The sequence below is a fragment of the Vreelandella mediterranea genome (assembly GCF_970647075.1).
The window spans coordinates 2,325,089-2,440,086 of sequence record NZ_OZ310198.1; the positions used below are offsets into that span (position 1 = coordinate 2,325,089).

Here is a 114,998-nt window from a genome sequence, read left to right on the forward strand (position 1 = left end):
CGCCGCTTCCTGCAGCAAGCTGGCGTCGTCACGATGTAAATTCAGAAACTGCTTGGGATAGTGCTCGCGGGAAACAGGCCATAGCCGGGATCCGGCTCCCCCTGACAAAATAACCGGTAAAATCATCATTCCTCCTTGAAACAAGCCCGCAAAGTTGTAAATGCCTCGCCCATCTACGGCTGGCCATTTACAAACCCTCGTGTGAGCGTCATCGTCAAAATTCTCAAATCAAAACCCAAAGACCAGCGCTCGATATAGTAGAGGTCGTATTCTACCCGCTTTTCCATCAGCTTGACGTCATCGGTAATACCACGCAGGCCATTCACCTGCGCCCAGCCGGTCATGCCAGGTTTGACACGATGGCGCTGCATATAAATATCGATATGGTCTTTATAGTGATCGTTATGATCCATCGCGTGGGGTCTGGGCCCCACCAGCGACATGCGCCCTTGAAGCACGTTATAGAGCTGGGGAAGCTCATCCAGGCTGGTGCGGCGCAGAAAGCGCCCTACGGGGGTTATCCGCTGATCAAGATGAGACGCCTGATGCGTTTGACTGCTTTCATGCAAGTGCATGGTGCGAAACTTGTAAATCTTGAAGCGTTTGCCATCGAGGCCATGACGCTCCTGCTTGAAGAGCACGGGCCCGCCCATACTCCACTTTATCGCGATGGCCACCGCCATCATTACCGGGCTGAATAATATGAAAAGCGCCAACCCCAGCACGCGATCTTCAAGCGCCTTGATGACTTTCATGGGGCCATTGAGCGGGGTGTAATTGAGTTCAAGCGAATAAAGCCCGGCTACCTGGGTGATGCGGTGGTTGAGCAGGCGTATATCTGGCAAATCGGGGAAAAAACGGATACTGGTCGGTATTCCGGCTAATAGCCGCGTTAAGTGGCGGACACGGTTTCCTTGCACCAGCGGGTAGCCCAACCAGATTTCGTCAAAGCTACGCTGGAATATATTGGCCTTGGCAAACGCCGCCATGCGTTGAAAAAATGCAGCCCCGCCCTCGTCGGTATAATGCTCGACTACCGTATAGCCGGCCTGAGGCATAGCCGCGATTTTCTCCTCCAACAGCGCAATGTTTTCCTGTTTGCCGACCAGCAGCACACGCTTGAGGTTGTGCCCCTGGGCGCGAAGCCTGCGTAAATAAATATAGAGTAGCGCACGCATCACGCTTCCCACGCCCAACACCGCCAGCGCGGAAACCCCCATCCAGAGGCGTGAAAAACTCTGTGTTTCCTTGATGGCCACCAATAGCAGACTGAGCAGCCCAATAGTCGCAAGCCAGGCGGCCAGATAGATTCCGAGCATGGTATAAAGGCTGCGCCCGCGCCAAGGTTGGTAAAGGCCGATCAACTCGCCTACCGCGGGAAGCAGCAAACTACCGATGAGGATGAAAAACAGGTAGTCGTTACCCTCGATGTCGATACGCGGCATCGAGGAAAGTACGGCTAGTGCCACCAAAATAGCGACGCCTGCATCGAAGCAGCGCATAGCCCGGCGCAGCCATTCATTGCCTTGACTTGTTTTTATCACGGCCATAGCTGCTGGCTACCGGGCGACCTGTACGTTGGTGGACATGGAGGCCAGTAACGCCATGATGCGGTCCAGATCCTGACTCTCCAGGCTACCCACTGCAGCATGAAGCGACAACAGATCCAAAGCGTAGTCACCCACGGCATTGACGTACTGAATACGCTGATCGTAGAAGCTCGAGCGCGCATCCAGGACGTCGACCAGGTCCCGAAGGCCCAACTGCTCGCCGCGCTCGGCAGCATCCAAAAAGAGCTGACCCGACTCGATTGCACGATTCAAGGCCTCGAGGCGGCGCTCGCCACCGTTGAGCGCCCTAACGCGCCGGCGCACCTCTTGCATGGCCAGGTTACGCTCGTTATCGACTGTCGCTTGGCTTGCTTCGATACGCTTTTCACCCTGGCGAACACTTGCATTGGTGTAGCCGCCACGGTAAATGGGTACGCTTACCTCGACGCTTGCGCGGTAGTCTTCGCTTTCGCGATAGGGGTCGTCGCTGTCGCGGTCCGAGTAGCTGACATTGAGGTTGAGTTCGGGGTAGTAGCCCGAGCGACTAACGCTTGCATCGGCCTGGGTCACTCTTTGTTGCTCGCCCGCCAACAGAACATTCAGATTTTGCCCGGTACGCGAAAGCCAGCCGTCCACTTCGCCGATTTCGTCAGCCAGCACGACATCACCTAGTTCGCCTGGCGAGCTGCTGACAAAACTCGGCATTACGCCGGTCAGTCTTTCCAGTTCACTCAGCGCGTTATCCAGCTCGTTTTCTGCCTCGACCGCGTCGGAGACCGCTTGGTCGTAGCGCGACTGCGCTTCCAGCAGATCAACGCGATTGCCTATCCCCAAGTCAAAGGCACGATCTGCCTGGCGAACCTGCAAATCCAGCGACTCCTGCTGAGCTTCTAAAAGCCCCAGACGCTGTGCGGCCAGGTAGGCCGTAACGTACGCTTCACTAACCTGGAGCGCCAACTCCTGCTCGACGACCGCCAGCCGCAGCTCGGCGGCGCTAACCTCGGCGTTGGCGACATCGACGCCGCGCCAACGCTCCAGGCTAAACAAAGGCTGCTGCAGTTGGACCTGGTAAAAAGTTTCGTCGACTTCTCTTGGCCGCTCCGAATTTCGGGGAATGCCTAAATCTTCGTCGCCGACGGTTTGAAGATTGGACGAGTCCTGCCAGAGGTAGCCGCCGCTGGCCGAGACCTCAGGTAGCAGACGCGAACGTGCCATCGGGATCTCTTCTCGCGTCGCCTCGAGCTCCAGGCGCTGCCTGGAAAGGTCCGAATCGTGTTGGAGCGCTCGCACGAATAACCCAGGTAGCGATGGCAGCGTCTGAGGCTCACTGGCGGTCGCGTCAGAAAGTGTCGAAAACTCGCTTAATGCCTGCGGGTCGGCGGGCATATCAGTTTGCGCGAGCGCCGAGTGGCTAACCAGTGCGACGGAAAACGCTAGTGCGCTTAGCGCAAAACGTGATGTCCTTGTCATTAATCCTCCCGGATGGCGCGCGCGAGCATATCGGTGACCGGCTTGCCGATATAGCTTGCAAAGGTGCGTTCGCCGGTGCGAATCATCACTTCTGCCGGCATACCGGAAAGCAGTTGCATTTGCTCGGTCATATCTTCTTGACCTTCATCGGTGACCTTTATGCGCGTTTTATAGTAGCGCTGGCCGGTCGCTTCATCTTCAAAGCTGTCGGCACTGATATGAATGATCTCGCCGTCGATCTGGCTCGTTAAGCGCTGGTTAAAGGCCGAGAAACGGATTTCGGCAAATTGGCCTATAAAGAGACTGTCGATCTCGCGAGTAGGTACGCGCGCTTCGACCACGAAGCCATCGTTTGAGGGCACGACATCCATAATCGTGTCGCCGGGGCGAATTACCGCCCCGATCGTGTGTACCTGCTGGCCCACCACGGTGCCGGAAACCGGCGCGCTGACGACCGTGCGGTTCACCTGATCTCTCAATGAGGTAATTTGCTCTTCTGCCTCGGCAATTTGCGACTGCGCAGTACGCAGTTGTTCACCGATTTCAGCCTGAAATTCTTGGCGAGTGGTTTCTTTCTGCAGACGGTTTTCGCTGATCTGCGAACGCAGTTGGGCAATATTGGCCTGAAATTCGGCGTTATCGCCTTCATACTGCAGTATCAAGCGTTCGAGCTCGCGAAGGCGCTGGTTATCACCCAACCCTTCACGGTACAGCGAGCGGAAATCCTGTGCTTCGGAGCGCAGTGAGCTAATCCGCTGGTTATTCACGCGGGTACGCGACTCGAGCCCTTCGATTTGCTCCTGCATCTGAACGATCTGCTCGTCCATGGCTTCCATGGAGCTATTAAACGATTGGCGCCGCGCCTGAAAGAGCCCCTGTTGTACGGCGGTCACCCGCTGAACGCGCTCGATGTCGATATTGCTGAGTTCTTCCGGCATCTCCAGTATGTCATCGCCCTGCTGCTCGGCGAGCAGCCGCGCTTCCATGGCGCGGTTGATATAATACTGGGATTGGGCGATTTCCAACTGCGAGCGTACCTGAGTGTCGCTTAACACGACCAGGGGTTGACCGGCCTCAACGTGGTCGCCGTCGTTGACCAGCAACTCGCGTACGATACCGCCTTCCAAATGCTGGACGGTACGCTTGAACGACTCCATGGAGACATTGCCAGGCGCCACTACGGCAACGGCGAGCGATGCAGTCACTGACCACAGCACGAACCCACCCAACGCAAGGCCCAGGATAGCGTATCCGAGCTTACGATACCCCTTGTCGCTAGTGGGCAGCGCCTCTTCGGCTTCGCCGTCGATCGTAGCCGGGCCTTGTGGTGTGACGTCAATTTCATTTTTTGCCGGAAGCTGCTCGTTATTCTTGCTCATTCTACGACTCCTCGCTGCCACCGTTACGACCGCCGGAAATCGCAGAGAGACGCGTCGAACTCTGCTGACTTACCTGGGGGCGCGATTTTTTGGCAAATTGGGCAAGCACCTGATCTCTTGGGCCAAACATGCTGACTTGCCCCTCTTTCATCACCAACAGTTTATCCATGGACTTGAGCACGCTGGTGCGATGGCTGATTACGAACAGCGTAGTGCCCTCTTGTTTCAGACTCGCGATAGCTTCGCTCAAGGCACGCTCGCCGGCATCGTCCAGGTTGGCATTGGGCTCATCCAGTACAACCAGGACGGGGTTGCCGTATAGCGCCCGCGCTAGCCCCAGACGCTGACGCTGCCCACCGGATAGCGCACCGCTATTAGAAGAAATAACAGTGTCGTAGCCATCGGAAAGTTCAAGAACCATTTCATGAACGCCGGCTTTTTTGGCCGCCTCTACTACTTTTTCCGGACTAAGTTGGCCAAAACGGGCGATATTCTCGCTGATGGTGCCGTCGAAAAGCTCGATATCCTGGGACAGATAGCCGATATAGGGCCCCAACTCGTCGCGGTTATACTGATTGATTTCGCCGCCATCGAGGCGGACATCGCCTACCTGGGTAGGCCAAATACCCAGCAATACGCGCGCCAAGGTCGACTTGCCGGCAGCGCTGGGGCCGATAATGCCAACATGCTCGCCCTGGGCGACATTGAAATTGATCCCGCGAATCGTTGCCATGCGTGCACCGGGAGGCGCGGCGGCAACGTTTTCGACATCGATAACCCCTTGAGGGGCCGGTAGCGACATGTGACGATCTTCATCGGGGATTTGGGTCAGTAGATCGTTCAAACGGCTATAAGCTCCGCGGGCGGCCACAAAGCCTTTCCAACCGCCGATCATCTGGTCGATAGGTGCTAGCGCGCGGCCCATCAAAATCGAACCCGCGATCATCATGCCCGGGCTCATATCACCATTGAGTACAAGCCATGCGCCCAAGCCAAGAATCAGCGACTGGAACATCAGGCGCAACACCTTGGACGTGTTCGTCAAGGCGCCTGCGCGGTCGCTGGCCTGGGATTGCTTGGCCAAAAACTCGTGGTGGCGCTTGGACCACCGACCCATGATGCCCGGCAGCATTCCCATCGCGTGGAGCACTTCCGAGTTACGAAGGTTGGAGTTTGCCAAATTTTGGGCCTGGATTTGTTCGCTATTCGCCTCGGCTAAAAGTCCTTTGGTCGATTTCTCATTGACGACCGCGAGTACAAACAAAATGATGCCCGCGCCGGTAGCGAATAAGCCAAGCCAAGGGTGAAAAATAAACAAAATACCCAGGTAAATGGGTACCCAAGGCGCATCGAAAAACGCAAATAATCCGTTGCCGGTCAGAAATTGACGCAAACTAGTCAAGTCATTTAGCGGCTGGGCGCTTTGGGCTCCCTGGGCCACCAGACTGCGCTTAAACATGGCGCTGTAGAGGCGCTGGTTGATCGTGGTATCCAAGCGATTACCAATTCTTACCAGCATACGGGACCTGACCAACTCCAGCCCGCCCATGACCATAAAAAGAAACACCACCACCAGCGTTAGCATTAACAAAGTGTCAAAACTTTGGGTGGTTAGAACGCGATCATAAACCTGGAGCATATACATCGGGGGCACGAGCATCAGCAGATTGACAAACATACTGAAAAAGCCCACCGACACGAACGAACCTTTACAGGCGCTCAATGCGCGCTGTAGATCCGTTGCTTCCTGTTGCTTTGCCATGGAGGGGTCACCGTAGAATCAATAAAATCACGCGAGGTAGAATCGCCGCAGCATAACAGAAACGCCCCTGCCAGGGGTAGGGGCGTTGTCTTTGCAGGCTCTGTCTATCCAGCTGAGGTCGCTCGAAAAGGCGTATCGAGAGCCGATTCAGCTAAAAGCATCATCCAAAAAGTAGCATGCTCTCGTCAGACTCCGTGAAGCCGACCATAACGTTGCCCTGGTCGACTCCATTAGCCATCTCATCGAGCCAGTACTGCTTGCCGGCCGCATCGGATTCGCGTTGGAGTACGTTGGTGTACATCAGTTCAATGAACGCATCGTCTTGAATGTCGGAGTGCTGAGCCGCAAACTCCTGAGAGGCTACGAAGCTGTTGGCGATATCACCAAGCCCTGCGGTTTCGCTGGCGTCCAGCCAGTAACCCAAGCCGGTGCCATCCGCTTCGCGATCAAAAGCAGCATCGTACAGGCGTAGCAGCGGGTCGACCGCATCGCTGAGCACGGCGTCGTCGCGGAAAGCCAAATTTTGAATGCGCGTATCTTCACCGACCGGTGTTTCGGCTTCATTAAAAGGCGTTTCGCTGTACATCGCCCCCATGTACTCGGCAAAGGCGTCTTGCTCGGTACCTTTTTCGGCGAAGTCGAACTTGCCATCCAGGTCATAAGCGTCCACTAGATCGACACGGTCGATGTAATTACCCTCGAGCGGATAGGCATCTCCCCCGTCCGCCATAAAGCCAAGGGTCACCACCTTCACACTCTCTTCGGCGTTACCCACCAAGCGGCCGTTGGCGACCAGAACATCATGAATCTGACCATCGTCGTTCAGGATAGCGGCGCTTTGAATGCGCTCCCCGGCGGGCTGTTCCCAATCGAAGCTGTACTGAATACCGCCCACCTGAGCAAACTGCCCGGCGGTGATATTCGGCGCCGAAGCCGCGACGGCGTGCTCGAGTACGTCCAACAACGTGCTACGCGTCAGCGTCAGAATGGCAAGGTCATTATTAAAGCGTAGCGCCGAGCCGGCATCGAGCTGGGATACGCCGCCTTCCGGCTTGCCGATTGCTGGATTCGCGCCCGGCGGCTGGTAGCTGGGCTCACTATCGCCCCCTTGCACCACTACATCACCGATGGGCTCGCGGATGCCGCCGCTATTCTTGAAAGAGACCATGACATCGCTGTCGACCTGTTTGGCATACCAGAGATTGGCGTCAGCCGTCAGATTCCCCAGGTTAGACTCTTCGGTACGCACCGTACCTCGGTCACCGTTCAAGTAAACATCGGTGAGGCCCAGAATATTGCCATCCTGCTCTTCGACGAAGGCACCGACAGCGCCAACCAAATCTTGTGCCACCTGCCCTTTGGTACCTTCTGCAAACGCGGCCTCGAGGCTGCCCCATAGCGCTTCGACCTGCTCGTCGGTAGAGGCGTAAATGCCGGAGGTCGCCGGGTCGATCGACTCGGGAATGAGATTACCGTTCTCGTCGAACTCGACCACGAGCTGCGCCACGTAGCGCCAGCCCGCATCGGTATTAACGACCACGACGTCATTACCGGAGGCATCTTGGGTCAAGATGGGGTAGGACTTGTAAGGCTCGCCGGCGCCGGGGAAAAGGCCACGATCGATATCCTGCTCATTGGCGAGCAGAGAATCAGAGCCCCCCGCAATCACGATATCCACGCCATCCAGCAGCGTGGCAAGCTCTTCTTCGAACTGAATCTGCTGCAGGTGCGAGCTTAAGATGATCTTGTTGACACCGCGCGCCTCGAGCTCGTCGATCACCGGCTGGATTACACCCGCCAGCGCCTGCATGTCGTCGCGCCCGCCGGTAATGACATCGACATCGCCCGTTGATGAGATGCTCTCGAGAATCTGCGTGGTGATACCGATAATACCAATTTGCTCACCACCGCTTTCAGCAATGACCGCCGGCGCAAGCTTGGGCTTATCGGCACCGGCCAACACTTCCTCCAGCGTGGACTGAAACGCTTCGCTGGAAAAAATTTCGTTGGTTGCCAGGCCGCTCAGCGCCGCATCGTTGGAAAAGTCCAGGTTAGCGGAAAGGTAGGGGAACTGAGCCCCCAGCCACTCGACATCCGCAGCCCTGTCGCCATTGGTGACCGGCGCGATCATGTCGGCAATCAATCCCGTGCCAAGGTCGAATTCGTGGTTACCAAGAGCAACGGCTGCGGCGTCGATCAAGTCCATCAATAGCGTTTCAACACGGCCCGATGCGGCCGTTATGCCGCTCATGGAGCCCGCTTCCAGCCCATACACATCTTCCACCGCCGTTTGGAAGGCCGACTGCAAACTCTCTTCCGCCGCCGCGTTCAGGTAAGGCCCCGGCAAGACCAGATCGCCCGAGCTCACAAACAGGCTATTAGCGTACTGATCTTCCAGATGATCGACTATCGAGATGAAGTTCGGTGCGTTTAGTAGATCGCCCCCGCCGCCTTCCATGTCCGATGCGTGCAGAAGCTGTAGCTGAAAGTTGCTCATTGAAATCCCCTTGTTTTCCGTAACCGTTTTTCGTGGCAGGCTTTTGAAACAGTTAGCAATATTACCTGGCGATTAATGACGAAAGCATGACAGATTGAATAAAGCCAGGTGGTCTTTATGTATTGGGCCTTGCTATAAACAATAATTAACAATCATCAACTTGCAATAATTTGCACACCCCAGCGTCACGGTATCGACATATTGAGTGGTTAGGCTGAGCCGATCGCTCGTAACATCAAGTAACTTTCAATGCTAACTGTTACGACGCCACCACTGCCGCTTTATGCATAGACACAACAAATGAACCACCGCTCTAGGGGGGCTTTTAGATATGGAAAATCAAACGATCATCGGTACGCTTTATCAAACACTTTTACTTCGTCAGGCCGATGAAGAGGGGCTGAACTACTGGGTGGGCTTACTGGAAAGCGGCACACTGGATACCGAGGCCGTAGCGCGCACCTTGATGTCTGGCGCCGAGTTCACTTCGACCATCCAGCCCTTGACCGAGCTTTACACGACCCACCTGCTACGCCCGGCGGATATCGAAGGGCTTTCTTACTGGGCCAACATGTACCGTTCGGGCATGTCGTTGGAGGAGATTACCGGCCATCTAAAAGCGTCGGCCGAATTTCAGGCAACCACCGGGCAAGCGAGCGATGCTGACTGGCTTGACCAGGCTTACCTTGGCATTTTGGGCCGTTCCCCGGACATTTCCGGGGCATCCTATTGGCTAGAGCTGCTCGAAGCGGGCAGTTCCCGCGACGAGATCGCCCAAGCACTAGCCGCCAGCAGTGAAAGCCAGCAACTCAAACCCGCTCAAACGCTGCAAGCGTTGACCGGGAATAACAGCGGCAATACGACCAACGATTTCGATACGTTGCTGGACGACCTGGTTGATCAAATAGAACGGGAAGCAGCTCAGCCCGAACAACCCGGTGAACCTGAAGCGCCGGAAGAACCTGGAGAGCCAGAGGCACCTGGAGAACCAGAAGCCCCTGAGGAGCCAGAAGCCCCTGAAGAGCCAAGCGAGCCAGCGCCGCCGGAAGAGCCCGAACTACCGGAAGAGCCAAGCGAACCAGAGCTGCCAGAAGAGCCCGAAATACCGGAAGAGCCAAGCGAACCAACGCCACCGGAAGAGCCGGAACTGGATAGAACACCCCAGCCGATTTTTGATCTTGGTGAGCGCTACTATCAGGGCAGCTCGGATGCCTCGGCGGCGGTCGCCATTAGCGAAAACCTGATGCTGGTCGCCGATGACGAAGACCAAACGCTACGCCTTTATGATCGCGCAGCCGGCGGCGAGCCCCTCAGCGAGTTCAATCTCAACGAGGCCCTGGGGCTTAGCGATGGCCAGGAAGCCGATCTGGAAGCGGTGGCCAGCTACCAGGGCGTGCAGTACTGGTTGGGCTCCCACGAAACCAGCCAGCGTTCCCTGCTTTTCGCAACGGAAGTCACCGGTGATAGCGCTGATGATCTGTCGATCAACGTGGTGGGGCAGTTTACTGGACTGGCCGCTCAGTTGGCCGCCTGGGACTCGGGTAATGGCCACGGGCTTGGCGAGAACGCGCTCAATCTCGAGCAAGGCCTCAATATCGAAGGCGCTGTCTTTATCGAGGACACCCTTTATCTGGGGCTTCGCGCGCCGCTGGACGGTGGGTTTGCGCAGCTGTTGCCGGTTACCAACGCCGCTGAGTTAGTAACCGGTGGAGCGACTCAAGCCTCTTTTGGCGAGCCCTTGCGCCTGGACATGGACGGACGCGCGGTACGTGCCATCGAATCGGCGGGCGACGAAGGCTATCTGATCCTGGCAGGCCCGGTAAACGATAGCGACGATACCGGCTTCGGCCTCTATTTCTGGGACGGCGATTACGCCGTGCGCGAAATCGAAGGTGTCGACTTGAACACCCTGCCTCGGGAAATCGGTGCCAAGCCCGAAGCGCTATTTGATATCGTGGCCAGCGACGACGGTATCGCCGCCAGCGTGCTGTTCGATAGCGGCACGGTGGACTGGTTCGACGATGGCCGTGAATCCAAAGACCTTCCCGATAGCCAGCAGCAATTTATCGGCACCGACGTCACGTTCGACGCGTTTCCGGACATGGTTCCGCGCGCCGGCGATATCGCGGTCACCGCCGTGAGCGGCAGCGACAAGGAGTTCCAGTTCGTCGCGCTGCGCGGTATCGCCGAAGGGGCTGAAATCACCTTTACCGACTCTGGCTGGATGGGCGACGGTTTCCGCGCCAACGAAGGCGCTGTGAAATGGACCGCCCCCGAGGGCGGTGTGGCCCCCGGCACCGTCGTTTCCCATACCCGCGACGCCGATCAGTTTTCGGATGCCAACAGCGCCGCCGTGGGTAATGGCAGTTTCAATCTGTCGGTCAGCGGCGACCAGGTCCTCGCCTTTGTGGGCGAGGACACCAACCCCGAGTTTATCTACGCGGTACAGACCAACAGCGACGAGTGGCAGGAAACCTCTACCAACTCCAACAACTCGGCGCTACCGACCGGTCTTGAAAACGGCCTGACGGCAGTGGCGGTAGGCCGCGAACGCAACGCGGCGTTCACCGGTGAAGGCTACGGGACGGCGGACGAGCTCTTGAGCGCGATCAGCAACCCGGACAATTGGGAATTCGCCAATAGCGCCATGCCCGAAGGGCTGACCCAGACCTTCCGCATCGGCACCACACAAGCGCCCTACGTCCCCGGTGAAACCGACATCGGTCTCGCGATTACCGAAATCTGGCCAGGCCAGGACGGCGCAGATGTGACCGAGGACTGGTTCGAGATCACCAACCGCTCGGACGAGTCGCTGGACTTTGGCAGCGCCCCGCTCTACTACGACGACGACAGTGCCTCGCCGCAGGATGCCGTGCCGATCGAGGGACTTACCACCCTCGCACCCGGCGAGTCGGCCATCGTCATCGTCGATGGCGGAGAAGAGGCAGTTGCCCAGTTCCGAGACGCATGGAGCAACCTGGCCAATATCGACAACCTCAAGATCGGCTACGCCAATAACGCCGCGGGCCTGGGCAGCGGTGGCGACGCCGTTACCCTTTGGCAAGGCGACCCGCGTGTCGATGGAAACCAGATCGCCTTCGAAGCCTACCCGGATACGACGGGTAACGATGCCGCGTCCTGGAACGTGGATCGTCAGGCATTCACGCAACAAGGTGAAGAAGGCGCCAGCACCTCTACCGCACTAGGCGGTGACGGCAGCGACGTTGCCGCCCTCGCCTCCCCCGGCACGGCCATTATGCCCGAGCCCGAAATCACGCTGATCTCCACAGTCCAGGGCGAAGGCGGTACCAGTGCTCTGGACGGCGAAGCCGTGACGCTGGAAGCAATCGTCACCATGGTCACTCCGGGCCTCGATGGTTTCTTCCTGCAGGAAGAAGATGAAGACAACGACGATAACCCGCTCACCTCGGAAGGCATCTTCGTTTACGCGGGCAGCGGCAGCGGCGAGTGGCTATCGCAACTCTCGGCCGGTGACCAGGTCCGGATCGGCGGTACCGTATCCGAGTATTACGATAAAACACAGCTGACCGCGGATCGCTCGAGCCTGAACGTTCTGCAAAACGACCAGCCGCTGCCGCAAAGCCAGGTCATCAAGCTACCCTTTGCCAACAAGCAAGGTCTTGAGGCCTTCGAAGGCATGCGGGTGGCCATCGAGGCAATGGATGGCAAGCCCTTGGTCGTCACCGAGCTTTATGAGCTGGGCCGTTATGGCGAGGTCACGCTGTCAGAGGGCGGTCGCCTCGAGCAGTTTACCGAGGTGAATGCGCCCAGTGTCGAAGGCTACCAGGCGTGGCTGGAAGACGCCGACGCGCGGACCATCAAGATCGACGATGCCAACTCCGCCCAGAACCCGGACCCGATTATTTACGGCCGTAACGGTGAAGAACTCTCGGCGTCCAACCCGCTACGCGGTGGCGACCAATTGGATACACTAGAGGGCGTTTTGGATTTCAGCTTTGACGAGTGGAAGGTACAGAACGTAGACGGTCTGGATTTCTACGGCGACGAGCGCCCAGCCACGCCGGACGTGGATGCGCTAGGGGATGCCAGCGTCAAGGTCGCCTCGTTCAACGTACTGAACTACTTCAATACCCTGGGCGATAGCGGCGAGCAGACACAAACCCTCAATGGCACGACTCACAGCCCACGAGGCGCCAATAACGCCGAGGAGTTCGCCCGCCAGGAAGCCAAGATCGTCGAGGCCATCAACACAAGCGGTGCCGATGTCCTAGGGTTGATGGAGGTCGAGAACAACGGCTACGGCGAAGATAGTGCTCTGGCAAGCCTGGTCGACGCGCTCAATGCGGATATCCAGGACCAGGGCATCGAGGGGGTTACCTGGGCGTACAGCACGCCCCGGGACGCGCAAGGCAATATCGAGAGTGCCGGCGACGACGCCATTACCGTTGGGGTCATCTACAACAGCCAAGCCGTAAGCCCTGAAGGCGATGCCGCCACCAAGACCGATGGCGCGTTTGCTTTTGGTAATCGCCCGCCGGTGATGCAGACCTTTACTGACAACAACGGCGAGCAGTTCTCCGTGGTCGTCAATCACTTCAAGTCCAAGGGCAGCGTGATCAATGGCGAAGACGCCATCGGTGACGGCCAGGGCAACAACAACCCCACCCGCGTTGAAGCGTCGGAAGAGCTGCTCGCCTGGCTCGAGACCAACCCCACCGGCAGCGACGATCAGGATGTCCTCATTCTGGGGGATCTGAACGCCTATGCCATGGAAGATCCGGTCACGACCCTGACGGACGCCGGTTTCGAATTGCTCGACGACGACTACAGCTACGTGTTCGATGGCTTTTGGGGGTCGCTCGACCATGCGCTGGCAAGCGAATCGCTTGCCGATCAAGTCACCGGCACGACCACGTGGCATATCAACTCGGATGAGGCGAGCGCGCTGGATTACAGCACCGAATTCACCACCGAGCGCCAAAATGAGAACCTCTACGCGGCGGACCCGTTTCGTAGCTCCGACCATGACCCTATTTTGGTGGGGTTGAACCTGGGCGCCGAGGTATAAGCCCTCAGCCATCCCAGTCGCCTTATTAGCCCTCGCTTTGCGAGGGCTTTTTCGTTTTGGGTGACGGCCATGGCAAGCCACGCCGCGCGCCATTAGAATGCCGGACACGCTGACTTTATTCCCCTAACAGGAGACGCTCTTGAACGCTTCCCCCACCACCTCCGAGATTATCGATGCAAGCGGCATCGCCTTTGGCACCAGCGGCGCGCGGGGCCTGGTGGAGCAATTCACCGATCAGGTATGCGCTGCTTTTACCGTGGCCTTTATCGACGCGATGCGCGCAGGCGCGAAGGTCGAGCGGATCGCGCTGGGCATGGACCGGCGTCCCAGCAGCCCGGCCATGGCGGCGGCCTGTACCAGTGCGGCCAAGGCGCTGGGGCTCGCGGTGGATGATTATGGCGTTCTCCCCACCCCGGCGCTTGCCCTCAAGGCGATGGCCGATGAGGTGCCCTGCATCATGATTACAGGAAGCCACATTCCGTTTGATCGTAACGGTATCAAGTTCTACCGCCCGGATGGAGAAATCACCAAAGCCGACGAAGCGGCGATTCTAGCCAGTCGCGTAGCGATGCCTCCCCTGGCGCCACCGGCCAGAGAAGTCGTTTCCGACGCGGCCAACCAGGCATACACCGCTCGCTACACGCATTGGTTCGACGGTAAGCCGCTGGCAGGATGGCGCGTGGGCTTATACCAGCACTCCGCCGCCGGCCGGGATCTCAACGCACACGTTTTAGAAGCGTTGGGGGCCAAGGTCATCGTGTTGGGGCGCAGCGACGACTTCGTACCGGTCGATACCGAAGCAGTGAGCGAAGAAGACCAGGACTTGGGGCGTACCTGGGCTTTGCAGCACGATTTGCACGCGCTGTTATCAACGGATGGTGACGGCGACCGCCCCTTGCTAGGCGACGAGAACGGCACCTGGCTTCGGGGCGATATCGTGGGCTTGCTCTGCGCGCGGACGCTCGGCATCGAGGCACTGGCCGTGCCGGTTAGCTGCAATACGGCGATCGAGGCGTGCGGCGCTTTTGAAACCGTCGAGCGCACACGTATTGGCTCGCCCTATGTGCTGGCGGCAATGCAACGACTGCGCACGCAGTTCGAGCGCGTTGCCGGTTTCGAGGCAAACGGCGGCTTTCTCCTCGAGTCGACGCTTCATCAGCAGCACCGCACGCTAGCCGCCCTGCCCACCCGCGATGCTTTGCTGCCCGCCTTGACCCTAATGGTAGAGGCAGCGCGCTCGCAAAAGCCACTCTCCGCGCTCAACGACGCCCTGCCCGAGCGCTACACCGCAAGCGACCGGCTCAAAAACTTTGCGACCCAAAAGAGCCAGCAACTGTTGCAGCAGTGGCAAGCCGAGCCCGAACGTTTGACGCGCACCCTGGGCGTTGAAGCCGCTATCAGCGCGCTGGACACCACCGACGGTTTGCGCGCCACGTTTGAAAATAGCGAGATCATTCACCTGCGCCCCTCCGGTAACGCGCCGGAGCTTCGCTGCTACGTGGAAGCCGGCTCGAGCGAGCGCGCCCATCAACTGGTGCAGCACTGCCTGAAAACCCTAAAAACACTTTAAACAGGCAATAAAAAACGGGTGCCGCCAGGCACCCGTTTTGACTTCCCCAGCGGGAAAAGCGTTTTAACGCTTACTTGTAAACCGGCAGACGCTGGCAAACCTTCGCGACTTTCTCGCTGATCGAGGCCTCGACCGCGGTCGTGTCATCGCCGCTGGCGAGTACGTCCAGCAGATCGCAGATCCAGCCGGCGAGTTCGCTACATTCGGTCTCGCTGAAACCGCGGGTGGTCACCGCCGGGGTGCCAATACGCAGGCCCGAGGTGATGAACGGGCTTTGCGGGTCGTTGGGAACGGCGTTCTTGTTGACGGTGATATGCGCGCGGCCCAGCGCGGCATCGGCGTCTTTACCGGTGACGCCCTGTTTGACCAGCGAGAGCAGGAAGAGGTGATCTTCGGTGCCGCCGGAGACGATATCGAAACCGCGATCGATGAACACCTTCGCCATGGCCTGGGCGTTTTTCACGACCTGCTGCTGATAGGTCTTGAACTCGGGTGCCATCGCCTCCTTGAAGCAAATCGCCTTGGCGGCAATGACGTGCATCAAGGGGCCACCCTGACCACCGGGGAAGACAGCGGACTGCAGCTTCTTCTCGATATCCGCGTCGTTTTCGGCGGACAGAATCACGCCGCTACGCGGGCCACGCAGGGTTTTATGCGTAGTGGAGGTGACCACGTGGGCGTGGGGCAGCGGGCTCGGGTAAACACCTGCCGCGACCAGACCGGCGACGTGGGCCATATCCACCAGCAAGTAGGCGCCCACTTCGTCAGCGATTTCGCGGAATTTTGCCCAGTCGATGATCTGCGAGTAGGCGGAGAAGCCGGCGATGATCATTTTCGGCTGGTGCTCGCGGGCAAGCGCGGCCACCTGATCAAAATCGATCAAACCCTGATCGTTCAGGCCGTATTGGATGGCGTTGTAGTGCTTCCCGGAAAAGTTGGGCTTGGCACCGTGAGTCAGGTGGCCGCCGGCGTCCAGGCTCATGCCCAAAATGGTGTCCCCGGGCTTGACCAGCGCCTGAAACACCGCGCTGTTGGCCTGAGAGCCGGAGTGGGGCTGAACGTTGACGTAGGTCGCGTCGAACAGCTCCTTGGCGTAGTCGATCGCCATGTTTTCTGCGATGTCCACGAACTCGCAGCCGCCGTAGTAACGCTTACCGGGGTAGCCTTCGGCGTACTTGTTGGTGAGCTGGCTTCCTTGCGCTTCGAGTACGCGGGGACTTGCGTAGTTTTCCGAGGCAATCAGTTCGATGTGATCTTCCTGACGGGCCACTTCTTTCTGCATGGCCTCAAAAAGCGCATCATCAAACCCGGCAATGGTCATATCGCGGCTGAACATGGGGAAACCTCGTAGGCTAGGGCATCAGTAAAAGCAAGGCAGCCATGATACCTCAGCCAGAGGCGACTTTCATCGCATCCGGCTCAGCCACACCATGAAGTCCTTTCATAAAACCCTTTCACAACCCCCTTCAAACCACGCCACCATACACCACTCACCATACACCACTCACCACTCATCACTCACCACTCACCACTCACTATTCACCACTCACTATTCACTATTCACTATTCACTATTCACTATTCACTATTCACCGCCCCTCACCTAAGCCTCACCCAGCAGACCAAGGCTTGCCGCCGGCGCCTGGCGACGAAGGCTTCGCGACAGCACATGGCCGATCACGCCAATCAGTAGCGCCCCGCCCAACGGGAGCGCAAGCCACAGCGCAACGTGTACGCGTGGCGTCAAATCCAACCAGTAAAGGTAAAGCGCAGCGCTGGCGATTTCGGCTAAAAAGGCGCCCATCAAGCCGCTTGCGAAGCCCAAAAGCGCATACTCGGCGCCCTGCACGCGGGAGATCATTTGATTGCCCGCGCCGAATACGCGCAAAAGCCCGCTTTCATGCGCGCGCACCGGGCGGCTGGCAGTGAGTGCTGCGTACAGCACGCTGACCCCGGCCATGAGGACGAGCAGTAGAATCAGCTCGACGGCGCGAGTAACCTGACCCAACACGTCGCGCACCTGGCCGAGGATGGCGTCCACGTTCAAAAGCGACACGCCGGGGAAATCCCTGACCAGCTGCGAAATTAGCCCCTCTTCACGATCGGGAAGATAGAACGCGGTAATATAGCTGTGCCCAAAGCTCTCCAGCACGCCGGGCGGGAAGATCACGAAAAAATTGGGCTTGAAGCTATCCCAGTCGAGGCTTCGAAGACTTGCGATACGGGTTTCGATCGCCTCGCCGCCGATAGAGAACGCCATCGTATCGCCAAGCGCAAGGCCGAGTCGCTCGGCCAGGCCTTGCTCGACGGAGATGGGAACGGTGGCCGCACCGGGGGTCGCGTCGACTTCGCTCATAAAGCCTTGGGAGGCATTGGCCGCTGATTCAAACCACTGACCAGCGACGATGTCGTTGCCCTCCGGAAGCTTTGCTTGCCAGGTCAGATTGAGCTCGCGGCGCAGCGCGCCGTCGCCCCGGGCATCCTCGGGTACGGCGTCGCGCGGGGGCTGGTCGTTGATGGCCGTGATACGCCCGCGCACCATGGGATAGAGCGCGCTTTGGGTATCCACCCGCGGCGACACCATGGCGTCGAAGGCGTCGCGCTCGCTGGGCTGAATGTTGATCGCGAAGTAGTTGGGCGTATCCTCGGGCAGCTGGCTTTGCCAGGTGGTCAACAGGTCGCCACGCACCAGCACGATCATGGCCATGGCAAAGAACGTCACGGAGAATGCCAGCAGCTGCCCCCTTCCTGCCTGTTTGCGCCGGGCGAGCTGGCGGCCGCCCAGCCGGAACGCCTGGCTCAAGGGCGTCGCCCCGGAAAGCCGCGCCACGGCGTTGAGAACCAGTCCCAACAGTAAGGCGCTGACCACCCACAGCACGCCTAGCAGCACCGCGCCGCCCACCAAAAGCCCCAGGGCTAGCGAGAAGCTACCCGAATAAAGCCACAACAGTCCGCCGAATACCAGGCTTGCCACGCCGACTACCAGCCAGGCCGCTGGAGGCACCGGGTCCAGCTCCCGGCGCAGCACTTTGAGCGCGCTCACCTGTTTGATACGCAAAAGCGTAGGGCCGGCAAACCCGACCAGCACGGCAAGCGCGGTCAGCACACCCAAGCCTAGCGGCATGATGCCCGGCGGCGGGAGCATCAGTGGTAAAAACTGCGCCAACAGCCACAAAAGCACCGCTTGGCCCGCCAGCCCCAACAGCGCCCCCAGCAGCGAGGCGATCAGCGCAAGCCCCAAAAGCTGTAGCGCAAAGATCGTCACGAGCTGGTACTGGCTGGCCCCAAAACAGCGCAGCAGTGCGGCGGTGTCCAGGTGGCGCTCTACGTAACGTTTGGTCGACATGGCCACGGCCACACCGGCCAGCAGCACGGCCACAAGCCCAGCCAGGCCCAGGTAGCTCTCCGCCCGCGCTAGAGCGTTACCCAACTGGGGGCGGTCCACGCGCACATCGCGCACCTCCACCCCGGCTTCTCTCAACTCGGTCAGCAGTGACTGTACACTATCGAGCGCGCGGGGCGGGCCGGCGGCTAGAATCTCGAATTCGATACGCGAGCCCGGCTGGATGAGCCCGGTGGCTTCGAGATCGGCGGTATTGAGCATCAGGCGTGGGTTGAAACTGCTAAACCCGGCGGATTGGTCGGCTTCGCGCTCCAGGATACCGGTAATCACAAGCTCGGTCTGGCCGACTCGAACGCTTTCGCCCAGCGTCAATTCGAGCAGCTCGGCAAGCCGCGGGTCGGCCCAGGCCTCGCCGGTTGGCGGGCCGGAAGCGATCTCTTCAGCGCCGCGGCCAAAGTCGACCAGGGTGACGCCGTAATGGGGGTAAACATCGTCCACCGCCTTGAGGCTGGTGGGCTGAAAATGCTCGCCGCGGCTGATCATCGATACCAGGTCGACCTGGTCGCTCAGCGCAAAACCGGCCTGCTCGAGGGTCGCGCGCAGCGCATCATCGAAGGGCTCGCGCTGTTCGAGAACGAGGTCACCGCCCATCATCTGCCCCGCCTGACGCTCGAGACCGCGTTCGAGGCGGTCGAGGAAAAACGCGATCATGGTCGAAGCTGCTACGGCCAACACCAGGGCGACGAATAGCGCGCGCACGTCCGAGGCGCGCAGATCCCGCTTCAGGCTACGCCCGGCCAGGCGCCAATTCACACTACTCATCGACACCGCCTTGGGTGACATGGCCTGGGTCGAAAGGCGTCAACTGTCCACCTTCCAAACGCAGACAGCGGTCGCAGCGCCGTGCCAGGGCGTGGTCGTGGGTGACCAGAATCAAGGTGGTACCGGCCTGTTGGTTCAGCGTGAAAAGCAGGTCGATCACCTGAGCGCCGGTCTCCGGGTCCAGATTACCGGTGGGCTCGTCGGCAAAGACCAGTTCGGGATCGGTCACGAAGGCCCGGGCAATGGCCACGCGCTGCTGCTCGCCACCGGAAAGCTGCTTGGGCAGGTGCGCCACGCGCTCGCCAAGCCCCACGCGGTCAAGCCAGGCGTGCGCGGTTTGGGTTTCACCGGCGCGCGGCGAAAGCTCCAGCGGCAACAGCACGTTTTCCAGTGCGCTGAGCGTGGGCAGCAGTTGAAAATTCTGAAACACGAACCCTACACGTCCGGCGCGCAGTGCCGCACGGCCATCTTCGTCCAGACGACTCAATGGATGACCAAACAGGCTCAGCTCGCCGTCACTTGGCGTATCGAGCCCGGCCAGAAGGCCTAAAAGGGTCGACTTCCCTGCCCCGCTTTTGCCTAAAATCGCCACGGTTTCCCCTTGGGCAACGCTCAGCGAAAGATCCTTTAAAATGGTCAGCGAGCGTTCGCCGCTTTTCACCTGCTTGCAAAGCTGTTCGGCCAGCAGCACCGGCGGCCCTTGTATTACACCCAAGGCGTGCGATGACGCCGGGTCATCAGTTAAGCTTTGTTGTTGAGTACCAAGATGAGCAGACGATCTCGTATCCGGTTCAGAGGAGTAGGACATGAAGCGTGGCATCCCTTTAACGTGGCATAGGCTTACGTGCATGGTAACCGGGGGACTACTGACACTGGTAGTCATCTTTAACGCGAGCCTGGCAAGCGCCGACACCCGGCCAACGCTTCTGGTCATGGGTGACAGCCTAAGTGCGGCCTATGGTATCGAACAAGACCAGGGCTGGGTCAGGCTTTTGGAGCAGCGCCTGGAAGATGAGGCGACCGTGGTCAACGCCAGTATCAGCGGTGAGACGACCAGCGGTGGTGCCGAGCGCTTCGAGGAGATACTCAGTAAGCGCGAGCCGGACATCGTTCTTTTGGAGCTCGGCGGCAACGACGGCCTGCGCGGTCTGCCGCCGGGCCAAATGCGCGCTAACCTCGCCAGCATGATCGAACAAAGCCAGCAAATCGATGCCCAAGTGCTGCTGCTGGGTATCGATATTCCGCCCAACTACGGACAGGCCTACCGCGACGCGTTCACCGGCGTTTATCACTCCCTGGCCGATGAGTACGATATTCCGCTGATACCCTTTTTGCTGGAAAATATCGCGCTAAACCGCGAGCTCATGCAAAGCGACGGCATCCACCCCACCGCCGAGGCCCAGCCTCTTATCATGGACAACGTATGGCCCGCCCTCGAGCCGCTGCTGGACAACGCTGACTAAGTGATGCCAGCGCGCAGACACTGCGGATTATTTTACTCATACCGATCAACTCTTTTTATGATGAGGGTTATAGCACTTCCGGCCGCTAACTTGTAATCTTAAGCTTTATTTGACGGCGGCCAGGCCTCCATGCCCAGGTGTTCACCCTCTTCCAGACCGACTCTCTCCCGACGGGCGCTGTTGACCGGCGCCGGTCTATTGGCGCTGGGCGCGGGGCTGGGGCTTTTTCCCTTCAGTGCTTCGGCCTACGATCCGGCGCGCTTACGCCAGCGGATGAGCGCGCTCTATGGGCAGTCCGGTGTGAGCGTGCTGGAGGGTTGGTTTGCACTTTTGGAGCGGGCGGCCAATCGAGATATCCAAACCCAGCTGCGTGAAGTCAACGACTTCTTTAACCGCAACATTCGCTGGGTCGACGACATTGTCACCTGGGGCGAAGAGGATTACTGGGCGACCCCGCTCGAGGCCATGGGCAAGGGTCAGGGCGACTGCGAAGACTACTCCATTGCTAAATACATTACTCTGAAGCAGTTGGGTGTGCCCGGCGAGCGCCTGCGCATGATCTACGTGCGTGCCCGGATAGGCCGCAGCCAAGTCACCCAGGCGCATATGGTGCTAGGCTACTACTCGACGCCTAACGCGGAGCCGCTCATTCTGGACAATATCGCACCGTCGATTTCTCCTGCTTCGCAGCGTACCGACCTGGACCCGCTTTTCAGTTTCAACAGCGAAGGGTTATGGGCCGGAGGCTCATCACAGTCGCGTGCTGACCCGCTTGCCCGGCTTTCGCGCTGGCGAAGTGCTTTAGAGCGTATGCAATCACAAGGCTTTTTATAGAAGGACGTGCCGTATGTCGCTTATCAAACAGCTTTGGCTGGCTATTATAGGGCTTTTGCTGCTTTCCTTTATTGGAAGCCTTGCGATCAGCATTACCACCAGCCGTGGCTATATCGAGCAGGAAATCAGCATCAAGAATGAGGACAATGCCACGGCACTGGCGCTTTCGATGAGCCAGCTGGATAAGGACATCGTGACCCTCGAGCTTTTGATCTCGGCGCAGTTCGATACCGGTTACTACCAGCAAATCGTGCTGCGCGACACCGCGGGTGATGTTCTGATCGAGCGCGCCGCCAACGCGTACCAGGGGGGCGTCCCCGGTTGGTTTCGTGCGCTTGTGCGCTTCGATATTCCGCCGGGGCAAGCCACCATTCAGGATGGCTGGCGCCAGTTCGGCACCCTCACCCTTGAAAGCCAATATAGCTTTGCCTACGCCGCGCTTTGGAAAAGCTTTCTGGAGCTGGCCGGCTGGTTCATCGCCGCGGGGGTGGCGAGCCTGGCGGCTGCGGCGGTGATCGTCAGCAGCATCAAGCGCCCGTTGACCCGCGTGGTCGCTCAGGCACGGGATATCAGCGCCCGGCGTTTTACGACCATACAAGAGCCCAGTACGCTCGAGCTTCGCGAAGTGGCCCGCGCCATGAATGCGCTATCCAACAATGTCCGTCAAATGCTGACCCACGAAAGCCAAAAGCTTGACGAGCTGCGCCGTGACCTGCAGCAAGACCGCCTGACCGGAGCACTTAGCCGGGATGTCTTTATGGCGCGCTTGGCCGCGCTGCTGGATAGCGACGACGCCCGGGCAAACGGACTGATGGTGATGGTGCGTGTACAGGATTTACCCCAGTTGAACCAACGACTCGGCCACGATGAAACGGACGCCTTGTTGAAAGCGCTCGTAAAGCAGTTGGAAGTGCTGGATACCACCTCGGAAGAAGCGTTGGTGGGTCGTTTGAACGGTAGCGATTTCATGCTGGTGCTGCCGCATCAAAGCCATATAGAGGCGCTTTACGAAGAGCTTTGCCAAGCGCTTACGGCCGCCACGGCGAACCTCCCCGAGGTCGAGGTACGCCTGCCCGCCGCGATTACCAGCTACTCATCCAGTGATGAACGAAGCGTGCTGCTGGCAACGCTGGATACCGCATTAGCCGAGGCCGAAAGCGCCCAACCAGCGCCCCGCGTAATCGTTCGTGAGCGCGAGCATCAGGCGCTGTTTGCGACCCACGCGGACTGGCGCTCGGCGCTGGATCTGGCCATCCTGCAAGGCCCCCAGCTCGGCCGTTTTCCGGTACTGGACAACCACCAAAACGTGCTCCACTACGAGAGCCCCGCCAGGCTTGAACTGGCCGAGCAGTGGCAAAGCGCCGGCGTGTTCATTCCCTGGCTTGCGCGCTTCAGTTTGGAGGCTTCGCTGGACAAGGCCGTCATCCAGCAGGCGCTGGAGCTTCTACGTGCCGAGCCCGGCCAGACCCTGGGTATCAACCTTTCTATCGCCACCATCACCAATGCGCAGTTCGTGACCGAGCTGCGTACGCTGTTGGAAAGAAACGCCGCTTTAGCCCCCAGGCTCTGCTTCGAAATACCCGCCACCCTCGACCCCTACGCGATTGCGAGCTTCCGCGGGTTCTGTTCGGCGCTGCGCCACTTGGGCTGCCAATTCGGGATTGAGCACGTGGGGGCGGCGTTCACAAGGCTTGCCGACTTGCAGGATATCGGTCTTTCGTATTTGAAGGTGGACAGCAGCCTGGTGCGCGACATTCACGCATCCTTCGAGCAGCAGAGCATTCTGCGAAGCATGACCACGCTTTGCCACTCGTTGGGCATTCTGGTGATTGCCGAAGGGGTAACGACCGAGCAGGAGCTGAGCCAGCTTTTCCGTATGGGCCTGGATGGCGCTACCGGCCCGGGCGTTCGTACTCCCTGATCGAGGCCCACGGCGGTATCAAATGATACCGCCGTCCTCACTGATCAGGTTGACGTTGTTTTTGGAGCGCAGCGACTTACGCTGCATCACCTTGTTCTGCGCCGCCTCGGGCAAGTCGGTAAACGAGATCACGCCCTTATCCAACAACACCTCCATTAAATCTTCCACCACCCGCACGAAGGCCAGATCCGAGGCGAGGAAGCTGGCCGAGGATCCGGGCTGTTCCGCCAGAAACGCCAGCACCTCCGGGTCGTCGGCCGCGATCTGCTCCGAGAACTCGCTGGACGCCTCTTTGCTGAGAAGCACAATCGCACCCGCCGCATTGCGTTTAATATAAAACATCGCAACCACCCTTTCTTGATGACCCAATATTCAAGGTTAAAAAGGCCGCCCGCAGGCGGCCTTTCGTTTTGCAAGGCTGGTGTAACGCCTTCGCCTTAGTGATCGATTTTTAGCTGGTGATCCTGCAGCATACTCTGGATAAAGTCCGAAGAGTTCTCGCCTTGCGGCATCGTGACATCCTTGAGTACCACGCGCTGGTCGGCGTTACTGTTATCCGCAGACAAACCACCTTCCGACTTGATATGCAGAACCGTATCGCTTCCCTGCTGCTCCGCGCGAATGTACTGATCGATACTCTCGTTGTTCTCGCCTTTCAGCAAGTCGGAGAGGTCCAGACGATCCGCTTGGGCATCCTTACCAAATACCCCCTGAGTAAAGTCCTTGACCACATCGGTGGCCGCGTTATGGCTACTACCCTGATCACCGAACTCCCACTTGAAGGTATCGGCACCGAGGCCACCGACGAGAATATCGTCACCAGGCCCGCCTATCAGCGTGTCATCACCCGCTCCGCCGTAGAGGGTGTCGTTGCCTTTACCGCCGATCAACGTGTCGTCTCCATCGCCGCCTACTAACGTATCGTTACCTGCGCCGCCGTAGAGAAGATCGTTGGCTTCGGTACCGTGCAGCACGTTGTTGCCCGTGTCACCAAGCTGGTAATGCTTGATGTCGACCGAGATATTGCCGTCTTTATCGACCGCGGTAGCCTTGAGTTCACCGCTGTCGCCATCGATGCGTTTCAGAGCGGTCGTCCACTCACCGTTAGCATTCGCCTTGACGGTATCCACCACCTGGCCATGCTTATCGGTGACCGTCACCTCTGCATCCGCATCGGCAGAGCCGGCAATCTTCATCTCACGGAAGCCAACGGTGCTGTCATCCTTGTCGTTGGTGTAGTAGTGGTTCTGGACATGGTAAGTGCCCTCGCGAACACCCTCCGGACCGTTATCGATGACGAGCGTTTTAGCTACGCCATTGACCTTTCCGGAGAAGACGACCACATCGTTGCCCGACCCATTGACATCGGTTTTGTCAGATCGGGTAACCGTGCCTTCCATGGCGTGGTCTTCCCACACTGCCTGTTTGTACCCGAGAAGGTGCTTCAAAGAGTAAAGAGTCTTATATCCAGTGAGCTCCTGCCACTTAATCGAGTAGGTATCCCCGACCTGCAGATAGGCTGTTTCATTACTGCCGGTTTTCGACACGATCTTCAGATTACGACTGCAATCGGCCTTGAGGCTGGAGCCGCTCACCATCTGACTGGCATCGTGGGTATTCACCGACATGCCTGTGGTGCCGAAGGAGCCATCTTTGAGGCTGCCCCATACCTTGGTCAATACATCGACACCTGCCTCTTGCCCTGTCTCGATAAGATCGATGCTTACCTCCGGGGGCGTAGAGGGCATTTCCACATCGACATTCACCAGCGCCTGATCGCTACTTACACCCTTGTCGCTAAACGAGGTTGCGCGCACATCGAAGGTGTCCAAACCAACATCCGGCCTCACGGTCAAGCTGCCCAACTGACTAGGCTCTACGCGATAAACGCCGTTTTCGCTGGCCAGTACGTTACCGTTGTAAAGTAACTGCCCACCGTCAACTTCGACTTCGTAGTAGTCGATTTCACCCTCCGCGATGCTGCCGGAAAGGTCGACCTTGTAAATCGTCGTTTCGACGTTCAGCTCGGCCTTGATATTGCTGACATCCACGACTTCATTGGCTTCGGTCGAGCGCACCTCGAACTCGACGACCGCCTGACCGTTTTTATCCAGCGTTACGGTCAGCGACTGATGCTCAGGCTTGAAACGGGTCCAGTTGCTGTTGTTGGGATCGTACCAGGACGTTTCGTACTGCTCCTGGCCATTGACAAACACCTTGAACGTATCGCGAGTGCCACCTCTATGATGCCAGCCGGTACGACCATCTTCCCAGCCGCCTTTCGCCATTTGCGTCCAGCTTAACGTGAAGGTTTCACCCGCATGCGCCTTGCCGAAATCGAAGTAGGCCTTTTCGGTATCTGCCGGCGGACGTGGATCATTGATCCAGCCGTCGCCAGAGCCGCCCACGCCCAGATCAGCAAAGCCATCCTTCGTGACTGTCTCGAGGCCATGAACCGTTTCGACCGCCAGGCTCACTTCAGGCACGATGATGTTGTCAGAGGTCACATCGACATATTCAGTTGCCAGACCATACGCTGGCGTCACGCCTTCGAGCGCCACCGGGTTACCATCAGCATCGCGGTAAACCTCGGTAGAACTCGCCACGGCGACGATCTCGAAAGGCTCGCTACCCGCAGGCACTTTCAGCGACAGCTGAATATCCTTCAGGCCGGACAAATGCTCGGGGTTCGTAATCGTCCATACGCCATCTTGCTCGACCAGCCCAATGCCCATCGGCGCGTCTTTAAGCTCGACGCTTGCGCCTTCCGGGATACCTTTCAGCGTAATACCCGAAAGCACTTCGCTGCCGTCGGTATCGGTCAACTGGGCAGAAACTTTGACCACTAGCTCCTGAAGAGGCTTCTCGCCCTCTACGGATTCCATCGGCGGTTCAGGATTACACTTGTCTTGAGCTTCCCAGGTACCATCGCCATAGATGAACCCTTCGACCTGATTGCCTGCCTCGATGATGGAGTGACCATTATGGCTGACATGGACGTTCTCGAGGGTATTGATTTGACCATTGCGGTTGTTGGTTCCAACCGAGACGGCATACCCGCTAGCAGGGCCAGACATGAAGATGTAGTCCGCCAACGCGTCGGGCTCGCCGCTACGTACCCCTGTTACGTTATGGAGTAATTTGCTGTCCGGGCGAACTACGAAGATGTCGCAGTAATCCGCGTCACCAGCCGGGTTTCCATGCTGGTCATAATAAGCGACCACCCCAGTACCGGTACTCTCGGGAGCGATATCTCCTTCCGAGAGCCATACACGCACATTATCGCCGATCTTGACGATTTGACCGTCCCGAACATCGAAGCCGCCGCGCTGACTGCTACCGCCGTTCACCTGCAGCGTCTTACCAGCGCCTGCCCCCGGAACGATATCGCCAGCGGCAACCTCTAGTTCGACGTTCGGTTTATCCGCGACAGGGGTAATGTCGATGGTGAAGGTGGACTCTTTACCATCCTTGAGCTCACCTGCGGGTTTGAAGCTGAATTTCGCGTAGTCAGCCTGCATGTTACCCACACCATCGCCACCATAACCATCGAAGCCCGACTCGTTGGCCTCGGGTTTGAAGCGCAACTCATCTGCGTCGATCTGTGCTTTGGAGAAGCGCTCGCCCTCTTCGACATCACGCCATCCATCACCCTCTTTCGCTTGCAGCCAGCCACTTGTTGGCAGCTCAGTGACAACGATACCCGGATCGGATTCGATCCACCCCTTGTCGGTGATATTGAAATCTTCCCATTTGAGCAGGAAGTCATCGTGACCGGCACTGGAGCTATCTTCATCACCCAGGGCGTAGCCGCCTTCAGATGAAGGCGCTATATCGACGCTGTAGTCGCGGCCGGTCTCGGCGCTGTAAGGATTACCTGCGCTATCGGTTCCGGTGACTTCCGCGTAAACGGTGTCGTTCTCGGCCAACACACTGCCGGGCACGTCGATGGCGTAGGTCTGATCTTCACCGACGATGCCGATGTAGCTGTTGTCGCCCACGGTCAGCGTCACGGTGTCGCCCGCCTGAGCGTCGCCGCCCACGGTGCCGGTGACGCATACGTCGCCCTTCGCTTCCTCGCCGTTGATCACGTCATCGCCGGTAATCTTGTCGATGGTGATCTTGGCGCTGGCATCGAGGTTGACGCTGTAGTCGCGATCCGTCTCGGCGCTGTAGTCATTGCCTGCACTGTCGGTGCCGGTGACTTCCGCGTAAACGGTGTCGTTCTCGGCCAGCACGCTGCCGGGCACGTCGATGGCGTAGGTCAGGTTGCCATCGGCATCGGCGGTAACCTCACCTTCGTAGGTGTTGTCACCCACGGTCAGTGTGACGGTGTCACCCGCCTGGGCGTCGCCACCGACGGTGCCGGTAACGCGTACGTCGTCCTTAGCTTCCTGGCCATTGATCACGTCGTCGCCAGCGATCTTGTCGATGGTGATTTTGGCTTTTGGCTCATGAGGACCATCTGAATCGGAATCCGCGTCGGCGTCGGCGTCTGAATCAGCATCAGCATCAGCATCCGCGTCGGAATCAGCATCCGCGTCGGAATCAGCATCAGCATCCGAATCAGCATCGGCGTCCGCATCGGCATCCGCGTCCGCGTCCGCATCTGAATCAGCATCCGCATCTGCATCTGCATCGGAATCAGCGTCAGCGTCCGAATCAGCATCGGCGTCGGAATCTGCATCCGCGTCGGCGTCAGCATCGGCATCGGCATCCGAATCAGCATCAGCATCAGCATCAGCATCAGCATCAGCATCAGCATCAGCATCAGCATCCGCATCCGCGTCAGCATCGGCATCGGCATCAGCGTCCGCATCTGAATCAGCATCCGCATCTGCATCTGCATCTGCATCTGCATCCGAGTCGGCGTCCGCATCGGAATCAGCGTCAGCGTCCGAATCAGCATCGGCGTCGGAATCTGCATCCGCGTCAGAGTCAGCATCGGCGTCTGCATCGGCATCGGCATCCGAATCAGCATCAGCGTCCGCATCTGAATCAGCATCCGCGTCGGAATCTGCATCGGCGTCAGAATCAGCGTCCGCATCGGAATCAGCGTCCGCATCCGAATCAGCATCAGCGTCCGCATCTGAATCAGCATCCGCGTCGGAATCTGCATCGGCGTCAGAATCAGCGTCCGCATCGGAATCAGCGTCCGCATCGGAATCAGCGTCAGCGTCCGAATCAGCATCGGCGTCGGAATCTGCATCCGCGTCAGAGTCAGCATCGGCGTCTGCATCGGCATCCGAATCAGCATCAGCGTCAGCGTCCGCATCTGAATCAGCATCCGCGTCGGAATCTGCATCGGCGTCAGAATCGGCGTCCGCATCGGAATCAGCGTCAGCGTCCGAATCAGCATCGGCGTCGGCATCCGCATCTGCGTCGGAATCGGCATCTGCATCTGCATCTGCATCCGAATCAGCATCGGCGTCCGCATCTGCATCTGCATCGGAATCGGCGTCTGCATCCGCATCCGCATCAGCGTCCGAATCAGCATCGGAATCCGCATCTGCGTCGGAATCAGCATCGGCGTCGGAATCTGCGTCCGCGTCCGCGTCCGCGTCAGCATCGGCATCGGCATCGGCATCCGAATCAGCATCAGCATCCGCGTCGGAATCTGCATCGGCGTCAGCATCGGCGTCGGCATCCGCATCTGCGTCGGAATCGGCATCCGCGTCTGAGTCAGCATCTGCATCTGCATCTGCATCGGAATCAGCGTCCGCATCTGAATCGGCGTCCGCGTCAGAATCCGCATCCGCGTCGGCATCCGCATCTGCGTCGGAATCGGCATCCGCGTCTGAGTCAGCATCTGCATCGGAATCAGCGTCCGCATCGGCATCGGCATCCGAATCAGCGTCAGCGTCAGCGTCCGAATCAGCATCGGCGTCGGAATCCGCATCTGCGTCAGAATCAGCGTCTGCATCAGAATCGGAGTCCGCGTCGGCATCTGCATCTGCGTCCGCATCAGCATCAGCATCAGCGTCGGCGTCTGAATCAGCATCCGCGTCGGCGTCCGCATCTGCGTCGGAATCGGCATCCGCGTCGGCATCAGCATCAGCATCTGCATCTGCATCTGCATCTGCATCTGCATCTGCATCTGCATCCGAATCAGCATCTGCATCTGCATCCGAATCAGCATCCGCATCCGCATCCGCATCGGAATCAGCGTCCGCGTCCGCGTCCGCATCAGCGTCTGAATCGGCATCCGCGTCGGCATCAGCATCTGCATCTGCATCCGAATCAGCATCAGCATCAGCATCTGAATCAGCATCGGCGTCGGAGTCTGCATCGGCGTCGGCGTCGGCGTCGGCATCGGAATCAGCGTCAGCGTCCGAATCGGCATCGGCGTCGGAATCTGCATCAGAATCGGAGTCCGCGTCGGCATCTGCATCAGCGTCCGCATCTGCATCCGCGTCGGAATCAGCATCTGCATCCGAATCAGCATCGGCGTCCGCATCTGCATCGGCGTCGGCATCCGCGTCAGAGTCGGCATCCGCATCGGAATCAGCGTCCGCGTCGGAATCAGCGTCAGCGTCAGCGTCGGAATCTGCATCAGCGTCCGCATCTGAATCAGCATCCGCGTCGGAATCAGCATCTGCATCCGAATCAGCATCTGCATCCGAATCAGCATCGGCATCCGCGTCAGAGTCGGCGTCCGCATCGGAATCAGCGTCAGCGTCCGAATCGGCGTCCGCGTCGGAATCAGCGTCCGCGTCGGAATCGGCGTCGGCGTCGGCATCAGAATCGGAGTCCGCGTCGGCATCTGCATCAGCGTCCGCATCTGCATCTGCATCTGCATCCGCGTCGGAATCAGCATCTGCATCCGAATCAGCATCGGCGTCCGCATCGGCGTCCGCATCGGCATCGGCGTCCGCATCGGCATCGGCATCGGCATCGGCATCGGCATCGGCGTCAGCATCGGCATCCGAATCAGCGTCCGCATCCGCATCTGCGTCGGAATCCGCATCTGAATCCGCATCCGCGTCAGAATCCACATCCGCGTCGGCATCTGCATCTGCGTCGGAATCTGCATCGGCATCCGAATCAGCATCCGCGTCAGAGTCAGCATCTGCATCTGCATCAGCATCTGCATCCGAATCAGCATCTGCATCCGAATCAGCATCGGCGTCCGCATCTGCATCTGCATCTGCATCCGCATCGGCGTCCGCGTCAGAATCCGCATCTGCGTCGGAATCAGCGTCCGCATCCGCGTCAGAGTCAGCATCCGCGTCGGAATCTGCATCTGCATCCGAATCAGCATCGGCGTCTGCGTCTGCGTCGGCATCCGAATCAGCATCAGCATCAGCGTCGGAATCAGCATCTGCATCCGCGTCAGAATCAGCGTCCGAATCAGCGTCAGCGTCGGCATCCGCATCGGCATCGGCATCCGAATCAGCGTCCGCATCCGCATCTGAATCGGCGTCCGCGTCAGAATCCGCATCTGCGTCGGCATCAGAATCGGAGTCCGCGTCGGCATCTGCATCAGCGTCCGCATCTGCATCGGAATCCGCGTCGGCGTCTGCATCACCATCTTCCGGGTCCGTCGGATCGGTCGGGTCCGTGGGATCAGTCGGGCCCGTTGGATCAGTCGGGTCCGTAGGATCAGTCGGGTCCGTTGGATCGGTCGGGTCCGTTGGATCGGTCGGATCAGTCGGGTCCGTGGGATCAGTCGGGTCCGTGGGATCAGTCGGGTCCGTTGGATCGGTCGGATCCGTGGGATCAGTCGGGTCCGTCGGGTCCGTCGGGTCCGTCGGGTCTACAGGATCGGTCGGGTCCGTTGGATCGGTCGGATCAGTCGGGTCCGTAGGATCAGTCGGGTCCGTTGGATCGGTCGGGTCCGTAGGATCAGCCGGGTCCGTAGGATCAGTCGGGTCCGTCGGGTCCGTAGGATCAGTCGGGTCCGTAGGATCGGTCGGGTCCGTGGGATCAGTCGGGTCCGTGGGATCAGTCGGGTCCGTCGGATCGGTCGGGTCCGTGGGATCGGTCGGATCGGTCGGATCAGTCGGATCAGTCGGGTCCGTGGGATCGATCGGGTCCGCAGGATCGGTCGGATCCGTGGGATCGGTCGGGTCCGTGGGATCGGTCGGGTCTACAGGATCGGTCGGGTCCGCAGGATCGGTCGGGGCCGCAGGAGGAGTGAGGCCGTCATCGGCATCATCCAGCTCGCCACCAGAGAACTCGAAGAATGCCGGGGAGGCGCCCGCGGCAGGGCCTGCGGTGGAGAAACTTAAGGGGCTAACGTCTTCGGAGATGCGCGCAACGCGCACGAAGCTGTGGCCTTCGCCGCCGCCACCCGCGGCGCCGCCTGCGGCGGTGGGGTCCAGAATATCGAGAAGGTCGGTATCCTCATCTTCGAGCGCCGCGAGCAGGGCTTCGATATCGTCATCGAGAACGCTGGCCTCGTCGCTGGTCACGATCGCATCGCTTTCAAGCTCGGGCGTAATGACCACTTCCTGGCCACCTTCTACCACATTGGCACCGGTGCCATCGGCAAAATCCAGCTCTACTCGGCCACCGTCCGAGGTCATGAGCGTTTCACCCTCGTTAAGGGTGTCGCCAATGTGAACCTCGCGGATATTGCCCGCTGCGTCCACGACCCAGGCGTCGCCCGTGATGGAAATGACCGTTGCTATTGCCATGAAGTAGATCCCCGATAAACGTTAGTGGCCGCAGGCTCGTGGGTGGCACGAAGGGAGATGCGGCTTATAGCGCCATACTAGGGAATCAGGGGGGATAAACCTATTGTACCGATGGACAGGTAGTACATTTATTTTAGCGCCCGCGGCGTGAGAGGCACCGTCTTAAAACGGCGTAGCCGCGGGAAAATCGAGTCGAAACAGCGACTACTTACTCAAAGGAGCGGGCTTCAGCATCCGCGGCGAGCTTCAGCATCAATTGTAGCCGGTCGCGCACCGCCAGCTTCTTGAAAATCGCGCTTAGGTGCGCTTTGACCGTGCGCTCGCTGATATCCAACTGGCGGGCGATCTCCTTATTACTCGCTCCGCTTGAAACCGCCTGGGCTACCGCACGCTCGCGCTCGGTCAACAAGGCCAAATGCTGGTTTGAAAGCCCCCGTTCGCCGCCGCTTCGCTGTTGAAGCGCTTGAGCGGAACCACCTAGCACCCTGGACAGAAGCGACTGCCCCGCCCAGATGCCGTGATTGGTGACCACCAGCGCCACCTGCTCGAGCATCGCCGGTGCGGAAAGCGTATGCGCGTAGCCGCGGGCGCCGTGGTCGAGGGCCTGCAGGGCCTCACGGTCGTCGGCGGCGTAGCTCAACACCACCACCACGGCGCCTTTTTGCGTAATCGTGCCAATCAGCGCAGGCCAGTCGTTGACCGTAGTAACCAGCCATACCACATCGCCGGTATCGACGGCGCCAAGCCCGCTATCCGGAGTAAGCGCTGCGGCACCGGGGAACGCTTCCTGCCAGCGCGCCTTCAATATCCCATCCGCCGTTAAAAATAGATGTTTCATTAGCGCTCTCCCATTGAGTCACGCCACGCTCTTAAAACGGGCTTGAGCAAAAACTGCATGACCGTTCGTTTGCCCGTCACTATATCGACTTGCGCGGTCATGCCAGGAATGACCTGCAGCCGCTGCGCCGCGTCCTCGTCTTGCAAACTACGTACCCGTACCAAATAGAAGGTGTTGCCATCGTCATCGGTAATCGTATCGGCACTGATATGCTCGAGTTCAGCTTGAAGCCCGCCGTAAATGGCGTAGTCGTAGGCGGTTAACTTGATAGTGGAGGCCTGCCCCGGGTGCAAAAAGGCGATATCCTGGGGGGCAATACGCGCCTCGACCAGCAGTTGGTCATCGCTTGGAATAATTTCGACCACTTCTTGCCCGGGCTGGGCGACACCACCGATGGTGTTGATGTGGATACGCTGAATGACACCATCCACCGGCGAGCGAATCTCGGTTAGCCGTACGCGGTCCTGCAAACCGGTGCCCGACTGCTGAAGCGCGTTCAGATCGCCCACGGTTTGCGCCAGATTACTGCGCCACTCGCTGCGTCGCTCGGCGCTTAGTTCGCGAAGCTGGGTCTGCGACTCTTCGACCGCCGCCTGAAGCCGCGCTACGGAAGCGTCCGCCTGATTGCGCTCGCCGGTCGCCCGGGACACCTCGCGCTGGAGGCGCAATACTTCCACTTCCGATACCGCGCCTGACGAAAGTAGCGGCCGCGTCAGGTTCAGCTCCTGGCTTGCCATACTGGCTTCACGCCCGGCGGTGTCGCGACGGGACTGGGCTTCTCTTAGCTCTTCCCGGCGCTGACGAACGCGGTCTTCCAGTACGTTCTCCTGCTCGCGAAGCTCTTCGATACTGCTCTCGTAAGCCTCGCGCTCCTGAGACACGATCCCGGGTACTTCTTGAAGGAGCTCGTCGGATGGTTCGAACGCGGTCCCCGTGGCCAGCGCGCGAAGGCGCTCGGAACGCGCTTCGAGCGCGTAACGCTGAGCGCGGTTTTCGCGAAAATCGGAGACAAACCGGGTAGGGTCGATCTGCATGAGCACTTCGCCAGCGCTGACGACTTGGCCTTCGCGCACGTTGATCTGCTCGACCACGCCGCCATCAAAGGATTGAATGCGCTGAAGGTGGCTTGCGGGGATCACCCGGCCGTTACCCCGCGTCACTTCGTCGATCTGGGCGAAGTACGCCCATACCAGCACGGCAATGAACGCAAGCAAGGTGACGTAGAGAAAGAGCCGCGCGCGAATGGGCTCTTGCTGCATTCGCGCCCAGTCGGTATCGCTTGCCCAATCCCGGTTGAGGTGGGCAGAACTTACTCGGCGGGCGAACAGCCGATCCATAAAAGGGCGAAAGGGCTTTTGGCCCTTTTCAGAGAAACGGCCGATCGCTTCGAACCCTTTTTGCTCGGTGGTAGAGGACTTTTTCGCCATTATGAGGCCCTCCCGATCTGACCGTTGCGCAGCGCCTCGACCACACTGTCCCGCGGACCATCGGCCACGACCTTACCCGCATCCATCACGATGATGCGGTCGACCAGCGACAATAGCGAGGTACGGTGGGTCACCACCAGCACGGTTTTACCCTCGGAAATGCGGGTCAGGTTCGCCTTGAACGTCTCTTCACTGGCGTTATCCATAGCGCTGGTCGGTTCATCGAGCAGCAGCACCGGCGGGTCTTGCACCACGGCGCGGGCAATGGCGACCGCCTGCTTCTGCCCGCCGGAAAGCGCCTGGCCGCGCTCGCCAACCTGTAAATCCACACCCTTGGGGTGGGCGTTCACCAGGGATTCGAGCCCGGCGATTTTGATCGCCCGTAACAACGCATGATCGTCGACCCGGTCACTTCCACCGCCGGCCACGATATTGTCGCGAAGCGAGCCAGCAAAGAGGCTTACCTCTTGCGGCACGTAGCCGATATGGCGCCTTAACTGCAACGGATCCAACTGCCGGATATCCACTCCATCGAGCATTACCGCGCCAGCGCTTGGCTGATAGAACCCCAAAAGCAGCTTGTTGAGTGACGACTTGCCACAACCGACACGCCCCAGAAGCGCGACCTTTTCGCCCTCCTCGATCGTCACCGACACGTCGCGCAGCGCATCGCGCTCTTCGTCCGGGTAGCGCAACGTGACTTTTTCGAGCTGAAGGTGGCCGGCCACACTCGGTTTCTCGACGTAAGCTTTGCCTTCGTGGCGCTCCTCTTTTTTCTCCATGACCCGATTGAGCGACTCGAGCGCCGTAGAGGATTGGTGGTACTGGGCCAGCAGCGCTGCGGCCTGGCTAATCGGCGCCATCGCCCGGGAAGAGAGCATGTAGCTTGCGATCAGCCCGCCCTGGGTCAGGTTGCCTTCGATGATTTGATAGACCCCCACGATGATGACGCACACCGCCACGCTGTTTTGCGCCCAGAGTGCCACGCTCGACACCGAAGAGCTGACCAGCTTTAACTGCGCGCCGGTGCGCGATAAAAAGGCCGAGGCTTTTTCCCAATGACGCTGAATGCGGCTCTCGGCGCGTAGCGCCTTGACGTTCTCGAGCTGAGAGACCGACTCGACCAACAGCGCGTTGCGCTGGGCCCCCACCTCCCAGGTGGTTTCGGAGAGCTCGTGCAGCTTGCCCTGCGCGCCCAGCGCGTACAGCAGTACAAAGAGGATCCCCACGATAACCGGCAACACAAGCCACGGATTGATGAGCGCGATGATACCCACGAACATGAGCACGAAAGGCAGATCGACGATACCGACGATGGTGGCCGAGCCGATAAAGGCGCGCACCGATTCGAACGACTGCAGCGTCGACGTAAACGAGCCCGTGGAAGCAGGACGCTCTTCAAGGCGCATCCCCAGCACCTTTGCCATGATCGCCGAGGAGAGCTTCACGTCCGCTCGACTCGCCGCCAAATCGACAAAGGCACTACGCATCAGACGAAGCGCCAAATCGAAGCACAGCACGATAAACACGCCCGCCGCCATCACCCAAAGTGTGTCGGTCGCCTGATTGGGCACCACGCGATCATAGACGTTAAGGATGAAAAGCGGCATGGCCAGCGCAAAGACGTTGATCGCGATCGACCCGCTGATGATGTCGCGGTAAAGACGGCGGTTTTCCTTGATGACGCCCCAAAACCAGTGTTGATCGCGCTTTTTCTTGACGCCGGGTTCAGTACTGTTGTCGGCCTGAAATCTGGGCCGGACATAAATCGCCTCGCCGCTGTACCCACCATTGAGCTCGTCGAGCGCCACTTCGACGGCGGCCTCGGAAAGCTCCGGGAAGATGACGCTGGCTTTTTGCTGTTGAGTGTCCAGTGCCAAAAGCACACAAGCGCGTCCCGGCTCCAGCAGGAGCACGGCAGGAAATAGCGAAGGATTGAGCCCCAGCAAAGGGCTTTTAACGATGCGCGCCGTCAGGCCAGCGCGGTGCGCGGCGCGGCCAAAAACCGACGGCGTGAGGTTCCCTTGCTCCAAAGGCAACCCCGCCTTGAGCGCCTCCGAGGATACCTCGTGCTGATGATAGGAGGCGATCGCTTTCAAACATTCAAGAAGCTCATCCCCCGCTTGCTCGCGAGATGGAGTACTGGTAGAGACGACCTGCTTTTGCTGAGCCACTAAAACCTAATCTCCTATCCGTCGGTTTACCGCGAGGTCGAGTCATCGCTGAAAAGTAGAACATCGAGCGCTCAACGTTAGGCGCTTTACATCCCACCCAACGCCCTGATTTTTTTGAGCCATCTCGCTATATTTAATCTTAAAGCGCCCTTTTTAAAGGCCTTAAAAAGACACCCCCAATCCCCTTATTTCCCCTCGAAGACCGAAAGCTTCCAGCGGCGTTGCCAGACGCACTGGTCACTCAGGCAGAGGAAAGCCGCAAACCGGTACACGGCGGCATCCGCAGTGTACCGGTGACATGTGCAGGGGGTCAGCGCCAGGCGCTGGTTACTCTGCCGGATACGCCGTCGAGTAATTCGAGGAGGAGGCCGAAATACCCTGTGTGAAATCATCCAACGTAAAGCCACTGGGGCCGTTAACGGCACAGGTATCGGCGGAGCTTAACGTCGTACCGTCATAGTCGAGCTCGGCAAGGCTTGGGATATCGTCACGCGTCACGTTGAGGGTTTGCATGAGCTGGCCCATCGACGCAAGTGTACGCGCCTGAGCAAGGGTCAAATCAAACTCGGCGTTGGCGTAGGCGCGGCTGGCTTCGAAGTACTCGTTCTCGCTGTCGAGAACGTCCAACAAGGTGCGCTGACCGATATCAAACTGCTGCTGATAGGCACCCCGCACGCGGTCAATGGACTGACGGTGTTCGTTGAGGTAGCTAAGCTGTTCGCGCAGACGCTGGGTATCGTTATAGGCGATCTGTGTGGTTTGGCGCACGTTGGTACAGGCAAGCTCACGCTGACTCTGCGCCTGTTCGATCCGCGAAGCGGCCGCGTCGAAGGTTGCCTGGTCTGCCCCACCGCGGTACAGGTTCATACTCGCCACGAGCTGGATGCTGTGCTCGTCACTACGCCCGGTGAGGTTGTCATCGTTATTGGTGCCGGTACGTCCTTGAATATCCAGGCGCGGCATATAACCGGCGCGTGCGCTTTCCTGCTGGGCACGGGCCACGGCGATATTCTCCATCGCCGCTTGAAAATCCGGGTTGCCTTCGAAGGCCATGCTAACGGCCTGAGCTACATCCGCCGGCAAGTCCGCCGCCAGCGAAGGTGCCGGCGTCATGTTTTGCGCGGGAAGCTCACCGACGACACGCTGATAACGCGCAGTCACATCGTGAAGATTGGACGCTTCCGACATCAGGTTGGATTCGGCGAGCGCCAGACGACCGCTGATTTGTTCCAGGTCGACCCCGCGCCCGGCGCCGGAAAGCGTGCGCTCTTCGATCTGACCGAAAACGCGTTGGTGCTGGCGGTAATTATCCTGGGCCAAGCGTACCAGCTCACGATAGCGAAGTACGTCGATATAACTGCCAAAGGCCTCGAGTGCGACCTCTTCGCTTGCGCCTAAAAGCTCGAAATAAGCGACCAGGCGGGCCCGGTCCAGACGCTCGACATCACTGCGGGTCGCAAAACCGTCAAATACCATTTGTGACAGAGTCAGTTCGGCAAAATCACTGCTGTAGCTGCCTCGCCCGTCGTTTTCCCGGTCCTGACGCCCTGCCCCGGCGCGCACATCGATGGTCGGCAAATAACCACCCTGGGCGGCCCGGATATCGCTTGCCGACGCGTTGAAATTCGCCCAAGCCGCGTTGACCTGCGGGTTGGTGATGATGGTTTGTTGGATGGCGCTCGGCAAATCCGTGGACCCCGGCGCGTAGAGGCTGGCGGGTAGCGACTGCGCTAGAGCAGAAAGCGGCAGACACGCAAGCGTCGTTAACGTAATGGGGCGAAACGCACGCGCTGAAAACAGATACTTTAATTTCGTTGTTACGTTGTCTTTCATATCCATGGATCCCTGTTGAGCGTTCCACTCTTACGTTGAAACTCTTGCGATGACATCGCGGCGTACTCTGCCACTTCTCCGGCATCTTTTTTTTGCGCGGCGTCAAGGTCTGACGCTTGGCTTATGTTTCTACGACCGGAAAGAGCAGCCACGACAACCTGGCTTAAGTTAATAGCATTAACGGTTAAGGCAACGTATCAGAACAAAAGTCACAAAACTTTACAATAAGAATCTAAAAAACACGTTCTTTTAATCAGTCTTTTTCACCACTTTGTACCTGCTGCAAGGCAAGACCGCCTAAAATCAGTCCAAGCCCCGCGAAAGTAGATACCAAAAGCGGTTCTCCCACGACCACGTGCAGCAGCAGCAGCGATACCGGCGGCGAGAGGAAAATCAGATTGGACACCTTGGCCGTGCGCGACACCTTATGCACCGCCACCTGCCAGAAAATGAAGGCGATCCCCATCTCGAACAAGCCGACGTAGACACCTGCGCCCAACGCAGCCAAACCGTGCCACTGAACCCCCGGACCTAAAAGTAGTAGAAACGTCAGCACTGGCAAGCCAACACTAAAATTTTGCCACTGACCGACCAGCGGCTCCCGCGCATCGCGGGCGTTCAAAAGCCAGTAAAGCGCCCAGATAAGCGTTGAACAAAGTGCCAGCACGATGCCCAGCGGATCCTCGAATACCAGATTGAAGACCTGCCCGCGCGTTGCAATGACCCAAACACCGGCGTAGGCCACGCCGCCCGCCGCCATGTCCCATCGCGTCAAACGCTGGCCCAGAAGGGGTACGGCCAGAAGCGCCATGGCCAGCCCCCAGGTATAATTGAGCGCCATGGCCTCCTGGCCTGGTAAACGGTCGTAGGCGGCAAACAGTACCAGGTAATAGGCTACCGGGTTCATCAGCCCAGCCCAGGCCGCGGTTTTCCATCCGCGGCGCAGTTTGCCGATGTGACCACGCTTGATGACCAGCGCCCCCATCAGCATCCAGGAGACCAGCGCGGCGATCCACATAAGCTCCAGCGGGCTCATGTAACCCAACGCCACCTTGAAGGCCGTCGCCACCGTCGACCAAAGCGCAACTGCCCCTAACCCGAATGCGATTGCCTGGCGGTCCTGATTCATCGGTCGATATGTCCAAGATCCCGGGCCGGGTCGATCCTGTCGCGCACGCGTTTTTTGAGCTCCTTGCTATCCGGGAAGCCGTCGTCACGCTTGCGCTCCCAGATCAACTCGTCGTCGCACCAGATCTCGAACGTGCCACCATGAGAAGGCGACAGCGCCACCTCATCAAGCTGCTCGCCAAAGGTTGAAAGAAGTTCCTGAGCGTACCAGGCACTGCGTAGAAGCCACTGACATTGCGTGCAGTAGCGGACATTTATACGCGGCATCGTGTCGGCCTCGAGTGCTTTAACCTGCGGTGATAAAACGGCATTCTGTCACCTTGTATTAATAACTGCCAAGGAACCGCGATGGCTGAGCCGCCCATTTCCCAAACCCGACTGTTCGAATGGTTGACCGGCGATGACGATAGCCGAATGTGTCAGGACATACCGGAACAAGCGTGCCACGAGCAGCCGCGCAACTTCTTTTTGCACCTGTTTGCAGCGCTAGGCAATAAGCTGGCCGACGAGCTCTCGAGCGCCCGGCTGGTGCTGCCTTGGCTCATGGGCCTCATGGGCGCGCCGGTATGGATGGTGGGATTTTTGGTCCCCATCCGTGAAGCCGGCGCGCTGCTTCCGCAGATATTCGTGGCTGGTTTCATCAGGCCCCAGCCCAGACGCAAATGGGTATGGGCCGCCGGCGCCGTGCTTCAAGGGGTGTGCGCGCTCTGTTTAGCGTTACTGGCCCTTTGGGGCAGTAATTCGTTGGGCGGGGCACTGGTGCTCGGCGTGCTGGTGCTGCTTTCGCTCGCCCGGGGCATCTCCTCCATCGCCACCAAGGATGTAATGGGTAAAACCATCGCCAAACGCCGCCGCGGCACGCTCATGGGCTATAGCGGTAGCGTCGCCGGCGCCGCTACCCTTGCCGCCGGCGGCGTGCTGATGCTGTTTAACGAAAGCCCCGGCCAGTGGGCGCTGGCTACACTGCTCGCCGTCGCAGCCCTTGGCTGGCTACTCAATGCCTTTTGCGTGGCGCGCATCAAGGAAGAACCCGGCGCGGTAGAGGGCGGCGAAAATGCCTGGCAGAGCATCAAGTACGGGTTTTCGCTTTTAAAAACCGACCGCACCTTTTTGCACTTCAACGTTTCCCGCGCGTTATTACTCTCGAGCGCCCTGGCGCTTCCCTACATCGCGCTGCTCGGCCAACAGCAAAGCGGTACCAGCTTGGGCAACCTGGGCTTTTTGGTCGTCGTGTCGGGGCTGGCGGCCATGGTTGCTAGCCCGGTATGGGGCAGGCTTGCCGATCAATCCAGCCGCCGCGTCATGGGCTACGCCGCCCTGGGCACGACGCTTTGCTGCCTAATGGGCGCAAGCCTTGTGTGGGTCGGCAACGAATGGACGCAAAGCATCGTGCCCTACGCCGTCGTCTACGCGCTGCTGGTGATCATTCACCATGGCGTGCGCCTTGGCCGCAAGACCTACCTGGTCGATATCGCCAATCAGGATAATCGTGCACTTTACGTGGCGCTCTCCAATACGCTGACCGGCGTCTTGATGCTTGCCGTGGGGGGCATGGTGGGCGCATTGGCGCAGTGGCTAGGCAGTGCCCTACTGCTGCTCGTACTGGCATTCACGGCGTTTTGCGCCATACTCAGCGCCTACCGGCTGCCCGAGGTCGAATGAGCCCTCCCAGGCGCGCGTTTGCGTGCCCGCTCATTGGATCGGAGAGGATAATTTGCCACCGCCAGCGTTGCTGCCTATGTTAATGCTGTTTGGCGTGTTTAAGTACCGTTGATTCCCGCGCTGACGTACAGCGCCATGGCAACGGAAGAGCGATTAGCAACAGGATTTTTTATGAAACGATCTCCTTTAATCAACCCTGAATTACTCGAGCGCATTGTAGATGCATCGGACGACGGCATCGTCGTGTCCGAGCAGGAAGGCGATGAAAATATTCTCATCTATGTCAATAAAGGCTTTGAACGCCTGACCGGCTACACCGCCGATGAAATTCTCTATCGGGACTGTCGTTTTCTGCAAAACGATGACCGCGACCAGGACGCCCTCGACCGGATCCGCGAGGCGCTCAAAAGCGGTCGCTCCTCTCGCGAGGTGCTGCGCAACTACCGCAAGGACGGCACCATGTTCTGGAACGAGCTTTCCATCACGCCGGTATTCGATGAAAGCGATAACTTGATGTACTGCGTCGGCGTACAAAAAGACGTCTCCGAGCGCGTCGAAGCCCAACGGGCACTATCCGAGCTGCAAAAACAGCAGGAAAGCGCCTGATTCACCCTGCCTGCATTTAAAGCTTGAACTTCAATCCAAGCGGCGTTATACAGCGCCTAAGCGCAGTGGTGCGCTGGGCGCTTAGCCAACGTTTAGCGCTAAGCCTATAAAACGCCGGTACGCCGGCTTGGGTTGGAGGGCATCTCATGAGCCGTGACCCCTTGAATCGCGATACGTTTAGCACTGCAAACCTCGAAGCCGACGATTTCGAAAGCCTGGATGCGGTCAACGACGAGCAGTACGGCAAGCAAAAGCCCAGCAAGGGCGATACCCTGCGCGCACGCCGCCAGGTAGAAGCCTGGCTTGAAGAGCGTAATCTCAAGCGGGCTATCGAAGACGACTGGAACGACTAGCGGCAAGAGCGCCCTTTTAGCGTCTTCACGGCACTGAGCGATCATGTTGGCCGCCCTCTTTCTGGCCTTTACTCGCTCGGGGCACTATCATTTACGCCCACATCACTTTTTGATCACACTGTTCAACAACCTAACGGATTTCCATGGCGCAATACGTATTCACCATGAACCGGGTTGGCAAAGTCGTGCCGCCCAAAAAACAAATTCTCAAGGATATCTCGCTTTCGTTTTTCCCTGGCGCCAAGATCGGCGTGCTGGGTTTGAACGGCGCGGGTAAATCCACACTGCTGCGCATCATGGCCGGTGTCGATACAGAGTTTGAAGGTGAAGCTCGCCCGATGGCTGGCATCAACGTGGGTTACCTCCCTCAGGAGCCGCAGCTCGACGATGAGAAAAACGTTCGCGACACCGTCGAAGAGGCGCTGGGCGAGCTAAAAGCCGCTCAGGAGAAACTCGATGCGGTCTACGCCGCCTACGCCGAGCCCGACGCGGACTTCGACGCCCTGGCAAGCGAGCAGGCGCGTCTGGAGAACATGATCGAGGCCGCGGACGCACACAACATCGAGCGCAAGCTGGAAGTGGCCGCCGAAGCCCTTCGTCTGCCCCCCTGGGAGGCGACAGTAGGCAATCTGTCCGGTGGTGAGCGCCGCCGTGTCGCGCTTTGCCGCTTGCTGCTCTCCAACCCGGACATGCTGCTGCTCGACGAGCCCACCAACCACCTGGACGCCGAGTCCGTGGCCTGGCTCGAGCGCTTTTTGCACGACTACAGCGGCACCGTCGTGGCGATTACCCACGACCGCTACTTCCTGGACAACGTGGCGGGCTGGATTCTCGAGCTCGACCGCGGTCAGGGCATTCCTTTCGAAGGCAACTACTCCCAGTGGCTCGAGCAAAAAGAGCAGCGCCTGACCCAGGAAGCCAAACAGGAGGCCTCGCGCCAGAAAGCGATCAAGCAGGAACTCGAGTGGGTACGCAGTAACGCCAAGGGCCGTCAGGCCAAGAGCAAGGCGCGCCTCAACCGCTTCGAAGAGATGCAGTCTGGCGACTTCCAAAAACGTAACGAAACCAACGAGATCTATATTCCGCCCGGCCCGCGCCTGGGGGACAAGGTCATCGAGTTTCATAACGTGACCAAGCGCTTCGACGACAAGCTCCTCTACCAGGATCTTTCCTTTACCGTACCGCCGGGCGCGATCATCGGTATCGTCGGCGGCAACGGCGCGGGTAAATCGACGCTGTTCAAGCTAATCACCGGTAAGGAGCAGCCCGACGAAGGCGAAGTGGTCATCGGCAATACGGTCGATATCGCCTACGTCGAACAGCTGCGCGACGCTTTGGACGACAAACAGACCGTATGGGAAGCCGTCTCCGATGGTCAGGATATCCTGAACATCAACGGCTTTGAGGTGTCCTCACGCGCCTATGTGGGGCGCTTCAACTTCAAGGGCAACGACCAGCAAAAACGCCTCAGCGAGCTTTCCGGCGGCGAACGCGGTCGCCTACAGCTGGCGCAAACGCTCAAGCAAGGCGCCAACGTTCTGCTGCTCGATGAGCCCTCGAACGACTTGGATATCGAAACCCTACGCGCCCTGGAAGAAGCACTTCTCGCTTTCCCGGGCTGTGCGATCGTGATCTCCCACGACCGCTGGTTTTTGGACCGGATCGCTACGCACATCCTGGCCTTCGAAGGCGAATCGGAAGTGGTGTTCTTCGACGGTAACTACACCGACTACGAAGAAGACCACAAAAAACGCGTAGGCAACGACACGCCCAAGCGGATGAAGTACAAGCGCATCGACGCATAGGCAACGTTTTGCTGGTACGAAGTCTTGGCACAAAAAAGCCCCTGTAAAGGGGCTTTTTTTATACCTGCACCCAGCGCCCTATCGGCGCCGGCCGGTAAACAGCGAAACGAGAAAAAGGATCAAAAAAAGTACGAACAGCACTTGGGCGATGGTAGAGGCCACCCCGGCAATGCCGGAAAACCCGAGCACCCCGGCGATGATCGCGATAACCAAAAAAAGCAGTGCGTTACCCAGCATTTTACGTCTCCTTTATTGCGGTGCCTTTCAACCGGCTTGCTTCCCTGAAGCCGCCGCTCGCGCTGGCGGGTGCCTATGTGTTTTTTAACGAAGCCCATAAGCCACGTTAAAGCATATGCTGACACTCTCTAGAATTGGTCAGCCAGTGGGGTTCGTCAAGCCGTTCAGGTATAGCGCGCTTTTTTGAGCGACGTATTGCCCAGCAACCCCATCCCCCATTTGAGGGGAGCGGGAAAACGCATACCCCCCGCTTCGATCGCCAACTGCGCGTGATGAGTGTTATCGGAGGCGACCTGACGTATAAGCGTACGGGAGCGATGATCCTCGGCGGGTAAATACGCCATTTGCTCGGTCACTTGACGGCCGATCAGCTCCTTGGTGGCCGCTACCATGCCGAGTCCGAAGCGGTCGTTGATCAAACCGGTCATGATCCCAAGCCCCACCCCGGCCCCATAGTAAACCGGCGTAAAGTAGCTGGTGCGGCTTTCGAGTTGCTCGAGACGTTGCTGGCACCACGCCAGATGATCGATTGCCTCGCGCTGGGAGTGATCGATTTGCTGGCGCGCTTTAGGCAGCATAATAAGCCCCACCTGCCCCTGGCATAGCCCCTGGACCCCGGCGGTGGCCACATGCAGCACCCGTAGCGTACTGGCCGCGTGGCGACGCTCCAGCTCGCTAAGCGCCGCCTCGGGGGTCAAAGCCGAGGGATTGGCGCGCTGCGCTCCCTGGGTATTGGGAATCAGCGTGCGCAGCGCGCTATCGATATGTGAAATAAACCGATCCGATCGGCTCAAGTGGCGTTCCCGCATTGGCATGACCTCGTTTGATCCTGTCGTGCGCGTTAACCGGCCGGCCAGGTAAACTGCCGTCCGCCCATTAAATGCATATGGATATGATAGACCGTCTGACCGCCCATGGCGTTGCAGTTCATCACCACGCGGTAGCCGTCTTCGGCAAACCCCTGCTCTTTGGCCAGGCGGGCCGCGGTGTATTGAAGCCGCCCAACGATGGCCAGGTGATCGGGCTCGATATCGTTCAGGGTGGCGATATGCTGTTTGGGAATGATCAGTTGATGGGTGGGCGCCTTGGGATCGATATCGTTGAACGCCAATACGTGCTCGTCTTCATAAACGATATCGGCAGGTATTTCGCGATTGATGATCTTGCAGAAAAGACACTCCATGACGTGCTCCTGTTATTCGCTGCTGTGTTGTCCACTGGCTGTGTTGTTCGCTGGCCAGGTCGATTGACTGTCGTATTGACGATGAGGCGTCGCTAACGAACCGGACGCTTGCTTAGCGAAAGCGCCGCTGTGCCAGCAAATGGCGCAGCAGCGGTGCCAAAATGAGCTCCATGGCAAGCGACAGCCTCGCCCCGGGTACCACCAGGGTGTGCGGGCGCGTCATGAAGGCGTCCTTGATCATGGCCAAAAGCCAGGGGAAGTCCACCGTGGAAGGGTCACGAAAGCGAATCACCACGAAGGACTCCGCGTCGGTGGGAATATCCTGTACCTCGAAAGGATTGGAGGTATCTACCGTGGGAACGCGCTGGAAATTGATGTGCGTGCGCGAAAACTGCGGCTGAATATAGCGAACGTAGTCGCCCATACGCCCCAGGATCGTATCGATCACCGCCTCCTGAGAGTAGCCACGCAGCTTGGTATCGCGGTCGATCTTTTGAATCCACTCGAGATTCATGGTGGGCGCCACGCCGATCAAAAGGTCGGCATGGCGAGCGATATCGTACTCCGGCGTCACCAGGCCGCCGTGCAACCCTTCGTAGAAGAGCAGATCCGTTCCACAGGGTAGCGACTGCCACTCGGTAAAGGTACCGACACGGTAACCGGCCTCGATCTTCTGCTTGTCTTCGGCATGGATATAGTGACGAAAGGTGCCCGAGCCGTGCTCGCCGTATTCGGCAAAAAGCCCCTCCAGGCGATCGAGCAAATTGGCCTCGACGGCAAAGTGCGAGAGCTCGTCCTTGCGATCCGGCTCTTCGCGGAAGATACGCTGCAGATCATCACGGGTATAGCGGTGAAAGGCGTCGCCGTCGACGATCGCCGCGTGGATGTCCTCGCGCAAGAACATACGCTCGAAGCTACGTCGGACCGTGGTCGTGCCCGCCCCGGACGAGCCAGTGATCGCAATAATCGGATACTCACGCGACATTAGACACCTCGGGCATGGGCGAGCGCACGTTTGACCTCTGCGGGCACCTCGACGGTTTGTCGGGCGGCCGTATCGACCAGCATCAGCGTTAGTTTGGCCGTCGCGACGCGCTGGTCCTGCGCATTCAAAACCCGGTGATACACCACAAGTCCCTTGCCTTCGGGTTCGGGAACGGCGGTTTCGATCGATAGCACCTCGGGGAAGCACGCCTCACGCTGGTACAACACGGTCAAATCGGCCACGACACTTGGATAGCCCGCCAGATCCCACTCCGGGAATCCAAGCGCGGCCAACGCTTGGGCACGCGCCTCGGCGATCAGCCCCACCAGCGCATCGTGGCCCAAGTGACGGCCGTAGTTCATATCCGTGATGCGCACCGACAAGGAGTGGCGGTGAATAATCGCTGCCTCAGGAAAATCCAGCGTAACGCGCTCCATACCTCACTCCTTGATAAACGGTTATTAAAATTAGCGTGACTGTTCGCGTGCGATGGCCCGGTGCGCAATATCGCGACGATACTCGACATCTTGCCAGTGAATCTGCTCGACGCCCAGATAGGCCTTTGCCTGGGCTTCCAACACGCTTTCGCCAAGCGCAGTGACACACAACACACGCCCACCGGCGGTAGTGATACCGCCCTGCTCGTTTTGCGCGGTACCGGCGTGGAAGACCTTGCAGTGTCGCGTGTCCGCTTCGTCAAGCCCGGTAATGACATCCCCCTTGCGGTAGCTATTGGGGTAGCCGCCCGCGGCCATCACAACGCCCACCGCAGCGCGGCTGTCCCAGTGACACTCAAAACCGGCTAGCTCGCCTTTCGCCCCGGCCAAACAAAGCGCGGCGAAGTCAGAGGTCAGGCGCATCATGATTGGCTGGGTTTCCGGGTCACCGAAGCGGCAGTTGTACTCGATCACTTTCGGGTTGCCGGCCTCGTCGATCATCAGGCCCGCGTACAAAAAGCCGGTGTAGGCGTTGCCCTCATCGCGCATGCCGCGCACCGTGGGCAAAATCACCTGCTCCATGACCCGCGCGTCGATCTCCGGTGTGACTACCGGCGCTGGCGAGTAAGCTCCCATGCCGCCGGTGTTCGGGCCGGTGTCGCCGTCGAAGGCGCGCTTATGATCCTGGCTGGTGGCCATGGGGACGACGTTTTCGCCGTCGACCATGACGATAAAGCTCGCTTCTTCGCCTTCGAGAAACTCCTCGATGACCACCCGCGCGCCGGCATCACCGAAGGCGTTGGCTTCGAGCATATCGCGAACCGCCGCCTTGGCTTCCGCCTCACTCATGGCAACGATCACCCCCTTGCCCGCGGCCAGGCCATCGGCCTTGATGACGATCGGTGCGCCGACCTCGGCCAGATACTCGAGCGCGTCGTCGACCCGGGTAAAGGTTTGATAGGCGGCGGAGGGAATTTGATGGCGGGCAAGGAAATCCTTGGTGAAGGATTTGGAGCCTTCGAGCTGGGCGGCCGCCTGGGTGGGCCCAAAAATGGCAAGCCCCGCCTGCTGGAAGCGGTCCACTACGCCAATGACCAGCGGCGCCTCGGGCCCCACGACGGTCAACGCGATGTTTTCGCGCTGGGCAAACGCCAGCAGGCCATCGATATCGGTGGCCTCGATGGCCACGTTTTCAAGCGAGGGCTCCCGAGCGGTCCCCGCATTGCCGGGCGCGACGAACACCTTCGTCACCTGTGCCGACTGCGCGAGTTTCCACGCCAGGGCGTGCTCTCGCCCGCCGCCACCTATCATCAAAACGTTCATGTCTTTCCTTATCGAGCGGATGCGTTACCTGGACGCATTATGCCACAGCAAAACTGTAGCGTGGCGCTAGGAGCGCTCGTTATCACTGTCGTCATCCGTCGGGCCTGGCTTATTCAGCGTGCTTTGCCAAAAACGCATGTTCTCCTCGGCAAGCTCGCGCATCAGCTCCATGGGCGAGTTTTTGAGCGCTTGCTGCCACTGGTTTTGCATCCGCTTTTGCTGCTGCAACATCAGTTGGGTGCCCTGCTCAAGATAGCGCGACAGCGGCAGTGGCGACGACATATCGTAGACACGGATCAGCTGCGCTAAAAGATCGTTGGAAAAAACCTCGGAATTATTATCGGCCTGCTCCTGTTCGATGATGATCGATAGCAGAATCGTCCGCGTCAGATCCTCACCGCTTTTGGCGTCCTCGACCCGGAATGGCTCTTCGTCGATAATCAACCGCCGCAGGTCTTCAAGCGTTACGTACCGGCTCTGCTGAGTATCGTACAATCGCCGGTTGGCATATTTGCGAATCACGCGCACAGCGCATCTCCTTAAACGCGGTAAAGGCTTTTGCCGCCGTTGCTGGTATTGTGCCTGCAACGCGCACGCATGCAAGCCAAGTGAGGCGACAACCTGCACTCGGCTCTTTATCCAGTCCTATTTCGATGAGCCTCATGAACCTGATACTGCTTGCCCCCGACGAGCTTGGCGCCGACTGGCGCGCTACCCTGACCGACACCCGCCGCCTGGAACACCTGACGCGCGTTCACCGCGCCCAAGTGAACGACGAGTTTACTGTCGGCGTGCTCGGCGGTTGCGTGGGCAAGGCGGTGCTTTTGGAACTCGACGAGAAGCGCGCGGTGTTCAAGGTGACGACGCTTACGCAAGCGCCGCCGCCGCCGCTTCCCGTTCATCTGGTATTGGCGCTACCGCGCCCGCGTATGCTGGCCCGCACCCTGGAGCACGTGACGGCGCTGGGGGTCAAACACCTCACCCTTTTGCACACGAAACGCGTGGAAAAAAGCTACTGGCAGTCGCCGGAACTCACACCAGACAAAATACATCAGCACCTCATTCTAGGTCTGGAGCAAACCCAGGATACGATCCTGCCGGATATCTCACTGGCCAAAGGATTTAGGCCCTTTCTGGAAGATCGGTTGCCGACGCTTTTGGCCGAGCACCACGGTCTTTTGGCTCATCCAGGCATGCGCAATGCCTGCCCGCGCGGCGTTACCGACCCAACGCTTTTGCTGGTCGGGCCAGAAGGTGGATTCATACCCTGGGAGGTGGAGAAACTGCTGGAGGCAGGCTGCGAGGGCATCCATTTGGGCCCACGCATCCTACGGGTGGAGACCGCCGTGACGGCGCTACTTTCGAAGCTTTTTTAGCGCGACGTCTATGTTTAGCGCAACGCCTATGCGCATCAGTACAGGCCAAGCGAGGCGCCTGGCCTGTACGCCTGGTATCTACTGCATAACGCTAACGCTGCAGATGCCTTTACTCCTCGTCTTCGCTGGGGTCGTGGGCCACGTACTCGGCATCATCGCCGCAGTCCGGGCTCTGCAGGAAGGTGCTTTCGACATCGAGAAGCCCCAGATGGCCAATGCTGCGCCGGCCCAATAGCATGGGATAGTTCATTTCGTCACGGTCGCGAAGGCTAAACTGCTCTTCATAGATCGTATCCCCCATGCAGATATCAAGCAGCACGACCGGACGGTCATCCTTACCGCCAGCGCCGCGCACGGTCAGCTCGCGATACAGCGGACGCTCGATCTCATCGCTAAACGTGTCGCCGCTCTGCTGGTCCTCTAACTGCAGACGAAAGCGCACCCAGTCCTCATCGTCTTTTTCAAAAAGCTCGATATCCCGGGCATCAAGCGAAGACGTCAAGGCGCCGCTATCGAGCTTCGCCTTCACTGTAATATCCCAGGAGTCGATCAGCGCATTTTCGACCCAGCCGTACACTTTACGCTCATCAGCCAAGGCACTGGTACTGGCCAGTACCGCGCCCGTGAGTGCGAAAACGCTCACTTTTTTAAAAAAAGCCTTGCTCATTGCGTGTCATCCTTGAGTAAAAATTACCGTACTGCGCCGCCATTAGCGAAGGCGCTCCAGCAGCGACTGCGTGGCGAAGCCATCCGGCGTCAGGCCCTGGTCACGCTGAAAGGTGCGCAGACCGCTTTGCGTGTTGGGCCCCATAATGCCGTCGGGCGTTCCGACCGAGTAGCCAGCCGCGTTGAGCCGCTGCTGGAGGGTTCTGACATCGTCCCGCGTTAAAGGTGCCTCATCCCGCGGCCAGGCCTGACTAATACCCGCGCGCCCGGCGATGGCGTCGCTCAGCGTTCCCACCGCGAGGGCGTAGCTGGTAGCGTTGTTGTAACGCAGGATCGAACGGAAGTTGGGCCCGACTAAAAACGCGGGGCCCTGGGCACCCGCGGGCACGATGATCGCTCCGCTGTCGAAGCCCGGTAGTTCGCCGTTGACCGCACGCACGCCCTGGCTTGCCCATTCGCTCGTCGAGCGACGCTCGGTTTGCGCGTAGTCGAAATCATCGGGCAGGATCACCTCTCGCCCCCAGGGCTTACCGGGCTGCCAGTTGGCCTTGGCAAGGTAGTTGGCGGTGGAGGCCATGACGTCGGGGATGCTGCCCCAGATATCGCGGCGGCCATTGTTGTCACCATCGACGGCATAGGCTTCAAAGCTCGAAGGAATAAACTGGGTATGCCCCATGGCCCCGGCCCAGGAACCTTTCATCTGCTCGGCGGAAATATCGCCTTCATCGATAATACGCAGCGCGGCAAGAAGTTCGTTGCGGGCGAATTCGCGACGACGGCCGTCGAAGGCCAGCGTGGCGAGTGCTTCGAGGGTAGAGAAGTCGCCAAAGTTGCTGCCGTAATTGCTCTCTATGCCCCAGATGGCCACGATGATCTCGGCGGGCACGCCAAAACGGCTCTGCATCTGGTCAGCGGTTTGGCGATGCGCCTGGAGCTTTTCCCGCCCATTGCTTACCCGTGCATCGGAGACGGCGGAGTCCAGATAGGCCCAAATGGGCCGAACGAACTCCGGCTGGTAACGATCGAGTTCGATGACACGCTCGCGGTAGCGCAAACCGTCGAAAGCCTCTGACAGCGTCGCCTCGCTAATGCCCTGGCTGCGCGCGTAGCGACGAAAATCCTCGAGCCACTGGTTGAAGCTGGCTGCGCTTAGCTGCTGGGCCCCGCGCGCATCCACTTCGCTCATTAGCTGCAGGTTCGCTTGAACAGGTGTCGCGGCCAGCAAACCGCCAACGGCCAGGGTAAGCGCGCCTACTTGCAGACCTCGATAACCTGCTAATATATTAACTTTCAACGACATAGTATCAATCTCCGGGCAATCCTTGGCAGAGATCGATAATGGCCTGGATTGGCAGTACTTACCAGCTAATGAAGTCAACGAAAGCGGCTAGCACTCCCCCTACTCTTCGGCTTCTTCAGGCTCTTCGACGGGCTGGCGGCTCTGGACAGCCTGTTTCTCCAATGAACGGGTCAGCTTGGTTTCGGTATAAGAGACTTCTTCGCGACCCTCATCGGATTTCAACGGCTCTTTGGGCTCAAAAGCGCCCGGCACGGGTTCGTCAAGCAACCACCGGCTCCACTCCCGGGGTGACACACAGGGTGGCTCGAACGTCTTTGGCGCACAGCGCCACGGCTGGTGGCGTTTCGCGCTGAGTTCGAAGGATGCAAGCTCAGGCAGCCAATGCGCGACGTAGAGCCCTTTGGGGTCGTAGTGCCTGGCCTGTTTCAACACGTTGAAGTAGCGGTCCTTGCGCCCATCGCGGCCGGTACCGGCAAGGTGGCTCCAGTTGCCCCAATTATTGGCTGCATCGTAATCGACCAGGCAGTGCTCGAACCACCAGGCGCCAAGGCGCCAGTCGACGCCAAGGTCCTTGATCAGAAAACTGGCTACGTTTTGGCGCGCCCGGCTGGAGATCCATCCGGTTTGGCTGAGCTCGAGCATGGCGGCGTCAATGAACGGCACGCCGGTACTGCCCTCCCGCCAGAGGTCGAATTTGTCGCAGGGTTCGGGCAGCGCTTCACTGCCAAAAAGCCTGGCCTTTTCCACCTGAGCGTTGCGATGGAAGTAGTCGCGCCAGAGAAGTTCGAAAACGATCCACTGACTCGACTCGGTCTCGCCGTTCACTTTCTCCCAGGCCTTGATTTCCTTGTAAACCTGACGCGCCGAAAGACAGCCGCGAGCAAGCCAAGGGGAGAACCGGGTCGAGAAGTTGGCGCCCAAAAGGCCGTTACGCGTCTTTTTATAGGACTCGGCGCCGCTTTGCTGCCAAAGATACTGGTCGAGACGGCTACGGGCCGCTGTTTCCCCTCCGACGAAATTGAACCCTTGACGGTCATCTGGCTGCCAAAAAGCGCTTTCTTCGCTCACGGCATGGAGCGGTGGAAAGCCGCGGGAGGCATTTTCGGGCCAGCCTGGCAGCGTAAAGGGGGCGTCGAGCGCTTCCGAGACTTCCCAGTGTTTTTCCAGGCGCTGGCGAAATGCCGAGAAACTGGCCGGCATATCCTCCAATGCGAAGGGAAGATCTTGCTGGTCGAAAAGATAGCCGTTTTCCATGCATTCAAGCACGCTGGGTGAAGGCAACGACTCAGCCACGCGGCTGATGTGCTCAGCCTCTTCGTAACCCGAGTGTGTCGCTACCCTTACACTGCGCGCCTGATACTCACTGGCAAGCTTTACGACCGTCGAGGCGGGGTCGCCGACACGTACCAGAAGGTCGCTACCGCGCTGCAAGAGTTCGCCGCGAAGCTCCATCAGGCTTTGCCATATGAAACGCAGCCGCGCAGGCCCCAAGCGCGGCGTCTGCTCTCCGGAAAGGCAGGGTTCGAGCAAGCGCTCATCCAGCACATAGAGACAGATAAGTTGATCCGGCCGCGCGTCGAATCTTAATAGCGGGTTATCCGCCACGCGTAGATTGTCGTGTAGCCAAACAATATCGGTCGTTAAATTCATGTCAGGTGCCTCCTAAGCGTGCTCTGCTGGCTGGGTGTGCATGGGCGGCGTTATCCGCTGTAGCGCTCCAAACAGCTTGGCGTCCAATACAACTTCATGTATGGATGCGGGCATAGAACGCGGTCATCGTGGGCTTAATAACCAGATCCGGGGCATGTCTATGGAGTGTCTCGACGCTGTCAAGCGTAATAGCTGAACAAGGTATCTTATACAATACTATTATTGTACATGGACAGTGTCCATGTTTTTTCGCTTTGGGTCAAACGGATACAAAAAAACCGCCTCATAAGAAGCGGTTTAATTCATTATCATAAGTTAATTAAAAACGTATCGTTTCATCTTTTTACGCTGGCATCGATCAAGCGTTGGTGGATCAGGGGTCGCTGGCACGAGGTGGGCGCTTGGCATTTTCCTGGGTTTCCAGCCCGCTTTTAAGCTCGTGGGTCAACGGATCGTAGTTGGGCTTGAGCTCATCCTTGACGGTGCCACTCCATAGTTTGGAGCCCACGAAATAGCCCGCCCGACCGATAACATGGGCAGCCACCGGCGCCGTCATGAGAATGAACAGGATAATCGCAAAGGAGCGCGCCACCACCCCGACCTCGGCAAAATGCATAGCCGCCGCGAGCATGATCAGTATCACGCCGAGCGCTGCGGCCTTGGTAGTCGCGTGCATTCGGGTCAAAAGATCCGGCAGGCGCAAAAGCCCGATCGCGGCCAGCAGGATAAACAGCGAGCCCCCCAGCAGCAGCGTTCCTTTTATGACATCAATCATCCCGCGGCCCTCCTCTTTCCAAAAAGCGGGCGAAGCCGATCGCGGCAAGAAAGCCCATCAGCGCGATCACGATGGCGGCGTCCAGAAAACTGGCCACTTCGGACTGGACGGCATAAACCCCCACCAGCCCCACCACCGTGGTCGAGAACAGTTCCAGCGCTACGACACGGTCCGGCAGGCTCGGCCCGCGTACCACGCGTACGAAGGTAAGCACCAGCGCCAGCCCCATGATGACCTGGCTAATTAAAATGACGGTACTCATTAGCGAAATAGCTCCAGTGCGCGGTGCTCCATCTCTTTGAGGTTGCGCCGCAGCTCGTCCTCATCGTCGAGGAACATGGCATGAATATATAGCACCCGCCGGTCGTCGGAGACGTCCAGGCTCAGGGTTCCCGGGGTCAGCGAGATAAGGTTCGCCACCATGGTGATTTCCATCTCCGTGCGCGCCGACAGCGGCATGGCGATCACACCAGGCTTCATGTGCCAGGGCGGCGTCAGAATATCGAACCCGACCCGCAGGTTCGCCTGGATGAGTTCCTTGATGAAAAACCCGAGAAAGCGAATGATGCGCGGGATGCGCGCGGGATAGCCCTTGAGCGCGTCGACCTGGTGCTCGATCAGCACCAGCGCGATATAGCCAAAGATCATCCCCACCAGCAGATTGAGGCCGGTGAAGTCGCCGCTCAGCAGCACCCAGGCAAGGCCGAGCAGCAAATTCCAAATCGCGCCGGTCATGGCAATTCCTCCCCAGGCGCGCCGACCTGCTCGGCCTGTAATTCAAAAGGCTCGACGATCGCCGCGTCGGCACTATCGGCGCCGCCCAGTACGGCTTCCACATAGCCTGCCGGATTGAAGAGCTGCTCACCGATAATCGTCATGACCTGCATGATCGGTTCGGCGAAGAGACCGATGGCAAGCGACATGAACGCCAACACGACCACGGGCAGATACATGATCCAAAGACTTGGCTTGAGAAGACGCCCATCATCGCCCACGGGCGTTTGCGCCGCGGGCACCTCGTTATCCTCGGGAAGCGCTTTCCAGAAAACCTCGTTCCAGATTTTCACCATGGAGTAGAGCGTCATTAGCCCCACCGCCAGCGCAATCCCGGTGGCAACGTAGGCTTCGGCCTCAAGGCCTGCGCGAATGAGCACGAACTTGGCAAAAAAGCCGGAAAGCGGGGGTATGCCCGCCAGCGAAAATGCCGAGACGAAAAACGCCACGGCAAGCCCAGGCGACTGGCGGTAAAGCCCGCCCATCTTCTTGAGTTGGTAGGTGCCCTGCAGCCGATGGGTGATACCGCTGATCAAAAACAGATTCGTCTTCACCACGATGTTGTGCATGATCGCGAACACCCCGCCGGCGATGGCCAGCGGCGTAAATATCGCCAGCCCGAGAATCATGTAGCCGATCTGGCTGACGATATGAAAGGACAAAATACGGCGGAATTCGTACTGCGCAGCGGCGCCCAGCACCCCGGTCACCATGGTCAGCACCGCCCCCCATAGCATGATGTCCTGCAAGTAGCCCATGGTTTGATCGAACATCAAGGTAAAAACGCGAAACAGCGAGTAGACCCCCACCTTGGTCAAAAGACCGGCAAACAGCGCCGACACCGCCACGGGCGGGGTGTGATACGAAGCGGGCAGCCAGAAGAACAGCGGAAAGGCGGCGGCCTTGATACCAAAGGCGACCATGAACATCACCGCCAACACCTCGACCATGCCTGAATGCTCGAGCTGTTCGATGCGCACGGCGATATCGGCCATGTTGAGCGTGCCCACGGTGCCGTACAAAAGGCCGATGGCGGTCAAAAAGATCACCGAGGCCAAAAGATTGAGGGTCACGTACTTGATCGCCCCCTCCATCTGCGCGCGCTCCCCGCCCAGAATCAGAAGCGCGAAGGACGCCACCAGCATGACCTCGAACCAGACATAGAGGTTGAAGATATCGCCGGTCAAAAACGCGCCGGCCACCCCCGCCAGCAGCAGGTGCATCAACGGGTAGTAGCCGAATTTTTCGTGGCCGCGCCCGGTCGAGGCCAGCGAGTAGATCCCCATGGCCAGGCCGATGATACCGGTCATCAGGATCATCACCGCGCTGAGCATATCGGCGATGAGCGTAATGCCGAACGGCGCCGGCCAACTGCCCATTTGCATGGTCACGTAGCCGTCGTTCAACACAGAGACGAACAGCCAAAGGCTTACGACCAGCAAGGCAACGTTACCCGCCACGGCAAGAAAGCGCTGCATCGGGCGCGAGCGCCAGAAAAGCAGCGACAGCGCCCCGGACAACAGCGGAAGTAAAACGGGCAGTGCAACTTCAGGCCTCACGTGTCGGTATCCTTCATCTTATCCAGGTCGTCTGCCTTGACGATTTCGTAGGCGCGGCGGATCAACACCACGGCAAAGGCCAGCACGCCAAAGGCGATCACGATGGCGGTTAGCACCACCGCCTGGGGCAGTGGGTCGGCCACTTCGCCAAGCGGCTGGTACATACCTTCGGGAATAAGCGGCGGCGCGCCGCGGGTCATTCCCGCCGTCGTAAAGATCAAAAGGTTGGCGGCGTTGGACAAAAGCAGCAGCCCGATCACCAGTTTGACGATGGATCGGCGTAGCATCATGAAGACGGCGGTGGCGTATAAAAGCCCGATCGCCAGGGCCATTATCGGCTCCATAAACGGCCTCCCTGCTCGTTAAGGTTCATCTTTATCCACCTCCATCAATGCCATGACCATACCCACCACCGAGCCCAGCACCGCCAGATACACACCGACATCGAAAATGAGCGGCGTCGACGCCTTGAACTCGATGATCGGGATGGTCCACCACTGGGCAGTCAAAAAGGGCTGATCGAGAAACCAGGCGGGCACGACGGAAATCATGCCCAGCAACAGCCCAATGCCGATCAAATCCCGCGGGTCCAGCATGCGCAGCACCTCTTTGGTGGCGCTTACCCCAAAGGCAAACAAATACAGCGTAAAGCCCCCCGCCGCCACCAGCCCGGCAATGAAGCCACCGCCCGGCTCGTCGTGGCCGCGCAGCAATAGAAACACCGAGAACATCAGCTGCAGCGGCATCAAAAAACGCGCCGCCGTGTTGAGGATGATCGTCCCTGATTTAACCATCGATAGGCTCCTTGGCCGCCGCTTTATCGTCACTGGCCTTGGCCTCTTCGAGCGCGGTATGACGAAGCTTGAGCATGGCGATCACGCCGATCGCGGCCAGCGCCAGTACGAACATCTCGCCTAGCGTATCCAGCGCCCGGTAATCCACCAAAATCACGTTGACGATATTGCGCCCATGCGCCAGTGGCGCGCTGTTCTCCACCATGTAGGTCGAGATCGACTCGAACTGGTCGATACTCCACGCCGTCATGACCAGCAAAAAGATCAACACGCCCATCGCCGTGGCGATCGCGCCGTCGCGCACGCGCTCAAGGCTGGTCGATAGATTGGAAAAGCGCGGTAGCCTGAACAGTACCAGCACCAGCAAAATGACCGTCAGCGTCTCGACGAGCAGCTGCGTAATGCCCAGGTCCGGCGCGCTAAAGAGGATGAAGATCAGCGCGATGGAAAAGCCCATGATGCCCACCGAGACCACCGCGCCCAGCCGGGAGCGCGAAATGGTCGCGAAAATGGCGCCCATCGCCATGGTGCCCACCACGATGAGCTCGTGAAAGCGTACGTCCAGCTCGAAACTCAAAAGCGGCGTATGGCGCACCAGCAGCGAATAGCCCACCAGCGCGATCAACACCACCAGCATGACCAGAATATAGTTGCGCATATAGCCGTTTTGCAGAATGCGGGTCTGCCACTCGGAGAAGCGCACGATCGCGTTCATCGCGCCTTCGTAACCCGCCTCTGGCCCGCGCCGCTGGATCGGCGCCAGCACGCTGAGCCGGCCGCGCACGCTATCCCAGCGTTTGAAGAGCAAAAAGCCCAGCGCCAGACTCACGACCGACAGAATCAGCGCGGCGTTGACGCCGTACCAAAGCGAAAGCGATACCTCGAGGGTTCTTCCCACGATGGCGCTGGCCGCCGCGGTCAAAAGTGCGTCGATGCCGAAAAACGCGGGGGCCAACCCGAAAAACAGCGAGCCAAAGGCAAGCAGCGCCGGGCCAATGAGCATGCTCGGCGGCGCCTCGTGGGGCTCGATCGGCGTTGGCCGATACTTGCCGAAGAACGGGCGCAGCGCGACGATGGCCGCCACCGCGATGGTCATGATCGCCGAGGCGAAAGCAAGCCCCAAAAGCACCGCCTGAAAGCCTTCCGCACCGAGCACCGCTTCGAGCATCAGCTCCTTGCCGATAAAGCCAAATAGCGGCGGCACCCCGGAAAGCGAAAGCGCGGTGACGAACGCAATCGTGGCAGTCACCGGCATCACCGTTCGCAGCCCCCCCATCTCGGTCACGTCCTTGGTGCCGGTTTCGTGGTCCAAAATCCCCGCCACCATGAACAGCGCCCCTTTGTACAGGGAGTGGGCCAGCATGAAGGTGACAAAGGCGGTCATGGCATAGTCGGTGCCAATGCCCAACAGCATGGTCAGCGTGCCCAACGCCATGATGGTGGAGTACGCCAACAGCTTTTTGATATTGGTATGGTGGATCGCCAAAAAGGCGCCGGTAAACATGGTGAACGCGCCTACTAGCGACAGCGTCCATACCCAAAGCTCGGTGCCACCAAGCTCTGGCTGCAGGCGTGCCATCAGGTAGATACCCGCTTTGACCATGGTGGCGGAATGCAGATAGGCCGACACCGGCGAGGGTGCGGCCATGGCATTGGGTAGCCAGAAGTGAAACGGAAACTGCGCGGACTTGGTAAACGCACCCAACAGAAGACAGACCACCATCGGTACATAAAGCGCGTGCTCGCGAAGGTCTTCGCTTCCAGCCAGTATCTCGGAGAACGACCAGGACCCACTGGCAATACCCAAAAGCACCAGCCCGGCCATTAGCGCAAGCCCGCCCGCCACCGTTACGAACAGGCCTTGCCGTGCGGAGTTACGCGCCTGTAGATCGGTATGGTTAAAGCCGATCAACAGGTACGACGTAATGCTGGTCAGCTCCCAAAACACGAACAACGTCAACAGCCCGTCGGCCATGACAAGGCCCAGCATCGACATCATGAACGCCAGCATCGCCACGTGAAAACGCGCGATGTCCGGGCTGCCTTTCAGGTAGCCGCCGGCATAAACCAGCACGCAGGTACCGATGATCGTAATCAAAAGGCCGAACAGCAACGATAGACCATCGATCATGAAGGTCAGGCTGATGCCCAGTGAAGGCACCCATTGCCACTCTAAAAGCAGCGGGCCTTCTGTGACGATACTGCCCGCCTGGCTTAAAAGCCACGCCGCGATGGCACCAGGAAACAGGGCCAGCAAGAAGCTTGTCTGCTGCCCGAACCAGCGGTTCATCAAGGGGGCTGAAGCGGCCAGTAAAAAACCTAGCAAAATGGCGAGCTGCATCTAACGTGTTCTCCCTGAGTGATGCCCAGGACCATGGGCACACATGTCGCGGCGACTCCATTACCGCAGCGTTGAATAACTGTGATACTAAAGGCGTAAACCTTATAACAGCAAGCCGCGGGTTGCCATCGAGCGCGTGCAAGCACGCGCCCGAAAATTCACTTAGCCTGCTAGGTTAATGCTTGAATTTCCTTATATTATTCTCTTAACGCGGCGTTGAAAGCCACCCTCCCAGTTCCGTGTTGATCACCTCGACCAGCGCATCGATATGATCGTCGCGATCGTTCAAGCAGGGAATATAACTAAAGGTCTCGCCCCCCGCGTGGATAAAGCCCTCGCGTATCTCCTCTTCGACTTCCTCGAGGGTTTCAACGCAGTCCGCCGAAAACGCCGGCGAAATAACCGCTATATGCTTGTGCCCTTGGCGGGCAAGTTCGGCCACGTGCTCGACGGTTTGCGGTCCGACCCACTTTTCCGGGCCAAACTGAGACTGAAACGCCGTGTCGATCTCTTCTTTATCGAAGCCAAGGGTTTCGCGCAGTAGCCGCGTGGTTTTCTGGCAGTGGCAGTGGTAGGGATCACCTTCCATCAAGTAACGCTCAGGGACGCCGTGGTAGCTTGCCACCAGCTTGCTGGGTCGAGTCGCGAAACCGCTATACGCCTCTTCTACCGAGTTGGCCAGCGCCCTGAGATAACTCGGGTGGTCAAAGTAGGCGGGGACGGTACGCAGCGCAGGCTGCCACTTCATTTTCATCAGGCTACGAAACGCCTGGTCGTTGGCCGTGGCCGTGGTGGGCGAGCCGTACTGCGGATAAAGCGGAAAGAAGACGATCCGCTCGCACCCCTTCGCTTGCATGGCGTTGAGCACGCTGGGCGTCGACGGATTGCCGTAGCGCATGCAAAAATCCACCTCGACGTCATCGCCGTAGAGCGCCTTCAAACGCCGAGCGATTTTGTCGGTCTGCGCGCGGGTAATGGTCAAAAGCGGGCTTTCGTCGTTTTCCGTATTCCAGATGCTCTTGTACGCCTTACCCGAGGCAAAGGGCCGCTTGGTCAAGATGATGGTTTGTAATAACGGCTGCCATTTCCAGTCGGCGTAGTCCACGACGCGTTTGTCGGACAGAAACTCGTTCAGGTAGCGCCGCATGGACCAGTAGTCCGTATTATCCGGCGTACCCAGATTGGCCAGCACCACGCCGACCTTTTTACGCGCCACCGGCGGATGCGACGCCGGCGCGTGCATCAGGCGCCCTTCACCTGGCTGATCTGTCTGAACGGTCTCATTCATGGCCATCCCTCCTGAAGATTTTTAGTAGCGAAAGCTTACCACTTTTCAGCAAATTCGCGGTATGAAGTTATACTATTAACATTATTTGTATAACTACGGATTCAATTATGTCCAGGCCGAACTCTTTTGCGTAAGCTCCCACTAAAACAGGCCGTGCTACGGACAGCCCCCTTCACTCAAGGCTATAAAGGCCGGTAACACCATGAAAAATTCTTTCGAAGCCGCCAAAAACGCCGCCGCGCCGGTCACGCTTTTTTACGATGGCCGCTGCCCGTTTTGTCAAAAAGAGGTCGCCTGGCTCTCCAAACATCATCATCGCAATAGGGTGGAGCTTGTCGATATTCGCGCGGAAGGTTTCGAGCCCATGCCTTCGGGGCCGGCTTTCGATGCGCTCATGGGGAAGTTGCACGTACTCGACAACAACGGAGCGTGGTATATCGGAATGGATGCGAGCCGGGCCCTCTATTCAGTGTTGGGCTACCGGCGATGGGTCTGGCTTTCTTGCTTGCCGGGCCTGCGCGGGGTGATGAATGCAGGCTACCGTTTATTTGCCCGCCACCGTGTACGGCTGGGGCAGTGGTACGAAAAACTCGTTGCGGGTGGGTGAAAAATTAAAGCAGCGCCAGGGGTATTAGAAAACCAGCGGCATCCGCGAGGTGAGTGGCTCACTATAGTGCGCAGCGCGGCCGATCATTTCATCGTGGGGCACGTGCTGAACCAGGTAGGCGCGGTGAATACCGGCACGCTTTAACTCGAGATAGACATCGTCGAGGGAGCGGAACAGCATCGGCTTGTTCTGCCGGGTCAGCATGTGGCGGCTGCCCTCAACATCTTCGAGCTCTACCTGATAAAAGCGGCTACCCGAATGGGTAATGACGCGAATTTCGAAGTTATCGGACTCTTCGACGAAGCCCTTGAGTGCGTTTAAATCCATGGATCCTTCCTTTTGTTAGGGGTCATGGGGCACAGCGTGACGCCTCCCCATGACATTATTGTTACCGTACATTGTAACGTTAGCGCAAATTCTCGAACTGCGCTTTTGTCACTGCACCAGGGCGCTAAGACGCCCACCCAACAAAAGAGTTCCTGACCGAATGGTTAAACGCGACCCACGGCCCTTTTACGGGGACTGCGCTACTGGTACTGCGAAGGATCGATCGCTTTACCCAGGGAATTACGGTCGATCCAGTTGCCGCCTTTGGTTTCCTTGTAGCGGAACACGACCTTATCGCCTACGACCACGGGCAGTTCGCCATCTTCGGTTTGATAGCTAAAGGATTCACCGTTCACCACCAGGTAGTAGCGGTAAAGATCCGGCATGCCCAGCCACTCCTTGAAAGGACCTTCGCGCTCCAGCGACTCGAGCTCCCCTCGCCCTTCCAGCTTGGGAAGACGTTTGCGGTTACCCCGCTTGAAACCACCACCCGCCATGCTGCTACTCCTGTGTTGCTGACATCTGTTTTTCAACATCTGAATTTAACGATCGGCTTTCATATCGTCGGTCTTCAAACGTTCGCTAAAACGTTTCGGCTTGAAACCAAGGGGCGGCATTATACGGCCTGGGCTCGGGGGCTCAAGTTATTCGCCAAACGCTTGCCCGTAGCTGTCCGGCGCCAGGTCCTCGAACCGGGTGTACTTGCCGATAAAGGCCATGTGTACCGTACCAATCGGCCCGTTACGCTGCTTGCCGATGATGAGCTCGGCAATGCCCTGGTTATCCGGGTTGTCCGGGTTGTACACCTCATCGCGGTAAACGAAGGCGATGACGTCCGCATCCTGCTCGATGGCCCCGGATTCGCGCAAATCCGACATGACTGGGCGCTTGTTGGGGCGCTGCTCCAGCGAGCGGTTGAGCTGGGAGAGCGCGACCACCGGGCAGCCGAACTCCTTCGCCAGCCCTTTGAGCGAGCGGGAAATTTCCGAGATCTCGCCGGTCCGGTTTTCGGAAAACCCGGGGATCTGCATTAGCTGCAGATAGTCGATCATGATCAAGGACATATTGCCGTGCTCCCGCACGATCCGGCGCAGGCGCGAGCGCATCTCGTTGGGTGAAAGCGCGGCGGTGTCGTCGATGAAAAGCTGCTTGTCCTTCAATAAATTGACCGCCGAGGTCAGCCGCGGCCAATCCTCGTCCTCGAGCTGGCCCGAGCGCACCCGGGTCTGGTCGATACGGCCAAGCGACGAGAGCATACGTAGCATCAGCGACTCCGCAGGCATCTCCATGGAGAACACCATCACCGGCTTGTCGCTGGAGATCACCGCGTGCTCCACCAAATTCATGGCGAAGGTGGTCTTGCCCATGGAAGGTCGCCCGGCGATGATCACCAAATCCGAAGGCTGCCAGCCCGAGGTCATTTCGTCCAAATCGCGAAACCCCGACGAGAGCCCGGTCATCTCACCTTTCATGTTGAAAAGCTCGTCGATACGGTCGACGGCCTTGGTCAACAGCTCGCTCATGCCAATGGGACCACCGGTTTTCGGCCGCTCCTCGGCAATCTGGAACACCAGCCGTTCGGCTTCGTTTAAAAGCTCGTCTGCCGGGCGGCCCTGGGGCGAGAAGGCGCCATCGGCAATCTGGTTGGCCGCGCGAATCAGCTTTCTGAGCGTGGCGCGCTCGCGCACGATATCGGCGTAGGCGCGAATATTACTCGCCGACGGCGTGTTGCGGGCAAGCTCGGCCAGAAAGCCCAGCCCGCCGACGGTGTCGAGCTGGTCGCGGGCTTCCAGTGCCTCGGAAAGCGTTACCACGTCAAGCGGCTGGCCGGCTTCGGCCAGGTGGATCATGACGTTGAACACCAGGCGATGTTCATAGCGGTAAAAGTCATCCGCCGCCAAGCGCTCCGAGACGTTGTCCCAGGCCTGGTTGTCGAGCATCAGTCCGCCCAGCACCGACTGCTCGGCTTCGAGCGAGTGCGGGGGCAACTTGAGCGCGGCGGTTTCCTGGTCCGTGGAGGACTCCTCCATCGCGGGCTCCTTTCAATAGCGCGATATGCGTGGCGTGGCGGCCACTATCTTACTCAATCGAACCGTTCAACGTCTGGCATGCGTTAAACGGCCTTCGAGGCGGCTTTGCAAGACGCCGCATGCCTTGCAAAGCCGGCTCAGCTTCGACCCTCGACCATTTCAAAGAGTTTGAACGGTTTTAAGGGGCTTAAACAACAAAGGGCGCGGGAGAACCCGCGCCCTTTTTGGCGTCGATGGATGCGCGAGCGTTACTCGGCAACCACCACAACGCGAACCGTTGCGTCGACTTCGGCATGCAGATGCAGGGCAATGTCGTATTCGCCGGTTTGACGAATCGGACCCAGCGGCATGCGAACTTCGCTCTTGGCAACGTCGATGCCAGCAGAGGAGATCGCATCGGCCAGATCGCGCGGACCGATCGAGCCGAACAGTTTGCCTTCATCACCCGATTTGGAGACCAGCGACAGTTCGATGTCGTTGAGCTGCTCCGCGCGTGCTTCGGCTTCTGCTTTACGCTCAGCGGCTTGAGCTTCGAGCTCGGCGCGCTGCGCGTCAAACGCCTCTACGTTTTCCTTGGTAGCCGGTACGGCCAGGCCGTAAGGTACCAGGTAATTACGGCCGTAACCGGGCTTTACAGTGACCTTGTCACCCAGGCCGCCCAGCTTACCAATCTTGTCGAGCAGAATGACTTCCATCTCGTAAACCTCTAGTCAATTGCTGCGGGTAAGGCGTGCGCGAACGTTCGCGAAAGTATCGATCAGCCCCAACAGCAGCACAATGAGAATCGTGGGCAAGGTTGTGATCAGCAGTACATAAAATACCGCCAGCCACAGCCCGTTCATCCCCTTTAATCCAATAAACCAATGCACTAACGCAATACCGGCCACTAACAGCGGCACCCAGCCAACGATCAGGATCGCTTCGCCGCCCAGCAAAAGCCCCACCACACCAAGAATCGCCAATAGCGCGAACTCTTTGGGGGACAGGCGCAGCGCGTGAAACTCTTCACGAAAGCCGCCGGGATTATAAAGCCCGGCCTGCGCGCTACGCCCCAGGGCCAAACAGGCCACCGACACCAACAAAACGATCAACCCTGTCACACCGCCGACCACCATGGCGGCCAGCGCCCGGGTATCGTAGCCCTGGCGTGCGAACTCGTTGAGCATGTTGTCGATATCAGCCGAGCTCTCTCTTAGCTGCTCGAGCATCAGCTCTGACCCGCCCGGCGGGCTGAAGACCCCTAGCTGCACCATAAAGGCGGCAGCCAGCGTGCCTACGATCAGGGCTTCGCTCCAGCGCATCCGCTCGCGCAGAATGACGGCCATCAGCGTGGTCAACAGCACGCTTGCCAGCGGGATGACGTCGCCCTGTACCCACCAGAACCCGGCGGGGATGGCGGCAGCCAAAATAACCGGCAGCGCCGGTGCAAACCCGCGGCGCAGAGTCACCAAAGCAGCAACGGCGGCCCCGATCCAAAAGAGCCAAGGCACCAGGGATGCAAGCGCCGCTACGCCAACGGCGTAGGGTGTTTTCTGCATCAGCCAACGTGCCAGTGCCAGCATTACGTCAAGCGCTTATTGGTGGCTATCGGAATAGGGCAGTAGTGCCAGATAGCGCGAACGCTTGATAGCGGTCGCCAGCTGGCGCTGGTAGCGTGCTTTAGTGCCGGTGATACGGCTCGGAACGATCTTGCCGGTTTCGGTGATGTAAGCCTTCAACGTGTCCAGATCTTTATAGTCGATCTGCTTGACGCCTTCAGCGGTGAAGCGGCAAAACTTACGGCGACGGAAAAAACGTGCCATGGATGAGCTCCTTTAAAACGTGCGGTGGAGAAACTTAGGCAGTTTCTTCGGTTTCTGTTTCAGAGTCGGCGTCAGCGTCGTCGTTGCGCGGCTTATCTTCACGACGCGGGCGCTTCTCTTCTGCCGGTTTCATCATCGGCGATGCTTCGGTGACCGCTTCCTTGCAGCGGACAACGAGGCTACGGATGATGGCATCGTTGAAACGGAAGATGTTTTCGATCTCTTCCAGGGTTTCACCGGTGCACTCGACGTTCATCAGCACGTAGTGGGCTTTGTGGATCTTGTTGATCGGGTATGCCAGATGGCGGCGGCCCCAATCTTCCAGGCGATGCACGGTGCCCGAGCTTTCGGTCACGATGCTGGTGTAGCGCTCGACCATAGCCGGCACTTGCTCGCTCTGATCCGGGTGGACCATAAACACGATTTCGTAATGACGCATGGAATCTCCTTGCGGTTTGACAGCTTCCGATGCGCGCCCGCCATAGCGGCCGTGACAGGGAAGCAAGGAGTTAACTGAAATGCCTGTCTGAAACGCCGCTTAAAACGGCGCCTCGATTCAAGGCATCAAGCAGAACTGTCGTTTTGAGAGGCATACGCCTCATAGCGCCCGCGGCAAATAAACGGGCGAGCGCATTTTAGGGGGGTTAGGGTCAACTTGCAAGCTGGCGCTGGCGAACCGCCTCGAATAGAAAGATACCCGCAGCCACCGACACATTGAGACTGGAGACCTGACCGGCCATGGGGAGCTTGGCCAAATGGTCACAGCTTTCCCGGGTCAACCGGCGCATGCCCTTGCCCTCGGCCCCCATGACCAGCGCGGTGGGCCCTTTGAAATCGATGTCGTAAACCGCCGCGTCGGCCTCACCGGCGGTACCGGTCACCCAAACGCCAAACTCCTTGAGCTTGGCAAGCGTACGCGCCAGGTTGGTGACCTGGTAGACCGGCACGACCTCTGCCGCGCCGCAGGCCACCTTACGCACCGTGGCGTTGAGCGGGGCGGCGTTATCCTTGGCGACGATTACACCGTGGGCGCCGGCCGCATCGGCACTGCGCAAGCAGGCACCGAAGTTATGCACGTCGGTCACGCCATCGAGCACCAGTAGAAGCGGCGGCGCAGGGGCCTGCCAGGCGCGCAGCTTTAGCCATAGCGACTCTTCGCCCTCTGCGGTGAGCGGCGGGCAAAACGCGACCACGCCCTGGTGGGCAGCGCCACTGGTCACCTGGTCGAGTATTTCCCTGGGCTGCTCCTTGAGCCGCGCGCCCCCTGCTCGAGCACGCTCGACAAGCACGTCAAGGCGCCTACCCGCGCCCTGCTGCACCCAAAGCTCGCGCGGGGCTTCGCCCCGCTCCAGCAAGCTTTCAAGCGCGTGGACGCCGTACACCTGCTCAAGGCCTTCAGGCACCTGAACGGCGCTGCGCGCGCCACGCCGGGATGCTGACTTCATGCTTATTCCTTATCCAACGATGGTTTCTTGGGCGCCCTGCGCGAGCGCTTGGGCCCGCTACGCGTGGTGGGCTCCTCGGCCTTTGTTTCGGGCTTACCCGCGGCGCTGCGCTTGGCCGGCTGACGACGCGGCTTATCCGGCTTATCGGATTTCGCAGGCTTATCCGACGCTGCCGACGCCTCGGCACCCTTACCCGGGCGCTTGCGCGGCTGGCGGCGCGGGCGCGGCTTTTCATCGGTCAGGCCAAAGTCGATCTTGCGATCATCCATATCCACCCGAGCGACCTGCACGGACAGGCCATCGCCCAGCCGGTAGGTCGTGCCGGTGCGCTCGCCTTTCAGGCGATGCTTTTCGGCCTCGTAATGGTAGTAGTCCGAAGGCAGCGAAGTGACGTGGACCAGCCCTTCGACGTAGAAGGTATCCAGACGCACGAACAGCCCGAATTGGGTGACCGAGGCGATGGTACCGTCGAAGGTTTCGCCGAGCTTGTCGGACATGAACTCGCATTTGAGCCAGCTCTCCACATCGCGGGTGGCTTCGTCGGCCCGACGTTCGGTCATCGAGCAGTGCTCGCCGAGCTCGAGCATCTGCTCGAACGTATAGGGGCACCACTTGCTGGGCGGCTCGACCGGTGCGCCTTCGACGCGCACCACGGTATTGGTCTGGCGCGGCCCGCGAATCACCGAGCGAATCGCGCGATGCACCAGCAGATCCGGATAGCGGCGAATCGGCGAGGTGAAGTGGGCGTAGGCCTGATACGCGAGGCCGAAATGCCCCTCGTTTTGCGGCGAGTACACCGCCTGGTTCATCGAGCGCAGCATCACGGTCTGGATGATATCGGCATCCGGGCGGTCACTGATCGCCTCTCTGAGCGCCTGATAATCCTGGGGCGTGGGCTCGTCGCCACCACCTACCGAGAGACCCAGCTCGCTCAGGAACAGGCGCAGCTTTTCCAGCCGCTCCGGCGTGGGGCGTTCGTGAATCCGGTAAAGCGCCGGCAGGTCGTGCTTGTCCAGAAAGCGCGCGGTGGCCACGTTGGCCGCCAGCATGCACTCCTCGATCATCTTGTGCGCGTCGTTACGACTGCGCGGGACGATTTCCTCAATCTTGCGCTCTTCATTGAAGATGATCGCCGTTTCGGTCGTCTCGAAATCGATCGCGCCGCGGGCTTCGCGGGCCTCCTTGAGCAGACCATAAAGCTCGCGAAGATCCTCGACCGGCTTGACGAGGCCCTTGTGCTCTTCACGCAGCGCCTTGCCCTGCTCGCTTTCCGGCTCCAGCATCGCCGCGACCTTGTTGTAGGTCATACGCGCGTGGGAGTTCATGACCGCCTCGTAGAACGAGTAGCGGCTGATCGCCCCGGTCTTGGAGATGTTCATCTCGCAGACCATGACCAGGCGGTCGACATGAGGGTTCAGCGAACAGAGGCCGTTGGAGAGAAGCTCCGGCAACATGGGCACGACCTGGCCCGGGAAGTACACCGAGTTACCACGCGTACGCGCTTCGTCGTCGAGTGCGGTGCCGGGACGAACGTAATGCGAAACGTCGGCGATCGCCACGATCAGCTTCCAGCTACCGGACTTGGTCTTCCACGCATAAACCGCGTCGTCGAAGTCCTTGGCCGACTCGTCGTCGATGGTGATCAACGGCTTGTCGCGTAGATCGACCCGGTGCTGCTTGTCCTCTTCCAGCACCTCGGCGGAGATCGTGCTGGTTTGATCGATCACCTCCGGCGGGAACTCTGCCGGAATCTCGTAGCTGCGAATGGCAATGTCGATTTCCATGCCCGGGTCCATGCGCTCGCCCAGCACTTCGACCACCTCGCCCACCGGCTGCACGCGGGTGGCGGGCTGCTGGGTGATTTTGGCCGAGACCACCTGACCGTCTTTCGCGCCTTCGCTTGCGGTATGCGGAATCAGCACTTCCTGAGTGATCCGCGGGTTCTCCGGAATCAGGATGCCGAATTCCGGCGTGTTGCTGCGATACACCCCGACCAGCGTCTGGGTATTGCGCGCGATGACGTCGGCAATGGTCGCCTCGTCGCGCCCGCGACGATCACGGCCGCTGACCCGTACCAGCACATGGTCGCCATGGAAGATGCGGCGCATTTGCCGCGCGGGCAGCAGCAGATCCGGCTTTTTACCGTCGTCGCGCACCAAAAAGCCAAAACCATCACGGTGGCCCTGTACTTTACCCTTGATCAGGTCGAGCTTGTCGATCAGTGCGTAGGCACCGCGGCGGTCGCGCAGCACTTGGCCGTCGCGCTCCATGGCCGCCAAGCGGCGACGCACCGCTTCGAGATGATCCTCATCCTCGATGCCGAGCATGCGGCTCATGTTTTCGTGAGTGATCGGCTTGCCGTAGCTTTCGAGCGCGGCGAGCAGATACTCCCGGCTGGGTGCCGGATTATCGTATTTATGTGCCTCACGCTCGGCGTGTGGGTCATCACTTAACGTCCAGTACTTCATGTGATCGTCGTCCTTGATGGCGTTTGCGGGAGGCGAAAAAGAAAGGCCGCGCAAGAGCACGCCCTATAGAGACGGTCAGGCGTTTTTACAAGATAAAACGCGCTGAAAAATTTCATGGTTTGTTTGGTCATTGGTGCAGTATAGCGCTGCCGCTTCAATCACCCAACCGTCAGCGTACCCAATCGCGCTTTTTTTACTTAAAAACCGTATGCAACACTTGCATTTAAACCATGGCTCGGTATCATACGCGCCACTTGCCCAGATGGCGGAATTGGTAGACGCGCTAGCTTCAGGTGCTAGTGTCCGTATGGACGTGGAGGTTCAAGTCCTCTTCTGGGCACCATCAAACGTCGAGTTAACCCCTTTTCACGATGGCAGATGGTGTAAAACAAGGGTTTGTATTCGCCCGGGTGGCGGAATTGGTAGACGCGCTAGCTTCAGGTGCTAGTGACTGTATGGTCGTGGAGGTTCAAGTCCTCTCCCGGGCACCAATCGAATACAAGCAATAAATGATGCGCCCAGGTGGCGGAATTGGTAGACGCGCTAGCTTCAGGTGCTAGTGTCCGTATGGACGTGGAGGTTCAAGTCCTCTCCTGGGCACCATGAGCAACATGGGCCCGTCCGCATCATTTAACGGTACTTATTCCCCCTTCCTTGCTCTACCCCTTTCTGGTTTATCGTCATTACTCTACCTTCTTTTCGATGCTGTACCTAAAGCAACACCGTGGCTTTTTACGCACATCCAGTCGCTCCCTGACCTGCCCAACAACGCTCGTCCAAAACTCTCCATGCCTGGAAACACCGCTTTAAAAAACGAAGGTGGCTCAAACCGATGCCCCTCCAGCAACGCGTCTTAATGAAACCGCCCTGGCCGTTTCGACACCTCTTCAAGTGCCCACCCTTGAGTGCGTAGCTCGCCCTCCAGCACCGCTTCGAGTTGTGGCGAGAGGTTGGGGAAGAAGTTGAGTCCGGTGCGTGCTTCGATCTCGTCGATGGTGACCAGGTAATCCGCCAGCGGCTCGTTGCCGCGCACGTCTTGCGGCATGATGAAGGCCAGCGCCAACGGCGCCTCTGCATGCGGGGCCACGATGATTTTATAGAATGCCTCGGGCACTTCGACCAGCCCCACCCGGTTCAATACGTTGTCGGTGAAGCGCTCGGGGAAAACCGGCCCGGTAATGACCTGCAGGTAGTCGAAGCGCGGTGCGAAGTGATCCATCACCGACTCCTCCAAACGTTGCCACAGTTGGCGGTTCAGCTTCGGACGCTGAGGGCTCATATTGCTCATCTGGAAGGTATCGAGCTGGGCGTTTCGTCCGTAAACGGCGGCGATGGCGTAGTTGGGCGCCATGTGGCCACGGTCATAGCCGCTGCCCGAATAGCTGTCGGTGCCAACCGGCCAGAGCGTTCGCCAGTCGGCGCGAAAGTTGGGCCGCGAGCCAATACGGGTATCGTCCGGCACGGCCCTCAGCTGGTAGCTCACCCACAGCGGATTGATGCGTACATCCGACCAGCCCACGATGAAACCGTCGTTGCGCAGCACGCGGTGAAAAGTGGTCAGGCTCAGATCCTCCCAAGTGGGTGCGCCCATCCAGACCGCCTCGCCTACTTGCTGGCGCTCCTGGAACTCCCAAAGCCCGCCCCCGACCACCACGAATAGCAGCGCCACTCCAAAGCGCCGCCCCCGGCGGCCCCAGCGCGAAAGCGTTTTTCCCACCGTGTTTCTCCCTACCTTGCCTTGTTTTCTTTTTCTAATTCGCCGCTACTACTTCGCCGCTACTACTCAAGGCAAGAAGACTACCAGCCCAGCGAGAACATGGTTTCCAGGTCGTGGCGCGAGTGCACCTGCATGGCGTTCAGGGTTTCCGTATCGCTAATGCCTTCTACCGCGTTCAGGCGCTCGGTCACAAGCTCCGCCAAACTCTCGAAGTCACGGGTGCGGGCAATCGCCACCAGGTCGTAGCGCCCGCAGGTAGAGTATACCTCGCTGATGCCCTCGACCTCCGCCAGCCGCTCAGCGACGCCTTTTACCTGGCCTTTTTCGGTATTAATCAAAATGACAGCGTTTTGCATGGCGCCCTCGTAGGTCAACGTATTTGAATCCAGCGTGTCTAAACGTTTGCCGAGTATACCAGCCCCCACCGTCCCGCCAAACGACGCGATTAATGTGGCCTATTGCCGCGCGGCGTGAAACCCATTAGTCGCGGTGAAACGCATGGGTTAAGGTAGGCTCAAGATAAACACTTTATAATACGGCGAAAATCAGAGCGTCTTTTAGCGCCTCGTCCGTAACGCTTTCAGACCGTGAACCGTTAGACCGAGCAACCAAGGAGACACCATGGCCGATCAGAGCCGGCGTAAGTTTATGCGTGACAGCGTACTGGGCCTTGCCGCCCTGCCGCTGGGTGTTGGCATCATGTCTAAAACCGCTTTCGCGCAGTCGCTGCCGCGTTTGGACCCGAGCGCCCCCGCGGCCCAGGCACTCAACTATGTCGAAGAGGCCGAAAACGCCAGTGACCACCCGTCCTTCAGCGAAGGCGAACTGTGCTCCAACTGCATGTTTTTCACCGAAGGCAACGAAGGCTGTCAGCTCTTTCCGGAAAATAGCGTCGCCCCGAATGGTTGGTGCCAGTCCTGGACGTCAAAAGGTTGATCCCTTCCTACCCTGCCTGCCGGCGGGGTAGTCACTAAGGCTGCGCGCCCTCCTCTGCGCTCGCCTCCTCGACCGGCCAACGGTAGCGATGGGTCACGCGCCCTTCGTCCATGGATACCAGATGGACCGGAAAGCCCCAGAGTTTTTGCAGGTGGCGCATCACCGGATAGACACTACGCTCCAGCGGCCGGCGACTCTCCTGTACGTGATGCAGCGTGAGCGACCGGTCGCCACGAATCGCCGCCTCGAATACCTGTATGTTGGGCTCGCGTAGCGAAAGCGCGTACTGGGCGGCAAGCGCGTCCCGTACACGGCGATATCCCTGCTCGTTGTGGATCGCCCCGATAGCGAGCGTATCGCTTTGATCGTCGTCCACCATGACAAAAAGCTTGAGGTCACGAATCACCCTGGGCGATAAAAACTGCTGGATGAACGACTCATCCTTGAAGTTGCGCATAGCGAACTCCAGGGTCTCCCGCCAGGCAGTGCCGGCGATATCGGGAAACCACGCTTTATCCTCGTCAGTGGGCTCGTCACACAGGCGTTTGATATCGCGAAAAATCGCAAACCCGAGCGCGTAGGGGTTGATGCCGTTGTAGTAGGGGCTGTCGAAGTCCGGCTGGTTGATGACCGCCGCGTGGGACTGCAAAAACTCGAGCATCAGTCCTTCGTCCACGTGACCATCGTCATAGAGCCGGTTCATCAGCGTATAATGCCAAAAACAGGCCCAGCCTTCGTTCATTACCTGGGTCTGGCGTTGGGGATAAAAATACTGGGCCAGCTTGCGCACGATACGCACGATCTCGCGCTGCCAGGGCGCCAGTAGCGGCGCGTTCTTCTCGATGAAGTAGAGCAGGTTCTCCTGGGGCTCTGCCGGGTAGCGACCGCCTTCGTGAAGGCCCAGCGGGTCGTCCTCGCCATGAAGTTGACCCAGTAGCGGCTCGGTTTTCTCAAAAGGCTTAGGAATAGTACGCCAGAGCATGTTGACCTGGGTTTGCAGGTAGGCTTCGCGCTCCTGCTGGCGCGTCGCTTCCTGGGCGGCGGAAATCTTCGATGGCCGCTTGTAGCGGTCCACCCCGTAATTTTGTAGCGCGTGGCAGGCGTCGAGCAGTTGCTCGACGGCGTGGGTGCCGTGGCGCTCTTCGCACTGGGTGATATAGCGGCGCGCGAATACCAGGTAATCGACGATCGAGTCCGCCTCGGTCCAGGTACGGAACAGATAGTTGCCCTTGAAAAACGAGTTGTGGCCGTAGCAGGCGTGGGCCATGACCAGCACCTGCATCATCAGCGTATTCTCCTCCATCAGGTACGCGATACAGGGGTCGGCGTTGATGACGAGCTCATAGGCAAGCCCCATTTGGCCGCGCTTGTAAGCCTGCTGTACGGCCAGAAACTGCTTGCCGAAGGACCAGTGATGATAGCCCACCGGCATGCCCACACTCGCGTAGGCGTCCATCATCTGCTCGGTGGTGATCACTTCGATCTGATTGGGGTAGGTGTCGAGCCGGTACTCGTCGGCAAGCCCGGCCAGCGCCTGGTCGAAACGCTCGAGGATGTCGAAATTCCAGTCCGAGCCCGTCGCTATAGGACCGGGTGCGGAGGCATTGGGGGAGACTCGCATCGCGCCCTCCTTTTCAATTGAGTGGCCGCTCACGCTTGCGCGTGGGAGCGGCGCTTGAACAGCTCGCGAAAAACGGGATAAATGTCGCCGGCTTCGAAAATCTGGCGCATGGCAAAGCGCTCGCTAAAGCGTTTGGCGACGTTCTCATACTCGTGCCAAAGCGACTGATGCTCGTGCGGGGTAATTTCGACGTAGGCGTAGTATTGAAGGTGGGGCATCAGCTCGTTGATCAGCATGTTGCGGCAGATCGAGGAGTCGTCGTCCCAGTTGTCGCCATCGGAGGCCTGGGCCACGTAGAGATTCCACTGGCCGGGTGGATAGCGCTTATGGATGATTTTGTTGACCAGCGTCAGCGCGCTGGAGACGATCGTGCCGCCGGTTTCCCGGGAGTAGAAAAACTCCTCTTCGCTGACCTCCCGGGCGGCGGTGTGGTGGCGCACGAACACCAGCTCGACCTTCTCGTAGTGCTTTTCCAGAAACAGATAAAGCAGCAGGAAAAAACGCTTGGCGATATCCTTGTGGTTCTGGGTCATCGACCCGGACACGTCCATGACGCAGAAAATCACCGCTTGGCTCGAGGGCTGCGGCTCCGGGGCCAGCTGATGGTAGCGAAGGTCGACGGTGTCGATGAACGGCACTGCCTCGATGCGCTTTTCCAGCCGCTCTATCTCGGCCTGCAGCGCGGCAACGCGGGCGGGATTTCTCAAGATGGTGTCTTTGCCCATCTCCTCGGCAAGCGCCGCCTGGGCTTCGCGCAAGGCGCGCTTGATAGGGGCGCGCATGGCGATACGCCGGGCGTAGGCTTCGCGCATCGAGCGGGTCACGCTCATGCGCGAAGGCACGCCGTCGCGGGCGAGCCCGGCGCGCACCATCTTGATCTCTTCCATGGTCTTGAGCGGCGTGCGCTCTAGATGCGGTAACTCGAGGCCGTCGAACACGAACTCGAGAAACTCTTCGCGGCTTAGCGTAAAGGCGAACTCGTCGTCGCCTTGCCCCTGCTTACCGGGGCTGCCCTCGCCGGCCCCTTTACCGTTACCGCCTCCTGGCGGGCGGCGGATCTTGTCGCCTTCCAAAAACTCCTTGTTGCCTGGCGATACCACGGCGCGCCGCCCGCCGGGGCCGTGCTGAAAGACCGGCTCGGAGATGTCTTTGGTGGGAATGGAGACGCTCTCGCCGCGCTCCATATCGGTGATCGAGCGGCGGTTTACCGCCTCTTCTACCGAGCGTTTGATATGGTGGCGATAACGCTCCAGAAAGCGCTGCCGGTTGACGGCGCTTTTGTGCTTCGCGTTCGGCCTGCGGTCGATAAAGTAGGTCATAAAACCTCCAAAGCGTCAGAGCGTTGAGATGGGCGCCTGCACTACTGGGATTTACGCACCCGCAGGTACCACTCCGAAAGCAGCCGTACCTGTTTTTCGGTGTAACCGCGCTCGACCATGCGCGCGACGAAGTCTTCGTGTTTTTTCTGGTCCGACTTCGATGCCTTGGCGTTGAAGGAGATCACCGGGAGAAGCTCCTCGGTGTTGGCGAACATCTTGTGCTCGATCACCCCTCTGAGCTTTTCGTAGGACTGCCAGCTCGGGTTCATGCCGTTGTTCTGGGCCCGCGCGCGCAGCACGAAGTTGACCACTTCGTGGCGGAAATCCTTGGGGTTGGAGATACCCGCGGGTTTTTCGATCTTTTCGAGCTCTTCGTTGAGCAACTGGCGGTTCAACAGCTCGCCGGTATCCGGGTCTCGATACTCCTGGTCCTGAATCCAGAAGTCGGCGTAGGTAACGTACCGATCGAAAATGTTCTGGCCGTACTCGCTATAGGATTCGAGATACGCGGTCTGGATCTCCTTGCCGATGAATTCGACGTAACGCGGTGCCAGAAACTCCTTGATGAAACCGATGTAGCGCTCGAATACCTCGGAGGGGAGCTGCTCGCGCTCCAGCGACTGCTCCAACACGTAAAGCAGATGCACCGGATTGGCGGCCACCTCAACACTGTCGAAGTTGAACACCTTTGAAAGAATCTTGAAGGCAAAGCGCGTGGAGAGCCCTTGCATGCCCTCATCGACCCCGGCGGCATCGCGGTACTCCTGGATCGACTTCGCTCGCGGGTCGGTGTCCTTGAGATTCTCACCGTCGTAGACGCGCATCTTGGAGTAGACGCTGGAGTTTTCCGGCACCTTGAGCCTTGAAAGAATCGAGAACTGCGCCAGCATGCGCAGGGTGTCCGGCGCGCAGGGGGCCTGGCTCAGCGACGACTCCTCGAGCAGTTTCTGGTAGATGCTCACCTCTTCCGAGACCCGCAAACAGTACGGCACCTTGACGATATAGACCCGGTCCAGAAACGCTTCGTTGTTGCGGTTATTGCGAAACGCCTGCCACTCGGACTCGTTGGAGTGGGCCAATATCACGCCGTTGAACGGGATCGCGCCCATGCCCTCGGTCGGGTTGTAGTTACCCTCTTGCGTTGCCGTCAAAAGCGGATGCAGCACCTTGATCGGCGCCTTGAACATCTCGACGAACTCCATCAACCCCTGGTTGGCGCGGCAAAGCCCGCCGGAGAAGCTGTAGGCGTCCGGGTCGTCCTGGGAGAAGAGCTCGAGCTTGCGGATATCGACCTTGCCGACCAGCGAGGAGATATCCTGGTTGTTCTCGTCGCCGGGCTCGGTCTTGGAGATCGCGATCTGGTTGAGCCTTGAAGGATAAAGGCGCACCACGCGAAACGAGGAGATATCGCCGCCGGCCTCCTTCAAGCGCTTGGCCGCCCAGGGCGACATCACGCTTTTCAAGTAGCGCGGCGGGATACCGTACTCTTTTTCGAGCACTTCGCCGTCCTCTTCCGGCGAAAACAGCCCCAGAGGCGACTCTTGAACCGGCGAATCCTTGAGCGCGTAAAACGGGATGCGCTCCATCAGAAGCTTCAGGCGCTCGGCAAGCGAGGATTTACCGCCGCCCACCGGCCCCAGCAGGTAGAGAATCTGCTTGCGCTCCTCGAGGCCTTGGGCTGCGTGGCGAAAGTAGGCCACGATCTGTTCGATGGCCTCTTCCATGCCGTGAAACTCGGCAAACGCCGGGTAGCGTCGGATCACTTTATTGGAAAAAATGCGCGAAAGGTGCGCATCCTTCGCAGTATCGATCACCTCGGGCTCGCCGATCGCCTCCAGCATGCGCTCGGCGGCGCTGGCATAGATTTTAGGATCGCGTTGGCAAAGGGCGAGATACTCCTCGAGGGTCAACTCTTCTTGCTGTGTGCGTGCGAATCGGTCTTGAACGTGATCAAAGATGCTCATGAAACTCTCCTGTGACCAAGCCTCAGGCATACCGCCTACTCACACATCTCAAACGCGGCGTGCCAAACGGGGTGTCGTTCTATCAGCGTAGTCAGCCACACAAAAAGTGAGGACAAAACCTTCAACGCTAAGAGCCGCGAAGGTTTAAAGCGTACCGAAGACGTAGCGGCCGATTTCTACACGCGAGGCTGGAACATGGGACTTGCCTTATGTTCGAATGCAGGTAACCATTTATTACATGATGGCGGCCGCTTCGGCTCGCCCTTTGCAAACCCGGGAGATATGAACCCATGCCGATTCGTCGCGCGCTGATGACCGCTCTATTACCCCTGCTCGCCGCTACCGCCGCTTCCACGGCTCAGGCCCAGCAGACGAGCGCCCCCAACGTCGAAACTCAAAGCTTTCAGGATTGGGAAGTGGGCTGCCCTTCGGGGGCCGGCCAGCAGCAGGGCTGCTCCATGAGCCAGATCATCAACAACCCGGACAGCAACGAGCCGCTGATGCGCGCCATGGTCGGCTACCCGCCTCAGGCCCAGGGCAACGCGGTCATGGCCTTCATGCTGCCGCTGGGCGTGAATCTGGCGCCGGGTATGCAGCTGCAGGTGGATAACAACGAGCCGGTCGGCTTCCCCTACCAGTTCTGCCACGAGCAGGGCTGCCGCGCGGATCTTCCGCTGGAGCCGAGCATGCTGCAACAGCTACGCAGCGGAAGTAGCGCCACCGTCAGCGCCATCGCCCCGGACGGCCAGCGCCTGGACGTGAACCTGTCGCTGATGGGCTTTACCAACGCAAACCAGGAAATCGCGCCCTAAAAGTACCTAGGCCATCGCCGCGCTGACGTCGGCCAGAAGCTGGTCGAGCAGCTCGACGGTGGTGTTCCAGGCGCAGACAAAGCGTGCCCCGCCCGCGCCAATGAAGGTATAGAAGGTCCAGCCCTGGGCCTTGAGCCGTTCGACCACGTGGGGCGGAAGCTCCACGAAAACGCTATTGGCCTGGGTGGGGAACATCAGCGAAACACCGGGAAGCGCCGCAAGGCCTTCCGACAAATAGCGCGCCATGGCGTTGGCGTGCTGAGCGTTGGTGAGCCAAGCACCGCTTTCCAAAAGCCCGAGCCAAGGGGCGGAGACGTAGCGCATTTTGGACGCCAACTGGCCCGCCTGCTTGCAGCGGTAGGAAAAGTCTTCGGCCAACTCACGATTGAAAAACAGAATCGCTTCGCCAAAGGCCAGGCCGTTTTTGGTGCCGGAGAAACACAGCGCATCCACTCCCACCTGCCAGGTCAACTCCGCCGGCGTCGCGCCCAGGCTTGCGCAGGCGTTAGCAAAGCGTGCGCCGTCCATATGCAGGCGCAGGTCGTGCTTATCGGCCACCGCGCGAATCGCTAGAAGCTCCTCCCGAGAATAAAGGGTGCCGACTTCGGTCGCCTGGGTGAGGGATACCACCTTGGGCTTGGGATAGTGGATATCGGATCTTTTAGTGACCAGCGCCTCGATGCCTTCCGGGGTCAGCTTGCCGTTGGCGCCTGGCGAGGTTAAAAGCTTGGCGCCGTTGGAGAAAAATTCCGGCCCGCCACACTCGTCGGTTTCGATATGCGCAAGCTCGTGGCAGATCACGCTATGGTAGCTGCGCCCCATGGCCGAGAGCGCCAGCGAATTCGCGGCGGTACCGTTGAAGACGAAAAAGACGTCGCAGTCGTAATCGAACATCTCACGAAAGCGATCCGCGGCGCGGGCAGTCCAGCTATCGTTACCGTAGGCCAGGTCGTCGCTGTCGTTGGCTTTTAAAAGGTACTGCATCGCTTCCGGGCAGATACCGGAGGTATTATCGCTGGCGAGAAATCGGGGGGTGCACTCCGAGGCCATGATGGCTGGGTCCTTTTGGCTGACGATCATGAAGCGAGCTGGGTGCCACCCGCTTACACAATGAACGAACACCTTACGGCGCGGCGTACGCGCCATAAGACAAAAGGCTAGTCTAGCGCTAATTCGACCGGGTCGTCACCCGGCCCTCCCAAACGGTGCTTCGAGGATCAAAGCGAGGCGGCCAACCGCATGCCCTGGTCGATCGCCCGCTTGGCGTCGAGTTCAGCGGCCTCATCGGCGCCGCCGATCACGTGTACTTCGGGGCCGGCCTGCTCGAGCGGCGCGAGCAGATCGCGCACCGATTCTTGCCCGGCGCACACCACCACCGTATCCACCTTGAGCACCTGCGCTTCGCCCGCCAGGCGAATATGCAGGCCTTCGTCATCGATGCGCACATACTCGCAGCCGCTCAGGGTTTTCACCCCGCGGGCCTTAAGCGCCGCGCGGTGCACCCAGCCGGTGGTTTTGCCCAGGCCCTTGCCGGGCCGGGTGGTCTTACGTTGCAGCATGGTGATACGCCGGGCCGGCGCCGCCGGTGCCGGCGCCTTGAGCCCGCCGGGCTCATTGACCGCCATATCCACGCCCCACTCTTCGCACCAGGCGGCAATAGAAAGCGCCGGGTGGCTCTGATGAGCCAAAAGCTCCGAGACGTCGAAGCCGATACCGCCGGCGCCGATCACCGCGACCTCCCGCCCCACGCGCTCCGGGTTTTCGATCGCCTCGGCGTAGCTCAATACGCTGGGGTGATCCGCGCCGGGCAGCGTGAGTGTACGCGGTGTCACGCCGGTGGCGATCACGACGACATCGAACTCGCTCAATGCCTCCAGGGTGGCCTCGGTATTCAAACGCACGTCCACGTCGTGCTTATCGAGCATGACGTGAAAATAGCGCAGCGTCTCGTCGAACTCCTCTTTACCGGGGATTTTGCGCGCGTAGTTGAACTGCCCGCCCAGCTCGCCGCGGCGCTCGAAAAGCGCCACCCGATGGCCCCGCTCGGCGGCGGCCACCGCCGTTGCCAAGCCCGCCGGTCCGCCGCCGACCACCGCCACCCGCCGGGCAGCAGCAGTAGGCGCCAAGCTAAACTCGGTTTCGTGGCAGGCCCGCGGGTTGACCAGACACGACGTCAGCTTGCCGGCGAAGGTATGATCCAGACATGCCTGGTTGCAGGCGATACAGGTGTTGATCTCTTCCGCTCGCCCGGCCTCGGCCTTTTGTATCCACGCCGGGTCGGCAAGAAACGGTCGCGCCATGGAGACCATGTCCGCGTGGCCATCGGCAAGTACCTGCTCGGCCACCTCGGGCATATTGATGCGATTGGTCGTAATCAAAGGAATCGAAAGCGAGGAACGAATGCGCCGGGTCACCTCGGTAAACGCCGCTCGCGGCACGCTGGTAACGATGGTCGGTACACGCGCCTCGTGCCAACCAATGCCGGTATTGATCACGTTGGCCCCGGCCTCCTCGATCGCCTGGCCGAGGGCAACCACTTCCTCCCAGGTGCTGCCGTCTTCCACCAGGTCGATCATCGACAGGCGAAAGATAACCAGAAAGCGCTCGCCGACCGCCTCGCGAATACGCCGGACGATCTCCACGGGAAAGCGGATACGCGCTTTGAAATCGCCCCCCCAGGCGTCGTCGCGGGTGTTGGTACGCCGACAGATGAACTGGTTGATCAAATAGCCTTCCGAGCCCATCACCTCGACGCCGTCGTAGCCCGCCTCTTGGGCGAGCATAGCGCAGCGCACGTAGTCGTCGATTTGACCTTCGACTTCCTGGGTCTCGAGCGCACGCGGCGTGTGCGGGTTGATCGGCGCTTGAAGCGCCGAGGGCGCGACAAGGTGTGGAGAGTAGGCGTAGCGCCCGGCGTGCAGAATCTGCATGCACAGATACCCGCCTTCAGCATGCACTGCCTCTATCACCTGGCGGTGTTCGTCCAGTTGGCTCGAATCCGTCAAGGCATTCGCCCCTTCGAACACCGCGCCTTCCGGGTTGGGCGCGATACCACCGGTCACGATCAGACTCACCCCCGCCCGGGCGCGCTCGGCGTAAAACGCCGCCAGGCGAGCAAAGCCGTTCGGCGTCTCTTCCAGGTTGGTATGCATCGAGCCCATCAGTACGCGATTGGGCAGGTTTAAATGCCCCAGCTGAATCGGGGCAAAGAGGTGCGGGTAAACGGGCGGCTGCGTCATCACGGTCTCTCGCGTTTTATTTAAATAGTCGGCTTTAAAATATTCAAACAAGCGTATGACATTGATGCGACGCCGTACAGACCTTTGAGCGCGCCCTTTGAGCCACGCCCTCTTGCTCAGAGCGTCAAAGCGCGTCACATTACCCGGCTAACCAGCAGGGAACTCGCTATGCCATTGATTTACTTTCTCGCGCCGCTGGCGACGGTGGTGATCTGGTCGGGCAACATGACCATCAACCAGCTCACCGTCGGCGCTATTGCACCGAGCAGCATCGCCTTTTTACGCTGGCTTTTGGCGCTTGTCGTCATGACGCCGTTCGTGCTGCCCACTGCGCTCAAACATCTCCCCGAGATCAAACGCCACTGGCCGAAGCTTGCCGTGCTGGGGCTTTTGGGCATGGGGCTCTGGCAGGGGCTTGCTTATGTTGCCGCCGAGAGCACTACTGCCACCAACATGGGGATTCTGGCGGCCATGGTGCCGCTTTTGACCGTGCTTTTGAGCGCGCTGATTCTGCGCGAGCCGCCGACCGTTGGCGGCGTGGTCGGCGGGCTATTGGCGTTTATAGGCGTAAGCGTTCTGCTCGGCCAGGGCAACCCGCTTTCGCTATTGAAGCTCGAGGTGGCGTTTGGTGATGCGCTAATGGTCGTTGCCGCCATCTGCTACGCTCTTTACGGCGTCATGCTCAAGCGCTGGCAGATGAACCTGCCCCCTTGGGTACTGCTTTACGGCCAGGTGTGCTTTGCGGTGCTTTTTTTGCTGCCGCCTTACCTACTGGGGCCAATGACGCCGGTCGACGCTCAAAACGTGTGGCTGATTCTCTACGCGGGCATTCCCGCCTCGATCATTACCACCTTTTTGTGGATGCGCGCGGTGCGCCAAATCGGCGCCAACCAATCGAGCATCTTCATCAATTTGATGCCGCTTTTTAGCGCGCTGATCGCCATGGCGTTTCTGGGCGAGCGCATCGCAGGTTTTCATCTCTTCGGCGGTGTTCTGATTTTGGCCGGCGTCATCATGGCGCAAACGTTGACACGACCGCTGGTCGCCGTCCCCGGTAATAAAAACCGCAGCGCGCAGCAGTGATACACTAGGCTAACGACTTTTTTTATGGTGGGTACCCAATACTATGTCCCTGGAAGAACTGCACCTTAATCTTCGCAATCTGACAAGCGACGACTACGACCAATTGAAAACGCTGATGGATGCGGTCTATCACGACATCGGCGGCGCCTGGCCCAGACACACGATCGACAAGCTCATCCAGGAATTCCCCGATGGCCAGATAGCGATCGAGGACGACGGCATTTTGGTCGGCGTGGCGCTGACCGTACAGGTGGATTACGACGCGTTCTCCAACCCCCACCGCTACGACGACCTGATCGGCCATCGCGAAGTCATTTTGAATGACGAAGAGGGCGATGCCATGTACGGGTTGGACGTGCTGATTCACCCGGACTACCGCGGCTACCGGCTGGGCCGGCGCCTTTACGAAGCGCGCAAGGAGCTTTGCCGCTCGCACAACCTGCGCGCGATTCTCGCCGGCGGGCGTATCCCCGAATATCACCAGCACTCCGACAAGCTGACCCCGGCCCAGTATATCGACAAGGTCTCGCGCAAAGAGATCTACGACCCGATCCTCTCTTTCCAGCTCGCCAACGACTTCCAGGTCAAGCGGCTTTTGCGCAAATACCTGCCGGAAGACGAGCAGTCCCGCGGCTACGCGACGCTTTTGGAGTGGAACAACATCCTGTTCGAGCCCGCCGAAAGCGTGCTGGATACCCGCCCCACCCAGGTACGTGTCGGCGCGGTGCAGTGGCAGATGCGCGAATTCTCCTCGGTGGAGGCCGCGCTTCAGCAAATCGAGTACTTCGTCGATGCGCTGTCGGATTACCAAAGCGACTTCGCGGTGTTCCCGGAACTGTTCACCACGCCCTTGATGGGGCTTCAGGACCGCGCGGCGCAGCAGGACCAAATGGCGGCCATCCGCTTTCTGGCAGGCTTTACCGAGCGCTTCAAAAGCGAGCTTTCGCGCATGGCGGTCTCCTACAATATCAACATTGTAGGCGGGTCGATGATCGAGGCAGGCAAGGACGACCGGCTTTATAACGTGGCTTACTTGTTCCACCGCGACGGCGAGATCGAAAAGCAGGCGAAGCTGCACATCACCCCTCAAGAGCGCCGCGACTGGGTCATCGAAGGCGGCGACGAGCTGCGCGTATTCGATACCGACGCCGGCCGGGTGGGCATTTTGATCTGCTACGACGTCGAGTTTCCCGAGCTTGGCCGGCTGCTGGCCGACCAAGACATGGATATTCTCTTCGTGCCCTTCTGGACCGACACCAAAAACGGCTACCTGCGCGTACGCCACTGCGGCCAGGCCCGGGCGATCGAAAACGAGTGCTACGTGGTGCTGTGCGGGAGCGTGGGCAACCTGCCCTCCATCGAGAACCTGGACATCCAGTACGCCCAGTCGGCGGTATTCACGCCGTCGGACTTCGCCTTCCCCCACGACGCAGTGCTGGCGGAAACCACGCCCAATACCGAGATGATCTTCTTCTCGGATTTGGACCTGACCCGCCTGACGGTCGTACGCGCCGAAGGCTCGGTGACCAACATGAAAGACCGCCGCAAGGACCTGTTCGACCTGCGCTGGCGCGACTGGTCCTGGAAGTCCGGCGCGAATCTGGACGACTAAGACGGTAGCCCCATAACGCCAGAACCGGATTTTATTCGTGGTTCGCCACATACCGCCGATGGCGGCAATCCACCCTTGTAGGAGCCCGATTCATCGGGCGATGGAGGCGACAGCCTCCCCTGTGGGAGAAGGCGAAGCTATTGGCCCGGCAACCCAAGCGGTGCGCTGCATCGCTGGCTGAAGCCTGCTCCTACGGGGGGTTGGGCATACCTGGTGGCGCAGTACTCGCCAGCGACGCCTCCGGCCCACAGCGATTTATCAGCGGCCCGGCATACCACCGATGACGGCACCCCACCCTTGTAGGAGCCCGATTCATCGGGCGATGGAGGCGCCAGCCTCCCTGTGAGAGAAGGCGACAATATCGGCCCGCCAACCCAAGCAGCGCGGTGCGCTGCATCGCTGGCTGAAGCCTGCTCCTACGGGGGGTTGGGCATACCTGGTGGCGCAGTACTCGCCAGCGACGCCTCCGGCCCACAGCGATTTATCAGCGGCCCGGCATACCACCGATGACGGCACCCCACCCTTGTAGGAGCCCGATTCATCGGGCGATGGAGGCGCCAGCCTCCCTGTGAGAGAAGGCGACAATATCGGCCCGCCAACCCAAGCAGCGCGGTGCGCTGCATCGCTGGCTGAAGCCTGCTCCTACGGGGGGTTGGGCATACCTGGTGGCGCAGTACTCGCCAGCGACGCCTCCGGCCCACAGCGATTTATCAGCGGCCCGGCATACCACCGATGACGGCACCCCACCCTTGTAGGAGCCCGATTCATCGGGCGATGGAGGCGCCAGCCTCCCTGTGAGAGAAGGCGACAATATCGGCCCGCCAACCCAAGCAGCGCGGTGCGCTGCATCGCTGGCTGAAGCCTGCTCCTACGGGGGGTTAGTCCACATCAAGTGGCGCGGCACTCGCCGGCGACGCCTTCGGCCCGCAGCGATTTATCGGCGGCCCGGCATACCCGCGATGGAAGCACCCCACCCTTGTAGGAGCCCGATTCATCGGGCGATGGAGGCGCCAGCCTCCCTGTGGGAGAAGGCGAAATTATTAGCATGCCAACCCAAGCAGCGCGGTGCGCTGCATCGCTGGCTGAAGCCTGCTCCTACGGGGGGTTGGGTATACCTGGTTGTGCGGCACTCGTCGTCGACGCCTCCGGCCCGCAACGATTTATCGGTGTGCCGGCATACCACCGATGGAAGCCCCCATCCTTGTAGGAGCCCGATTCATCGGGCGATGGAGACGCCAGCCTCCCTGTGAGAGAAGGCGACAATATCGGCCCGCCAACCCAACCCAACCCAAGCAACACGGTGCGCTGCATCGCTGGCTGCTGGTTAAAGCCTGCGCCTACGGGTGGTCGGGCCACACCAAATGACGCGGCACGCGGCCTTTAGCGTCGAAGGCCACGCCTTCGGCGCGCAGCTTTTCGTGCTGGCGCGTTGCGCCGCCGTGGTCGGCAAGCTTTAGGCTGGCGGAGATCACCCGGTGCCAAGGGAGCTGATGACCTGCGGGGAGGTGGCGCATGGCGGAGCCGACCGAGCGCGCGGTGGCGCCCTCGGTCATGGCGGCGATGCGCCCGTAGGTGGTCACCCGGCCTTCGGGTATTTGCGCCACGATGGTGTAGATTTGCTCCAAAAGCGCCGGGCGCACCGCACCTCCCCGTCTAGATGATTTCGAATGCGTTTAAAGCGTGCCGACCAGCTGGTCGATGCCCTGGTAGGCTTCCTTCAAGGCGCCATCGCGCTGCTCTTCGCCCATGTTCAGGCCTTCGGCAAAGACGATGTCGACATCGGTAATGCCCATCAAGCCTAGCATGGTTTTCAGGTGCGGCGTTTGGCTGTCGAGCTCGGTGCCGGCGTACTGGCCACCGCGCGCCGCTAGAATGATCGCCCGCTTGCCCTCGACAAGACCGACGGGGCCAGTATCGGTGTAGCGGAAGGTTTCGCCAGCGCGCAGTACCCGGTCGAACCAGGCTTTGAGCTGCGAGGGTACGCCCAGGTTGTACATGGGCACCGCGATGACGATGACGTCGCTTTCACGAAGCTCTCCCAGCATGTCGTCGGAGTAAGCGGCCAAGCGCTTTTGCTCGTCGCTACGCTCTTGTACCGGGGTTTGCCAGGCGGCGAGCTCGGCAAGCTCCAGGTGCGGTAGCGGGTTGGCCACCACGTCGCGAACGCGCACGTCGACACCGCGGGCGCTGGCCTGGGCGTTGAAGTGGCTCGCCAAGGCGTTGGACTGGCCGATTTCCCCAAGAATGGAGGAGGTAACGAGTAAAGCGCGGGTCATGCAAAGCTCCTGAACACGAATGAAAAGCGCTATTTTACGTCGATTTTATAAAACGTTAAGCGCATTCTTTCGGGCCATTAGTTCGATAAAAGCGATTTATCGGCATAAAAAAACCCCGCCTTGCTCAGGCGAGGTTTTGCATTGCGCTCTGGTATTCGCGCGCCAGTACCTTCGGGTACTTTACGCGTTAGTCGCGATCGGGCCAGGCATTGGGGTCGACCTTGTTGGCAAGCCTGGGAAACTGCCGGGGCCGGAAAACCGGCTCGTGGCCTGCCTTGAGCTGTGCTTCGTAGTCGCGAAACAGCGCAAAGGCGACGGGCGACAGCATCAGGATCGCGATCAGGTTGATCACCGCCATCATCCCCATGGAGAGATCGGCGAAGTTCCAGATAGCCCCCAGGCTCGCCACCGAGCCCACCATGATCATACCCAGCACCGCCAGGCGGTAGATCAATATGGCCACCGGCGCGCGCCGCCCGGCCAGATACTCGATATTGGACTCGCCGTAGGAGTAGTTGGCGATCAACGAGGTGAACGCAAACAGCAAAATGCCCACGGCAATGAACGCGCTGCCCCACTCGCCCACGTGGCTTGATAGCGCCATCTGGGTCAGTTGGATGCCATTGTTCTCCTCACCCGCCAGAAGCTCCGGGCCGGACATGATAATGATGGCCGCCGTGGCGGTGCAGATCACCAGCGTATCCAGAAACACGCCGAGCATTTGAATAAAGCCCTGAGCGGCCGGGTGGTCCGGACGAGTGCTGGCGGTCGCTGCGGCGTTCGGCGCCGAGCCCATACCCGCCTCGTTGGAGAACAGCCCGCGCTGAATACCGTTCATGATCGCCTGAGAGATCGCATAGCCAGCCACGCCCCCCGCCGCCTGCTCGAGGCCAAACGCGCCGCGAATGATCGTCATGAACGCTGCGGGCAGATCCGCCGCGTTCAACGCGACCACTACCAACGCCAGAATCAGGTAAAGAAGCGCCATGAGCGGCACGACAAGCTCGGCCACTTTGGCAATGGACTTGAGCCCACCGAAGATGATCGGCGTGACGATGACGATTAGCACCAGGCCCATGACCCAGGTAGGAATCTCGAACGCCTGCTCCATGGCCTGGGCAATGGAGTTGGCCTGAACGCTGTTGAACGCCAGTCCAAACGCGATGATCAGGCACACCGAGAAAAGCACCGCCATCCAGCGTAGGCCCAGCCCGCGCTCGATATAGCGCGCCGGTCCGCCGCGGAACGTATTGTCGCCGTGGTCGACCTTATAAGCCTGGGCCAGGGTGGACTCGATAAAGCTGGTGGACATCCCCACCACCGCGGTCATCCACATCCAGAAAATTGCCCCGGGGCCGCCGTAGTAAATGGCCACGGCCACGCCGGCCAAATTGCCCGTACCCACCCGCGCGGCAAGGCTTGTAGAGAGCGCCTGAAACGAGGAAATACCACCGTTGGCTTGGCGCGAGCTGCGCAACAGCTTGAACATGTGCCCAAAGTAGCGCACCTGAATGCCGCCGGTGCGCACCGTGAAGTAGAGCCCGGCACCAATCAGCAGGTAGACCAGCACGCTACCCCAAAGCAGGCCGTTGCCGCGGTCGACCAGTGCGGTCAGCAGCGGCGGAAGAGAAAAATCCATAAAGGCACACCTTAATTTATAACCTGTAAGCCGGGCCATTCTTCACGCCTGCACCAAAATGGCAAGCGATTTGATTAATTTCACCCCCCCAGGTGGCCTGGCAGAGTTCGACCTTTATGGCACCAGTGACTATCTTGTTTAGCGTCTTTCATGAAGCGCTGCGCAATGGGCCGTCCCATAAAAAGCGCAGACGAAGGCGACAAACAACGACAGGAGACAGTATGAAAGTGCATCCCTTGGCCGCCCGGGTGGCCGTTTCCGCTCTGGCGCTTGGCGCCGCGTGCGGCGCAGCCCCCGCCGCACTGGCCGACAACGACACCCTCGATTTCGGCGTTCCCGCCTGGCCTGGCATCACGGTCAAGACCGAAATCGCCGAGCAGCTTTTAAACGCGCTGGGCTACGATACCCGCGCCCAGCAAATCGGCCTTCAGGTCATTTATCAGGGGATCGAAAGCGGCGACATCGACGCGTTTTTGGGTGTATGGCTACCCGCCCAGCGGGAGATGTTCGAGCCGCGCAAGGCGTCCGGCGTGCTGGTGGATGTCGCCAACAACGTGGACGGCGCGCAGATGACGCTGGCGGTGCCCGAGTACACCTATGAAAACGGCATTCAGAGCTTTTCTGACCTGACCGCCAACCGCGACATGTTCAACGGGCAAATTCTGGGGTTCGGCGCGGGCTCGGCGGCCAGCGAAATTCTCCAGGAGGCGATCGACAGCGACGCAAACGGCTTTGGCGACTGGCGCCTTCAGGATACCAGCGAAGTGGGAATGCTTAGCGCCGCGCAAGACGCGATCAACCGCGAAGAGCCGGTGGTCTGGGTCGGCTGGACGCCGCACTGGATGAACCTTGAGCTCCCCATGCGCTATCTGGACGACCCCAACGACCTGTTCGGTGAAAACAACGGCGAAAGCGAAGTGCTCACGGTGCTGCGCAGCGAATACGCCGACGCCCATCCGAACGTGGTGACCTTTTTCGAGCAGTTCACCTTTAGCGCCGACGAGCAGAGCTGGATGATTCAGGCCTTCGGGCAAGAGGAGGGAGACTTATCCGAGGTCGCCAGACAGTGGATGAGTGACCACCCCGAGCGCCTCGAGGACATGCTGGCCGGGGTGACCACCGCCGACGGCGAACCCGCCTGGCCGGTCGTCGAAGCAACGCTCGATTAACGACATCTTCAACCCACCGGCCGGCTAGCGTATGCTGGCGCTCTTTAGAACGGCCGGTGGTGAATGGGATGTCACGCACGCTTTGGAAAGGCCTTGGCCTGATGGCCATACTCATTGCCGTAGTATTTGCCTGGTGGTGGCTCGATCGCGCCGGCTTCATGACGGCGGAAGGCCTCGACTCGAGCATCGCCTACGTCAGCCAGTGGCGGCGCGCGCCGTGGATGTTCGCGGCGGTCATTTTGACGTATAACGTGCTGTTGCTGGTGATGTTTCCCCTCACCTTGCTGGTCGTGGCCACCGGCTTGCTGTTTGGCCCGGCCTGGGGGCTTTTCTACGCCATTCTGGGAACGCTCAGCTTTTCGATTCTCTCCTACTGGATCGGCCACTGGCTGGGGCGCGACGCGCTGATGGATTACGGCGGCCGCCACCTGCGCGGGCTATCAGGCTATCTTTCCAAGCGCGGTATCCGCACCATGATTTTGATCAACGTGATACCGCTGGCGCCGTTTACGTTGACCAACATGCTGGCCGGCGCCTTTCATCTGCGCTTTCGCGACTACATGATCGGCTCCACCTTGGGGCTGGTACCCAGCCTTGCGATCATCATTTTACTGGGAAGCCAGCTGGGCGCGCTGCTGACCGCGGCCAGCCGTGAAGAGGTGCTGTTCGCACTGGCCGGCCTGGTACTGGGGGGAGCGCTACTGTTCGGTTTAAAGCGCTACGCCGATGCGCGCAGCGCCCGTCGCAAGGCACTACGCGACAAAGTACTTCGCGATAAAGTACTACGCGACAAACAGTGACCGCGTTCACCGGGGCGCCTTACTCGCCTTGCAGCGTGATCACCAGTTGGCGGCTGCCGCCGTGGTTGCGATGCTCGCACAGGTAGATCCCCTGCCAGGTGCCCACGTTCAGCCGGCCCCGGGTGACGGGGATTTGCACGCTGGCGCCCAAAAGGCTGCCTTTCAAGTGCGCGGGCATGTCATCGCTGCCTTCGAATACGTGCTGATAAAAAGGCGCGTTTTCCGGCACCGCCTTATTGAAGTAGCTCTCGAAGTCGGCTCTTACCGTAGGGTCGGCGTTTTCGTTGATCGTCAGCGACGCCGACGTATGCTTGATGAAAACGTGCAAAAGGCCGACCTCGACCCGCGCCATGGCGCTGAGGGCTTTCGAGACCTCGTCCGTAATCAAATGAAAACCCCGGGCGCGCGGCTCCAGACTGATTTCCTTTTGTGACCACATGGGCTTTCCTCGCGTTGTGATAATGCGTTGTAAGATGGGCCTTGCCCGCACGCCTCCACCGCACTGGAGAAACCTGGCGAAGCCAATAACGATACGCAGCTTTACCATAGAGGTTAAAAAACGTGATGCTCAACCGGTGGTTTAAACGCTCGACGCCCGTGCCTTTCGCCGAGACCTGGCAAAAAGCGCAGGAGCGCACGCCACTACTCGCCGCGCTCTCCGAGTTCGAGGCCGCCCGGCTTGGCGAGCGCGCCAGGCACTTTCTAAGCACCAAGCGCCTGACCCTGCACAAGGCGCTAGAAGGCGTGCTCTTCGACGATGCGGACCGGCTGGCGCTGGCGGCTCAGGCGTGCCTGCTCACGCTTGGCTGGAACCAGGCCGAGCACCGCGAAGCGTTTGGCAACGTACACGAGATCGTCATTTTGCCCGATAGCTTCACCCGCGAGGTCGAGGAGATGGATGAATTCGGCGTGGTGCACCACCTCACTGACGAACGCGCCGGCGAAACCTCCTACCAGGGCCCGGTCGTCGTCTCCTATACCGACCTTCAAGATAGCGGCGGCTTTACCGGTTTCAACGTATTGATCCATGAGCTTGCCCACAAGCTCGATATGGGCAACTCGATGGATATCGACGGTTTTCCGCCGCTTCCCCGCTCGCTGACCGCCACTCGGTGGCACGCAGTGTTCACCGAGGTGTGGGACGACCTGGCCCGCTGTATCGCGGCAGGAATCGAGCCGCCCATCGACGACTACGCCGCCAGCCACCCGGGCGAGTGCTTCGCGGTTTGCTGCGAATACTTCTTCACCGCCCCGCGGCATCTGGAAAGCGCCTATCCGGCGCTCTTTGCGCTGCTTTGCGACTACTTCAACCAGTCGCCCCTGGCACGTCTCGACACTCTTGCTTGATCGTGCCCTCCTCTCGATCCGACATCGAACACGCTCACGCCTCATCCATTTTTGGACAACAATCGCTTTGGGCAACAATCATTTGCAGTGTAGCCTGACCAGCCAAGGCGCTAAAGTCGCTACACTACTCGATGAAGACAGCGCGTTTTCGAAGGAGCTTATTGATGGCCCACACCATTGCAGTGATCGCCGGCGACGGTATCGGCACCGAAGTCATGCCCGAAGGCGTGCGCGCGCTACAAGCCGCGGCCAAACGCTTTGACATCGACCTGGCATTCACCCACTTCGAGTTCGGTAGCTGCGACTACTACCTGGAACACGGCCAGATGCTGCCCGACGACTGGTTCGAGCAGCTCAAGGGCTTCGATGCGCTGTTCTACGGCGCGGTGGGCTGGCCGGAGAAAGTGCCGGATCATATCTCGCTGTGGGGCTCGCTTTTGCAGTTTCGCCGCCGGTTCGATCAGTACGTCAACCTTCGCCCCTGCAAGCTGATGCCGGGCATCAAGAGCCCGCTGGCCGGCCGTGAGCCCGGCGATATCGACTTCTACGTGGTGCGGGAAAACACCGAGGGCGAGTACTCGAGCATTGGCGGCAAGATGTTCGAAGGCACCGATCGAGAAGTCGTCATTCAGGAAACCGTGATGAGCCGTACAGGCGTCGACCGCGTCCTCAAGTACGCCTTTGACTTGGCAAAGACGCGGCCGCGCAAGAAGCTCACCTCGGCGACCAAATCCAACGGTATCTCCATCACCATGCCCTACTGGGACGAACGCGTGCTGGAAATGGCCAAACAGTACCCGGAGATCGAAGTGGATAAATTCCACATCGATATCCTGACCGCGAACTTCGTGCTGCACCCGGACTGGTTCGACGTGGTGGTGGGCAGCAACCTGTTCGGCGATATTCTGTCGGACCTGGGTCCGGCGTGTACCGGCACCATCGGCATTGCGCCCTCGGCCAACATCAACCCGGAAGGTAACTTCCCGAGTCTCTTCGAGCCGGTGCACGGCAGCGCGCCGGATATCGCCGGCCAGGGCATCGCCAACCCCATCGGCCAGATCTGGTCCGGCGCGATGATGCTCGAACACCTGGGCCATGGGGAAGCCGCTAAAGCGATGGTCGATGCCATCGAGGCGGTACTCGCCGAAGGCGACCCCCAGGTACTCACCGCAGACGCCGGCGGGCAAGGTACGACCGAAACGTTGGGCGAGGCCATTGCGAAGAGAATTGCGGGTTAGGCCAGGCTTGGCCGTCGCTCGATCAGGTGTTCGCGGCTTAGGCAAGCAATGTCGGTTACGCCCAGCAGCGCCATGTCGCGCACTATTTCCTCGCGAAGAAGTGTCAGCGCGTGGCGCACGCCGGCCTCGCCAGCGTAGGCGGCGGCGTAGTTCATGGGCCGGCCGATGAACACGAACGACGCCCCGAGCGCCAACGCCTTGATCACGTCGGTACCCCGGCGAAAGCCGCTATCCACCATCACCGGAATCGACACGGCACTCACCACCGCCGGCAGCGCCTCGAGCGCGGCCGGGCTGTAGTCCAATTGGCGCCCGCCGTGGTTGGAAACGATCACCGCATCGCCCCCCAGCGCCTCCACTTTCCGGGCATCCGCCGGGTTCAAAATCCCCTTGACGATCAGCTTGCCCGGCCAAAGCGCGCGCACCCGCTCGAGATACTCCCACTGCAGGTGACTGCGCCCGGAGAAGTCGCGGTTGACGTTTTTGGAGAGCACCGCGATGCCGCGATGCGCGTAGTTGTTCTCGAAGTGCGGCATGCCGTGGTGGTAAAGCGTGCGCAGGAAGGTACCGAACAGCCAGCGCGGGCGAACCAGCCCGTCCCAGGCCAAGCGCAGGCTGGGTCGAAGCGGCGACGAAAAGCCGCTTTTGCGATTGTTGTCGCTATTGGGTGGCACCGGGTAGTCCACGGTGATCACCAGGTTTTTAAACCCCGCCCGGGCCACGCGCGCCAGCAGCGCCTCAACGTCTTCCAGCGTGCCCGGCAGGTAAGCCTGAAACCAATCGGTTTCGCCCTCGCGCAGAACCTCCTCCAGCGCAATCAAGGAGCTTCCACTCAGAATCATCGGCAACTGCTCTTTGGCCGCCGCCCGGGCCTGCACGAGATCGCCCCGGTAGGCGGTCAGCGCGCTGATGCCCATCGGCGCGATGCCGAACGGCGCGCTGTAGGGCTTGCCTAACAACGTGGTCTCGGTCGAGATGCGCGATACATCGACCAGCGCCCTGGGCATCAGGCCGTAATCATCGAACGCACGCCGATTCTCGGCGAAGGTTTTGCCCTCCTCGGCGCTATTGGCGACATAGCCGAATAAGGGCCGGGGTAGATGCTTTTTCGCTGCGTGCTCGAAGTCGTGCAGGTTGTGTATTTTCGCCAGTCGCTTCACACCGATTCCTATTGTGTAGGCGCCCACGCGGCTGGGTTCACGATATTGGGAGGGCGCCGCCCGGCAAGCCCGGCCAGCAGGTTATCGATCGCCAACTGCGCCATTGAAGCGCGCGTTTCATGAGTGGCCGAGCCGATGTGCGGCGCCAGCACTACCTGTGGCATGTTCAGCAAGGGCGAGTCAAAAGACAAGGGCTCTTGTTCGAAAACGTCGAGCCCTGCCGCTCGAATCTCGCGGGTTTCGAGCGCGTGGATCAGCGCGGGCTCATCCACCACTGCGCCTCTTGATATGTTGACCAGCACGGCCGAAGGCTTCATCGCCTTGAAGGCCTGAGGGCCGAGTAGATGATGGTTCTTAGGTGATAGCGGCACCGTCACACAAACGATGTCTGACCGGGCCAGCAACGCCTCGAGCGAGCAATGCGAGGCCCCGAGCTCCTCTTCCAGGTACGGCTTGGATGAAGCGCCGCTGTAGAGTACTGGCATATTGAAGCCGAGCACCCCGCGCCTCGCCACGGCTGCCCCGATACGCCCTAGGCCGACAATCCCCAGGGTCTTGCCGTGTACGTCGAAGCCGAACTGCGCCTCCACCACGTGGCTTTGCCAATTCCCCTCGCGCACCCACCGGTCCAGCTCGGCGATTCGCCGACACGCCGCCATGATCAGCGCAAATCCCGTATCCGCTGTGGTTTCGGTGAGTACATCCGGCGTATTGCTTAAAGCGATCCCCCGGCGCGTCATCGCCTCGACCGGGAAGTTGTCATATCCGACCGAAATCGTTGCAATCATTCCCAGATTTTTGGCACTTTCCAGCAGCGCTTCATCGACGGCGAGTTTACCGCCGATCAGTCCATGTGCCGTTTGCATCGCCTCCAGAAACGCTGGCATGGTGCGTTCATCGAGCTCGGCGAAATAGTCGACGTCATACTGCTGTTCCAGTTGGGCCAACTGCTCGGCATGCAGGCGGCGAACCGCCACGACACGCTTTTTCATCATTCACCTCCAAAGCGCTGGCCCGGCAAGCGGGGCTTGCCGGGCCAGACGCCTAGACTGATGTGGCGTAGCCGGGCATGGTGAAGTCCAGCGCGTCCAGCGCCTGACAAAGCTCGCCGCGCTGGGGCTCGGAGAGTTCCACCAGCGGTGGGCGCAGGCGATGCCAAGTATCATCGCCGCCATAGTGAGCCGTCGCGGCTTTCAAGGCCGGGATCATGGGAAAGCCTTCGAACACGCGGCGCACTTGCGAAAGCGCCTGCTGGCGTGATTCGGCGTTCTCGTCCTGAAAGCGTTGAGCAAGTGCCGCGATTGGTCCCGGGTTGACGTTCGCCGTGGCGCTTATACAGCCTGCTCCGCCGACGCGCAGGGTCTGGAGAAGAAAGTGTTCGCTGCCCGCATAGATATTCATGTCATCGCCGAACGCGTCGATCAGTGAGGCGGTGTTATCCCACTCCCCGGAACTGTCCTTGAGGCCAGCGATGGTATCCGGGTAGCGCTTTTTCAGCCGCTCGACGAGCGCCAGTGTGATGGGCACTTGGGAGACCGGCGGAATGTGATAGAGATACACTTTCAAACGCGATGAGGCGACCCGCTCGATCACTTCGCTGAAATAGCGAAAGAGCCCTTCCTCGGAGACGCCCTTGTAGTAAAAAGGCGGAAGCATCAGCACGTTCGCTCCCCCGCACTCAAGTACGTGCTGGGCAAGCGTCATCGTGTCACCGATGCTGCAGCTCCCCACACCGGGCATTAGGCGCTCGCCGCTCACGCCCTGCTCGACCAAGGCGTCCAGCAGCCGGCACTTCTCCTGTACCGTCAGCGAGCTGGCCTCGGAGTTCGTACCGAATACCGCAAGCCCCACATTCTGATCGATCAACCACTGGCAGTGGGCGGCGAAGCGCCGAGCGTCCGGCTCGAGACGCTCATTGAAGGGTGTGATCACCGGCGACCAGACTTGGCCGGATTGAATACTAGCATCCATAACGCCTCCTTTTATCAGTGCCACTCGTCCACTGCGTAGTTCGCGATGGTCTTCGCATCGAAATCGAACCCTAGTCCTGGCGTTTTGGGCAACAGTAGTCGACCGTTTTCGGTCTTGAGCTGCGTGTCGATCAAACGGCGGAAGTTGAGTACCTGGTCGTTACCGAAGTGTTCAACGTAGGGCGCATTGGGCGAGGATGCCACCAGGTGGACGTGCAGATCGTGGAACCAGTGCGGGCAAACATCCACCCCGTAACTCGCCGCGGTGGCGGTGATACGGCGAAACTCCGTGATACCACCGCACACCGCGGCATCGGTTTGCAGGATCATTGCCGCTTTCTTGTCGAGAAGCTCTTTGAAGCGCCAGCGGCCCGCCTCGATTTCGCCAGTGGCCACGGGCACGAAGGTGCGCTCGGCCAGCCGCTGGTGGTTATCGATATCGTCCGGACTGAAGGGCTCTTCGATCCAGTAAGGGTTGTAAGTCTCGGCCATACGCATGAACTCACAGGCGGACGGCAAGTCGCGCCAGGCGTTGTTGGCATCCATCATCATCCGCACATCGGGCCCTATCGCTTCGCGTACCGCGGCCAAGCGCGCCTCCTCATTGGCCAGCGATTCACGGCCTACCTTGAGCTTGACCGCCTTGAAGCCATTGTCGACGTGGGCGCGCATCTCGTTACCCAAGTCCTCCGGCGTCTTGCCTTCCAGGTAGTAACCGCCGCTGGCGTAGGCGGGAACGCTCTCGGTTTCATGCGCCCCCAGAAGTTTGTAGAGCGGCAGATCCACGGCGCGGGCATTATGGTCCCAAAGCGCCGTATCGATGATGCTGATCGCGCGCATCACCGAGCCGGTGCGCCCGTGCAACAGCGCTTCCTGGTACATCGCCTGCCATAGGCCCTCCACCCGGTAGGTGTCCTCGCCCAGCAATACCGGACGCAGAAGCTCGCGCACCGCCTGAGTGACCAGGCCACCGGCGTTGCTGCCGCCGTAGCAGAAACCGATGCCCTTGTGGCCCGAGTCCGAGGTGATTTCCACCAGGGCGTACTCACGCTTCAGAACTTGCCGGCTGGAAAAGCTCGTCGGGTTGTCCAGCGGTACGCTGACAGTGATGGCTTTGACGTCTTTAATGGTGCTCATAGAGTCCTCTCTTGTTATTACTCGAAGGATGATGACTGAGTCACTCAGTCGCTTGCTTCAGCGTCATACCTGCTGATTTGATTGTTTCTTGAGACGTTTGCGCAGCGCGCCGAACAGGGGTGTGGCCTGAAGCACCGAGAACAGCGCCAGCAGCAACAGCGCAAGGGCAATGGGGCTCTGGACGAACACCATGGGGCTATTACCCCCGATCAGCATGGATTGCTGGTAGCTGGTTTCCATGACGGGACCCAGGATGAGCCCGACCACCATGGGCGCCGGCGCCATGCCGGCCTTGATCATCCAGTAACCGAACAGGCCAAATCCGAACATCAACGCCACGTCGAAAAAGCTGTTGTTGATGGCAAACGAGCCCACTACGCACAAAATGATAATGGCCGTAGCGACGAAGCCGTCAGGCACCTTGGTTACCCCGACGCATACGCGGGTAAACAGAAGCCCCACAGCCAGCAGCGCAAAGTTCGCCAGAATCACCGCCCAGATCAGCGTGTAGGTTACATCGCCGTGTTCGGTGAGAAGGTTCGGGCCGGGTAGGATGCCGTGTACCATGAGCGCCCCGAGCAGGATCGCGGTCGACGAACTCCCGGGAATACCCAGGGCAATGGTGGGTATCAGTGCCCCGCCGACCACGGCGTTGTTGGCCGCTTCCGGAGCCGACAGGCCCGCCAGATCACCCTTGCCGAAGCGGCTCTTATCCTTGGCGAAGCGCTTGGCCTCGTTGTAGGCGAACCAGCTAGCGGTATCGCCCCCGGTACCGGGAATGAGACCGGTGATGACGCCGATCACGCCCGAACGGCCGATGTTGGGCATCAGCGCCTTGATGTCAGCCCATAAAGGCATGATCCGGTCAGTGACCTTATTGGCGACCTTCTTCTTTCCAAGCCCGGTTTTCTCGATGAGCAGCAGCGCCTGAGGGATCGAAAAAAGCCCGATGAGCGCCACCGTAAAGCTGATGCCAGAAAACAGATTGATCTCGCCAAAGGTCATCCTGGGTGTGCCGGTGATCAGATCCATACCCACCGTGCTCACCAAAAGACCAAGCCCACCGGATAGAAGCCCGGATATGACCGAGCCCTGGGAAAGCGAGCCGATGATCGTGATGCCCAGCACGGCGATAGCGAAAAGCTCCACCGGACCGAACTTGAGCACGATGACCCCGAGTAGCGGCGCGGCCACCAGCAGGGCAACCCCGCTCATCAAGCCGCCACAGAACGACGAAAACAGCGATATCCCCAGCGCCTTCCCTGCCTTGCCTTGTTTAGAGAGCGGATAGCCGTCCAGCACGGTGGCCGCCGCCGAGGGTGTACCCGGCGTGTTGAGCAAGATAGCCGCGATGGAGCCCCCGTAAGAGGCGCCCACGTAGAGGGATGCCAACATGCTCAGTCCCGAGGCGGGATCGAGGCTGAAGGTAATGGGCAACAGCAGCGCCAACGCCATGGTGGCGGACAGCCCCGGCATGGCACCCACGAACATTCCCAGCAGCGTACCACCCACGATCAAAAGCAGATTCGACCAGGATAGAACGTTTGTAATGCCGGCTAACACCAAACTTGGGTCCATGACTCACCCCGTGTTTTCAACGTTGTTATAAAAAATTGTTATAAAAGGTGGGAAGTGTGGGCATGTTCAGGCCTAGAAAGTAGAAAAAGACCAGGCCGATCGTTCCCAGCAGCGCCAAAGTGCCGATCAAGGCGTACTTGATGCTGACTTCGCGCACGATCAAAAGCGCGGCTGCCATGAACGCGATTGATGCAATGAAGTAACCCACAATGTTGATGCTGTAGGCGTACACCAGGGCCAGAAGGAAAATGCCGAACGCCTTGACGTAACCCTGCATCGGCGTGGAGGCGCCTGACGCGGCGTCCTCACCTTCTGCAGTAGCCAATCGAGCTCTTTTTCGGGCACCCCATAATTCCTGAACGATCAGGGCGATTGCTAAAAGCCCTACCGCCGTCGAAAAGATCAGCGGCATCTGGGCCGCCCGCGCGGGGTACGCTAGGTTGTTGATGAAAAAGAACAGCGCAACTCCCACCCCGAATACGCCCAGCGACAGACGACTCCAGTTCATTTCAACACTCCCGTCGTTGTCATGATGGTTGTCATGAGGGCTGTAAGGATCAGACGTCGTCTTTGATTTCGGCCCAGATGTCGCCGAAGGTGCTTTCCATGTTCTGCATCATTTCCATGTACTCATCACCGGTGACGATATCGACGTTGAATGCGCGGTCTTGGGCCTGCTGCAGGAACTCTTCATTGGTGGCTAGTTCCTCGAAGGCGGCGATGAGCTGGTCACGCGCTTCATCGGGAATACCCGCCGGCGCGCTATAGCCACGCGATGAGCCGTTGACCACGTCATAACCGACCTCTTTCAAGGTGGGTACATCGGGCAGCATGTCCAGACGCTCCTCGGCGAATACGGCTAGCGGGCGCAGACTATCGGCCTGGATATGGCCGTAAACGATACCCACGTTATTGAAGGATGCATCGATTTGCCCACCCATGGCCGCGGTAGCGGAAGGCCCGTCACCGGCGAAGGGTACGAGCTCGAAATCGAGGCCCGTGGCTTGCTCCAGCATGATGGTAGAAAAGTAGTCGTCGCCGCCGACGCCGGAGTTACCGATGGTGATGCGTCCCGGGTTCTCTTCAGCCGCAGCGAACAGATCTTCTACGGTTTCATAAGGACTATCTGGATTGACCACGATGATGCCCGGGTCGGTCACGACGTTAGCGATGGGCGTAAGTTCGTCGATGCTGTAGGAGATCGAGTCGTTGATGATGTAGTTGGTCATCAACATGGGGGTGTTAGTGATACTCACCACCGAACCGTCCTTCTCCGACTGATGGGCCAGTCGTGTCCAGGCGATCGCCCCGGTCGCGCCCGGGATGTATTCGTTGATGAAATTGACCCCGAGAATTTCTCTTAGATGAGGGTGCACCAGCTGCGCCAGGGCGTCGCTTCCGCCACCGGCCTGAAAGCCCTGCAATACCTTAATCTCATCGGTCACCGAGTATTGGGCGCTGGCGCTTAACGGGACGGCCGTCATGGCGGTCAGAAGGGATACGGAGAGCAGTTTGTACTTCATGGTAACCACCTTGTTTGTCGTATTTGTTGGGTCGCTCATGCGGTATGCCTTGTGAGTTTTGCTTGGCATGCCTGGAAAAAATCTAGTACTTTATTGACAAGATTGTCAATAATATTATTAATAAAACAACCATTCATTATCAAATACGCCGTGAAGAGGGTTTTGCCATGACTAAAAACAACTACGACAGCTCCCAGGGGATGCGCAAAGGTTTGACGAACTATGGCGATGAAGGGTTTTCGCTGTTCTTGCGCAAGGCGTTTATCAAAGGAATGGGGTATACCGACGACGCCCTTTCCCGCCCGGTCATTGGCATTGCCAACACCTACAGCGGCTATAACGCCTGTCACGGCAACGTCGAAGGGTTGGTCGAAAGCGTCAAGCGAGGGGTCATGCTGGCAGGCGGATTGCCGGTGGATTTTCCGACGATCTCGCTGCACGAGTCGTTTTCCCATCCCACCAGCATGTACCTGCGTAACCTGATGGCGCTGGACACCGAAGAGATGATCCGCGCCCAGCCCATGGATGCAGTGGTGCTGATCGGCGGCTGCGACAAGACAGTACCCGCGCAGTTGATGGCCGCCGCCAGCGCCAACGTGCCGGCCATTCAGTTGGTCACCGGACCGATGCTCAGCGGCTCACACCGCGGCACCCGCGTCGGCGCCTGTACGGACTGTCGACGCTACTGGGCCGCTTACCGCGGCCAGGAGATCGACGAGCAGGAAATCAGCGAGGTGAACGACAAGTTGGTACCCACCGTGGGCACGTGCTCGGTAATGGGCACGGCGAGCACCATGGCGTGTGTGGCCGAGGCCATGGGCATGATGCTGCCCGGCAGCGCCACCGCCCCCGCCGTCTTTGCCGACCGTCACCGTATCGCGGAGCAAACCGGTACCGAGGCCGTACGCTTGGCCGTCGAGCAGATTACCCCGCAAAGCATTATGAACGAAGCCGCCTTCGAAAATGCGCTGCGCGTTCTGCTGGCGCTAGGGGGGTCGACCAACGGGCTCATTCACCTGACAGCCATCGCCGGGCGCCTGGGGCTGGACATCGACCTGGACGAGTTCGATCGCATGAGCCGGGAAACACCAGTATTGGTGAATCTCAAGCCTTCGGGTGAGCACTACATGGAGCACCTGCACCAGGCCGGCGGGCTGGCAGCCCTACTTCGGGAGATCAAGCCGCTGCTCCACCTCGATGCGGTGACCATCAATGGCAAGACGCTGGGTGAGAACCTGGAGGCAAGCCCGCACATTCTCAATCAGCAGGTCGTTCGCAGCGCCGAGAACCCCATCTACGCTCAAGGCGGGATGGCCGTCGTGAAGGGCAACCTCGCGCCCGGTGGCGCGATCATCAAGCAGTCCGCCGCATCACAAGAGCTGATGACCCATACCGGACGCGCAGTCGTCTTCACTGGGCTGGAGGATCTGGCCAAGCGCATCGATGACCCAGACCTGGACGTTAACGCCGACGACGTGCTGGTACTGCAAAACATTGGTCCCAAGGGGGCGCCCGGCATGCCGGAAGCCGGGTATATTCCCATCCCCAAGAAACTGGCCGCCCAGGGCGTGAAGGACATGGTGCGTATTTCTGACGGGCGCATGAGCGGGACCGCCGCCGGCACCATCATATTGCACATCTCGCCCGAGGCGGCGGAAATGGGCCCGCTGGCCTTGATACAGGACGGCGACCTCATCGAGCTGGACGTATCCCAGCGCCGCTTGAATCTGCAGGTCGACGAGGCCGAACTCGCCAAGCGGCGCAAGGCTCTGACCCCGCGTATCGAGCCGGCTAAAGAGCGGGGCTATCGGCGTCTGTTTCTCGAGCAGATACTTCAAGCCGAGCACGGCTGTGATTTCGCATTCTGCCGCCCCGAGCCCGTCGGCAGCGTCCCGCGCGGCCAGTAATTACGCCTGCTTAAGAGTTCTTGCTACCATGGTCGATACTTCCTTTACGGAAGGTATCGACCATACCGACCGTAATTTCCTGGCAAGGATATAAGCGACTATCTATGAAAGACAAAAATGCCACGTCGTCGTTAATGACGGTCGGTACCGACCATATTGTCGACGCCATCGAAGAGGACATCGTGCTGGGCCGGCTGAGCCCTAAAGAGCGTCTGGTCGAGGAAGACCTCATCGAACGCTTCGACTGCAAGCGCCACGTCGTACGCCAAGCGCTGTTTCAGTTGGAGACCATTGGCCTGGTGGAGCGCATCAAGAATCGAGGCGCATTCGTCAGGACCTATACGCCGGAAGAAGTGGAGCAGCTCTACGCCATGCGCGAGCTTCTCGAGATCGCCGGAGCCGAGTCGATCGCCCTGCCCGTTTCCGAGGCGACCTTGCAAGCGCTGGTGGATATCCAAACGCAGCACAGCGAAGCGGTCGCAGAGCAGGATCTTCACCGGGTGTTTCGTCTGAACATTGCCTTTCACCGAGCGCTGTTCTCGGCGACCGGCAATAGCTACCTGTCGGAGTGCATCAACGAGTTCGCCCAAAAGGCACACTCGATTCGGTTTGTCGCCATGTCCGATCCGGAAAGCCTCAAGCACGCCCGCGACGAGCACTTGGCCATGATCGAGGCGCTAAAGGCGCAGGACCGCGAGTGGCTTTGTACGCTGTGCAAACAGCACCTGCTGCCGTCGAAAGAGCGCTACCTTCGCTTGGCCCGCTTTAGTGCTCGCTAAATAAGAAAGTGCCCCCTCGGGGAGCACTCTTTCCTTTCAAACGTTCGGTGTTGCGCTTGGGGCTTTTTACACTCGCGTAGCCCGCTCGTGAAGGCGTTATTTCGCGAGCTTGGCCGTTGTCTCGGCCACGAGCTTACCTTGAAAACGCGCAAGCTTGAGCTCGCGCTCGCTTGGCTGGCGAGAGCCGTCGCCGCCGGCCAGGGTCGCCGCCCCATAAGGGTTGCCGCCGCTGACTTCGGAAATATCGAACTGCTCCTCGATACCGTAGCCGATCGGCACGATGATCATGCCGTGGTGGGCAAGCGTCGACCAGGTCGAGGTGACGGTCATTTCTTCACCGCCGCCGGTACCGGTAGAGGTAAACACACTGGCGACCTTGCCGCGCAGCGAACCGTTGGCCCAGAGACCACCGGTCTGGTCAAAGAAGGTACGCATCTGCCCCGCCATGTTGCCGAAACGCGTTGGTGTGCCGACGATGATGCCATCATAGTCGGCCAGCTCACTCGGCGTGGCCTCGGGGGTATCGAAGTCCTGCTTGCCGCCGGCATTTTTGTAGGCGTCTTCGGGCATGGTTTCGGGTACACGCTTGACCGTGACCTCGACACCGTCGACTTCTTTCGCGCCTTCGGCGACCGCCGCCGCGAGCGTATCCACGTGGCCATACATGGAATAGTAAAGTACCAGCACCTTGGTCATTGCTTTCTCCATTCGAGATTTCAGGGTCGACTATCAACTCCTCCTCTAGCCTAGCGGAAAATTAAGCTAAATGAAGGGGGTTGACGCTCGACTGACCGTGATGGCCGAAGCGCCTTGCGCTTTTGCAAAACTAACACTAGTTTTCAAGGCGATTATCGTACTTGCATCCAAGGAGCCGGGAATGACGATTTTTGAAGCACTGCGCAAAGACCACGATCTTCAGCGCGATCTTTTGGCCCGTCTGGTCGAGACCCACGGCGACAGCAGCGAGCGCGACGCGCTTTACAAGCAGGTACGTGCCGAGCTTAAGTTTCACGCCAATGCCGAAGAGCGCTCGCTCTATATTCCGATGATGGATATCGACCTCACCCAGGAAAAAGCGCGCCACAGCGTCGCCGAACACCACGAGATCGATGAACTGATCGAGCTTTTGGACGACACCGACTACAGCGCCACGAACTGGCTGACCCACGCCAAGCAGCTTCAGCACCTGGTGACCCACCACCTGGACGAAGAAGAGCAGGAAGTCTTTCAGCTCGCCGGTCGCGGCCTGGCGGACAACCAGAAAACCTCGCTTGCCGGCGAATACCAGCAAGAGATGGAGCGCCAGCGCGCCGAATAAAGGTGCCGCTTTTTGATAAGTGTCGATAAAGCGCTTGGCCCGCTAACGGGTCAGGCGCTTTTTTATGGGCGTTTATACGGGCGCCCTGGTGCTTTATAGCCAAGCGACGCCGCCTTTGTCGCAAGCATCGGGGCGTGCTACATATAAAAGCCCAAGCGCATTGATAACAACGGAGAGTCATTCATGCTGAGCCAATGGCTGGACTGGACGCTGGAGGGTAAAGCGCCCGCCAAAAGCGGTGGCACGCTCCCAGGTGGGCACTACCAATTGCGCGCGCCGGGGATTTTAGAGCTAAGCCCCAAAACGATTGAAGCGCACGCCCACGCCTGTATTTTCTCCGCCGCTATTCATGGTAACGAAACCGCCCCGGTCGAGCTTTTGGGCCAGTGGCTTGCCGCGCTCGAGGTGGGTAGCGCGCGCCTTAAAGCCCCGGTGCTGGTAATTTTGGGCAATATCCCGGCGCTCAAGGCCCAAACTCGGTTTATCAGCACCAACCTGAACCGGCTATTCGACCGCGAGCTGACCGCCATGGGCGAAGAGCCCGACCGCGCCCGCGTGCTGATGAACGAGGTGGACGACTTTTTCGCCCGCCATGAAGGTCTGCCCCGCCTTCACTACGACCTTCACACCGCGATTCGCCAAAGCCTTTACCCGCGCTTTGTCGTGGAGCCATTCGCCGACACCGCCACCGAGGACCGGCAGTGGGCGTGGCTGGCCGCTGCCGGCATGCAAGCGGTGCTTCACCAGCACCAGCCAAGCTTTACGTTCTCTCACTACAGCAAACATTACCACCAGGCCCAGGCGTTCACCTTCGAGCTAGGGCAGGTGGCGGCGTTTGGTCATAACGACCTGGCGCCGCTTGCGCCCATGGCCAACCTGATCAGCGCACTGGGGGCCGGCGAAGAACCGGAAAGCGCAGCCTCCCCGCCGCGCTTTTTCAAGGTGGCGCACGAACTGATACGCCACTGTGAGGACTTCACGCTCTGTTTCGAGGAGAGTGTGGCGAACTTTACCCGCTTCGAACCGGGCGCTTGTCTGGCCAAAGACGGCCAGGGCGGTGATTTCCAGGTGGGCGAAACCCCGCTTCACGTCGTGTTCCCCAACGCCCGGGTGGAAATTGGCGCCCGCGCCGCCCTTCTGGCCGTGCCGGTATGAGCGCGAGCACTTGGGCGTTAAACACCGTACACTAAGATTCGATACCAAGACCCGATATCAAGACTCAACAGCAAGACCTGGCGATAGATAACAATAATGTAAGGGGCACGCTCGAATAGGTGGCCAACGCCCGGCGTTGATCACTTATTCTCATAAGAGCGAGCACTTCGGGCATAAGGCCTGATAGAATCGCCCCTTTTTCGCGTCAGCCACGCCCCAAACACGTGTTTTACACCTGTGACAGAGTGGCAAACTTGTACTGGAGCCTATGTTATGGCCGCGGCGCCTACCCCCCTGGAAGTTCGCAACATTAAAAAACGCTTCGGCGATACCGAAGTGCTCAAGGGCCTTTCTCTTCAAGCCCATAAAGGCGATGTCATCACCCTGATCGGGGCCTCCGGTTCAGGCAAGAGCACCTTTCTGCGCTGCATGAACCTGCTCGAACAGCCGGATGAAGGCGAGCTGTTCGTTCACGGCGAGCCCATCCGTTTCAAGACCACCAAACACGGGCGCGAGCCGGCGGACCAAAAACAGGTCGTGAAGATGCGCGCCAAGCTCTCGATGGTGTTCCAAAGCTTCAACCTGTGGGCCCACATGACGCTTTTGGACAACATCATCGAAGCGCCGGTACACGTGCTGGGCCAATCGAAAAAAGAGGCCACCGAGCACGCCTATGCGCTGCTCGAGCGCGTGGGGCTGACCGCCCGGGCCAAGGCCTACCCGGCGCAGATGTCCGGCGGCCAGCAGCAGCGCGGCGCCATTGCCCGGGCCCTGGCCATGGACCCGGAAGTGATGCTGTTCGACGAGCCGACCTCGGCGCTGGACCCGGAGCTTGTGGGCGATGTGCTGAAGGTCATGCGCGATTTGGCCAAAGAGGGCCGCACCATGGTCGTCGTCACCCACGAAATGGGCTTTGCCCGCGAGGTATCGAGCCAGGTGATCTACCTGCACCAGGGCGTGGTCGAGGAGTCCGGCAAGCCAGAGGCAGTGCTGGATAACCCGCGCTCGCCACGCCTTAAGCAGTTTCTGACCCCCAACTACTGATGCCGGATGTGACCATGCTCGATTTGCAAGGCTATGGCCCGCGTCTTCTTGAAGGCGCCGGGGTCACCGTTCAACTCGCGGTACTGTCGCTACTGCTGGCCATTGGGCTGGGGCTTTTAACGGCGACGGCCAAGATGTCGCGCCATGGGGTGCTTCGCTGGGTGGCGGGGGTCTACACCACCCTGATTCGCGGCGTGCCGGATCTGGTGCTGATGATGCTGTTGTTCTATGGCGGCCAGATCGGTGTCAACGCGATCAGCGACGTGCTCTATTACAACTACGACATCGATATCTATATCAGCTTCAACGCCTTTGCCGCGGGCGTGCTGACCATCGGCTTCATTTTTGGCGCCTACATGGGCGAGACCTTTCGCGGGGCGTTCATGGCGGTGGATAACGGTCAGATCGAAGCGGGCAAGGCCTACGGCATGAGCAGCACACTGGTGTTCCGCCGCATTCGCTTTCCCCAGATGATGCGCCACGCTCTGCCCGGCCTCTCCAATAACTGGATGGTGCTACTCAAGACCACTGCGCTGGTCTCGGTGATCGGCTTGACCGACATGGTGCGCGTCGCCGCCGAAGCCTCGCGGGCGACCCACGAGCCCTTCGTGTTCCTGATCCCCGTCGCGGTGGCGTACTTATTGATCGCAAGCGTTACCGAGTGGATCTTCGCCCGGCTGCAAAAGCGCTACAACGTCGGTTTTGGGGAGCACTGAGATGTTTGATATTTCCACCTGGTTCAACGACCTTCTCGCCGATAACACTATTTTCACGCCCTCGACCATTGGTCACTACTGGGAAGGATTGGTGACGACCACGCAGTTGGTGTTTTTGTCGCTGGTGATTGGCCTGGTACTGGCCGTGCCGCTGGCCATTCTGAGGAGTTCTCGCCGCAAATGGATCAGCCTGCCGGTATACGTGTATACCTACGTGTTTCGCGGCACGCCGCTTCTGATCCAGCTCTACATCATCTACTACGGCGTGGTTTTTTTCGAAGGCATCCAGGAGAGCTTTCTGTGGCCGATTTTTCGTGAGGCGTTCTATCCGGCGCTCATCGCCTTTACGCTCAATACGGCGGCCTACACCACCGAGATTTTCCGCGGTGCCATCAAGGCGACCAGCAAGGGGGAAATCGAGGCGGCCAAAGCCTACGGCATGTCGCCAGGTTTGCTGATGCGCCGCATCGTCATTCCCAGCGCTTTTCGCCGCGCCCTGCCCGCCTACGGTAACGAAGTGATTTTCATGCTCCACGCCAGCGCCATCGCCAGCGTCGTGACGCTCATGGACCTCACCGGGGCGGCGCGCTATGTGTATTCGCGCTTTTATACGCCCTTCGAACCGTTTCTGTTCGTCGCGCTGATTTATCTGTGCCTGACGTTCGCGATTCTGTTCTTCTTCCGTTTTCTGGAGAAACGGTTACTGGCGCATTTGACCCCCCAAAGCCTGTAGTCAGGCGCCGCCATCGTCAAACAAACGTTGGTTCACGAAGCACTTGGGTCTTTGCGCCATCGCTAACCTGAGTTACGTTAAAAGAGATCTATTGAAACGAACCCTTTTGCAACGGAGCGCCATGATGAAAAAGCTACTCTCGGTTTCCCTGATCGGCCTGGCCGTGGCCGCCGCCTCGAATGCCCAGGCGCGCGACTACGACAACGTGCGTATCGGCGTGGATGTCCCCTACGTGCCCATGGAGTACCGCACCCCGGAAGGCGACCTGACCGGTTTCGACATCGACCTGGGCAACGCGCTCTGCGAAGAGGTCGGCGTCACCTGCGAGTGGGTCGAGCAGGAGTGGGACGGCATCATCCCGGGGCTATTGGCGCGCAACTACGATGCGGTCATGTCATCGATGACCATCAACGACGAGCGCCGCCAGCAGGTGCTCTTCTCCGAGCCCTACATCACCATGCCCTCGGCCTGGTTCGCGGCAAGCGATCTGGACATCGACGAAGCCAATGAGCAGACGCTCGATGGCATGACCATCGGCGTTCAGCGCGGCACGCTTCAAGACAACTACGTGACCGACAACTACGACAGCATAGCCGATATCAGCCGCTACTCCACCGCCGATGACATGGTGCTGGACATGGACGCCGAGCGTCTGGATATCGTCTTCCTCGACTTCCCGATCGGCCAGTCCACGCTGGTAGAAAGCGACGAAGGTGACTACACCATCGTCGGCGAGCAGATCACCGAGCCCAAGGAGTACTTTGGCGACGGCTTCGGCATCGCCTTCCGCCAGCGCGACGAAGCCCTGGCCGAGCGGTTCAACGAAGCACTTGCCACCCTCGAAGAAAACGGCACCTACGACGAGATCTACGCGCGCTACTTCGGCGACGAATAACGCCCAAGCGTTTGAAGATAAAAACCCCGGCGCTCGCCGGGGTTTTTTCGTTTATAGGGTATAGTAAGCGCTCGTTGCCCTTGCGCCGGCCCAGGGCGTGGGGCGATGAACTCGAACGCCACGCCTGGGTCTGATCGAAAACGTTACTCCTGCTTCATAGGGTCATGTTAAACACGGAGGTTTTATGGCTTTCTTTTCTGGCGCTCGCGCCCGGACCGCTGCGTCACCCACGCCCCAAGAGCGCGCCGAACGGCCACTCTCCCACTGGACCGCTTGGGCCCAGTGGCTTGCGCTACTCACCATGACCGTCGACCACCTGGTACGTTACGTGCTGCCCAGCGACTGGGATCTGGGCTGGGCGGGCTCGTCGATCGGGCGTATCGCCTTCCCGCTGTTTGCAGCGATGGTGGCCTGGCACGGGCTTTTCAACACGCGCAACCCGCTGCGCTACGCCCGGCGAGTGCTGGTGATCGGCATTGCCGCCCAGGTGCCGTACATGATGATGCCCCGCCTAAGCGACGCCTTCATTTTGAATGTCTGCTTTACGCTGGCAAGCGGGCTGGCGATCGGGGCGCTGGTGCGCCAAGGATGGCAGCACTACCGCCATCAGAGCCTGGGGTTTGGCTGGCTCTTGCTGGGCGCGGCGGTCGGGGTGACGCTTTGGTACCTGCTGGGATTCTGGGTGGAGTACGGCCACAACGGGCTAATGCTCATTCCGTTTTTCATGTTCGCCATGCATGCGCTCAACGAAACCCGGGATGCCCTGAAGTCCCGGCTTTGGGCGGGGCTGGCTGCGTTTCCCGTGCTTTGGGTCGCCGGTCAGATGAACGCCTCGGATATGTCCAAGTCCTTCACCGTAGGGACGTGTGTCCTGGTGCTGGTGTTGGCCGCGGGGGGCGCTCAGCATATCCCCAAAGTATTCAAACAGATGCCCCGGCGGCTGTGGCTTGCCTGGTACCCGGGCCACTTCGCGCTTATCGCGCTATGGCTTGTGATTAGCGGTCGATTAGCGATTTAACCAGATTCGAGCGTAGCGCGGCCTGGTTCAGCGCTTTACGCATTTCGGGGCGGTAGCGACGAAGCCGGGCCCGCCCCTCCGCTTTGGCCTGATACATCGCAATATCCGCCTGCTTGAGAATTTCGGTGTGGTCGCACTTGGCGGCGTTAAAGCAGGTATAGCCCATGCTGGGGGTTACCTCGACCTGCTGCCCCTCCAGGCTGTAGCGCCCGCCAAGCGCGCTTTGAAGCGCCTCCATGCACGCCAGGGCGACGTGCTCGGCCTCCTCGGTCAGGGGCTGATCAAAGAGCATCAGCATCACGAATTCATCGCCGCTCAGCCGGGCGGCCATATCCCGTTCTCCCAAATGCATTTTCAGACGCTTGGCTATTTGCACCAGCAGGTCATCGCCTGCGGCGTGGCCAAAGGTGTCATTGATCAGCTTGAAACGGTCCAGATCCATGAACATGACCAGGCCAGTGCTGTCGCGGCTTTCGGGCTGTTCGGCAAGGCCCATGAGGCGTTCGATGAAAAGACGCCGGTTGGGCAGATCGGTCAGCGCATCGTAATACGCCTGGCGATAAATGATCGCCTCGTTCTGGGTGCGTTCGGTAAAGTCCTCGACGATCGCGATACCTCCGACGCGCTCGTTGCTGGCGCTATTCACCCCGCTGAAAATGGCGCGCAAAGGGGTACCAGTTTCAGCGCCGGGCAGGTAGAAGGTACCCTCGAAATAGCCCGAGCCTTTTTCGAGAGCGTCCCTCACCCCTTCGGCCACCTCCTGGTTGGCGACGCGGTCCAGCATTCGGTAGCCGATGAACGCCGCGCGCTCGCCGCCCAGAATCGTTAGCATCTGGTCGTTGCAATCGCTAATGGTGCCATGGCGGTCGAAGTTTAAAACGCCCAGCGGAGAGTGGTCGAAAATCGAGCGATAGCGGTTCTGGCTTTCCAGCAGTTGCTCTTCTCGCGCCTCGATGCTCACGCGCAGGGAAATGTTATCGTGAAAAATGCAGTGAAAACGTGAACAGGTGGCCAGCATCAGCACCAAAAAAATCAGAATGATGCTGCCCATCAACGTCTCGCCATTGATGAAAAACACCACGGAGAGCGGCAAGAGAATCTGGCTGATAAAGCCAAGACCGACCCAGCGCACCGATGAAAGCGTGGTCGTTCCCCCCGCGGCGACCCCCGCCATGATGATCGCCAGGGTGGCGACCTGGCCGGGGTGGTCCGGAGTAAAAAACAGCACCCCCGCCGCACCCCACAAAGTCGCCGAAAAAAGCGCGCCAAAAGCGAAAGCGTAAAGCCACCTTCGCGAGTGGGCGGTATAGGCTACACGCTGATATCGATAGGCCAGCAGTAAGCGGAATATCGAAATAGCAAAAAGCGCCACCAACCATAGCACGATGGTCGACGTCTCGATGCTGGCCCACATGATCGACGACACGCATAGCGCGACGAGAAGGCTACTAACCACCGGCTGCCAGAGCTTTTCATATAAAAGCCTGACTTTCGCGGCCTCCAACTCGCACAACGAGACGTCACCGGTCAAGTCGAAAGAGCGGCTATTGTCCGTAACCATGGCGGGCTTAAGCTTCCAGAGCATATTCGATCCCTGCGCAATTGTATTGCCAGCTTGAAGGCAACCGTCTAAAGCGAAATTTAAATTACTAGTTTTATATGATTTATACGGTCAAAGCGACTCTCGTCGTCAGGCTTTAAAAAAACCGCCTAACGTGAGGCGGTTTAAAAACAAAAACATCAGGCAACGGGCTTGAAACTCCACTGCACCGGCGGCGCATCGGGCAGTAGCGCCTGGCACTGGCGCACTTTGGTTAAAAGTGCACCGTGGGATTCGGCGCATACATTGATATGGGCAAGTTTGCGCCCGGCCCGCTCATCCTTGTCGTAACGGTGCAGGTGCGTATGGGGTATCGCCAATAGAGCCGGGTTATCGCCTTCCCGGCCGATGACGTTGACCATGCAGGTCGGCGCGATGGCGTCGGTGGCGCCTAGCGGCAGCCCCTGCACGGCGCGCAAGTGGTTTTCGAACTGGCTGGTGACCGCGCCGTCCATCGTCCAATGGCCGGAGTTGTGTACCCGCGGGGCCATCTCGTTGGCGAGCAAGCTACCATCCGGCGTTTGGAAAAGCTCGAGCGCCAGCACGCCCACGTAATCGAGCTCGTCGAGCAGCGCGCGAATGTAGCCATCGGCGGTATGCTGAAGGCTTTCGTCCAAATCCGGCAGTGGGGCCACCGAGTAGCGCAAAATGCCGTCAACGTGCTGGTTTTCCGCCATGGGGTAGAATACCACCTCGCCATCGCGGCCGCGCACGGCAATGATCGATACCTCGCGCACGAAATCCACGAAGGCTTCAACGATCAACTGCGAGTGCCCGATGGTCTGCCAGGCCTCGAACGCCTCATCAAAGGACTTCAGCACCGCCTGGCCCTTGCCGTCGTAGCCTTCGGTGACCGACTTGGCGACGACCGGGCAGCCAAGCTCACGGGCCGCGTCCAAAAGCGCCTCGGCGCTCTCCACCACCCGGTAAGCGGGGGTGGGAATACTCAAACGGTCGAACAGCGCCTTCTCTTCGACCCGGTTCTGGCACACCGCGATCGCTTTGCTTGCCGGGTAGACAGGCTTGTGGCGCTCGATCTCGCGCACGAGCTCGACGGGCAGGTGCTCGAACTCATAGGTAACGACATCCACCTTGTCGAGAAACGCGGCCAGGTGCTCGTTGTTCGGGTCGACGATCACCTCGCCGATACCCGCGCTAGGGCTTCCGGTGGTATCCAGAAAGGTGAAGCGGTTACCTAAAGGATAACCTGCAAGTGCCAGCATTCGCCCCAGCTGACCAGCGCCCAATACGCCAATATTCATGGTGGCCTCCTTAAGCTTCGGTGTCGGCCCGCGGGTCCGGGTTATCCAGTACCGTTTGGGTTTGCTCCTGGCGGAAGGCCTCGACCGCCTCGCGCACGGCGCTATCTTGAAGCCCCACGATCTGCGCGGCCAAAAGCCCCGCGTTGGTCGCACCAGGCTTACCAATGGCCAGAGTGCCCACGGCAATGCCGCCGGGCATCTGGGCAATCGATAGAAGCGAATCCAGCCCCTTTAGGGATTTGGACTCGACCGGCACCCCCAGCACGGGAAGCGGCGTTTGCGAGGCCACCATACCCGGCAGGTGAGCGGCACCACCGGCTCCGGCCACGATCACTTGCAGGCCGCGCTCGGCCGCGCTTTTGGCGTAGTCGAACAACAAATCCGGCGTGCGGTGCGCCGACACCACGCGGGTCTCGCAGGCAACCCCTAAACGCTCGAGCATGGTGACGGCGTGCTCCATGATGGGCCAGTCGGATTTCGACCCCATAATCACGCCCACTCGGGGTGCGCTCTCGGACATGTATTCGCTCCTCGGCCAGAGGCCTAAAACCGTTTCAAGACTTAGTGAAGACAAACGAAAGCCGCAAGGCTTGGCTGACATTTTGAAGGCGGATAGTTTACCAGAGCACGCCCTTTTAAGGGCCTGGATCAAATGACGAATTTTTCATCGAAACAGGCATTGAAAAGCGCTTGGGTTAGCGGCATTGTGTAGGGGTCACTTTTGACTGATGGAGTCACATGAGTACGGCATACTCGACTGCTCACGCAGAAACGCTGGACCCTCCGCGAAGCAGCCCTGACCTCGATGTCAGGGAACTTGAAAAACGTACGCGCCTGATGCGTATTATCACACGTCTGGTCGCCGTATCAGACCTGGGAAGCCGGGAAATCGCCCGCAGAGCAGGCCTTCCCGTTCAAAAAATCAGCGACCTGCTCGCTGGACGGCTCGAGCACTTGGACATTGATGAACTCAACGTCCTGCGCCGCTCCCTAGAGCTGGAGGCGCCTTAGCGACAGCCTTCTCTCGCCAGAATCCATAGACGCCCCGCCCTTGCGGGGCGTTTTTTTATGCACGTCGTGCGTCGTCCATTCAACGGCCTAAAAAGCCACCCCGCCCAGCACCACGATGATGACCACCGCCCAGGCCGGCAGCTTCCAAACGCTCAGCAGTAAAAAGCCGGTCAGCGCCAGCGCAAAGTCGATAGGCGTGAGGATCGCGCTTACCCACACGGGCTGATAAAGCGCGGCCCCCAAAATACCCACGACGGCCGCATTGGCGCCACGCAACAGCGCCTGAGCGGCCCCCCATTGCCGAAAACGATTCCAGAACGGCAGCGCGCCAATCAACAAGAGAAACCCGGGTACGAAAATCGCCACGAGTGCCAGCAGTGCGCCCGGCACGCTATGGATACCCGGCAGCAGCGCCCCCAGGTAGGCTGCAAAGGTGAATAGTGGCCCGGGTATCGCCTGCGCCGCACCGTAACCGGTCATGAACGCATCGTCGCTGATAAAGCCAGGCTGGACGACTTCGGCGCTGAGCAGCGGTAGCACCACATGCCCACCACCAAACACCAGCGCCCCTGAACGATAAAAGGCATCGGCAATATCAAGCCAAAGGGCCTGATGGGCCAAAAGCGGCAGTGCGAGTAAAAGCCCGACAAAGAGCAAGAGCGCGCCATACCCCGCCAGGCGGGACACGCCAAAGTGAAGCGTTTCGCTATCGCTATGGGCGGCGGCTTCGCGGCAAAGCAAAAGCCCGACCACACCGCCCAGCACGATAGCGCTGACCTGGCCCAAAGGCCCACTGGCCAGTACCGCCACGAACACCGCACCAAGAGCAATGCCCGCCCGGGTCTTGTCCGGGCACAGGTTGCGTGCCATTCCCCAAACGGCGTGGGCCACGATCGCCACAGCCACGACCTTGAGACTGGCAATTACGCGCTCGGCGAGCGGACCCTCCAGCACCGCCGTCCCCAACGCAAACAGGAAAAGCACGATAGCCGAGGGCAGCGTAAAGGCAAGCCACGCCGCCGCCGCGCCCCAGGGACCGGCGCGCAGAAGCCCCAGCGCGAAACCGACCTGGCTACTCGCCGGGCCCGGTAGAAACTGGCAAAGCGCCACCAGATCCGCGTAGGCCGCCTCGGAAAGCCAGCGCCGCCGGGCGACGAGCTCGGTACGAAAGTACCCCAAGTGCGCGATGGGGCCGCCAAAGGAGGTTAGGCCGAGTAGCAAGAAAGTCCCGAAAACTTCGCCAACTCGCGTTCGACCTCTTGCTTTTTTCGCCATGGTGTTTTCCTTGCGGGCATAAAAAAGCGCAAGGATAAACCTTGCGCTTGACGACTTAATGACAGGAGTGAGTTGTTGCCTCCTTACGTCATATCATGGTCTTTAAAACCCACTATCAGGCGATGACCGATAGGGCAAAGTCACTCTCGCTCAAGCCGACCACGTTGGCCAACTCATCCAGTGACTCAACGACAGCGACTTGCTCGCGATCATCACTATCGCTCCAATCGGCATCGAACCATAGCTCTGCAACGTCGTTATCACTGTTAAATACCATGACATACGCAGCGACACTTTCGTCCGAGAGCACCTCTGCGATATCCGCGGAACTCGCCTCGGATTGCACGATTACTACGCCAGTGTCGCCCGCTTCGATATCGGTCAGATTATCGCGTTGCACGAAACGCTCAGTGCCCAAGGCTTCACCATCAGTTACGTCTTCTCCAAAGTCCAGCAAACCACTGCTATCGAGGGCAATGATATCGTCTTCGTCAGCTGAGAAATCGGTGATAGTCGTAACCCCTCGGGTCGAGCCCGAAAAGCCCAGAACAAAAGTATCGGCCCCCTTCCCGCCAGTGAGGGTATTATCACCACCTAATCCATAGATCCAGTCATCACCCGCCTTGCCATCAATCACATTATCCAGACTGTTA

Annotated in this window: 99 protein-coding genes and 3 tRNA genes (2 of these 102 running past the window's edge); 33 read left to right on the plus strand and 69 right to left on the minus strand. The window is 59.5% G+C overall.

The window, feature by feature from the left end; all coding sequences use genetic code 11:
• From ACWFVE_RS10745 to ACWFVE_RS10770, 6 genes are all read right to left on the minus strand, one after another.
• Window positions 1-126, minus strand: the beginning of a protein-coding gene (locus ACWFVE_RS10745; protein WP_447529265.1) for a mannose-1-phosphate guanylyltransferase/mannose-6-phosphate isomerase. Its footprint begins 1,314 nt before the window's first position; 126 of the gene's 1,440 nt are visible here — the first part of the coding sequence; its start codon is at window positions 124-126; the stop codon falls past the left edge of the window.
• Between the two features lie 47 nt (window positions 127-173).
• Complete coding sequence (locus tag ACWFVE_RS10750; RefSeq protein ID WP_447529266.1) at window positions 174-1,469, minus strand: undecaprenyl-phosphate glucose phosphotransferase; 1,296 nt, start codon at window positions 1,467-1,469, stop codon at window positions 174-176.
• Window positions 1,470-1,559: 90 nt separating this feature from the next.
• Window positions 1,560-3,020 carry a TolC family outer membrane protein gene (locus ACWFVE_RS10755; RefSeq protein WP_447529267.1) on the minus strand — a complete coding sequence of 487 codons (1,461 nt, stop codon included), beginning with the start codon at window positions 3,018-3,020 and terminating at the stop codon, window positions 1,560-1,562.
• On the minus strand, window positions 3,020-4,399 hold the full coding sequence (locus ACWFVE_RS10760; RefSeq protein WP_447529268.1) for an HlyD family type I secretion periplasmic adaptor subunit: 1,380 nt from the start codon (window positions 4,397-4,399) through the stop codon (window positions 3,020-3,022). The genes ACWFVE_RS10755 and ACWFVE_RS10760 overlap by 1 nt, the downstream gene beginning before the upstream one ends.
• Window position 4,400: 1 nt before the next feature.
• Complete coding sequence (locus tag ACWFVE_RS10765; protein WP_447529269.1) at window positions 4,401-6,161, minus strand: type I secretion system permease/ATPase; 1,761 nt, start codon at window positions 6,159-6,161, stop codon at window positions 4,401-4,403.
• A 160-nt stretch (window positions 6,162-6,321) separates the two neighbouring features.
• Window positions 6,322-8,658, minus strand: coding sequence for a DUF4214 domain-containing protein (locus ACWFVE_RS10770; protein WP_447529270.1), 2,337 nt, complete (start codon window positions 8,656-8,658; stop codon window positions 6,322-6,324).
• Window positions 8,659-8,989: 331 nt separating this feature from the next.
• Between ACWFVE_RS10770 and ACWFVE_RS10775 the strand changes: the two genes are divergently transcribed.
• A complete protein-coding gene (locus ACWFVE_RS10775) occupies window positions 8,990-13,708 on the plus strand; it encodes an ExeM/NucH family extracellular endonuclease (RefSeq protein ID WP_447529271.1) in 4,719 nt (1,572 codons plus the stop codon).
• Window positions 13,709-13,847: 139 nt separating this feature from the next.
• Window positions 13,848-15,278: a phosphomannomutase gene (locus ACWFVE_RS10780; protein ID WP_447529272.1), complete on the plus strand. Its 1,431-nt coding sequence runs from the start codon at window positions 13,848-13,850 to the stop codon at window positions 15,276-15,278.
• A gap of 70 nt (window positions 15,279-15,348) precedes the next feature.
• On the opposite strand, the gene glyA is transcribed toward ACWFVE_RS10780, so the two are convergent.
• The 3 genes from glyA to ACWFVE_RS10795 form a co-directional block, all read right to left on the minus strand.
• The gene (gene glyA / locus ACWFVE_RS10785) at window positions 15,349-16,614 is read right to left on the minus strand and encodes a serine hydroxymethyltransferase (RefSeq protein ID WP_447529273.1); all 1,266 of its coding nucleotides are present in this window, start codon (window positions 16,612-16,614) and stop codon (window positions 15,349-15,351) included.
• Between the two features lie 266 nt (window positions 16,615-16,880).
• Window positions 16,881-19,442, minus strand: a complete 2,562-nt coding sequence (locus ACWFVE_RS10790; protein ID WP_447529274.1) for an ABC transporter permease — start codon at window positions 19,440-19,442, stop codon at window positions 16,881-16,883.
• Window positions 19,435-20,157, minus strand: coding sequence for an ABC transporter ATP-binding protein (locus ACWFVE_RS10795; protein ID WP_447529275.1), 723 nt, complete (start codon window positions 20,155-20,157; stop codon window positions 19,435-19,437). The genes ACWFVE_RS10790 and ACWFVE_RS10795 overlap by 8 nt, the downstream gene beginning before the upstream one ends.
• Window positions 20,158-20,290: 133 nt before the next feature.
• On the opposite strand from ACWFVE_RS10795, the gene ACWFVE_RS10800 reads away from it, so the two are divergent.
• From ACWFVE_RS10800 to ACWFVE_RS10810, 3 genes are all read left to right on the plus strand, one after another.
• A complete protein-coding gene (locus ACWFVE_RS10800) occupies window positions 20,291-20,905 on the plus strand; it encodes an arylesterase (protein ID WP_447529276.1) in 615 nt (204 codons plus the stop codon).
• Window positions 20,906-21,034: 129 nt separating this feature from the next.
• On the plus strand, window positions 21,035-21,739 hold the full coding sequence (locus ACWFVE_RS10805; RefSeq protein WP_447529277.1) for a transglutaminase-like cysteine peptidase: 705 nt from the start codon (window positions 21,035-21,037) through the stop codon (window positions 21,737-21,739).
• Between the two features lie 13 nt (window positions 21,740-21,752).
• The gene (locus ACWFVE_RS10810) at window positions 21,753-23,660 is read left to right on the plus strand and encodes an EAL domain-containing protein (protein ID WP_447529278.1); all 1,908 of its coding nucleotides are present in this window, start codon (window positions 21,753-21,755) and stop codon (window positions 23,658-23,660) included.
• 18 nt (window positions 23,661-23,678) lie between these two features.
• Here ACWFVE_RS10810 and ACWFVE_RS10815 read toward each other — a convergent pair whose 3' ends face one another.
• The 3 genes from ACWFVE_RS10815 to ACWFVE_RS10825 form a co-directional block, all read right to left on the minus strand.
• Window positions 23,679-24,002 carry a tryptophan synthase subunit beta like protein gene (locus tag ACWFVE_RS10815; protein WP_447529279.1) on the minus strand — a complete coding sequence of 108 codons (324 nt, stop codon included), beginning with the start codon at window positions 24,000-24,002 and terminating at the stop codon, window positions 23,679-23,681.
• A 95-nt stretch (window positions 24,003-24,097) separates the two neighbouring features.
• The gene (locus tag ACWFVE_RS10820; RefSeq protein WP_447529280.1) at window positions 24,098-28,069 is read right to left on the minus strand and encodes an Ig-like domain-containing protein; all 3,972 of its coding nucleotides are present in this window, start codon (window positions 28,067-28,069) and stop codon (window positions 24,098-24,100) included.
• Entirely contained in the window at window positions 28,066-31,185 is a 3,120-nt protein-coding gene (locus ACWFVE_RS10825; protein ID WP_447529281.1) for a hypothetical protein, read from the minus strand. Before ACWFVE_RS10825 ends, ACWFVE_RS10820 begins: the two co-directional genes overlap by 4 nt.
• Before the next feature lie 748 nt (window positions 31,186-31,933).
• Between ACWFVE_RS10825 and ACWFVE_RS10830 the strand changes: the two genes are divergently transcribed.
• Entirely contained in the window at window positions 31,934-32,317 is a 384-nt protein-coding gene (locus ACWFVE_RS10830) for a hypothetical protein (RefSeq protein WP_447529282.1), read from the plus strand.
• A gap of 190 nt (window positions 32,318-32,507) precedes the next feature.
• Here ACWFVE_RS10830 and ACWFVE_RS10835 read toward each other — a convergent pair whose 3' ends face one another.
• The 6 genes from ACWFVE_RS10835 to ACWFVE_RS10860 form a co-directional block, all read right to left on the minus strand.
• Complete coding sequence (locus ACWFVE_RS10835; protein ID WP_447529283.1) at window positions 32,508-33,137, minus strand: helix-turn-helix domain-containing protein; 630 nt, start codon at window positions 33,135-33,137, stop codon at window positions 32,508-32,510.
• Window positions 33,137-34,564 (minus strand): HlyD family type I secretion periplasmic adaptor subunit, encoded by a 1,428-nt coding sequence (locus ACWFVE_RS10840; RefSeq protein ID WP_447529284.1) that lies wholly within the window; start codon window positions 34,562-34,564, stop codon window positions 33,137-33,139. Before ACWFVE_RS10840 ends, ACWFVE_RS10835 begins: the two co-directional genes overlap by 1 nt.
• Entirely contained in the window at window positions 34,564-36,738 is a 2,175-nt protein-coding gene (locus ACWFVE_RS10845) for a type I secretion system permease/ATPase (protein ID WP_447529285.1), read from the minus strand. Before ACWFVE_RS10845 ends, ACWFVE_RS10840 begins: the two co-directional genes overlap by 1 nt.
• Before the next feature lie 327 nt (window positions 36,739-37,065).
• Entirely contained in the window at window positions 37,066-38,571 is a 1,506-nt protein-coding gene (locus ACWFVE_RS10850; protein ID WP_447529286.1) for a TolC family outer membrane protein, read from the minus strand.
• Window positions 38,572-38,824: 253 nt separating this feature from the next.
• A complete protein-coding gene (locus ACWFVE_RS10855; RefSeq protein ID WP_447529287.1) occupies window positions 38,825-39,700 on the minus strand; it encodes a DMT family transporter in 876 nt (291 codons plus the stop codon).
• Window positions 39,697-39,966, minus strand: coding sequence for a SelT/SelW/SelH family protein (locus ACWFVE_RS10860; protein ID WP_447529288.1), 270 nt, complete (start codon window positions 39,964-39,966; stop codon window positions 39,697-39,699). The genes ACWFVE_RS10855 and ACWFVE_RS10860 overlap by 4 nt, the downstream gene beginning before the upstream one ends.
• 81 nt (window positions 39,967-40,047) lie before the next feature.
• On the opposite strand from ACWFVE_RS10860, the gene ACWFVE_RS10865 reads away from it, so the two are divergent.
• From ACWFVE_RS10865 to ettA, 4 genes are all read left to right on the plus strand, one after another.
• Window positions 40,048-41,361, plus strand: a complete 1,314-nt coding sequence (locus ACWFVE_RS10865) for an MFS transporter (RefSeq protein WP_447529289.1) — start codon at window positions 40,048-40,050, stop codon at window positions 41,359-41,361.
• Window positions 41,362-41,532: 171 nt separating this feature from the next.
• The gene (locus ACWFVE_RS10870; protein ID WP_447529290.1) at window positions 41,533-41,967 is read left to right on the plus strand and encodes a PAS domain-containing protein; all 435 of its coding nucleotides are present in this window, start codon (window positions 41,533-41,535) and stop codon (window positions 41,965-41,967) included.
• A 146-nt stretch (window positions 41,968-42,113) separates the two neighbouring features.
• Window positions 42,114-42,320: a PA3496 family putative envelope integrity protein gene (locus ACWFVE_RS10875; RefSeq protein WP_447529291.1), complete on the plus strand. Its 207-nt coding sequence runs from the start codon at window positions 42,114-42,116 to the stop codon at window positions 42,318-42,320.
• 143 nt (window positions 42,321-42,463) lie between these two features.
• Complete coding sequence (gene ettA, locus ACWFVE_RS10880) at window positions 42,464-44,125, plus strand: energy-dependent translational throttle protein EttA (protein ID WP_447529292.1); 1,662 nt, start codon at window positions 42,464-42,466, stop codon at window positions 44,123-44,125.
• Window positions 44,126-44,203: 78 nt separating this feature from the next.
• Here ettA and ACWFVE_RS10885 read toward each other — a convergent pair whose 3' ends face one another.
• From ACWFVE_RS10885 to phaR, 7 genes are all read right to left on the minus strand, one after another.
• A complete protein-coding gene (locus tag ACWFVE_RS10885) occupies window positions 44,204-44,362 on the minus strand; it encodes a DUF1328 domain-containing protein (RefSeq protein WP_447529293.1) in 159 nt (52 codons plus the stop codon).
• A 164-nt stretch (window positions 44,363-44,526) separates the two neighbouring features.
• Window positions 44,527-45,156: a 3-demethoxyubiquinol 3-hydroxylase gene (locus ACWFVE_RS10890; RefSeq protein WP_447529294.1), complete on the minus strand. Its 630-nt coding sequence runs from the start codon at window positions 45,154-45,156 to the stop codon at window positions 44,527-44,529.
• A 47-nt stretch (window positions 45,157-45,203) separates the two neighbouring features.
• Window positions 45,204-45,545, minus strand: a complete 342-nt coding sequence (locus ACWFVE_RS10895; protein WP_447529295.1) for a histidine triad nucleotide-binding protein — start codon at window positions 45,543-45,545, stop codon at window positions 45,204-45,206.
• Between the two features lie 112 nt (window positions 45,546-45,657).
• The gene (locus ACWFVE_RS10900) at window positions 45,658-46,530 is read right to left on the minus strand and encodes a phosphoribulokinase (protein ID WP_447529296.1); all 873 of its coding nucleotides are present in this window, start codon (window positions 46,528-46,530) and stop codon (window positions 45,658-45,660) included.
• Window positions 46,530-46,967 carry a thioesterase family protein gene (locus ACWFVE_RS10905; protein ID WP_447529297.1) on the minus strand — a complete coding sequence of 146 codons (438 nt, stop codon included), beginning with the start codon at window positions 46,965-46,967 and terminating at the stop codon, window positions 46,530-46,532. The genes ACWFVE_RS10900 and ACWFVE_RS10905 overlap by 1 nt, the downstream gene beginning before the upstream one ends.
• Before the next feature lie 30 nt (window positions 46,968-46,997).
• Entirely contained in the window at window positions 46,998-48,290 is a 1,293-nt protein-coding gene (gene purD, locus ACWFVE_RS10910; RefSeq protein WP_447529298.1) for a phosphoribosylamine--glycine ligase, read from the minus strand.
• Window positions 48,291-48,356: 66 nt separating this feature from the next.
• Complete coding sequence (phaR, locus tag ACWFVE_RS10915) at window positions 48,357-48,818, minus strand: polyhydroxyalkanoate synthesis repressor PhaR (RefSeq protein WP_447529299.1); 462 nt, start codon at window positions 48,816-48,818, stop codon at window positions 48,357-48,359.
• A 134-nt stretch (window positions 48,819-48,952) separates the two neighbouring features.
• Between phaR and ACWFVE_RS10920 the strand changes: the two genes are divergently transcribed.
• On the plus strand, window positions 48,953-49,666 hold the full coding sequence (locus tag ACWFVE_RS10920) for a 16S rRNA (uracil(1498)-N(3))-methyltransferase (RefSeq protein ID WP_447529300.1): 714 nt from the start codon (window positions 48,953-48,955) through the stop codon (window positions 49,664-49,666).
• Window positions 49,667-49,775: 109 nt separating this feature from the next.
• On the opposite strand, the gene rloA3 is transcribed toward ACWFVE_RS10920, so the two are convergent.
• From rloA3 to hemH, 11 genes are all read right to left on the minus strand, one after another.
• On the minus strand, window positions 49,776-50,333 hold the full coding sequence (gene rloA3 / locus ACWFVE_RS10925; RefSeq protein WP_447529301.1) for a retropepsin-like aspartic peptidase RloA3: 558 nt from the start codon (window positions 50,331-50,333) through the stop codon (window positions 49,776-49,778).
• A 42-nt stretch (window positions 50,334-50,375) separates the two neighbouring features.
• Window positions 50,376-51,632, minus strand: a complete 1,257-nt coding sequence (locus ACWFVE_RS10930; RefSeq protein ID WP_447529302.1) for a lytic murein transglycosylase — start codon at window positions 51,630-51,632, stop codon at window positions 50,376-50,378.
• A 99-nt stretch (window positions 51,633-51,731) separates the two neighbouring features.
• The gene (locus ACWFVE_RS10935) at window positions 51,732-53,282 is read right to left on the minus strand and encodes a DASH family cryptochrome (protein WP_447529303.1); all 1,551 of its coding nucleotides are present in this window, start codon (window positions 53,280-53,282) and stop codon (window positions 51,732-51,734) included.
• A 373-nt stretch (window positions 53,283-53,655) separates the two neighbouring features.
• The gene (gene mnhG, locus ACWFVE_RS10940; protein ID WP_447529304.1) at window positions 53,656-54,057 is read right to left on the minus strand and encodes a monovalent cation/H(+) antiporter subunit G; all 402 of its coding nucleotides are present in this window, start codon (window positions 54,055-54,057) and stop codon (window positions 53,656-53,658) included.
• Window positions 54,050-54,319, minus strand: coding sequence for a monovalent cation/H+ antiporter complex subunit F (locus tag ACWFVE_RS10945; protein ID WP_447529305.1), 270 nt, complete (start codon window positions 54,317-54,319; stop codon window positions 54,050-54,052). The genes mnhG and ACWFVE_RS10945 overlap by 8 nt, the downstream gene beginning before the upstream one ends.
• The gene (locus tag ACWFVE_RS10950; RefSeq protein ID WP_447529306.1) at window positions 54,319-54,792 is read right to left on the minus strand and encodes a Na+/H+ antiporter subunit E; all 474 of its coding nucleotides are present in this window, start codon (window positions 54,790-54,792) and stop codon (window positions 54,319-54,321) included. Before ACWFVE_RS10950 ends, ACWFVE_RS10945 begins: the two co-directional genes overlap by 1 nt.
• A complete protein-coding gene (locus tag ACWFVE_RS10955; protein WP_447529307.1) occupies window positions 54,789-56,390 on the minus strand; it encodes a Na+/H+ antiporter subunit D in 1,602 nt (533 codons plus the stop codon). Before ACWFVE_RS10955 ends, ACWFVE_RS10950 begins: the two co-directional genes overlap by 4 nt.
• Window positions 56,387-56,734 (minus strand): Na+/H+ antiporter subunit C, encoded by a 348-nt coding sequence (locus tag ACWFVE_RS10960; RefSeq protein WP_447529308.1) that lies wholly within the window; start codon window positions 56,732-56,734, stop codon window positions 56,387-56,389. Before ACWFVE_RS10960 ends, ACWFVE_RS10955 begins: the two co-directional genes overlap by 4 nt.
• 18 nt (window positions 56,735-56,752) lie before the next feature.
• Entirely contained in the window at window positions 56,753-57,184 is a 432-nt protein-coding gene (locus ACWFVE_RS10965) for a Na+/H+ antiporter subunit B (RefSeq protein WP_447529309.1), read from the minus strand.
• Window positions 57,177-59,525, minus strand: a complete 2,349-nt coding sequence (locus ACWFVE_RS10970; protein ID WP_447529310.1) for a putative monovalent cation/H+ antiporter subunit A — start codon at window positions 59,523-59,525, stop codon at window positions 57,177-57,179. The genes ACWFVE_RS10965 and ACWFVE_RS10970 overlap by 8 nt, the downstream gene beginning before the upstream one ends.
• Before the next feature lie 205 nt (window positions 59,526-59,730).
• The gene (gene hemH / locus ACWFVE_RS10975; RefSeq protein ID WP_447529311.1) at window positions 59,731-60,813 is read right to left on the minus strand and encodes a ferrochelatase; all 1,083 of its coding nucleotides are present in this window, start codon (window positions 60,811-60,813) and stop codon (window positions 59,731-59,733) included.
• A gap of 202 nt (window positions 60,814-61,015) precedes the next feature.
• Here hemH and ACWFVE_RS10980 point away from each other — a divergent pair, with 202 nt between their 5' ends.
• Window positions 61,016-61,420, plus strand: coding sequence for a thiol-disulfide oxidoreductase DCC family protein (locus tag ACWFVE_RS10980; protein WP_447529312.1), 405 nt, complete (start codon window positions 61,016-61,018; stop codon window positions 61,418-61,420).
• Between the two features lie 24 nt (window positions 61,421-61,444).
• Here ACWFVE_RS10980 and ACWFVE_RS10985 read toward each other — a convergent pair whose 3' ends face one another.
• The 9 genes from ACWFVE_RS10985 to rnr all read right to left on the minus strand — a co-directional run bounded on the left by ACWFVE_RS10985 (window position 61,445) and on the right by rnr (window position 69,492).
• A complete protein-coding gene (locus ACWFVE_RS10985) occupies window positions 61,445-61,747 on the minus strand; it encodes a DUF6482 family protein (RefSeq protein WP_447529313.1) in 303 nt (100 codons plus the stop codon).
• Window positions 61,748-61,947: 200 nt separating this feature from the next.
• The gene (locus ACWFVE_RS10990) at window positions 61,948-62,244 is read right to left on the minus strand and encodes a hypothetical protein (protein ID WP_447529314.1); all 297 of its coding nucleotides are present in this window, start codon (window positions 62,242-62,244) and stop codon (window positions 61,948-61,950) included.
• A 147-nt stretch (window positions 62,245-62,391) separates the two neighbouring features.
• Complete coding sequence (dnaB, locus tag ACWFVE_RS10995) at window positions 62,392-63,777, minus strand: replicative DNA helicase (protein WP_447529315.1); 1,386 nt, start codon at window positions 63,775-63,777, stop codon at window positions 62,392-62,394.
• A gap of 248 nt (window positions 63,778-64,025) precedes the next feature.
• Window positions 64,026-64,472: a 50S ribosomal protein L9 gene (rplI, locus tag ACWFVE_RS11000; protein ID WP_447529316.1), complete on the minus strand. Its 447-nt coding sequence runs from the start codon at window positions 64,470-64,472 to the stop codon at window positions 64,026-64,028.
• A gap of 15 nt (window positions 64,473-64,487) precedes the next feature.
• Window positions 64,488-65,339 (minus strand): hypothetical protein, encoded by an 852-nt coding sequence (locus ACWFVE_RS11005; RefSeq protein ID WP_447529317.1) that lies wholly within the window; start codon window positions 65,337-65,339, stop codon window positions 64,488-64,490.
• 12 nt (window positions 65,340-65,351) lie between these two features.
• Window positions 65,352-65,579, minus strand: a complete 228-nt coding sequence (gene rpsR, locus ACWFVE_RS11010) for a 30S ribosomal protein S18 (protein ID WP_009097135.1) — start codon at window positions 65,577-65,579, stop codon at window positions 65,352-65,354.
• 34 nt (window positions 65,580-65,613) lie between these two features.
• Window positions 65,614-66,018, minus strand: coding sequence for a 30S ribosomal protein S6 (gene rpsF / locus ACWFVE_RS11015; protein ID WP_447529318.1), 405 nt, complete (start codon window positions 66,016-66,018; stop codon window positions 65,614-65,616).
• 211 nt (window positions 66,019-66,229) lie between these two features.
• Complete coding sequence (gene rlmB / locus ACWFVE_RS11020) at window positions 66,230-67,024, minus strand: 23S rRNA (guanosine(2251)-2'-O)-methyltransferase RlmB (RefSeq protein ID WP_447529319.1); 795 nt, start codon at window positions 67,022-67,024, stop codon at window positions 66,230-66,232.
• Between the two features lie 2 nt (window positions 67,025-67,026).
• Complete coding sequence (gene rnr, locus ACWFVE_RS11025) at window positions 67,027-69,492, minus strand: ribonuclease R (protein ID WP_447529320.1); 2,466 nt, start codon at window positions 69,490-69,492, stop codon at window positions 67,027-67,029.
• Window positions 69,493-69,748: 256 nt separating this feature from the next.
• Between rnr and ACWFVE_RS11030 the strand changes: the two genes are divergently transcribed.
• The 3 genes from ACWFVE_RS11030 (at window position 69,749) to ACWFVE_RS11040 (ending at window position 70,095) form a co-directional block, all read left to right on the plus strand.
• Window positions 69,749-69,835, plus strand: a tRNA-Leu gene (locus ACWFVE_RS11030).
• A 61-nt stretch (window positions 69,836-69,896) separates the two neighbouring features.
• A tRNA-Leu gene (locus ACWFVE_RS11035) sits at window positions 69,897-69,983 on the plus strand.
• A 25-nt stretch (window positions 69,984-70,008) separates the two neighbouring features.
• Window positions 70,009-70,095, plus strand: a tRNA-Leu gene (locus ACWFVE_RS11040).
• 250 nt (window positions 70,096-70,345) lie between these two features.
• On the opposite strand, the gene ACWFVE_RS11045 is transcribed toward ACWFVE_RS11040, so the two are convergent.
• Window positions 70,346-71,209, minus strand: coding sequence for a DNA/RNA non-specific endonuclease (locus ACWFVE_RS11045; RefSeq protein ID WP_447529321.1), 864 nt, complete (start codon window positions 71,207-71,209; stop codon window positions 70,346-70,348).
• A gap of 80 nt (window positions 71,210-71,289) precedes the next feature.
• A complete protein-coding gene (locus tag ACWFVE_RS11050; protein WP_252107234.1) occupies window positions 71,290-71,565 on the minus strand; it encodes an Lrp/AsnC family transcriptional regulator in 276 nt (91 codons plus the stop codon).
• 265 nt (window positions 71,566-71,830) lie between these two features.
• On the opposite strand from ACWFVE_RS11050, the gene ACWFVE_RS11055 reads away from it, so the two are divergent.
• The gene (locus ACWFVE_RS11055) at window positions 71,831-72,145 is read left to right on the plus strand and encodes a high-potential iron-sulfur protein (RefSeq protein ID WP_447529322.1); all 315 of its coding nucleotides are present in this window, start codon (window positions 71,831-71,833) and stop codon (window positions 72,143-72,145) included.
• A 34-nt stretch (window positions 72,146-72,179) separates the two neighbouring features.
• Here the strand turns inward: ACWFVE_RS11055 and ACWFVE_RS11060 are convergent, their stop codons facing one another.
• Genes ACWFVE_RS11060 through ACWFVE_RS11070 form a run of 3 tightly spaced genes read right to left on the minus strand, consistent with a single transcriptional unit; the run spans window position 72,180 to window position 77,049 of the window.
• The gene (locus ACWFVE_RS11060; RefSeq protein WP_447529323.1) at window positions 72,180-73,766 is read right to left on the minus strand and encodes a SpoVR family protein; all 1,587 of its coding nucleotides are present in this window, start codon (window positions 73,764-73,766) and stop codon (window positions 72,180-72,182) included.
• Window positions 73,767-73,795: 29 nt separating this feature from the next.
• Complete coding sequence (locus tag ACWFVE_RS11065) at window positions 73,796-75,085, minus strand: YeaH/YhbH family protein (protein ID WP_447529324.1); 1,290 nt, start codon at window positions 75,083-75,085, stop codon at window positions 73,796-73,798.
• A gap of 41 nt (window positions 75,086-75,126) precedes the next feature.
• Window positions 75,127-77,049, minus strand: a complete 1,923-nt coding sequence (locus ACWFVE_RS11070) for a PrkA family serine protein kinase (RefSeq protein ID WP_447529325.1) — start codon at window positions 77,047-77,049, stop codon at window positions 75,127-75,129.
• A 290-nt stretch (window positions 77,050-77,339) separates the two neighbouring features.
• Between ACWFVE_RS11070 and ACWFVE_RS11075 the strand changes: the two genes are divergently transcribed.
• Window positions 77,340-77,861: an invasion associated locus B family protein gene (locus ACWFVE_RS11075; RefSeq protein ID WP_447529326.1), complete on the plus strand. Its 522-nt coding sequence runs from the start codon at window positions 77,340-77,342 to the stop codon at window positions 77,859-77,861.
• A 6-nt stretch (window positions 77,862-77,867) separates the two neighbouring features.
• Here the strand turns inward: ACWFVE_RS11075 and ACWFVE_RS11080 are convergent, their stop codons facing one another.
• Window positions 77,868-78,911 (minus strand): threonine aldolase family protein, encoded by a 1,044-nt coding sequence (locus ACWFVE_RS11080; RefSeq protein WP_447529327.1) that lies wholly within the window; start codon window positions 78,909-78,911, stop codon window positions 77,868-77,870.
• A gap of 167 nt (window positions 78,912-79,078) precedes the next feature.
• A complete protein-coding gene (locus tag ACWFVE_RS11085) occupies window positions 79,079-81,100 on the minus strand; it encodes an FAD-dependent oxidoreductase (RefSeq protein ID WP_447529328.1) in 2,022 nt (673 codons plus the stop codon).
• A gap of 168 nt (window positions 81,101-81,268) precedes the next feature.
• Here ACWFVE_RS11085 and ACWFVE_RS11090 point away from each other — a divergent pair, with 168 nt between their 5' ends.
• Window positions 81,269-82,183 (plus strand): DMT family transporter, encoded by a 915-nt coding sequence (locus tag ACWFVE_RS11090; RefSeq protein ID WP_447529329.1) that lies wholly within the window; start codon window positions 81,269-81,271, stop codon window positions 82,181-82,183.
• Between the two features lie 43 nt (window positions 82,184-82,226).
• On the plus strand, window positions 82,227-83,795 hold the full coding sequence (locus tag ACWFVE_RS11095; protein WP_447529330.1) for a GNAT family N-acetyltransferase: 1,569 nt from the start codon (window positions 82,227-82,229) through the stop codon (window positions 83,793-83,795).
• A 1,337-nt stretch (window positions 83,796-85,132) separates the two neighbouring features.
• Here the strand turns inward: ACWFVE_RS11095 and ACWFVE_RS11100 are convergent.
• From ACWFVE_RS11100 to ACWFVE_RS11110, 3 genes are all read right to left on the minus strand, one after another.
• A complete protein-coding gene (locus ACWFVE_RS11100) occupies window positions 85,133-85,435 on the minus strand; it encodes an MGMT family protein (RefSeq protein ID WP_447529331.1) in 303 nt (100 codons plus the stop codon).
• Between the two features lie 33 nt (window positions 85,436-85,468).
• Window positions 85,469-86,071: an FMN-dependent NADH-azoreductase gene (locus tag ACWFVE_RS11105; RefSeq protein ID WP_447529332.1), complete on the minus strand. Its 603-nt coding sequence runs from the start codon at window positions 86,069-86,071 to the stop codon at window positions 85,469-85,471.
• A 187-nt stretch (window positions 86,072-86,258) separates the two neighbouring features.
• Complete coding sequence (locus ACWFVE_RS11110; protein ID WP_447529333.1) at window positions 86,259-87,710, minus strand: alanine/glycine:cation symporter family protein; 1,452 nt, start codon at window positions 87,708-87,710, stop codon at window positions 86,259-86,261.
• A 221-nt stretch (window positions 87,711-87,931) separates the two neighbouring features.
• Between ACWFVE_RS11110 and ACWFVE_RS11115 the strand changes: the two genes are divergently transcribed.
• Together ACWFVE_RS11115 and ACWFVE_RS11120 are read left to right on the plus strand one after the other, a co-directional pair.
• Window positions 87,932-88,879 carry an ABC transporter substrate-binding protein gene (locus ACWFVE_RS11115; RefSeq protein ID WP_447529334.1) on the plus strand — a complete coding sequence of 316 codons (948 nt, stop codon included), beginning with the start codon at window positions 87,932-87,934 and terminating at the stop codon, window positions 88,877-88,879.
• A gap of 68 nt (window positions 88,880-88,947) precedes the next feature.
• Complete coding sequence (locus ACWFVE_RS11120) at window positions 88,948-89,679, plus strand: TVP38/TMEM64 family protein (protein WP_447529335.1); 732 nt, start codon at window positions 88,948-88,950, stop codon at window positions 89,677-89,679.
• A gap of 19 nt (window positions 89,680-89,698) precedes the next feature.
• On the opposite strand, the gene ACWFVE_RS11125 is transcribed toward ACWFVE_RS11120, so the two are convergent.
• Window positions 89,699-90,118: a secondary thiamine-phosphate synthase enzyme YjbQ gene (locus tag ACWFVE_RS11125; RefSeq protein ID WP_447529336.1), complete on the minus strand. Its 420-nt coding sequence runs from the start codon at window positions 90,116-90,118 to the stop codon at window positions 89,699-89,701.
• A gap of 125 nt (window positions 90,119-90,243) precedes the next feature.
• On the opposite strand from ACWFVE_RS11125, the gene ACWFVE_RS11130 reads away from it, so the two are divergent.
• On the plus strand, window positions 90,244-91,026 hold the full coding sequence (locus ACWFVE_RS11130) for a M90 family metallopeptidase (protein ID WP_447530530.1): 783 nt from the start codon (window positions 90,244-90,246) through the stop codon (window positions 91,024-91,026).
• Window positions 91,027-91,190: 164 nt separating this feature from the next.
• The gene (locus ACWFVE_RS11135) at window positions 91,191-92,264 is read left to right on the plus strand and encodes a tartrate dehydrogenase (protein ID WP_447529337.1); all 1,074 of its coding nucleotides are present in this window, start codon (window positions 91,191-91,193) and stop codon (window positions 92,262-92,264) included.
• Here ACWFVE_RS11135 and ACWFVE_RS11140 read toward each other — a convergent pair.
• The 7 genes from ACWFVE_RS11140 to ACWFVE_RS11170 form a co-directional block, all read right to left on the minus strand.
• Window positions 92,261-93,424, minus strand: a complete 1,164-nt coding sequence (locus ACWFVE_RS11140; protein ID WP_447529338.1) for an alpha-hydroxy acid oxidase — start codon at window positions 93,422-93,424, stop codon at window positions 92,261-92,263. The genes ACWFVE_RS11135 and ACWFVE_RS11140 overlap by 4 nt on opposite strands.
• 8 nt (window positions 93,425-93,432) lie before the next feature.
• Window positions 93,433-94,416, minus strand: coding sequence for a 2-hydroxyacid dehydrogenase (locus ACWFVE_RS11145; protein WP_447529339.1), 984 nt, complete (start codon window positions 94,414-94,416; stop codon window positions 93,433-93,435).
• A 52-nt stretch (window positions 94,417-94,468) separates the two neighbouring features.
• Entirely contained in the window at window positions 94,469-95,395 is a 927-nt protein-coding gene (locus tag ACWFVE_RS11150; RefSeq protein WP_447529340.1) for a dihydrodipicolinate synthase family protein, read from the minus strand.
• Window positions 95,396-95,409: 14 nt separating this feature from the next.
• Window positions 95,410-96,531 (minus strand): mandelate racemase/muconate lactonizing enzyme family protein, encoded by a 1,122-nt coding sequence (locus ACWFVE_RS11155; RefSeq protein WP_447529341.1) that lies wholly within the window; start codon window positions 96,529-96,531, stop codon window positions 95,410-95,412.
• Window positions 96,532-96,594: 63 nt separating this feature from the next.
• On the minus strand, window positions 96,595-98,109 hold the full coding sequence (locus ACWFVE_RS11160) for a tripartite tricarboxylate transporter permease (RefSeq protein ID WP_447529342.1): 1,515 nt from the start codon (window positions 98,107-98,109) through the stop codon (window positions 96,595-96,597).
• 25 nt (window positions 98,110-98,134) lie between these two features.
• Entirely contained in the window at window positions 98,135-98,617 is a 483-nt protein-coding gene (locus tag ACWFVE_RS11165) for a tripartite tricarboxylate transporter TctB family protein (protein WP_447529343.1), read from the minus strand.
• A gap of 49 nt (window positions 98,618-98,666) precedes the next feature.
• Window positions 98,667-99,632, minus strand: coding sequence for a Bug family tripartite tricarboxylate transporter substrate binding protein (locus ACWFVE_RS11170; protein ID WP_447529344.1), 966 nt, complete (start codon window positions 99,630-99,632; stop codon window positions 98,667-98,669).
• A 167-nt stretch (window positions 99,633-99,799) separates the two neighbouring features.
• Between ACWFVE_RS11170 and ACWFVE_RS11175 the strand changes: the two genes are divergently transcribed.
• Together ACWFVE_RS11175 and ACWFVE_RS11180 are read left to right on the plus strand one after the other, a co-directional pair.
• Window positions 99,800-101,539: an IlvD/Edd family dehydratase gene (locus ACWFVE_RS11175; RefSeq protein ID WP_447529345.1), complete on the plus strand. Its 1,740-nt coding sequence runs from the start codon at window positions 99,800-99,802 to the stop codon at window positions 101,537-101,539.
• Window positions 101,540-101,643: 104 nt separating this feature from the next.
• On the plus strand, window positions 101,644-102,318 hold the full coding sequence (locus tag ACWFVE_RS11180; protein ID WP_447529346.1) for a GntR family transcriptional regulator: 675 nt from the start codon (window positions 101,644-101,646) through the stop codon (window positions 102,316-102,318).
• A gap of 96 nt (window positions 102,319-102,414) precedes the next feature.
• Here the strand turns inward: ACWFVE_RS11180 and wrbA are convergent, their stop codons facing one another.
• Complete coding sequence (gene wrbA / locus ACWFVE_RS11185; RefSeq protein ID WP_447529347.1) at window positions 102,415-103,014, minus strand: NAD(P)H:quinone oxidoreductase; 600 nt, start codon at window positions 103,012-103,014, stop codon at window positions 102,415-102,417.
• Between the two features lie 181 nt (window positions 103,015-103,195).
• On the opposite strand from wrbA, the gene ACWFVE_RS11190 reads away from it, so the two are divergent.
• The 7 genes from ACWFVE_RS11190 (at window position 103,196) to ACWFVE_RS11220 (ending at window position 109,197) form a co-directional block, all read left to right on the plus strand.
• The gene (locus tag ACWFVE_RS11190) at window positions 103,196-103,636 is read left to right on the plus strand and encodes a hemerythrin domain-containing protein (protein ID WP_447529348.1); all 441 of its coding nucleotides are present in this window, start codon (window positions 103,196-103,198) and stop codon (window positions 103,634-103,636) included.
• Between the two features lie 183 nt (window positions 103,637-103,819).
• Entirely contained in the window at window positions 103,820-104,791 is a 972-nt protein-coding gene (locus ACWFVE_RS11195) for a succinylglutamate desuccinylase (protein ID WP_447529349.1), read from the plus strand.
• Window positions 104,792-105,064: 273 nt separating this feature from the next.
• A complete protein-coding gene (locus ACWFVE_RS11200) occupies window positions 105,065-105,835 on the plus strand; it encodes an ABC transporter ATP-binding protein (RefSeq protein ID WP_447529350.1) in 771 nt (256 codons plus the stop codon).
• A gap of 14 nt (window positions 105,836-105,849) precedes the next feature.
• Window positions 105,850-106,551, plus strand: coding sequence for an ABC transporter permease (locus tag ACWFVE_RS11205; protein WP_447529351.1), 702 nt, complete (start codon window positions 105,850-105,852; stop codon window positions 106,549-106,551).
• Window position 106,552: 1 nt separating this feature from the next.
• A complete protein-coding gene (locus ACWFVE_RS11210) occupies window positions 106,553-107,284 on the plus strand; it encodes an ABC transporter permease (protein ID WP_447529352.1) in 732 nt (243 codons plus the stop codon).
• Window positions 107,285-107,408: 124 nt separating this feature from the next.
• Window positions 107,409-108,179, plus strand: a complete 771-nt coding sequence (locus ACWFVE_RS11215) for a transporter substrate-binding domain-containing protein (protein WP_447529353.1) — start codon at window positions 107,409-107,411, stop codon at window positions 108,177-108,179.
• A 184-nt stretch (window positions 108,180-108,363) separates the two neighbouring features.
• Complete coding sequence (locus tag ACWFVE_RS11220; protein ID WP_447529354.1) at window positions 108,364-109,197, plus strand: TraX family protein; 834 nt, start codon at window positions 108,364-108,366, stop codon at window positions 109,195-109,197.
• On the opposite strand, the gene ACWFVE_RS11225 is transcribed toward ACWFVE_RS11220, so the two are convergent.
• From ACWFVE_RS11225 to purE, 3 genes are all read right to left on the minus strand, one after another.
• Entirely contained in the window at window positions 109,175-110,782 is a 1,608-nt protein-coding gene (locus tag ACWFVE_RS11225; RefSeq protein WP_447529355.1) for a diguanylate cyclase domain-containing protein, read from the minus strand. The two genes, ACWFVE_RS11220 and ACWFVE_RS11225, sit on opposite strands and share 23 nt — an antisense overlap.
• Before the next feature lie 155 nt (window positions 110,783-110,937).
• Window positions 110,938-112,059, minus strand: coding sequence for a 5-(carboxyamino)imidazole ribonucleotide synthase (locus ACWFVE_RS11230; protein ID WP_447529356.1), 1,122 nt, complete (start codon window positions 112,057-112,059; stop codon window positions 110,938-110,940).
• A 10-nt stretch (window positions 112,060-112,069) separates the two neighbouring features.
• Window positions 112,070-112,579: a 5-(carboxyamino)imidazole ribonucleotide mutase gene (gene purE / locus ACWFVE_RS11235; protein WP_447529357.1), complete on the minus strand. Its 510-nt coding sequence runs from the start codon at window positions 112,577-112,579 to the stop codon at window positions 112,070-112,072.
• Window positions 112,580-112,797: 218 nt separating this feature from the next.
• On the opposite strand from purE, the gene ACWFVE_RS11240 reads away from it, so the two are divergent.
• A complete protein-coding gene (locus ACWFVE_RS11240; RefSeq protein WP_447529358.1) occupies window positions 112,798-113,070 on the plus strand; it encodes an XRE family transcriptional regulator in 273 nt (90 codons plus the stop codon).
• Between the two features lie 87 nt (window positions 113,071-113,157).
• Here the strand turns inward: ACWFVE_RS11240 and chrA are convergent, their stop codons facing one another.
• Both chrA and ACWFVE_RS11250 read right to left on the minus strand, forming a co-directional pair.
• Entirely contained in the window at window positions 113,158-114,345 is a 1,188-nt protein-coding gene (gene chrA / locus ACWFVE_RS11245) for a chromate efflux transporter (protein ID WP_447529359.1), read from the minus strand.
• A gap of 115 nt (window positions 114,346-114,460) precedes the next feature.
• Window positions 114,461-114,998 carry the 3' end of a DUF4214 domain-containing protein gene (locus ACWFVE_RS11250; protein ID WP_447529360.1) on the minus strand. The gene runs 2,942 nt beyond the window's last position, so the window shows 538 of its 3,480 coding nt (coding positions 2,943-3,480); the start codon falls outside the window, past its right edge; the stop codon is at window positions 114,461-114,463.

Bases quoted from the DNA above. Each gene is read 5' to 3' on its own strand.
- wrbA (WP_447529347.1), bottom strand. From the start codon at position 103,014: ATGACCAAGGTGCTGGTACTTTACTATTCCATGTATGGCCACGTGGAT.
- ACWFVE_RS11145 (WP_447529339.1), bottom strand. From the start codon at position 94,416: ATGAAAAAGCGTGTCGTGGCGGTTCGCCGCCTGCATGCCGAGCAGTTG.
- ACWFVE_RS11005 (WP_447529317.1), bottom strand. From the start codon at position 65,339: ATGCTGGCACTGGCACGTTGGCTGATGCAGAAAACACCCTACGCCGTT.
- ACWFVE_RS11130 (WP_447530530.1), top strand. From the start codon at position 90,244: ATGCTCAACCGGTGGTTTAAACGCTCGACGCCCGTGCCTTTCGCCGAG.
- ACWFVE_RS11180 (WP_447529346.1), top strand. From the start codon at position 101,644: ATGAAAGACAAAAATGCCACGTCGTCGTTAATGACGGTCGGTACCGAC.
- purE (WP_447529357.1), bottom strand. From the start codon at position 112,579: ATGTCCGAGAGCGCACCCCGAGTGGGCGTGATTATGGGGTCGAAATCC.
- ACWFVE_RS10840 (WP_447529284.1), bottom strand. From the start codon at position 34,564: ATGGCGAAAAAGTCCTCTACCACCGAGCAAAAAGGGTTCGAAGCGATC.
- ACWFVE_RS11120 (WP_447529335.1), top strand. From the start codon at position 88,948: ATGTCACGCACGCTTTGGAAAGGCCTTGGCCTGATGGCCATACTCATT.
- ACWFVE_RS11135 (WP_447529337.1), top strand. From the start codon at position 91,191: ATGGCCCACACCATTGCAGTGATCGCCGGCGACGGTATCGGCACCGAA.
- ACWFVE_RS11190 (WP_447529348.1), top strand. From the start codon at position 103,196: ATGACGATTTTTGAAGCACTGCGCAAAGACCACGATCTTCAGCGCGAT.
- ACWFVE_RS11065 (WP_447529324.1), bottom strand. From the start codon at position 75,085: ATGACCTACTTTATCGACCGCAGGCCGAACGCGAAGCACAAAAGCGCC.
- ACWFVE_RS10905 (WP_447529297.1), bottom strand. From the start codon at position 46,967: ATGGAGCGCGTTACGCTGGATTTTCCTGAGGCAGCGATTATTCACCGC.
- ACWFVE_RS10850 (WP_447529286.1), bottom strand. From the start codon at position 38,571: ATGAAAGACAACGTAACAACGAAATTAAAGTATCTGTTTTCAGCGCGT.
- chrA (WP_447529359.1), bottom strand. From the start codon at position 114,345: ATGGCGAAAAAAGCAAGAGGTCGAACGCGAGTTGGCGAAGTTTTCGGG.
- ACWFVE_RS11070 (WP_447529325.1), bottom strand. From the start codon at position 77,049: ATGAGCATCTTTGATCACGTTCAAGACCGATTCGCACGCACACAGCAA.
- ACWFVE_RS11075 (WP_447529326.1), top strand. From the start codon at position 77,340: ATGCCGATTCGTCGCGCGCTGATGACCGCTCTATTACCCCTGCTCGCC.
- ACWFVE_RS11170 (WP_447529344.1), bottom strand. From the start codon at position 99,632: ATGAAGTACAAACTGCTCTCCGTATCCCTTCTGACCGCCATGACGGCC.
- rplI (WP_447529316.1), bottom strand. From the start codon at position 64,472: ATGGAAGTCATTCTGCTCGACAAGATTGGTAAGCTGGGCGGCCTGGGT.
- ACWFVE_RS11155 (WP_447529341.1), bottom strand. From the start codon at position 96,531: ATGAGCACCATTAAAGACGTCAAAGCCATCACTGTCAGCGTACCGCTG.
- ACWFVE_RS10805 (WP_447529277.1), top strand. From the start codon at position 21,035: ATGCCCAGGTGTTCACCCTCTTCCAGACCGACTCTCTCCCGACGGGCG.
- ACWFVE_RS10990 (WP_447529314.1), bottom strand. From the start codon at position 62,244: ATGGCGGGTGGTGGTTTCAAGCGGGGTAACCGCAAACGTCTTCCCAAG.
- ACWFVE_RS10760 (WP_447529268.1), bottom strand. From the start codon at position 4,399: ATGAGCAAGAATAACGAGCAGCTTCCGGCAAAAAATGAAATTGACGTC.
- ACWFVE_RS10965 (WP_447529309.1), bottom strand. From the start codon at position 57,184: ATGGTTAAATCAGGGACGATCATCCTCAACACGGCGGCGCGTTTTTTG.
- purD (WP_447529298.1), bottom strand. From the start codon at position 48,290: ATGAACGTTTTGATGATAGGTGGCGGCGGGCGAGAGCACGCCCTGGCG.
- rnr (WP_447529320.1), bottom strand. From the start codon at position 69,492: ATGAAGTACTGGACGTTAAGTGATGACCCACACGCCGAGCGTGAGGCA.
- ACWFVE_RS10810 (WP_447529278.1), top strand. From the start codon at position 21,753: ATGTCGCTTATCAAACAGCTTTGGCTGGCTATTATAGGGCTTTTGCTG.
- ACWFVE_RS10985 (WP_447529313.1), bottom strand. From the start codon at position 61,747: ATGGATTTAAACGCACTCAAGGGCTTCGTCGAAGAGTCCGATAACTTC.
- ACWFVE_RS11125 (WP_447529336.1), bottom strand. From the start codon at position 90,118: ATGTGGTCACAAAAGGAAATCAGTCTGGAGCCGCGCGCCCGGGGTTTT.
- ACWFVE_RS11205 (WP_447529351.1), top strand. From the start codon at position 105,850: ATGCTCGATTTGCAAGGCTATGGCCCGCGTCTTCTTGAAGGCGCCGGG.
- ACWFVE_RS10920 (WP_447529300.1), top strand. From the start codon at position 48,953: ATGAACCTGATACTGCTTGCCCCCGACGAGCTTGGCGCCGACTGGCGC.
- ACWFVE_RS11105 (WP_447529332.1), bottom strand. From the start codon at position 86,071: ATGACCCGCGCTTTACTCGTTACCTCCTCCATTCTTGGGGAAATCGGC.
- ACWFVE_RS10765 (WP_447529269.1), bottom strand. From the start codon at position 6,161: ATGGCAAAGCAACAGGAAGCAACGGATCTACAGCGCGCATTGAGCGCC.
- ACWFVE_RS11160 (WP_447529342.1), bottom strand. From the start codon at position 98,109: ATGGACCCAAGTTTGGTGTTAGCCGGCATTACAAACGTTCTATCCTGG.
- rpsR (WP_009097135.1), bottom strand. From the start codon at position 65,579: ATGGCACGTTTTTTCCGTCGCCGTAAGTTTTGCCGCTTCACCGCTGAA.
- ACWFVE_RS10865 (WP_447529289.1), top strand. From the start codon at position 40,048: ATGGCTGAGCCGCCCATTTCCCAAACCCGACTGTTCGAATGGTTGACC.
- ACWFVE_RS10800 (WP_447529276.1), top strand. From the start codon at position 20,291: ATGGTAACCGGGGGACTACTGACACTGGTAGTCATCTTTAACGCGAGC.
- ACWFVE_RS10755 (WP_447529267.1), bottom strand. From the start codon at position 3,020: ATGACAAGGACATCACGTTTTGCGCTAAGCGCACTAGCGTTTTCCGTC.
- ACWFVE_RS10935 (WP_447529303.1), bottom strand. From the start codon at position 53,282: ATGAATTTAACGACCGATATTGTTTGGCTACACGACAATCTACGCGTG.
- rpsF (WP_447529318.1), bottom strand. From the start codon at position 66,018: ATGCGTCATTACGAAATCGTGTTTATGGTCCACCCGGATCAGAGCGAG.
- ACWFVE_RS11095 (WP_447529330.1), top strand. From the start codon at position 82,227: ATGTCCCTGGAAGAACTGCACCTTAATCTTCGCAATCTGACAAGCGAC.
- mnhG (WP_447529304.1), bottom strand. From the start codon at position 54,057: ATGATTGATGTCATAAAAGGAACGCTGCTGCTGGGGGGCTCGCTGTTT.
- ACWFVE_RS11225 (WP_447529355.1), bottom strand. From the start codon at position 110,782: ATGCTCTGGAAGCTTAAGCCCGCCATGGTTACGGACAATAGCCGCTCT.
- ACWFVE_RS10945 (WP_447529305.1), bottom strand. From the start codon at position 54,319: ATGAGTACCGTCATTTTAATTAGCCAGGTCATCATGGGGCTGGCGCTG.
- ACWFVE_RS10870 (WP_447529290.1), top strand. From the start codon at position 41,533: ATGAAACGATCTCCTTTAATCAACCCTGAATTACTCGAGCGCATTGTA.
- ACWFVE_RS11200 (WP_447529350.1), top strand. From the start codon at position 105,065: ATGGCCGCGGCGCCTACCCCCCTGGAAGTTCGCAACATTAAAAAACGC.
- ACWFVE_RS11175 (WP_447529345.1), top strand. From the start codon at position 99,800: ATGACTAAAAACAACTACGACAGCTCCCAGGGGATGCGCAAAGGTTTG.
- ACWFVE_RS10815 (WP_447529279.1), bottom strand. From the start codon at position 24,002: ATGTTTTATATTAAACGCAATGCGGCGGGTGCGATTGTGCTTCTCAGC.
- ACWFVE_RS11240 (WP_447529358.1), top strand. From the start codon at position 112,798: ATGAGTACGGCATACTCGACTGCTCACGCAGAAACGCTGGACCCTCCG.
- ACWFVE_RS11090 (WP_447529329.1), top strand. From the start codon at position 81,269: ATGCCATTGATTTACTTTCTCGCGCCGCTGGCGACGGTGGTGATCTGG.
- ACWFVE_RS11165 (WP_447529343.1), bottom strand. From the start codon at position 98,617: ATGAACTGGAGTCGTCTGTCGCTGGGCGTATTCGGGGTGGGAGTTGCG.
- ettA (WP_447529292.1), top strand. From the start codon at position 42,464: ATGGCGCAATACGTATTCACCATGAACCGGGTTGGCAAAGTCGTGCCG.
- ACWFVE_RS10960 (WP_447529308.1), bottom strand. From the start codon at position 56,734: ATGGAGCCGATAATGGCCCTGGCGATCGGGCTTTTATACGCCACCGCC.
- ACWFVE_RS11230 (WP_447529356.1), bottom strand. From the start codon at position 112,059: ATGAATATTGGCGTATTGGGCGCTGGTCAGCTGGGGCGAATGCTGGCA.
- dnaB (WP_447529315.1), bottom strand. From the start codon at position 63,777: ATGGAGGAGTCCTCCACGGACCAGGAAACCGCCGCGCTCAAGTTGCCC.
- ACWFVE_RS10770 (WP_447529270.1), bottom strand. From the start codon at position 8,658: ATGAGCAACTTTCAGCTACAGCTTCTGCACGCATCGGACATGGAAGGC.
- rloA3 (WP_447529301.1), bottom strand. From the start codon at position 50,333: ATGAGCAAGGCTTTTTTTAAAAAAGTGAGCGTTTTCGCACTCACGGGC.
- ACWFVE_RS10930 (WP_447529302.1), bottom strand. From the start codon at position 51,632: ATGTCGTTGAAAGTTAATATATTAGCAGGTTATCGAGGTCTGCAAGTA.
- ACWFVE_RS11195 (WP_447529349.1), top strand. From the start codon at position 103,820: ATGCTGAGCCAATGGCTGGACTGGACGCTGGAGGGTAAAGCGCCCGCC.
- ACWFVE_RS10790 (WP_447529274.1), bottom strand. From the start codon at position 19,442: ATGAGTAGTGTGAATTGGCGCCTGGCCGGGCGTAGCCTGAAGCGGGAT.
- rlmB (WP_447529319.1), bottom strand. From the start codon at position 67,024: ATGAAGTCAGCATCCCGGCGTGGCGCGCGCAGCGCCGTTCAGGTGCCT.
- ACWFVE_RS10825 (WP_447529281.1), bottom strand. From the start codon at position 31,185: ATGCAGACGCCGACGCGGATTCCGATGCAGATGCGGACGCTGATGCAG.
- glyA (WP_447529273.1), bottom strand. From the start codon at position 16,614: ATGTTCAGCCGCGATATGACCATTGCCGGGTTTGATGATGCGCTTTTT.
- ACWFVE_RS11110 (WP_447529333.1), bottom strand. From the start codon at position 87,710: ATGGATTTTTCTCTTCCGCCGCTGCTGACCGCACTGGTCGACCGCGGC.
- ACWFVE_RS11080 (WP_447529327.1), bottom strand. From the start codon at position 78,911: ATGGCCTCGGAGTGCACCCCCCGATTTCTCGCCAGCGATAATACCTCC.
- ACWFVE_RS10900 (WP_447529296.1), bottom strand. From the start codon at position 46,530: ATGTCGCGTGAGTATCCGATTATTGCGATCACTGGCTCGTCCGGGGCG.
- ACWFVE_RS10980 (WP_447529312.1), top strand. From the start codon at position 61,016: ATGAAAAATTCTTTCGAAGCCGCCAAAAACGCCGCCGCGCCGGTCACG.
- ACWFVE_RS10835 (WP_447529283.1), bottom strand. From the start codon at position 33,137: ATGAAACATCTATTTTTAACGGCGGATGGGATATTGAAGGCGCGCTGG.
- ACWFVE_RS11085 (WP_447529328.1), bottom strand. From the start codon at position 81,100: ATGACGCAGCCGCCCGTTTACCCGCACCTCTTTGCCCCGATTCAGCTG.
- ACWFVE_RS11060 (WP_447529323.1), bottom strand. From the start codon at position 73,766: ATGCGAGTCTCCCCCAATGCCTCCGCACCCGGTCCTATAGCGACGGGC.
- ACWFVE_RS10885 (WP_447529293.1), bottom strand. From the start codon at position 44,362: ATGCTGGGTAACGCACTGCTTTTTTTGGTTATCGCGATCATCGCCGGG.
- ACWFVE_RS10875 (WP_447529291.1), top strand. From the start codon at position 42,114: ATGAGCCGTGACCCCTTGAATCGCGATACGTTTAGCACTGCAAACCTC.
- ACWFVE_RS10775 (WP_447529271.1), top strand. From the start codon at position 8,990: ATGGAAAATCAAACGATCATCGGTACGCTTTATCAAACACTTTTACTT.
- ACWFVE_RS11215 (WP_447529353.1), top strand. From the start codon at position 107,409: ATGAAAAAGCTACTCTCGGTTTCCCTGATCGGCCTGGCCGTGGCCGCC.
- ACWFVE_RS10855 (WP_447529287.1), bottom strand. From the start codon at position 39,700: ATGAATCAGGACCGCCAGGCAATCGCATTCGGGTTAGGGGCAGTTGCG.
- ACWFVE_RS11115 (WP_447529334.1), top strand. From the start codon at position 87,932: ATGAAAGTGCATCCCTTGGCCGCCCGGGTGGCCGTTTCCGCTCTGGCG.
- ACWFVE_RS11220 (WP_447529354.1), top strand. From the start codon at position 108,364: ATGGCTTTCTTTTCTGGCGCTCGCGCCCGGACCGCTGCGTCACCCACG.
- ACWFVE_RS11210 (WP_447529352.1), top strand. From the start codon at position 106,553: ATGTTTGATATTTCCACCTGGTTCAACGACCTTCTCGCCGATAACACT.
- hemH (WP_447529311.1), bottom strand. From the start codon at position 60,813: ATGAATGAGACCGTTCAGACAGATCAGCCAGGTGAAGGGCGCCTGATG.
- ACWFVE_RS11150 (WP_447529340.1), bottom strand. From the start codon at position 95,395: ATGGATGCTAGTATTCAATCCGGCCAAGTCTGGTCGCCGGTGATCACA.
- ACWFVE_RS11050 (WP_252107234.1), bottom strand. From the start codon at position 71,565: ATGCAAAACGCTGTCATTTTGATTAATACCGAAAAAGGCCAGGTAAAA.
- ACWFVE_RS11055 (WP_447529322.1), top strand. From the start codon at position 71,831: ATGGCCGATCAGAGCCGGCGTAAGTTTATGCGTGACAGCGTACTGGGC.
- ACWFVE_RS10970 (WP_447529310.1), bottom strand. From the start codon at position 59,525: ATGCAGCTCGCCATTTTGCTAGGTTTTTTACTGGCCGCTTCAGCCCCC.
- ACWFVE_RS10895 (WP_447529295.1), bottom strand. From the start codon at position 45,545: ATGGAGTGTCTTTTCTGCAAGATCATCAATCGCGAAATACCTGCCGAT.
- ACWFVE_RS10860 (WP_447529288.1), bottom strand. From the start codon at position 39,966: ATGCCGCGTATAAATGTCCGCTACTGCACGCAATGTCAGTGGCTTCTA.
- ACWFVE_RS10950 (WP_447529306.1), bottom strand. From the start codon at position 54,792: ATGACCGGCGCGATTTGGAATTTGCTGCTCGGCCTTGCCTGGGTGCTG.